The sequence below is a fragment of the Hyunsoonleella pacifica genome (genome assembly GCF_004310335.1).
GTDB classification, from domain to species: Bacteria; Bacteroidota; Bacteroidia; order Flavobacteriales; family Flavobacteriaceae; genus Jejuia; species Jejuia pacifica.
This window is the reverse complement of the sequence record NZ_SIRS01000007.1, coordinates 57,672-173,014: the sequence shown is the minus strand read 5'-3', so window position 1 is coordinate 173,014 and position 115,343 is coordinate 57,672. Positions and strand designations below refer to the sequence as shown.

Sequence of the window (115,343 nt, the reverse complement as noted above, 5' to 3'; positions counted from 1 at the left end):
CCAATCTTCGTAGTTGTTTCCAGAAACATCGTTTTCTCCTTGTGTCCAATTTCCAATACCAGAATCAAAATTCTGTGTATATGGAAAAGAATTTATAACTGTTCCAGTACATGCAGTACCGGTAAAGTTCACAGATGCAGAAAAACTAGAAGTAGAAGATGTGCATCGCGTTGCAACTTGAGCTTCATAATCTGTTTCGTTAGTTAAGCCATTTATAGTATAGCTATTTGTAGATACGTCAGTTATTGTTGTCCAAGATGGCGCACCAACTTCTCGGTATCTAACATCATAAGTAGCAGATGGAATATTATCCCAACTCAGTATTCCGGAAAGTCCTATGGTTTCTACATCAGCAGCTAGATTTGTTGGCGGATTTGTATCATCACAAGGAACAGGGAAATTTATAATTTTGAAATCGTCAAAAATAAAACCATCAAAAGTAGTTGTTAAATCATCTTCTCTATTGGTGTCATCAGTTTTGAATCTAAATCGGAATTGTACATTGCTTTGTCCTAATAAGAAGTTATTATCTTGATTGTCAATTAGGATTTCTTCCATCACCCATTTATCCATACTATCACCATCATAAACAATCTCTCCATTAGAGGATTGGTGCTCACCTAAAACATCAGGAAAGAAGTTGCCATATATAGCTCTGGAATCGGCTGTTTTTGATATATGAAAATTGGTTAATAAGGTAGCTGCGGGTTTATTATATCTACCACATAAAGCAGTCCAATTACTACCTCCATCTGTACTTGCTTCAAGCTGTACCAAGTCAAAATTTCTCTCTAAATCCCATTTAGCAAAAAATTGAACAACTGCTCGTGATGAAGACGATAAATCTATTGTTGAATTTAAAGTGATGCTTTTGTTTTCATTATTGGTGTAAGAACCTGAAGGGGAATCAGTGATCGCTGTAGAACCAATATAAGCATCCGTTGTTGTTCCCCATGTACCTCCGGATGTTGTCCAATTAGTGATGTCAGTATCATTATCTACAAAAAGTGTGCTTGGTTTGTAATACTTAATATAGTTTGCACGATAAATGACAAAATCATCATTACTTAAAGTAACCTGAAACTCAATTTCATCATTTGGTTGAATTCCCGCATCTAATGTGTAAGGTACATTTAAGTTTCGTTGCTCCAATTTTGTCCATCCAGATTGTACGGAAGGAGAGTTCATTGAGGTAATGTTTGCAGAAACTGGTGTAACCGTTAGTGTAATATCGTCGTAAGTCTTGCCTAAATATTCCACACCAAAGGTTAAGTTTCCTGATGTAGATGATATGTCACTTGTATTTAGGTCGTGAAATTTAGCATATTTTCCAGAGTGAATAACTGATAAATAATTCATACGTAAAGCACGTCTAGCGATATCTATAATCAATGTAGTAGTAGGCCAAAAATCATCTCCATTTTCTGGAGCGAAAGCCAATACATCTTTTCCGGAACCTGAGCTTGTTTGTCCGCCAGAAGTTACAGATGGTCCACCTAGCATCCAGTCGTTAACATCTCCGTTGGCTTCGTATAAAGTGTTTGGTGCCGACCCAAAAACATACCTATTATGATGTGTTAAATCAGTACATATTTTTGCATATTCATCTTCTCTTCCGGAGTCAGTTGCTGATGCATTACCATTATAAGAAGAAGTAACAATGGAGTTTAAACCACCATGATGATTTACAGCTACTTTAATATCATGCGCGGCTATAAATTCTTGTACAATTTGTGTTTCTGGCTCTGATCCTGCAGAAGGTCCTCTGTAGGTATTAGCGCTTGTTGTTGGTGAGGAACCAGCATTGTCCCATCCCCAGTAATAGTTAAAGTTTCTGTTTAGATCTACGCCTCTAACATCATTGTTTGAGTTTGTAGTACCATTATCTGCTACACCAGGTCTTAGATTTTTACGTTGTAATCCTCCACCAGATGGGGCTATAACCTCATTCCAACGATAGCCATCAGGATTACTAATAGGCATGATGTAAATTTCTTGATTATCAACAATATTTTTTATGAATGGGTCAGTATCATAATTTTCTAAAATGTACCACATAAAATAGAAAGTGTTCATAACACTACTTATTTCACGAGCATGCATTGCACCAGTAATTAGTGTTTCAGGCTCATTTGCTTCATCTGTATCAGGGTTATCTGAAATTCTAACATAGTACACAGGTTGTCCAGCCCATGTTGTACTACCAGTAGAATTTCCGTGAGTTACAATTCCTGAAGTAGAAGCATCTGTTCTTACAGATATTAAATTTGGATACATACTACGCATCAAATCTAATTCAGCATAAGCCTCACTTAACGTTAATGCTCCACCCATGCTACCTAACTTAAAGTTTGTAGGCTCTATCCAATCAATTTCTTCACAATCATCATGTTGTGTTGGGTTATCAACTAAGCTACTCTTTTTGCTTAACGTTTTGCTTGCCCTCTTTTGAGCTGCGATCTGTTGGGATCGTCTTAGTTCAGCCTGAGCAATTGGTAAGTCAATTGCATTTCTTTCACTATAGTAAGTAGTAAGGTCATCGATTAAAATATTATAGGAAATACCTTGGTTGTCTAATAGCTGTAATTCAGCGTAACTAAGTTCCATTTGTAAGTTGTTGTTAACGAACTTAGGTCCGCAGGACAAGGCTATTCCAGCCTTTTGGATATTTTGTAATGTGCTAACTGAAGGGTTTGGTATGGAGATTCTTTTTGGCGTTTGATTTATTACCTGAGAGAAACCATAATTAATAAGTAAATTGAAAATTGCTAGCAAAACAATTTTCTGGTAGGTAGTTTTTTTCATCAGATTTAGGGGTTAATGAATTATAGGGGGCTAATATAGTATTTTATAACTCAAAAATCCATGAAAGGTAAAAAAAATCGATGAAATACATTTTTAAAATTAATTTTCTTATATAAAATTTTGTTTTTTAGCTGTTAGATTTTGTTTTTTATTACTGTAAATCAATTAATTAGTTATTGTTTGATGTGTGTTGTAGGATAAAAAATACAATATTGTATAAGAGTATAAAAAAAATAAAATGTATTGATAAAAATTTTATTATTCTTATAATACTATAGTTTAAAACTTACATTATTTAAAGTAAATATCAATAGCTCAAAAATAGTGAGATAAACTAAGTTAGCAGTATTGGAAAATACAAGGAATTATTTAAAGAGAGATGCGTTTTAGAAGTATAATTACCAGACACAGCAGGACAGTTGTTTGTTTTATTGATGTTAATTTGTATTATGTCCTTTAATTTTAAAGGATTTTCTAACTAATCTGATATTCCGTTTGTTGTTATTTAACAAGCGTTTTCTTAAAGTAATTGAACCATGGTTGACAGCAAACTAAGGCTGAAAAATATAGGCAATAATGATATTCCTAAGTATAAAAAAATATTTAACGCATTTAAAGAATCGATTGAGACAAATGCTTTTAAACCAGGAGATAGTATACCATCTATAAATGAGTTTAGTAAAGATTACAATCTGTCTAGAGATACTGTTTTTAAGGCCTATACGTTATTAAAACAAAAAGGTTTTATAAAATCTACGCCAAATAAAGGATACTACATAGCAGATAGCAAAATAAAAGTGCTTTTACTTATAAGTACTTTTAAAGCTTACAAAGAGGTGTTATATCACTCATTTATGCAGAATTTGCCTAGTAATGTAATTGTTGACTTTCAATTTCATCATTATAATGTAAAGAACTTTAAGTCAATGCTTGATACAGAGGAAGGTGAATACTATAAATATATTATTATGGGGTTTGATCATCCCGAAGTTAAAAGAGCTATATCTAAAATTAATAGAGATAGACTTTTGTTGATAGATTGGGATTTAGGATCTGAAAAAACAAAAAATTATCTTCTTCAAGATTTTGGACAAGGATTTTACAACTGTTTAGAGCAAGGATTACATCTATTTAGAAAGTATAAAGAGATTAATTTTATTTATCCAGAGTATACCTATCATCCATGGGAGAGCGTGGAGTATTTTAAAAAATTTTGTAATGCATACAATATAAAATGTAGTGTAACAAAAAATTCAAGAGATTTAAAAGTGGAAAAACATACTGCGTACATTACGGTTAACGATAGAATGTTATATAATTTACTTGATCAATGTATTACAGAAGATTTAGAACTTGGTAAAGATGTTGGTTTACTCTCATATAATGAAACACCAATTAAGAGATTTATATATAAGGGTATATCTGTAGTATCAATTGATTTTAAAGAATTTGGAGCTATAGCAGCTGAGTTTGTAAAAAGTGATAAGATTATTAGAAAGTTTTTACCAACAAAATTAATAGTAAGAGACTCTTTGTAAAATCATTTTCTCATTGATTTTTTCTAGAATATTATTATCTCTAACCTTGTTGTAATAAAGATGTTTTAATATATTGCGAAGCAGGACAGAGCAGGACAGGTTCATTTGTATTCTTAATTATTTTTGTTGGTAGGTATAGCACTTTTAATTACAGGTGTATTCATAGTGTTTAGAAGTACAAAAGAAGTAGGAAATAGTACAATTTTTGGAGTGTTTAAAATAAATTACTAAGTAATGCTTTTTTTTGTTCTGAGGTTTTAACATGATAGTAAAAATTAATCTTATATATATTAAATAAATAACTGATCAAACCATAACTTAATGAGTAAAACAATAGTTTTAACAGGTGCAGGAGGAGTGCTTTGTGGAACATTAGCAAAGGCACTTGCAAAGCAAGGACATAATGTAGCATTATTAGATCTTAGAAAGGAAGCGGCAGATGAAATAGCAAATGTAATTAAAGCAGATGGAGGAAAGGCCATTGGAGTTGCGGCTAATGTTCTAGAAAAGGAGTCATTGCAAAGTGCTAAAAAAGAAGTTAATGATGCTTTTGGAGATTGCGATATTCTTATTAATGGAGCTGGTGGAAACCATCCGCTTGGCACCACTTCAAATACACATCTTTTAGAAAGTGATTTAGAAAATAAGGCAGAAGGATTTAAAACATTTTTTGATTTAGATACTAATGGAATCAAGTTTGTGTTTGACCTTAATTTTATAGGTACTTTATTGCCTACTCAAGTTTTTGCTGAAGATATGATAGGGAAAGAAGGCTGTAGTATATTAAATATTTCATCTATGAATGCTTTTACACCTTTAACTAAGATTCCTGCTTACAGTGGAGCAAAGGCAGCAATATCTAATTTTACGCAGTGGTTAGCTGTTCACTTTTCAAAAGTAGGAATAAGAGTAAATGCATTGGCGCCAGGTTTTTTCTTAACAGATCAAAATAGATCTTTATTAACAAATACAGATGGTAGTTTAACCCCACGTGGAAATCAAATTATAGACCAAACCCCTATGGGTAAATTTGGAGAGCCTGAAGATTTAATAGGAACCACACTATGGTTATGTGGGGAAGGTGCTTCATTTGTTACAGGAGTGGTTGTTCCTATAGACGGAGGGTTTAGTGCATATAGTGGTGTTTAATTTAAAATTCTAATAATTCGTAAGTGATTAACGATTCTATTATTTGGGGAATAATTGGCTGTGGTGATGTAGCAGAAGTTAAAAGTGGACCTGCATTTCAAAAATGCGAAAACTCTACATTACTTGCCGTAATGAGACGGGATGCTAGTTTGGCAGAAGACTTTGCTAAGCGTCATAATGTGCCTTTTTGGTATAGTGATGCGAATGAACTTTTAGCAAATCCAAGCATTAATGCGGTTTATATAGCAACACCTCCATCAACACATTTAGAGTATGCATTAAAAGCATTAGCAGCTGGTAAAAATGTATACATAGAAAAACCAATGGTACTAAGTATTGCTGAAGCGACTCAATTAGAAGAGGCGGTTAGTAATAGTAGTCAAAAATTAGTAGTAGCACATTATCGTAGATTTTTACCAATGTATAGTAAGGTAAAAGAGTTAATTGACTCAGATGCTATTGGGGATATGAAATTTGTAGATCTAAGATTTTTGCAACCATATAATTTTAATGATAAAGCTACATGGAGATTGGATGAAGAAGTGTCAGGAGGAGGGTATTTTCATGACATAGCGCCTCATCAAATAGATTTAATGTATTATTTCTTTGGTAATTACAAAAGAGCAAGAGGTTTGGCTGTTAATCAATCAAAAATTAACAATGTTGATGATACTGTTAATGGTATTATCGATTTTCACAATGGGATTCAATTTAGAGGAATGTGGTCTTTTGCAATTCCAGAATACTTAGAAGAAGATCGCTGTACAATTTATGGGGAAAGTGGAACAATTGAAATTTCATTTTATGAAGATAAACTAGTACTAAATTCAAATAAAATAAATAGAACTTTCGAATTTAAAAACCCAGAAAATATTCAACAGCCAATGATACAAGAAACGGTTAATTATTTTCTAGGAAAACGAAGTAACCCATGTCCAGTTGAAGATGGCAAATTGGTTACTGAATTGATGCAAGAATTTACAAAAAAGTAAACAATAAAAAATGGAGCAAACATGGAGATGGTACGGACCAAATGATCCCGTATCTTTATCAGATGTAAAGCAAGCGGGTGCAACAGGCGTTGTTTCTGCATTACATCATATACCTAACGGCCAAGTATGGACTGTAGAGGAAATACAAAAAAGAAAAGACATTATAGAAGATGCAGGCTTAACTTGGAGTGTTGTAGAAAGTATACCAGTACACGAAAATATTAAAACCCGTTCAGGAGATTTTAAAACTTATATAGATAGATATAAGACTAGTATAGAAAATTTAGCAAAGTGTGGTGTAAACATTGTATGTTATAATTTTATGCCAGTATTAGACTGGACAAGAACAGATTTAGCATTTAAAGTAGAAGACGGTTCAGAAGCATTACGTTTTGATGTAATTGCTTTTGCAGCATTTGAGTTGTTTTTATTAAAACGTCCTGGGGCTGAAGAAGCTTATACAGAAGCACAACAAAAAGCAGCTAAAGCTTATGTAGAAGGTTTAGCTGAAGATGAAAAAACCAAATTGGTAAATAATATTATAGCAGGTTTACCAGGTGCTGAAGAAGGCTATACTTTAGAACAGTTTCAAGATATTTTAGATACTTACAAAGATGTTGATGCACAAACATTACGAGATAATTTGGTGGAGTTTTTAAAAGAAATTATACCAGTAGCGTCGCAAAATAATGTATTGATGTGTATACATCCAGACGATCCACCTTATCCAATTTTAGGACTACCAAGAGTTGTAAGTACAGAAGAAGATTACGCCTATTTATTTGATAATGTTCCAGATCGTGCCAATGGTATTACATTTTGTACGGGATCTTTAGGTGTTAGAGAAGATAACAATTTGGTAAATATTTTTAAGCGTTTTGCTGATAGAACGCATTTCTTGCATTTGCGAAGTACAAAACGTGACGAAGCAGGTAATTTTTATGAAGCAGATCACTTAGATGGCGATGTAGATATGTACGCTGTTGTTAAAGTGATTTTAGAAGAAGAAAAACGGCGTAAAGCTGAAGGTATGGCAGATGCCGCAATACCTGTAAGGCCAGACCACGGGCATCAAATGTTAGATGACTTAAATAAGAAAACCAATCCAGGATATTCAGGTATTGGTAGGTTAAGAGGCTTAGCTGAGATACGCGGTTTAGAATACGGACTAAAACACATTATATAAACGATAATCACTAGAGTTATGAGTACAAAGTACGAAACACGATACGCATCGAGCCCACAGGCGGTAAAAAAATACGATACACAAGAGTTAAGAGATGAGTTTTTAATTCCTGATTTAATGCAAGGCGATAACATCAAATGGGTTTACACACATTACGATAGATATATGGCAGGTGGAGCAATGCCAATAGCTGAAGCTTTATCTTTAGAAACAATAGACCCCTTAAAATCTGAATTCTTTTTAGAAAGAAGAGAAATGGGGATTATTAACGCTGGAGGGGCAGGAACTGTTATAGCAGATGGAGAAGAATTTGCTATGGCTCATAAAGATGCGCTATATCTAGGTAAAGGTGTAAAGGATGTTGTTTTTAAAAGCGATGATTCAAACAAACCAGCAAAGTTTTATATGAATTCAGCACCAGCTCACACAGCATATCCAACAAAGCATGTGGCTAAAGTTGATGCTAATAAAATTGAATTGGGAAGTTTAGAAACTGCCAATCATAGAACCGTAAGTCAAATGATTATAGGAGGGATTGTAACCACTTGTCAATTACAAATGGGAATGACGGAACTTAAAACAGGTTCTGTTTGGAATACAATGCCAGCGCATGTTCACGATAGAAGAATGGAGATTTACTATTATTTAGATATTATGGATGAACAAGCGGTATGTCATTTTATGGGGCAGCCACAAGAAACACGACATATCTGGATGCAAAATCACGAAGCAGTAATTTCTCCACCATGGTCTATTCATTCAGGTTCAGGTACATCAAACTACACATTTATTTGGGGTATGGCAGGAGAGAATTTAGACTATGGAGATATGGATGTTGCTAAAATAACAGATTTAAGATAAGTTATGAGTATGTCGTTATTTGATGTAAAAGGCAAAATAGCCTTAGTAACAGGAAGCACTCATGGTCTTGGTATGGCTATGGCAAGGGGCTTAGGTTTAGCAGGAGCAACTATAGTTGTTAATGGAAACTCTTCTCAAGAAAAGATAGATAAAGCAGTAGCAGAATACAAAAGTGAAGGTATTAATGCTGTTGGTTGTAAATTTAATGTTACTAATGAAGCTGAAGTAATTGCGGCAGTAGCAAAAATTCAAGAAGAAGTAGGACATATTGATATATTAATCAATAATGCAGGTATCATCAAAAGAACACCGCTTATTGAAATGGAGGTGTCAGATTTTAAACAGGTCATAGATGTAGATTTGGTAAGTCCCTTTATTGTGTCTAAACATGTCGTGCCAGCAATGATAGAACGAAAAGCAGGTAAAGTCATAAATATCTGCTCTATGATGAGTGAGTTAGGACGAAACAGTGTTGGTGCTTATGCAGCTGCAAAAGGTGGGTTAAAAATGCTTACACAAAATATGGCTACAGAGTGGGCAAAACACAATATTCAAGTAAACGGTATAGGACCAGGATATTTTGCCACATCGCAAACAGCACCTATTCGTGTAGACGGACATCCATTTAATGATTTTATCGTAAATAGAACACCAGCAGCAAAATGGGGAGACCCAGACGATTTAGCTGGAGCAGCCATATTTTTATCATCTAAAGCTAGTGACTTTGTAAATGGTCAAGTAGTATATGTAGATGGTGGTATTTTAGCAACTATAGGAAAACCATCAAACGAAGATTAATATAAAATGTCTAGAAATAATGCATTGTGAACGTATCACATGTATTTAGCCATTAAAAATAATATATACTAACAGATGAAAACACTATCAATATCTATTTTACTGCTTTCATGTTTCATATTTTTTAATTGTGAAAATAAGTCAGGGCAAATTATTACTGTAAAAAATTCTTTGGATATCTCAAGGAGTTTTGAAACTGTTGAGTTAAATCTTTCAGATATCATTTTATCACAAGGCGAAAGCATTGAAGGTATTGGTGTTGTAGATGTTGAAACTGGAGAAGTATTAGTATCTCAATTAGTCGATGAAGACTTAGATGGAAATATTGATATACTACTATTTCAAGTTGAAATAGAGGCAAATTCAGAAAAACAATTTGAACTATTACAAATTGAACCATCATCTAAACCAAAGGTGGAGGAATATTGTTATTCTAGATTTGTTCCAGAACGAACAGATGATTATGCTTGGGAAAACAATAAAGTAGCTTTTAGAACCTTTGGACCTGTAGCACAAAAAATGGTAGAGAATGGTGTTAAAGGCGGTACACTATCCAGTGGTATTGATGCATGGTTAAAGCGTGTAGAATTTCCTATTATTAATAAATGGTACAAAAGAAATGATGAGAAAAAAGGTGCTTATCATGAAGATCATGGAGAAGGCTTAGATAATTTTCATGTAGGAGTTAGTAGAGGTGTAGGAGGTATAGCTGCAAAAATTGATACTACATATTATGTGTCTAAGAATTTTATAAAATGGAAAACGATTACCACTGGCCCTATAAGAACTAGTTTTATATTAGAATATGCTGATTGGGATGCAAATGGTGTTGCTATTTCAGAAATAAAGCATATCTCTTTAGATTATGGAAGCAACTTATCTAGATTTGAAGTAGAGATATCTGGAATAGATAATATTTATACAGGTTTAACTTTACATGAAAAAGATGGTGAAGCAACTCAAAATAAGGAAGTAGGCTATATTTCTTATTGGGAACCACACGGAGATTCTGAATTAGGAACAGCTATAGTAGTGCCAAATGGTAATATGATATCTACTCAATTATTTGAAACCTCAGTTAAAGACTGGAGTAATTTATATACTAGCGTTAAGGTAAATGAGGGTAAAGTTGTTTATTATGCTGGTTTTGGTTGGAAAAAAGCTAAGACATTTACCTCTAAAGAGTCATGGAATAATTATTTAGAAACATTCACGCAAAAAGTAAATAACCCACTAGAGGTTAGTTTGAAATAAGTAATAAATGAAATCAACTAAATTTATAACTGATAATTTTATATTACAATCCGATATAGCAGAAAAATTATATCATGAGTATGCTAAGGATTTACCAATTATTGATTATCACAATCATTTATCGCCACAAAAAATTGCCGAAAACCAACCTGTTAAAAACATAACAGATGCTTGGTTAGAGGGAGATCATTATAAATGGAGGGCAATGCGAGCCAATGGTATCGAAGAGATTTTTATCACAGGTTCTGCAACTTCAAAAAAAGAAAAGTTTTTAAAATGGGCAGAAACTGTACCTTATACCTTAAGGAACCCTTTGTTTCATTGGACACATTTAGAACTTAAACGTTATTTTAGTATTGATGATGTTTTGCAACCTAGTACAGCCGAAGATATTTATGTTAAAGCTAATGAAACTCTAGAAAGTAAAACGCCAGCACAATTACTAGAAGATATGAAAGTTGAGGTTATCTGTACTACAGACGACCCTATTGATGATTTAAAATATCATAAAGAGATAGCTGAAAAAGATTTTTATACCAAAGTGTTTCCAACCTTTAGACCAGATGCCCTGCTATTTATAAAAAAAGAAAATTTTATAACATATATCAATAAACTATCTACTTGTGTTGGATTTCCTATTACCTCTTTAGAAGATTTAATTAAAGCTATTGAAAAGAGAGTTGAATATTTCGATGAAGCAGGATGTCGATTATCAGATTATGGTATGGAAGAAATTTATGCTACAGATTTTACCGAAGCTGAAGCAGATGATATATTTAAGAAACGCTTATCTGGAAGTGATATTTCAAATAACGACGTTAAGGTATATGCATCATGTGTCTTAGATAAGTTGTGTAAAATGTACCATAAAAAAAGATGGACACAGCAGTTTCATGTAGGTGCTATAAGAAATAATAACGACAGGTTGTTAAATCAAATAGGTTTAGATGCAGGGGTAGATTCTATTGGAGATTTTCCAGCAGCAAAAGCTATGTCTAGACTATTTAATAGATTAGATAGTACAAATCAATTGGCAAAAACAATCTCGTATAATTTAAATCCATCACAGAACGAAGTGTTTGCTACTATGATGGGAAATTATAATGAAGGAGGAGTCCCAGGTAAAATGCAATGGGGTTCTGGTTGGTGGTTTTTAGACCAAAAAGATGGTATGGAAAAACAGATAAACTGTTTGTCTAATATGGGGCTTCTAAGTCGTTTTGTAGGTATGCTTACAGATAGTAGGAGTTTTTTATCTTTCACAAGACATGAATATTTTAGACGTATATTATGCAATATTATAGGAGAAGATGTTAAGCAAGGACTTGTGCCAAACGATATAGAATTTCTAGGTAAAATGGTACAAGATATATGTTATTATAATGCAAAAAACTACTTCGGTTTTGATATTACCGAAAATAAATAAGACATGAAAAAAACACTGGCAATCTGTTTACTTTTTTTAGTTGTTTTGTCCTGTAAAAAGGATGAAAATGAAAAAGTACTTTACTTAGCACATACCTTACCACAAACACATCCAGTTCATAAAGGTATAGTAGAATTTCAAAAGATATTAAACGAGAAATCTAATGGTGATTTAACTATCAAAATATTTCCTGATGCCCAATTAGGTTCAGAGCGTGAAGTTCTAGAACTTTTACAAATAGGTAGCGTGGCAATTACAAAAGTAAGTGCAGCTACATTGTCTAATTTTGTACCAGAATATCATGTACTGGGAATACCTTACTTATTTAGAGACAAGCAACATATGTTTGATGTTTTAGAAGGGCCAGTTGGTAAATCTATCTTAGAAAAAGGCGAAAAGTTTTGGCTTCGCGGTTTATGTTATTATGATGCAGGAAGCCGTAGTTTTTATACATCTAACAAAGCCGTTAGAACTCCAGAAGATTTAAAAGGATTGAAGATTCGTGTAATGAATAACCAAATGGCTATTAATATGGTAAACTCATTAGGAGGAGCTGCTACGCCAATGGCTTACGGAGAACTTTATACTGCTATACAACAGGGAGTTGTTGATGGAGCTGAAAATAACCCACCTTCATTTGTGTCATCTAATCACTATGAAATTAGTAAGTATTACACATTAGATGAACATTCCTCAGTACCAGACGTTTTACTTATAGGTACAAAACAATGGGAAAAACTATCAGAACAAGAAAAAACATGGGTGCAAGAAGCAGCTAATGAGTCTGCCCAAGCTCAAAAGAAATTTTGGAAAGCATCGGTTGATGAAAGTATGAAAATCGCCAAAGAAGCTGGTGTAGAAATAATAATACCTGAAAAGTCGTTGTTTGCAGAACAATCTAAATCAGTTTTAGAAGAATTTAAGAAAGAGCATCCAGAACTTATTCAACTGGTTAAGGATATTAAATCGAATTAAAATTATGAGTGCATCTAAATCTGTTTTTAGCAAAGTGGTTAAGTTTATGGAAGTATTCTTAATTATCATATTCACACTTCTTGTATTTGATGTGTTATTTCAAGTGTTTTCAAGATATGTATTAAAAGCTTCTTTTTCGTGGACGGAAGAGTTAGCTAGATTTTCGTTAATATGGATGTCAATTCTTGGTGCGGCATATCTAAATGCAAAACGAGAGCACCTATCTATGGATTTTCTGTATAGTAAGTTTTCAGATAAAACAAAAAAGAAGGTATCTATTCTTATTGAAGTGTTTATCTTTTTATTTGCTTTAATTGTTATGGTAATAGGTGGGTTTAATTTAGTATATACTACATTACACCTAGGACAATTATCGGGCACATTACGTATTCCTTTAGGTTATATCTATGCCATTTTACCAGTTAGTGGGCTATTAATTATGTGGTTTTCTATTATACACATGACTCAAATTTCAAAAAATCAAATAACAGACTAATTATGAGTATTGAAGTAATAAGTATTATCGTTTTATTTGCTAGTTTTTTTGTTTTATTGATGCTTAAAGTACCAGTAGCTTATAGTATTGGTATTTCAACAACATTGAGTTTGTTATTAAATATAGATAAGTTACCAGGCTTAACTACAATAGCACAGCGTATGACTACTGGTATTGATAGTTTTGCGCTTTTAGCCATACCATTTTTTGTTTTGGCAGGAGAAATAATGAAACAAGGAGGTATAGCTAATCGGCTTATAAATTTTGCAAAATCGTTGGTAGCTAGTTTACCAGGAGGGTTAGCTTATGTAAACGTTTTAGCGTCAATGCTATTTGGAGCAATTTCAGGTAGTGCTATTGCTGCTACATCTGCAATTGGTAGTATTATGACGGATAGAATGGAAGAAGAAGGTTATCCAAGAGAGTTTAGTGCTTCAGTTAATATTACATCATCTACAACAGGTTTGTTAATTCCGCCAAGTAATATATTGATTGTTTATGCCTTAGCTAGTGGTGGAACTGCATCTGTAGCGGCTTTGTTTATTGCTGGTTACTTACCAGGTATTTTGTTAGGTTTAGCACTTATTGGATATATCGTTTTTGTAGCCATAAAACGTAAATTTGCAAAAGGCCAACGTGCTACATTAAGAGAGGTGTGGAGCCATTTTAGAAAAGCATTTTTTAGCTTATTAATGTTAGTAATTGTAGTTGGAGGTATTGTTGCAGGTGTTTTTACAGCTACAGAAGCTTCTGTTATAGCTGTTTTATATGCTGCTATACTGGCACTTATTTATAAAGATGTTACTATTAAAAATTTTCCAAATATTCTACTTAACAGTGCTAAAACAACGGCTGTGGTTATGTTTTTAATCTGTACATCTATGGCTATGAGTTGGTTGTTTTCTTTTGAAAGTATTCCAGCACTAATGAGTAACTTTTTGTTAGAGCAATTTAGCAGCAAGTTTGCTATTTTCTTAGTTATTAACCTAACACTATTAATTATAGGAACGTTTATGGATATGACACCAGCTGTGTTAATTTTTACACCTATTTTCTTACCTGTAGTTATGGCTTTAGGTATGGATCCTGTTCATTTTGGTATTGTGTTAGTGCTTAATCTGTGTATTGGTTTGTGTACACCACCTGTAGGAACTATTCTCTTTGTAGGAAGCGGTATTGCCAAAGTCTCAGTATCTCAGGTAGTTAAACCCTTGTTACCATTTTTACTTATAATGGTAATAGTATTATTTTTAATTACTTATATTCCAGAAATATCAATGTGGTTACCAAGACTTTTTGATTTATAATTATTATCATTATTGAAAATATTAGAAATTTAAACTAGTTCTTCATTTTTCTTAGATAGATACTAGAGCTTAAATTATTGACTTAATCTATTCTTTGATAAATTTCAGAAACTAAGTAAGTATATTGAGTACTCCCAAGTAGTTGTATTAAGATTATAATACGAAGAGCGTTCTAGTTTTTTTTCATTTTGCTCAATACTATATGTTAAACTAATATTGTTCTGTTTAAATAAAGATAAATATTGAGTTATTTAGGTTATGTTTTTTAGGTATTAACCTGCTTCTAAAATTATCAAAGCAATATTGAGTTGTGTAAAACTAATTGTTCCAGTAAGGTATTAATCTTGTGTCTATTATGTGCTTTTTGATTACCTGAATACTTTGCGTTACAGTATAGTACAGGATAGTTAAGCTGCTAATATGTTGTAAAATTGTTAACATATATTTAAGACTAAAATTACTTCATTTGGTATTTGAATATGTAAACTAAATAAAACAATTTAAATGTTAAAACTTAAACTCAAAATGAAACAAAAATTTAAGAGACAATTTCCTGTCTTTGGGTTTGTACTAATGCTTACACTGGTCTTTTCCAGTTATACAAGTATTGGAGCTCAAGCTCAGGAAAGGATTTCAGGAACGGTTACTGGTTCTGATGGATTTCCAATTCCAGGGGTAAACGTTCTACAAAAGGGTACAAACAATGGTGCCGTTACCGATTTTGATGGAGAATACAACATAACTTTAAGAGCTGGAAGTAAAGTGTTAGTTTTTTCTTATATCGGTTATAAAACAAAAGAAGTTGATGTTAGTGGCAAAACTAGTGTCAATGTTGTTATAGAAGAAGATGTTGAAGGTTTAGATGAAGTAGTAGTAGTAGGTTATGGTACTCAAAAGAAAGAAAGTGTTGTAGCAGCTATCACTCAAATAAAAGGAGAAGATTTACAGGAATTAACTTCAGGTATCACAAATGTAGCAGAGGCACTTCAAGGTAATTTACCTGGAGTTACTACAATACAAGGTAGTGGTGTACCAGGCCGTAACGATGTGCAAATTTTTGTTCGTGGTTTAGCTACATTTAATGGTACAGGTGGTCCTTTAATCCTTGTAGATGGTGTTCCTAGAGATTTAGATAATATTGATTTTAACGATATTGAAAACCTGTCGGTTTTAAAAGATGCATCAGCCACAGCAGTTTTTGGTGTACAGGGTGCAAATGGTGTTATATTAATTACTACAAAAAGAGGTAAGAAAGGTAAGGCACAATTGTCGTTACAGGCTAATACAACTTTAAAAACAGTATCTAGATTACCAGAAAAGTTAGATGCTTATAGTGCTATCTTAGAAGCAAACTCTTCTATATTACGTGAACTTCCTCATGAGGAAGCTTCTTGGCTAGCTTTTAGACCAATAGAGATTGCTGATAATTATAGAAATCCTGCAAATGAAGAGGAAAGGCTATTGTTTCCTAATGTAGATTGGGAAGATGTGCTTTTGAAAGATATGGCACAAGATTATCGTGTTAATTTATCTGTACGTGGAGGTGGTGATAAATCTAGATATTTTGGTAGTTTAGCATATCAAAAAGTATCTGATATTTTTGATGGTGCTAGCTTTGATAATGGTAAAGGTTATGAAAGTGAATTTAGTTACGATAGGTTTAACTTTCGTAGTAATATAGACTTCGATATTACTAATACTACTGAGTTTTCGGTAAATTTAGGAGGATTTTATGCTATTCAACAAACACCTGGTAGCTTAAATTTGGTAACAAACTCCATTTATGAGCTTGCAGCAAATGCTTATACTCCTGTTTTTCCTGATGGTGCCTTTGGTAGGGATCTTCAAGATGTTTTTGCAAATACTAATCCTTTAGTAACCTTAACAAATACAGGTTATACAACTACAAGAACTTTTCAAATCAATACTGATTTTATTTTAAAGCAAAAATTAGATTTTATTACAAAAGGCTTGTCATTTCAAGGGCGTTTTTCATTAGATAATAGTTCTCAAAGTAGACAGAGACTTCTAGATCCTGGAGCTGATGGACAAGAAAATGTAACATATCGTGTTTATGATCGCTTTTTAAATGAGATTATTGAATCTCCAGATGGTGTGAATGACTTTGGTTTTGTACCATTTCCATGGAGGCTTGAAGCTGAAGCAATTCAAAACGGGACTATTGTTCGTAATTTATTATATGATTTCTCTTTTAATTATAGTAATACTTTTGCAGAAAAGCACACAGTTACAGGGTTGTTATTGGCAAGACGTCAAGAGCGTGGTAGAGGTAATGGTTTTTTAACACTCCGTGAAGATTGGGCATCAAGGATAACTTACGATTACGATAAGAGATATTTCCTGGATATTAGTGGCGCATATAATGGATCTGAAAAGTATGGTCCAGACTTCCGTTTCGACCTTTTTCCTGCAATTGGAGCAGGTTGGACGGTATCTAATGAAGCATTTATGGAGAATGTTGATTGGGTAAATAAACTTAAAATCAGAGGATCTTATGGTTTAATTGGTGATGATCAAGCAGGAAGAAGATTTGAATATCTACCAACCTTCAGTATTGGAGGAGGCGCATTTATAAATCCGGATCAGTCTAATATAGCAGAAGATCGATATGTGTTTTACAGAGAAGAAAATGTTGGTAACCCTAACCTTCAATGGGAAACTGCTATAAAATATAATTTTGGTGCAGAAATAGGTTTGTTTAATAACGCAATTAGTGCAGAGTTTGATTTTTATGGAGAAAATCGAAGTGACATTTTGATACAAAGTGATGATAGAGCTGTACCAGAATGGTTTGGTGCTAGACCTCCAGCCTTTAATAGAGGAAAAGTAGAGGTGCGAGGTTTTGAACTTGTGTTATCTGCAAATCATACCTTTGGAAACGGATTAAATATTTTTGGTAATGTTAATTACACGCAAGCAAAAGATTTAGTGATAGATAGAGAAGATCCTGAATTTCGCCCATTTTGGCAAAAAGCTGCAGGTTATCCTATCGGTCAACCTAGATCTGCCATCCCTGGTAATATACTTGCTAGTTTAGATGATCTTTATAGTTCAACACCTAGAGTTAACGGACAAAGTTTTATACGTACAGGATACTATAATTTACATGATTATGATGGCGATGGTGTTTATAACGCTAATTTTGATAATATTCCATTTGGATTTCCAACGAGACCGCAAAGAACATGGGCAGCTACTGTAGGAGCAAAATATAAAGGATGGAAATTGTCTGTACAGTTTTATGGTGCTCAAAACTCAAATAGAGATTATCTTAGTAGAACTTTTACGAATCAAACAGATACATTTTTTGCACACGAGTTAGGGTATTGGACAAAAGATAATCCAACAGGTACACGAACGCAACCAACCTTTTCTTTTGATCAAGGCGCTAGTGATCCTAGACGAAACTTTTGGTCTGGTTCGTTAACAAGACTAAGAGCTATTGCTTTAAATTATACAGTGCCTAAGAAGACTTGCGAGAAATTAGGTGTTAAAGGTTTAAGTATTTTTGCTAATGGTAATAATTTGTTTTTATGGACAGACTTACCAGACGATAGAGAATTTAATAGTAGCCTTACTGCTGATTCTAGATTTAGAGGAGATTATCCTAATTTGGCTCGATTTAACTTCGGTTTTAATTTAGATTTTTAAAAAAATAGAATTATGAAAAATAATGTATTAAAAATAGTGTTAATCCTAGGGCTAGTATTATCGTTTGCTTGCGAGGATTATTTAGACATACCTTTAGAGGCTCAAATTGAAAGAGAAGATGTGTTTGGAACTTTTCAAACGACACAAGGTTTTGTAGAGGAAATGTATAATTTGGTAGTTGATTACGGAACAAATGGTTGGTCCTTTCAAGATTATATATATGGTGATGATGGTTACAATACTCAAACTTTTAAGTATAGTACTCAGATAGATAGAGGAGAATTAGATCGTTGGGATGGAAACAGCTTAAGCTACTTACATAAAAATAATAGGTTTCAAACAAATCAAAATAATGGAGCTGCTGGTAGCACTACTGAAGAGCAAGGTAGAGGTAGACCAAAAGTATGGAGAGCTAGTATGCTTGGTATTCGTAAGGCTAATGTTGTAATTGCAAACGAAGATTTAATGGTTGGGCTAACTCAGGCTGAAAAGGATGTTGTCCTTGGTCAGGCTTATTTCTTCAGAGCGTTCTTTCACAATGAAGTTATGAAGTTTTGGGGACGTTTTCCTCATATCCAAGAAGTATTCACAGGATCAATTGATATACCACGACCAGAAACTTACAAAGAAGCGGCTTTATCAATAAATGAAGATTACAAAAAGGCTGCAGAGTTATTACCTGTTAATTGGGATAATGAGCCTTATGGACTAGCTACTCGAGGTCAAAATGCTGGTAGGTTAACAAAAGGTGCCGCTTACGCATTTCAAGGTAAAAATTTATTGTTAGCTGCGAGTCCATTAATGTTTTTTAATAATCAGCCTGGAATCAATACGTATACGTATGATACAGAATTAGCTGATATGGCTGTTGATGCTTTTGCAGAAGTACTTAAATTAGCACAAGGCGGTGAGTATAGTTTGGCCACAAACATGGAAGATTATAAAAAAGTTTTGTGGGAGACACCTAGAAATACTTGGCCAGCATTAGTGCCAGAGGCCAAAGAGTTAATTTTTGCGGGTTCTGCAGGATCTCATGTTGGTTCTACAATGAGCTTTATGTCCACAGGGATGCCAAGACCAATTGCATCTGGTGGTACACAATGTACAAGTGCAACTCATAATTTTATACACAATAATTTTGGAATGGCTAATGGATTATCCATACAAGATGATATAAGTGGTGTATATGGTACACCAACTTATAATCCTCTGAGACCATTTGATAATCGTGATCCTCGTTTTTACGCATGGATATTTGCTGACCGTGATACTCTTGGTACAAGAGCAGGTATACCGGCTGTAAACAGAACTTTAAAATTGTATTCAGTTGATGCAAGTGGTAATCCTGGTGCGCATCGTGATAGGCCTAATTATTCTTTTTCAGGTTACATGTTTAAGAAGTTTTATCCAGAAATTGATGGTCAACACCATTCACAGGTTGGAAATAATATTATCAGAAATTTTACGGGTATACGCCTTCATATGAGATTAACAGATGTATACCTTATGTATGCTGAAGCACTTCATGTTGCTAGAGGAGCTACAACAGCACCTAGTTCTTTTTCATTGACTGCTGAACAGGTAGTCAATATATTTAGAGCCAGAGCTGGGGTGCCTAATGTAAACCCTGCTATTGTCGCAGATAATAATAAGTTTATGGATGAGTTAAGACGTGAAAGATCTGTAGAATTATCTTGGGAAGCACATAGATGGGTTGATATACGCCGTTGGGGAGTTGCTCATGAAGACAAATACAGAATTAAAACAAAATTTAATTTTGATCAGGGTTGGACGTTCTTTGAAGAAGCTGTACTTGTAGACAGAGTGTGTGAGTATCCTAAACATTACTGGTTACCATTTGAACCTAATCAAACACAGTTTTATGAAGGCTTTCCTCAAAACCCAGGTTGGTAAAACAATTATAAACTCGTTTTAACTAATACTAAATACTAAAGAAAATAAAATGAAGATAAATAAAATATATAGGTTTTATACTCTCGTATGCCTTGCCATGTTATGCTTTTGTGGTATGGTAACAGCTCAATCGGGCGGTACCGAGGTATCAGGAACCGTGGTTGATGAACAAGGAAACCCTTTAAGTGAAGTTAATATTTACGGTCCTAAGGGTTCTAGAGCATCCACTAATAGTGATGGTCTATTTAACATTACTTTGCCTGACGATGAAGCGGTAGTTATAAAGAAGAAGGGCTACGAGTCGCAGCTTCTTAGTCTATCTAATATTACAGGTAATATTACTCTAGTAAAATCAGAATTCTTAGCTTCAGAAGATGACGAAATAAATATGGGGGTTGCTACTAAAGATAAGCGAGACATTGTAGGAGCAATATCATCAACAAATACTAGAGACCGTTTAACGTATGATAATACGCAGGTTGTGAGCAATTATATTGCTGGATTAACGCCAGGTGTAGTAGGTGCAACTAATATTAGAGGTTTAGGAGGTGCGCTTGTTGTAATTGATGGTGTTTTTGGACGTAACATTGGTCTTGTAAACATGGAAGAAGTAGAGCAAATAACTGTTTTAAAGGATGCAAATGCTGTGGCATTGTATGGTAGCCAAGGTAGAAATGGCGTTATTGTTATTAATACAAAACGAGGTAAAATTAACCAAAAAGAGGTAAATGTAAATGTACGCTCTGGTTTTAGTAGACCTGTAGCATTACCTAATTACCTGGATGCTGCAAACTTTATGATACTTCGTAATGAGGCTAGAGCAAACGACGGTTTAGATCCTTTATTTGGAGTAGATCAAATCCAAAACACTAGAAGCGGTACTAACCCTATACAGTATCCAGATGTTGATTTGTATGAATTTGTACAACCATTTGTTAATAGTACGAATGTTATTTCAGAGTTTTCTGGAGGTACTGATAAATCAAGATACTATGTAAATGTAGGATGGGTTTATGGTGAGAACTGGGTAGATATTAATGAAGATATAAATGCAGGTAATAATCGTTTTAATGTTAGAGGTAATATAGATTTTAAAGTTAACGATTGGATTACCAGTAGTATAGATGGTGTTGCAATCATAGCTTCTAATAAAAGTTCTAGAGCTAATATATTAAGCGCAGCAACTACATTTTTGCCTTTTGATTATGCACCTTTAGTTCCAGTAAGTAGTATTGATACAACAAACAATCCAGAGTTAGCAACCTTATTAGCTGGTGCTAATGTTTTTAATGGGAACTTATTAGGTTCTGCGCAACAAATTGGAGATAATGCGCCTCTAGCACTTGCAATAGCAGGTGGGTATTTAGATAGAAGATTTCGTGTTACCCAAATTAATAACGCTATAAATTTTGATCTTTCTGGAATTACTGAAGGATTATCTGCAAAAACATACCTAAGTTTTGATTTCTTGGACGCATTTACCATATCAATAAACAATGATTTTAGAACTTATGGTGTTACTGAATTCTTAAACAATGTTGATCCATCAGCACCTTTAAATACTTTTGGTGTGGATGAAAGAGATCTTTCAGAGAATGTAAATTCTAATGGATTTTTATCCAGATTAGGGACATACGCTTTAATAAATTATGAAAAAACGTTTGCTACTAATCATTCTATAAACACAACCCTTTTGGGGTATTATAATTCACAAAAAAGATCAGGGGCAGTTCAAACTGATAGAGATTCCCATATAGGATTTCAAATGACTTATGATTATAAGAAAAACCTTTTTGTTGATTTTTCTGGATCTTATATACACTCCATAAAATTACCTGAAGGAAATAGAGGTGGTTTCTCTCCAACAATTGGCTTAGGTTATATTTTAAGTAATGAATCATTCTTGAAAGATTCTAATTTTGTCAATTATCTAAAGTTAAAAGCTTCCGGAGGTATTATAAAATCTGACCAAAGGTTTGGTTACTTTTTATATGATGAAAATTATTTTGCTTCTGGTGGTTTTTCATGGGCAGATAATACATTTTCAAATGCTAGACAAGGTATTTCTCAAGGAGAGAATCTTAACTTAGGCTATGAAGAGCGTATTGATTTAAATATTGGGTTAGAAACTTATTTAATGAATTCACTTTGGATAGAAGCTAATTATTTTAGAACAGAGCTTGATAAACAATTGGTGTTTTTAGCAGATCAATATCCATCATATTATCAGGATTTTAGACCATTAAATAATTTTAATTCGAACTTACATACTGGTTTAGAATTAGGGCTTAACTTCAACAAAACCTTTAATGATTTTTCAGTCGGTATTGGTGCTAACGTTCTATATACACAAAGAGAAGCATTAAAACGATCTGAGACTAACGAGTTTGAGTATCAAAATAGACAAGGACTTGATTTATCCTCAATATTTGGATTACAAGACTTGGGTTTCTATTCAGAGTCTGATTTTACAACAAATACTGAAGGTGATCTAGTTTTAAATGACGGTTTGCCAGTACCAAATTTTGGTGCAGTACAGCCAGGAGATATAAGGTATGCGGATCAAAATAATGATGGTGTTATTGATCAAGATGATCAAGTAGCTATCGGGGAATCTTTTAGTCCTTGGACCTATGGGATTAATCTAAATTTAAAATATAAAAGATTTAATTTATTTGTCTTGGGTACAGGGCAAACAGGAGCGGTTGGTTCTAAACTATTTAGTGGTTTTAATAATTATTATGCCCCTAATGGTACTGATAAATACTCTGAAGTAGTATTAGGACGTTGGACACCAGAAACAGCGAATACGGCAACATTCCCAAGATTATCATCAGGAGATAATCAAAATAACTTCAGGCAGTCTACGTTTTGGCTATATGATAACAGTTTTTTCAGAATAAACCGTGCCCAGCTAACATACGAGTTTACTGATGCTTTATGTGATAAAATAGGTGTTCAAGATTTTAGTGTTAATTTTCAAGGGACTAATCTTTTTGAAATATCTGAAAATAGAGACATTCGTCAGCTTACTATCGGTGGGAATCCTCAGGCTAGAGGCTACACATTAGGTATAAGAATGTCATTTTAATAAAATAAAAAATTAGATATATAAAATGAAAAATATAACAAAATATATAACAATTATGTTTGTTTTGATAAGCATAATTAGTTGTGATACTATTTTAGAGCCTATTGATGAAAATAGATTAGACTTTGACTTTATAAGTAGTGATCCTGCATCAGCAGAAGGTTTATTATTAAATGGTTATTCACGTTTAACAAATCAGTTTTCATTCAGTGAAGCTGCAACTGATGATGCAGTAACTAATCAATTAAGTAATAGCTTTAAACGTATGGCTCTTGGGGAGTTAAACTCACAGTTTAATAATCCGTTAGCACGTTGGAATAATTTTGAAAGTGTATTATGGCTAAATAAATTTTTGGAAGTTATTGAAGCCGGAGAAATAGTATGGTCTCAAGACCAAGAGATAAATGAGATGTTTTACTTGCGTATGGAAGGAGAAGCTCTTGCTTTAAGAGGTTTGCACCATTTCTATGCATTACAAGCTCATGCAGGTATTGGTACTTCAGGAGAATTATTGGGTGTGCCCTATATCACAGAGTTTATAGAATCTGATGGAAATTTTAACTTACCTCGTTTGTCATTTCAAGCTACAGTAGAAGCTATTATGGCTGATTTTGATGCTGCACTTGCATTGTTACCAACTGATTATGGATTAAGTGCTGGAGACGTAGACCCGATATATGCAGGTTTCGACTTTAATAAATATGATGTAGTTAATGGAAATCTGTATAATCTAAGAATGTCAGGAAGAATAGTACGAGCTTTAAAGGCGCGTTTAGCTCTTTTTGCTGCCAGTCCATCATTCTTAAATGATCAAGGTTATTATAATATGGCAGCAACAGATGCTAGTGAACTGTTAAATACTATTGGAGGTGTTTCTGGTTTAGCGGCTAATGGCGTAGATTATTATGTAGCCTATGATGAAAATAATGATGAAGAAATGATTTGGAGAAGTTCTATACAGAATACTCCAAGTTCTTCTACTGAGCGTAGTATATTTCCACCTTCTGTAAATGGTTTAGGTCGTGTAAATCCGACACAAAACTTTGTTGATGCATTTCCTATGCAAAGTGGATTTCCTGCAACAACAGCTAATGGTTACGATCCGCAAAACCCTTATGCAAATAGAGATCCTAGATTAGATAAATTTGTAGTACTCAATGGGACTTCTTTTGGTGGCGGAACTATTAATACAGGTGTTGGCGGCGGAATTGATAGATTAGATTCCATTCCTGAATTTTCAACTCAAACAGGTTATTATCTTAAAAAAACATTACGTCCAGATGTTAGGCTAAATAATGATGGTTCTACAGTTAATCAAAGACACTATAGTGTTTATTTTAGATATACAGAGTTATTCTTAATTTTTGCTGAAGCTGCTAATGAAATTGGTGGTCCAGATCAGCAAATAAATGGTATGACGCCTCGAGATGTAATTGCAGCAATAAGAGAAAGAGCTGGACTAGCCCAACCAGATAACTATTTAGCATCAATAACATCAATGGAAGCTATGCGTGAGTTAATCAGAAATGAACGACGTTTAGAATTGAGTTTTGAAGGTCATAGATTTTGGGACTTAAGAAGATGGGGAGTATCTTTAAACGAAACAGCTGAAGGAGCTTTCTTTGATGGAACGAATTATACTTTAGGTATACCTGTTGAGACGAGGAATTATCCATCGTTTGCGACTTACATGCCTATACCCAATACAGAAATCTTGAGATTTCCAGCACTAGAACAGAATATGGGTTGGTAAAATAATTGCATACTTTTAAAAGAATTAAAAATATTAAACATGAAAATTAAATTAATAATAATATTTGCTATAGCCTTTAGTTTAATGGCTTGCGAGAATCAAGAATTCGTGGCTGAAGATTTTGGCTCAACTTCGGTGTTCTTTCCATTCCAAACGCCTGCTAGAACTTTGGTTCTGGGTGAGTACGATTTAGGCTTTAATGATAATGATAACAATGGCCGATTTGAAATAGGCGTAGTAATGTCTGGTGTGTTTGAAAATCAAACAGATAGAAGAGTGCATTTTGAATTAGCTCCAGAATTGATAGATGCAGCTGCATTAGGTGCGGATTCTGTAAACGTACAAATATTACCTCCATCCTATTACACTATAGAACAGCAAAGCCCTGTTACCATTCCAGCAGGTTCTATAAATGGTCGTATTCCTATTCAACTAGAAGAAGCATTTTTTAATGATACACTTTCTTTCGCTGGAGAAAATGAAACACATTATGTAATTCCTTTAAGAATTACAGATTTTGAGGTATTAGATTCTCTTTTAACAGGAGTGCCCGCTGTGGATAATCCAAGAAAGATAATAAATGAGGATTGGGTTACCTTACCTAAAGATTATACACTTTTTGGGATTAAGTTTATGAATGAATATCAAGGTGTTTATTTACGCCGTGGAGGAGATAGGATTGTTGGAACTTCAGAAACAGTTACTCTTGCAACTGGAGCAACAGAAACTACTAATATTGATACTACTTCTGTTTATAGAGCAGAATTTATTGTGAGAGATGAAATTGTTCCAGTGACAACTACAGGAAGAAATACTGCTACAGTTACTAACCGTGTTAGAAGAGGAGATATACCTAGTGAGGATAACGTGAATCTTAATATGACATTTGATGCTAGTGGTAATATCGCGATTGAAAATGTTGAAGGAGATAATTTCACGGTAACTGGTACTGGAAGTTGGGTAGAAGATGGTGATGAATGGGGAGGAGAAAGACGTAATGTAATGTACTTGGAATATGAGTATAGAGATGTTCAAGTTGTAGAACAACGTGTCTTTGGGCAAGTAGTTTCTCGAACAACAGTTGATTTACTACATACAGTAAGAGATACTTTAGTAATTAGAAACAGAGATGTTAAGTTTGAGGAGTTTACCGTTGAATTAACAACACCTTAGTCTCATATTTCAAAACATATGTTAAAAAAATGGTAAGAATTTAATTCTTACCATTTTTTTTGTCTGTAGTAAAATTAAGATTTTTTTGCTCTTGATTTTAGTTTTAGTCACTGGCATAAGAAATTATACATCTTAAAATGTTGGTATTGGAAATAAAATTTTCAGGATACAACAGGATGGTTACTTGTGGAGAATATTTTAATTTTAAAAAAAATAAGAGTCTTTTAGTTTTAAAAAAAATCAATAAAATTGCCCTGATATTTTGTTAGGGCATATATTAAATATACGTTTAATTACGTTTTAAATAAAGTAGTTAATTGAGTTAGTCAAGTATAACCTCCACTTAAAATTAAGTTTTAAAATGGAGGTTATTTTTTTATTTATCTGTACATTTATTAATAACTTATTATAAAATAAAATATGAAACCAATCACAACTAAATTATTACTAATTATTACATCCTGTTTTATATTATCCTGCAGTACAAAAAAGGCCGAAATACCTTGGATAGAATTGATTAAAGATGATTCACTAGAGGGATGGACAATTTTAGGAGGTAATGCTACTTATGAAGTTAATGATGGTGTCGTAATTGGTACAACAGTAGCTGATACTCCAAATACATTTTTAACTACAGATAAAATATATGATGATTTTATTTTTGAAATTGATTTTAAAGTAGATTCTACAATGAACTCAGGTATCCAAATACGTAGTAATAGTTTACCGTATTATAGAGATGGTATGGTTCATGGCTATCAAGTGGAAATAGATCCATCTAAAAGAGCATGGAGTGGAGGAATTTATGATGAAAAAAGGCGTAAATGGTTAAATCCACTAGTGGATAATCCAAAAGCTCAACAGGCTTTTAAACAAAATGAATGGAATCATTACCGAGTTGAAGCCATAGCTGATACTATTAAAACATGGATAAATGGAGTGCCAGCATCGTATTTGGTTGATGATAAAACACCATCCGGATTTATAGGACTTCAAGTACATTCTATTGGTAATAAAAAAGAAAAATTAGGTAAAACAGTAATGTGGAAGGATGCTAAAATTTTAACAGAACACTTAGAAAAATATGCAACTAAATCTACATTAGAACCAATAATCACAAAAAACAATCTTACATTTAATGAGAAAAGATTTGGTTGGAAAATGCTTTGGGACGGTAAATCAACAAAAGGTTGGCGTGGCGCAAAGTTGGATAAGTTTCCTGAGTCTGGTTGGGTTATTGAAAATGGAGAACTTATTGTTTTAGCGTCAGGAGGTGCAGAATCAGCAGCTGGAGGAGATATTGTAACAACCGAAGATTATAGTAATTTTGAATTACTAGTAGACTTTAAATTAACATCTGGAGCAAATAGCGGTATAAAATATTATGTAGATACTGAAATTAATAAGGGGCCAGGATCTTCAATTGGTCTTGAATATCAAATCTTAGATGATGAACTACACGAAGACGCTAAACGAGGATCTCACGAGGGTAGTAGAACTGTGTGTTCTTTATACGATTTAATAAAAGCAAATCCAAACAAACCTATAAAACCAATTGGGGAATGGAATACGGCTTATATTAAATCAATAAATAATCATGTTGAACATTGGGTAAATGATATTAAGGTTTTAGAATATGAGAGAGGAAGTGATGAATTTTTAAAATTAGTTTCGGAAAGTAAATATGCTAAATGGCCTAATTTTGGACTATTAGAAAAAGGTCAAATTTTACTTCAAGATCATGGAGATAAAGTAGCTTTTAGAAACATTAAAATTAAAATTCACGCTTCTAAAAAAGATAAAAATGCAAAATAAAAGAAGAAATTTTATAAAAAAGACTGCCTTAGCAGGTGTTGGTGTTAGTTTGGCAGGAGGGGTTAATGCAATGTCTGCTCAAAGTTATAGTAACATTATTGGAGCTAACAATAGAATTAATGTTGCCATACAAGGACTCGGTAGGAGATATGGTGCATTTATTGGAGGTATTGCTTCTAAAGAGAATAATGTACGTTTAAAATATCTATGTGATGTTTTACCTAGCCAAATGAGTAAAGCTGCTAATAAGGTTGGAAAAAAGATTGATTACAAGATAGCATTAGAGGGTAATATTCAAAACATTATTGAAGACAAAGATGTAGATGCTATATTTATGGCAACTCCAGATCATTGGCACACACCAGGTGCTATAATGGCCATGAAAGCAGGTAAGCATGTTTACGTTGAGAAGCCCTGTAGTCATAATCCTAGAGAAAGTGAACTTATTGTTGAGGCTCAAAAAAAATATAATAAAGTGGTACAAATGGGAAACCAACAGCGGTCTTCTCCACAAAGTATCGAGATTATTAGCGAAATCCACAATGGCATTATTGGGCATGCTTATAAAGCCATTGCATTTTATACTAATGGGCGTGGTAAAGTGCCAAAACCAGTAAAATCAACACCTCCTGAAGGATTGAATTGGAACTTATTTCAAGGACCTGCACCACGAAAAGATTATATGCATGATACTTGGAATTATAACTGGCATTGGTATGGTTGGGATTACGGTACTGCAGAAATGGGTAATAACGCCACTCACGAATTGGATATTGCTAGATGGGCATTAGATGTAAAATATCCAGAATATGTAGATGTTATTGCTGGAAAACATCAATTTATTGATGACGGGTGGGCGATGTACGATACCATGGAAGCTAATTATAGATTTGCTGACAATAAAATGATCCAGTGGGATGGTAGTAGTAGAAATGGATATTCAAAATACGGAAGAGGACGTGGAACTATTATTTATGGGTCTAAAGGATCTGTAATTGTAGACAGAAATGGATATGAACTTTATGACCTTAGAGGAAAACTAATAAAGGAAAATAAATCTGATGGAAAAGAAGGAGGTACTGCCCTAGGAGGTGGAGGAGATTTATCTACGAGGCATGTAGTTAACTTTTTTGATGCTATTAGAGGTAAAGAAAAGCTTAATTCACATATAGAAGTAGGAGCTATTTCTCAAATGTTGACACATTATGCAAATATTTCTTATCGAGTTAATAAAGGTTTTAATGTTGATGAAAATTCTGGAAAGATTTTTGATAGAGAAGCTATGAAACTTTGGTCCAGAGCTTATGAACCAGGGTGGGAACCAAAACTATAGAAATTGAAAAGACGATCGTTTATAAAAAAAGCGGGGCTAACAACTTTGGGAGTCACTGGTGCTGGATATTTGTATGCTCAACCATTATCTTTTTTGGGAGCTAATGATACCATAAATATTGGTGTTATTGGTACAGGAAATAGAGGTGCTGGTCTAAGTTCAATAATTAATTCAATAGAAGGTATAAACATTGTTGGCTTATGCGATATATTGCCTTTTAGGTTAAAAAAAGGATTATCTAGAGTAAACTCAAATTCAAAAGGATATGCTGATTATCTTAAACTTTTAGATAATAAGGATATTGACGCTGTAATAGTAGCAACACCTTTTAGTACTCATGCTAAAATTGCTATGGATGCGCTTGACGCTGGAAAACATGTGTATTGTGAAAAAACATTAGCAAAAGGATATGAGAGTATTGGAGCATTAGTGGATAAAGCTGAAAGTTCAAATACCATATTTCAAACAGGTCATCAGTATCATAGTTCTAGGTTGTATACCCATGTGGTAGACCTAATTAAGAATGGAAAAGTAGGTAGAATTTCAGCTTTTGAATGTCAATGGAACAGGCATGGCAACTGGAGGCGTCCTGTTTCTGATCCAAAATTTGAGAGAGCCATTAACTGGAGAATGTATAGAGAGTTTTCAGGTGGACTTCTTGCAGAATTATGTTCGCATCAAATAGATTTTGCTAATTGGGTATTAGATGAAACACCTGAAAAAGTTACAGGTGTTGGAGGCGTTAACTATTGGAAAGATGGCAGGGAAACTTATGATAATGTTCATCTTATATATAGTTACAAAAGTGGAGTTAAAGCATCTTTTACATGTTTAACTAGTAATGCAAAAGATGGGTATCAAATTAAAGTAATAGGAGATAAAGGGACGATTATAATTGATACAAAACATGCATGGTTTTATCCAGAGGGTAAACGAGAAAATAGAGTAATTGATGATGTAGATGGTGTTAGTGGAGCAACAGCCCAATGGGATGCAGAAAAAGGGATGCGTATTAATTTGGAGCACTTAAATCCAAGTAAACAAGCATTATTGGATTTTAAAACAGCGATAATCAATAATACAAATCCACTATCAAATGTAATTACTGGTGCTAAAACTTCAATTTGTGTACAAATGGGTTTAGATGCTATGTATAACAATAAAATCGTAAAATGGGATAACAATATATTAGGTTAGGTATGCTGTCCTATATTAAAATAGCGCTTTCATTTTTTATCCTTTGTACTTTATCATTACAAAGTCAAATAGAAATTTCGGCTGTTTTTGGGGATAATATGGTATTACAACAGAGAGAACATGTTTCTATTTGGGGTAAAGATAATCCAGGAACTAAAATAGAGATACTTTCCAGTTGGGGTGCAAAAGCTAAAGCAATAGCTAATTCAGATGGTTTTTGGAAGACAACAATCAAAACAAAAAAAGCTTCGTTTAACCCAGAAGAATTGCAAATTAAAGGAAGTACTTCTATTACACTTTGTAATATTTTAATTGGAGAAGTTTGGTTTTGTTCAGGACAATCAAATATGGAAATGCCTTTACAGGGGCTGAGGCAATCTAAAGTATTACATGCAGAAGACTATCTTCTAAAATCAAATAATAAATACATCAGATTATTAAATAATGCTAGATCAGCTAGTGTTATGCCTAGTTTTAATGTTAATGGTAAATGGAGTGTGTCTGATAAAGACGGTGCTAAAAAATTTAGTGCTATTGGCTATATTTTTGGAACCAAACTATTCGAAAAACTAAATGTTCCTATAGGTATTATAGAATCCGCTTGGGGAGGTACGAGAATAGAAAGCTGGATTCCTAAACAGGTTTTACTTAAATATAACGACATTAAATTTTCTGATAATTTACCTAAAGAGGAAAACAAACAAAAGAAACCTGCTTTTTTGTATAATGCAATGGTGCATCCTTTTCAAGATTTTACTGTAAAAGGTTTTTTGTGGTATCAAGGAGAATCTAATAGAACACAACCCAAACCATATAAAAACTATATGGAAGATTTAATTAGTTCTTGGAGACTACAATGGAAAAACGATAAACTTCCATTTTATTTTGTGCAAATTGCACCTTATAACTATAAAAAACATAAAAAAGGCACTTCTCTTAGACCCAATTTAATAAGAGAAGCTCAACTACAAACGGCTCAAGAAATAAAAAACACAGGTTTAGTTGTTACTACAGATGCTGGAGACTGTAGTGATATACATCCTTCAAAAAAAGAAATTGTAGCAAAACGACTTTCAAATTGGGCCTTAGCAAATCAATATAATTTTAAAAAAATAGCTTTTAAAAGTGCAGAATTGAAATCTTATGAAATAACTAATAGTGAAGTAAATCTTTATTTTCAATTTTATAAAAAAGATAAGTTTATAAATACTAAAAACGTAAAAGGGTTTGCTATTGCAGGAGCTGATAAAATATTTTATCCTGCAAATGTTGTATTTCACAAAAATGGAAAACAAATCACTTTATCTAGCCAAAATGTAAAAACACCAGTTGCCATTAGATATGGTTTTGAAGCTTGTTATGAAAGTAATCTTAAAACAAAGTCAGGATTACCTATTTCTGTTTTTAGAACGGATAATTGGTAATATCATAAACTCACAGTTAGTATAAAATTCTAATCTCTCTATCTAATCTTGCTGATTATAGTTTCAGGATACAACAGGATAGCTTCTGATGTAAAAAACTATAATTTTATGAGCTATGAATTTTGTATAACTATTCATTGAAAAAATTAAATACCTAAGACGTTTATTTATGCTTAAAAAAAGTTTTTTATTAGTTCTTCTCGCGTTGAGTTGTAGTCTAAATATTATTACAGCACAACAAAATAGTGGCGAAAAACCAAACATCATTTTCATTCTAACCGACGATCAGCGCTTTGATGCCATTGGTTATGCTGGTAACGAGTTTGTTGAAACACCTGAAATGGATAATTTGGCTAAATCAGGAACCTACTTTAATACCGCTATAGTAACGACGCCTATTTGTGCTGCTAGTAGAGCATCTTTATGGACAGGTTTACATGAAAGGTCACATAACTATAATTTCCAAACTGGGAATGTAAGGGAGGAGTATATGGCAAATTCATATCCAACATTACTTAAAAATAATGGGTATTATACAGGTTTTTTTGGAAAGTATGGTGTGCGTTACAACGATTTAGATAAGCAATTTGATGAATATGAGTCTTATGACAGGAATAATCGTTACAAAGATCGCAGAGGCTATTACTATAAAACAATAGATAATGATACGGTACATTTAACACGATATACAGGACAACAAGCCATAGATTTTATTGACAAAAATGCTTCTAATAATAAACCGTTCTGTTTGTCGCTAAGTTTCAGTGCGCCCCACGCTCATGATGGAGCTCCAGAACAATATTTTTGGCAGTCTGAAATGGATCAAATGCTAGAAAGTACAACGATACCAGAACCCGAACTAGGCGACGATAAGTATTTCTTAGCACAACCAAAAATTGTAAGAGATGGTTTTAATAGATTACGTTGGACTTGGCGTTATGATACGCCTGAAAAATACCAACATAGTTTAAAAGGGTATTATAGAATGATTTCTGGGATAGATTTAGAAATCAAGAAGATTCGTGAAAAACTTAAGGAAAAGGGTGTAGATAAAAATACAGTTATTATACTAATGGGTGATAACGGTTACTTTTTAGGGGAACGCCAGTTTGCAGGAAAATGGTTAATGTATGAGAATTCTATCCGTGTTCCATTAATTGTTTTTGACCCAAGAGAAAACCAACATCAAGATATTGATGATATGGTATTAAATATTGATGTGCCTCAAACTATTGCTGATTTAGCTGGCGTAGAAGCACCAGATACATGGCAAGGTAAAAGTTTATTGCCTATTGTTAAAAAAGAAACCAATAGCATAGCAAGAGATACCATTCTAATAGAGCACATTTGGAATTTTAGTGAAATTCCACCAAGTGAAGGTGTACGTACAAAAAAATGGAAATATTTCAGGTATGTTAATGATCAATCTATCGAGGAGTTATACAATTTAGAAAAAGATCCTTTAGAGACTAAAAATCTTATAGGAAAGAAAAAGTATAGAGAAACTGCTAATAAATTAAGAGCTAAGCTTGATGAACTAATTAAGAAAAACAGTAATGAATACAGAGCAGCTCCAACCGATTTAACTGTAGAATTAATAAGAAAACCTTCTACGGATGTTGAAATATTTGATTTAAAACCTGAATTTGGTTGGACCGTACCATTAGGTTCTAAATTTCAAGGTGCTTACCAAATATTAGTAGCATCTAATAAAAAGGATATTGATCAAAATAATGGAGACGTTTGGGATAGTGGGCGTGTTGCTTCTACAAAATCTACAGATGTTGAATATGGAGGCAATCCATTAGAAATAGGAAAAGAATACTATTGGAAAGTTAGAATTTGGGAGCAAGAAAATAGACTTGTTGATTATTCTAAAGCTCAAAAATTTACAACAGGAAAGCCAGATGACTATATCATTTCAACAGAAAATAAATACCTTATAGATAAAGTAAATCCACTTAAAATCGAAAATAGAGGAGATTTCTATTTTATGGACTTTGGAAAGGCTGCCTTTGCGACGATAGATTTTAACTATGAAGCTAAAGAACCGCACACATTAACCGTTAGAATAGGCGAAATGCTTGATGATAAAGGAAATGTAAATAGAACACCTCCAGCAAAAAGTAACATTCGTTATCAAGAAATTAAGGTTGATGTAACTCCTGGAAAAACAAAATACCAAATAGAGATAAATCCAGTTCCAGACAAGCGTATGAAAGGCCCTAGTAAAGCTATTCCTTTGCAAGAGGGATGGCCAGTTTTACAACCCTTTAGATATGCAGAAGTTGAAGGTGCTCAAACAATTTTAAAAGCAGAAGATTTTGAACAATTAAGATATACCAGCTATTGGGATGATTCAGCAAGTAGTTTCAAAAGTAATAACGATATTTTAAATCAAGTATGGGATTTTTGTAAATACTCTATTAAGGCAACCACATTTGCTGGGTTGTATGTAGATGGCGATAGAGAACGTATTCCTTATGAAGCCGATGCATACTTAAATCAGTTAAGTCACTACACTACAGACAGGGAGTATGCAATAGCAAGACGCACTATTGAGTATTTTATGGAGCATCCAACATGGCCAACAGAATGGCAACAACATGTGGCGTTATTAATCTATGCAGATTATATGTATACTGGAAATACTGAATTGATAGAACGTTATTACGAACCATTAAAACATAAAACGCTTTTTGAATTATCTAATGAAGACGGGTTAATTACATCAACAAAAGTTACCGAAGAGTTTATGTATAAGCTGGGATTCGAAAAAGGTTATAAAAAACCATTAACTGATATTGTAGATTGGCCTTCAAAGAATTTTGCTGGAAGTAAAACAAAAGGAGAACGCGATGGTTTTGTATTTAAACCTTACAGTACAGTTATTAATGCGTTCTTTTATGAGAACATGAAAATTATGGCTGAGTTTGCTACCTTATTAGGAAAAACACAAGAAGCCTTAGATTTTGAATATAGAGCTGCAAAAGCTAAAAAAGCAGTTAACGAACAAATGTTCGACAAAGAGCGTGGCATCTATGTAGATGGCATTGGTACAGATCACGCCTCTTTACACGCAAATATGATGCCTTTGGCGTTTGGGCTTGTGCCGGAAGAACACTTTAGTTCTGTTGTAGACTATGTTAAATCTAGAGGAATGGCTTGTAGTGTTTATGGTGCTCAATTTTTGATGGATGGTTTATACAATGCAGGTGAGGCAGATTATGCTTTAGAGCTATTAGCTAGCAAAGCCAAAAGAAGTTGGTATAATATGATTAGAATAGGCTCAACAATTAGTTTAGAAGCTTGGGATTATGAGTATAAAGTTAACTTAGATTGGAATCACGCTTGGGGTGCAGCACCAGCAAACGTTATACCACGTGGTTTATGGGGTATAAAACCTAAAACACCTGGATTTGGCGTTGTTACTATCAAACCACAAATGAGTAGATTAAGATCAAGTGAGATTACTGTACCAACTGTAAGAGGGCAAATTAAAGCTAAGTACACTTACAATGGAAAAAGATTGCAAACCTACGAAATTGAAATTCCAGGAAATATGGTTGGCGAATTTTCGTTAAATGATTTAGGTGGAAAAGACTTAATTCATAATGGCGAAAAAGTGCCTTCGGCATTTGAATCTATAAGACTAGCTCCGGGTATGCATACCATCCAACTTAAAATAAATTCATTTTAAAAGAAAATGAGTAGTAAAAAAAGCCAGTAAGATTATATATTTACTGGCTTTTTTTGCAAGTTATAAAAAAAAATAAAGATAAAATTTTAATAAAAATGAAAAAAGGTTACTTTGGGTTATGTTTGTTATTATTATTTTTTTATTCTTTAGTTGGAGCTCAAAAAGAATTAGTTCCTACATTAGATAGTTCAACCAGAGTATCTAGCGATGGAGAAGGAGGCTTATTTTTTGCAGGGACTAGAGATGTAAACTATAGATTTGCGCAAAGAATATCGCCTCACGGAGATTGTGTAGATGTTATAAATGGTTATGCATTTGTGACCTGGTATAAAGGCGGAATGGATAAACGTAACTTGATGTTGTCAAGAAAAAACCTCAATGTACCAAATTCTAATTGGGTTACTATAGAGTTCCCTCATAAACATATAGGCCAAGGAGGAGAGCTTTTCAATGGTACAGGTATTAGGGGAGATTCTCATAATACAGCTGCAATAGGTATAAGTACTATAGATAATACAATTCATATTATTTACGATTTACACGCATACAGTAAAAGTGCTTTACCAACTGTATTCTTTAACTACTCTGTTTCAAAAAAAGAAATGGCTTTTGTACCTGATAATGAATTTACTCTAGACATTTTTGAGCCGAAACGGAACTTTTTAAAATCTGGACAAAATTACGAGCGTATGACTTATCCTATGCTTCATAGAGCAGATGATGGAAGTTTGGTTACTAGATATAGAAAAGGCGGTTCTGGAAATGGAGATATATTTATGGCACATTACAACGGTACTGAATGGTCTAATAACTGGTTATTTCATGAAGGGACATTACCATTACCAAACAGAAATAACATGTATGGTGGAGAACGTTTTCTAAACGGTAAATTTTATTCTGGTTTTTCTATCCGCTATGCTACAAATAAAGAAAGTAGTACAAGTAATGGCTACCTAATAAATAGTGGTTTATACTATGCGTATACAAATGAAATCCCAAAAAATCAATCTACTCAGTGGTTTGATGTTAACGACAATCCTATTTCTCTCCCAGTACGAAATAATATTAATCCAAACTTAGATCCAGTTCAGGTAGCACAACCAGGGGATGATCATGGTACTGCTACTTTGCCTAGAACATCTTCAGATCCGTCATGGACTGTTACAGAAAGCGGTGCCGTACATTTTATTACCAGAGTTGATAATATAAATGTACATTATTATAAACTTGCTTCAGATGCTAATTTTTCAAGTGCTGCAGGTGGATTAATTCCTAATCCACAAGTTCGTGGAGAAGTTTACAGTTATAAAAATCATGTATTCATGGTGGAGCTTTTAGGGGGTAAAGTGAATATAAAAACGACATTAGAAGGACAAAATGATTGGAAAATAGTTTACACTGGAACAGAATCTATCAACTTTGCTCATTTTGATGCATTTGTTACTGGAGATAAACTATATGTTTATCTCATGGAAAATACTGGAAACAATACACCAGGAGTGGGGGATAAGCGTCCATTGTATTTTCAAGAGTTCACATTATCTGAAATTGATGCCCCGGTTTTAATATCATTAGAGGCAGAAGATTATACCACAGCTTCAAGTAATATTAACGTTGGTACTAGTGCTTCAGCTTCTGGAGGAGAATATATAGATTCTTTTTCTTCAAATCAGTTTATAGAACATAAATTTCAAGTTACCACTGCTGGTACTTATGATTTTATTCTTTTAGCTGCAAATAGGAATAGGGATGACTCCATTATGGATATTGAAATTAATGGAACTTTGTACAACAATGTCTTAATAACAAGAACTTTTGATTGGAATATCTATCTAGAAACAAGGATTCCAGACATTACTCTAAACCAAGGAGAAAATACCGTTAGAATTACTCAAAAAAGATCGTTATCAAGTGAGCCTGATAAAATTGAATTTGAGCTTAAATCATCTTTAAGTACTAGTGATTTTACAAATCAAAAAGTAGTAGTATATCCTAACCCAAGTAAAGGTGTTTTTAATATTCAATCTAATGTTCAAAACCTTGAATATATTTTAGTTAATATACAAGGACAAATTTTAGATAAAGGTAAAATTTTACGAAATCAAATTGATTTTTCAAGGTTTAATCAAGGTATTTATTTTCTAGAACTAACTAATGATAATGATAGGTTAGTAAAGCGTATAGTAATAAAGTAAAGTAGTCAATGAATAAATTCTTCTGTCTTTTTTTTTCGATATTTTTTGTATTAAATGCATGTAAAAAACATGAAGAAGTAAGGGTAGAAGGTGAGCTTAAAAAGTGGCATAGAATTGTACTCAATTTTGAGGGACCACAAACGAGTGAATTAAATCAAGTAAATCCATTTTTAAATTATCGCTTAGATGTAACCTTTAAAAATGGTAATAAAACTTATGAAATCCCTGGATTCTATGCGGCCGATGGTAATGCAGCAGAAACAAGTACAGATTCAGGAAATATCTGGCAAGCACGTTTTACACCTGATACCATAGGTAAATGGACTTATTCAGTATCATTTAAAAAAGGAGATAGTATTGCGGTTTCTAATAACGTGAAAGATGCTTCAAGTGCAGGCTTCATGGATGGTCAAAAAGGAAGCTTTATAATTGCTGATTCTGATAAGGTAGGAATTGATAATAGATCAAAAGGAAAACTACAATATACAGGTAAATCATATTTGAAATTTGCAGAAACTCAAAAATACTTCATAAAACTAGGGGTAGATGCACCAGAAAATTTATTAGCATATACAGATTTTGATGTATCAACAAATGCGCTAGGATTTCAAAAAACATGGGATCCCCATGCAAAAGATTTTGAAGAAATCGCAACTTCTTATTTATGGCAAAAAACAAAAGGTAAAAATCTTTTAGGCGCTATAAACTATTTAGCTAACGAAGGATTAAATGTATTCTCGTTTTTAACATTTAATGTAGATGGAGACGACAGGAATATTTTTCCACACCTTTTAAAAGTACCTATTGAAGATTACGAGGCTTATGCAAGTACCAAGAAAAATAAAAAAGCTTGGGAAACTATGTTTTACAAAACACGATTTGATGTTTCAAAACTAGACCAATGGGAACGCATTTTTGAATATGCAGAAACCAAGGGAATGTTTTTACATTTTAAAACCCATGAAACCGAAACCGACCATCTTATGGATAAAGGTGTGTTTGGAGTAGAAGGTAAATTGTATTACAGAGAACTTATTGCAAGGTTTGGCCATCATTTAGTAATGAATTGGAATTTGGGAGAGGAAAATAACCAACCTATCGAAGAAGTTAAAAAGGTAGCAAATTATGTGTCAAAATTAGATGCATACAATAGTCATTTAGTAATACACACATTTCCAAATAAAGATGATAGATATGCAGAATTAATTGGAGATAAATCACCCTTAACAGGAGCTTCTTTACAATTAAGACACCCAGATTTTAACGATGTTCATGGTAGGGTTTTAAAATGGCGGGAAAAATCTAATGCGACTGGTAAAAAATGGGCTTTGGCTGTTGATGAACCTGGAAAAGCTAATATTGCTTTATTACCAGATGATGAAGATCCAGAGCATAATTATGCTAGAGGAAGAGCCATGTGGGGTACACTTATGGCTGGAGGTTTTGGTGTGGAATGGTACTTTGGGTATGCAAGCCCCAATTCAGATTTAACCTGTCAAGATTTTAGAAGTCGTGATCTTTTTTGGAATCAAAATCTATATGCACTACAGTTTTTTAATAAACATATTCCTTTCTGGGAAATGGAACCTAGAGATGATGTAATTGTAAGTAATGATATAGCCTATTGTTTAGCTAAAGAAGATGAGATTTATACAATTTATTCAGAAACAGATGCAAGTAAAATAAAATTGAACTTACCTAATACGGGCAAAGTTTTTTCTATAAAGTGGTTTAATCCAAGAAAGGGAGGAAATTTACAAGAAGGTTCTATTACTTCAGTAAAAGCAACAGGAATAGTTGAGCTGGGATTACCTCCATCAGAAATCGATAAAGATTGGGTTATTATGGTTAATAATAATTCAATATAAATAGATTTTAGAAAGATGATTTTTTCTAAGGCACAATAAGATTATTATAACTTGATGAATTACCGCATAGTACAGGACGGGTCTGCAAATTTCAAATTTTATCTTTATCACTGTAAATTACGCAATAGAAAATACTGTTTTTAAATATTATGAAAAATAACTTAATTCGTCTGCGTTTAATATTTTTTAGTATTACTTTATTATCCGCAGGGATTATGTTAAATTCTTGTTCAAATGAATCTCAAGATGAAATAGAACAAGAAATAATAGAAGAAAACGACGAAGAAGAGGAGAAGAAAGATGTTTGCCCTAATGGGAAATTATTTATAGAAAAAGATGGACTTGTTCGTATAGATATTGAAAACCCAAGTGATACTCCAAATGGATGGACAGAAACAAAAACTTTAGCAGGCTTTAAGGGTTCAGAATATTTGGTATGGACTGGAGCTGATAATTTTAATAGTCCCGGTCAAGGAGTAATGAAGTTTTCTGTTAAAATTAGTACGCTAGGAACATATCAATTTGTTTGGAATTCTAGAATAACTACAGGTAATAGTAATACAGAGCATAACGATTCTTGGTTAAGAATTCAAGGCGATAATTTTTTTGGAGAGAAATTAATTACAGGACAGCGTGTATACCCTAAAGGTTCTGGAAAAACACCCAATCCACAAGGGTCCAGTAAAGATGGTTGGCTAAAGGTATATATGAATAGATTGAACGAATGGTTTTGGAGGTCGTCAACAAATGATAATGATCTTTTTGATGTATTTGTTACATTTGATAAGGCAGGAACTTATGATGTTGAAATTTCAGGACGTTCAAGATCTCATGGTATAGATCAATTTGTGTTGTTTAAAACTGATAAGTCATTAGAGCAAGCTAAAAATGCGAACTTTAGTGAAATAGAGTGTAAATAAGTGAGCTTGTTTTAGAAAATGAATAAACTAATATTGAAAACTATATTACTTGGATTTATACTCTCTACTTATGCCCAAAACCCAATAGTACCAAACAAAGGGTTAAACGATCCACACATTCATATTTTCAACGATACTGCTTATGTTTATGCGTCTCATGATAAATCCATCGATAACGATAAATTCATCATGGAAGATTGGTGGGTATGGTCTTCTCCAGATCTAATTAATTGGACAAAACGAAGCGTATTAAACCCTAAAGACACATACATAGGAAAGTCTTATTCAAGGTGTTGGGCTACTGATGCTGCTTATAAAAACGGAAAGTATTATTGGTATTTTTCTGAAGGAAATGAACAAACGGGGGTTGTAGTTGGTAATACGCCAGTAGGCCCATGGAAAAATGCTTTAAATAAACCACTATTAAATTCAGATTTAACCCCAACACATGAATACGATATGGCCATTTTTGAAGAAAATGGATCGCATTATATTATTTTTGGGGTTTGGGAGTATTATATAGCTAAACTAAATGATGATATGGTAAGTTTAGCTGAATTACCAAAAAAGATTGATATAACCAATGTTAGAGGACCTTACAATACTGATGGTAAGAACAAAAAAATGCCTACAGATGATAAACCTTTTGTACATAAATACAATGGTAAATATTATTTATCTTGGGGCTGTTTTTATGCCATGTCTGACAATTTGTACGGGCCTTACGATTATAAAGATACAGTTATAAAAGAAGACAGTTTTGTAGAAGGCTACGAAGCACCTACATGGCCAAATGGATTTTTACAAGGGCGCCATGGATCATTTTTCGAGTGGCACAACCAGTGGTATTATATCTATTGTGATATCAGCCAAACAGGAAATAGGTATTTTAGAGATGCTTTTATAAGTTATGTACATTACAAGGATAATGGAGAAATGGAAACTATACGGGTGGATGGTGTTGGTGTTGGAAATTACAATGCTAATAGCAGTATTGAGGCTGAAGACTATTTTAAATCTAATGGCATAGCTAAAATTGAAAATACTATTGGTGGTTTTTCTATAGCCCCTCAAAAAGAACTTAGTTATACGATATATCCTAATGTAAAGGGGTTGAGTGACAAAAATAGTTTAGAATTAGAAGTTATCGCTTGGGAAACCACAGAAATAGAAATAAGAGAAAATAATCTAGAAGGCAAGCTGTTATTAACGTGTAAGATACCTAAAAATGATATCTATACACTTCAAAAAAGGCAATTCGATATTAATACATTAGAAGACGTACAATCAATATGCTTTGTATTCAAAGGAATAAAAAATAAATCTTTTACATTAAATAGATTTCAATTCAAAAATTAAACAACAACTAAAAAATCAAAAATGAAGAAATTATTTTCGTTATGTTTATTAATCAGTATCGTTGTCACTTCTTGTAGTGAAACCGTTTCAAAAGATTATAAAGATACATCTTTATCAATTGAAGAACGTGTTGAAGCACTGCTTCCTAAGTTATCACTAGAAGAAAAAGTAGCACAAATGCGAATTTTTCATGCTAATATTGGTACTAAACCCGATGCAAATGGCAACTTAAAACTTTCAGATAGGGTAATAAAAAAATTAAAACTAGGTATCGCAGGGATTAAAAACCCTGGTGAGCATATAGATGCTGTAGCTGCAGCAAAACTAAATAATGAACTTCAAAAGTATATTATAGAAAATAACCGTTGGGGTATTCCTGCATTATTTGTTACAGAATCTTATAACGGTGTTGATGCTGAAGGTTGTACTAAGTTTGGTCGCCCAATGACATCAGCAGCGTCGTTTAATCCAGAACTGGTACAAAGGCAATGGGATGTTGTAGGTAGAGAGGCCCGTTTAAGAGGGATGCATATGTGCCACTCACCAGAAGCAGATGTGGTTCGCGACCCACGTTTTGGACGTATGAGTGAAGCTTTTGGAGAAGATACATATTTAACAACCCAAATGGTAACTAGTGCAGTTAAAGGTGTGCAAGGAGATTATGAAGGTTTAGGAAACGGTACACACATTGGTGCTGTAGCGAAACACTTTGCAGGTTACGGACAAGTATTAGGAGGTTCTAACTTTGCAGCTATAGAAATATCAGAAAGAACTTTAATAGATGAAATTTATCCACCGTTTGAAGCCGCTGTAAAAGAAGCAAAAACATTAGGGATTATGGCATCACATGGTGACTTAAACGGTGTGGCAAGTCATGGTAATCCAGAGTTATTAACAGGGGTTCTTCGAGATCAGTGGGGATTTGAAGGTTATGTAGTTTCAGATTCTAATGATATAGCACGTTTATTTTATTTTATGAATGTTGCAGAATCGCCTGAAGCTGCTGCACAAATGGGCTTGGAAGCTGGTATTGATATCGATTTATATGCTGAAGACTCATATTCATATCTCCCAGAAATGGTAAAGAAAAATCCAGAATTAGAGAAGTTGATAGATCGCTCTGTAAGACGAGTACTTAGAACAAAATTCATTCTCGGACTTTTTGATAATCCTTACATCGATATAGAAGACGTTAAAAAAGGCGTGAGAGCAGAATCATCTTTAGAGCTTGCTAAAGAATCAGATTTAGAGTCTATCATTTTATTGAAAAATGAAGAGAAGGCTTTACCTCTTTCAAAAAATAAAACTTTAAAGGTAGCGTTATTAGGTCCACTGCTAAAAGACAATACAAAAGCGATGTTTGAGTCTGTAGCTGGGTCTAATGTTAAATTCATTGCAGAAAAAGGATTTCAACTAACAAACCAAAAAGGAGGAGCTCCAAAACTTTTAGATAGAGATCCAAAAGCGATAGCAAGTTTAGTAAACAAAGCTAGATCTGCAGACGTGTCTATTTTGTTTTTAGGAGGGGATGAGTTTACTTCAAAAGAAGCATATTTTAGCAATAGCACCTTAGGAGACAGAGCAACAATTGATCCTGTAGGACCACAAGATGAGTTAGTTGAAAAAATTAAAGCTTTAGGAAAACCAGTAATAGTAGTTTTAAAACATAGAAGAACACTATCAATTAACACCATCTCAGAAAAAGCTGATGCTATTTTAGATGTTTGGGATTTAAGTGAATTTGGAGATGAGTCTACGGCAAAAATTGTTTTTGGAGAAGTGTCGCCGTCAGGAAAATCGCCAGTTACCATACCACGATCTATCGGGCAAATACCATTTCATTACAGTATGAAGGAGATTAATTATAAAAAAGAATACTTATTTTTAGGTCAAGGGCCACTGTATCCATTTGGACATGGTTTAAGCTATGGCGATTTTAAATATTCTGATATTACAATCTCTAGTGAAGAAATAACACCAGAAACTGAGCTAGAAGCTAGTGTAAAAGTTACTAATAATGGTAACATGAAAGCCAAAGAAGTTGTACAAATGTACATTAAAGACGAAATAGGCTCCGTTACAAGACCTGATAAGGAGTTAAAAGGTTTTGAAAAAATAGAGTTAGCCGCAGGGGAGAGTAAAACAGTTTCATTCAAAATAACACCTAAAATGTTAGAATTTACAGGTATTACTATGGAAAAGGTTTTAGAAGCCGGCGATTATACTGTAAAGATAGGAACCTCGTCACAAGAGTATTTAGAAACTACATTCAAACTAAAAAAATAAGATATAATGAATAAAACAATTTTAACACTTTTCATGGCTGTATTACTCTTTAATTGTTCAACGGCTCAGAAAGTAACAGAAGCACAACCAATTAATAAGGAAGCAGTAAAAGCTTCAATGATAAAAGCTTTAGAGTGGCAAGAAGTACATCCAATTTTCGCTTTATCTCCGACAGATTGGACAGCAGGAGCCTATTATGTAGGCGTTGCCAGAGCACATAAGACTACAAAAGATATGATGTACATGGCGGCCTTAAAAAATCAAGCCTATTGGAACAATTGGCAAACCTATAAACGTTTACATCACGCTGATGATGTTGCTATCTCATATAGCTATATATATATTGATAGGAATGAGAAAAGAAGAGATTTTGTAGACTTAGAGCCTACTAAAAAATTCTTAGATGCACATTTATACGAAGATGATAATTGGAAAGCTGGAACAGATAAAACCAAGTACGGTAGAACCATTTTATGGTGGTGGTGCGATGCCCTATTTATGGCGCCTCCAGTATTAAACCTATATGCTAAGCATACTAATCAACCTAAGTATCTGGATGATATGCATAAGTTTTATATGCAAACCTACAATCAATTGTATGATGAAGAGGAGCAGTTGTTCGCAAGAGATATGCGTTTTGTGTGGGAAGGTAACGATAACCCTACTAAAGAGCCTAACGGTAAAAAAGTATTTTGGTCTAGAGGAAACGGATGGGTTATTGCAGGTTTAGCTTTGATTTTGGATGATATGCCAACAGATTATGAACATCGTCCTTTTTACGAAAAACTTTATAAAGAAATGGCAGAAAAAATGTTAGCGATTCAACCAGAAGATGGTTTATGGCGTACAAGTCTATTATGTCCAGAATCTTATGACCATGGAGAAGTGAGCGGAAGTGGGTTCCATACCTTTGCTTTAGCATGGGGAATTAATAACGGTTTGGTGGATAAAAAACATACACCCGCAGTTAAAAAGGCGTGGAATGCTATTGCAAAATGTCAGCATGCAGATGGTCGTGTAGGCTGGGTACAAAACATTGGAGCTTTTCCAGAGCCAGCATCTGCTGATTCTTGGCAAAACTTTGGAACAGGAGCATTTTTGATGGCAGGAAGTGAGATTTTAAAATTAGACTAAAAAAATGTATTTTTAAAAATGTAAAACGGGAACGATATGTTCCCGTTTTTGGTTTTGATACATAAAGAATTTTGAAAGTGATTAAATTTAATAACATAAGCTTTTTGTTTATTGTATTCCTAATATCTTTTGGAGAAGCACAAAATGATGTTTATAAGTTTAATCATATTACAGATGCCAATGGTTTGTCTCAAAATTCTGTAATAGCTATGCATCAAGATAAACTTGGTCAAATGTGGATTGGTACTCGAGACGGTTTAAATAAATATGATGGTGAGCAGTTTACAGTTTTCAAACATGAAAAAAGTAATCCAAATTCAATTACAAATAATAGTATTCTTTGTATTGAAGAAGACAGAAATGGTTTTATTTGGATAGGGACGTCTTTTGGACTTAATCGCTATAATCCAAAAAAAAATGAGTTTAAAGCTTATTTTGTTAATAAGCAACGCACATTTATTGGAAGTAACATGATTTCAGTAGTCAAAGAAATGGCTAATGATGAAATATGGATAGGCTCAGCAAGTGGTATTTCAATTTACAATGTACAAAAGGATGAATTTGAAAGTGTATTAGAAAAGAAAAATATTACTTCAGTTTTAGAAACAAAATCAGGGAAAGTTGTTGTTGGGACTACTAGTGGGCTATTAATTTTAGATGATAAAACAAGAAACGTATTCAATTTTTACACTGTAGCAGGAACAGAAGATTTAGATATTCAAGATATAGTAGAAAGTAATAATGGTAATATTTTAATCGCTACAAAAAACGAAAGTATATTAGAATTTGAAATAACTAAAAATAGTATAAAACCTTATTTTGATAAGGCTTTATTAAAAGGAAAAAGTAAGAATGTTAGAAGTCTACTTTTTGATGATTTAGGACAATTATGGTTAGCTACCTATAATGGACTTCAAATATCCAGTGATAGAAACAAATTGATGGTACTCTACAGTGATGATAATGATGAAAAATCTATCAATGATAATTTTATAAAAACCTTATTTAAAGATAATATTGGAGTTTTATGGGTAGGTACCTATTATGGAGGAGTAAATATTTGTAGTGATTTTAATAAAAATTTCATCAATATTACTCAAAAATATTCAAAAGCAGGTCTTAGTTTTAAGGTAGTAAGTTCTTTAGTTAATTATAAAAATCTGTTATTTATTGGTACTGCAGGTGGGGGTATTTCTGTTTTAAATAAAGAGAATAATTCCATAGAGCATATCAATACAAAAAACTCTATAGCCTTAAAAAGTGACAATATAAAATCTTTATGTATAACAAATGATGACAAACTTTGGATAGGTACATTTGAAAATGGTGTAGCTATTTATAATTTAAAAACGAAGTTATTTGAGGAGTTACCTTTTTCAGAGAAATTAAAAGCGCTTTTAAAAGATGTTGGAGTATTAAGTTTATCACAGTATGATAGTAATTATATGCTAATAGGAACAAATGTTTCAGGCTTAATAAAATATAATATAAGACAAAATACGTATAGGGTTTTTAGTAGTTATTCAAAGACTTCTGCGCTTACGAATGGAAATATAAAAACTATTCATGTTAGCAAGAAAGGAGATATTTTAGTAGGAACGTTACGAGGTTTAAATTGTATTTCAGCAGACGGAATAGTTACCAATTATATTTATTCTAAGGACCAAAAAATAAAATTTGAAATCACATCAATTTATGAAAGTCAAAATGATGTATTATGGATTGGTACAGCGGAAGATGGACTTTTTAAATTTGCAAACAATCAATTTGAGCCTATTCATTTAAAAGTAAATAATGAAGAAATAAATGCAATTCGAGGTATAGTTGAGGCTGAGTTAGGTCATGTTTGGATAAGTACCTATACACAAGGCTTAATAAAATTTAATCTTACTCAAAAGAAAATAGTGTCTCACTATACTAAAAAAGATGGGCTTCCTAGTAATCAGTTTAATCGGGATGCGTATTTAAAAATCGGAACCTCCTACTATTTTGGAGGACCATCTGGTGTAACATTTTTTAATGAAAAAAACTTAATAAAAAATAATTATGCACCACAGGTTATCATTACTGATTTTAAAATTAAAAACAATTCCATTGATGTTAATGAAGATCAAAATATCTTGGAGACAGCTTTAAGTTATACACGAGATATTGAATTGGTATATAATCAAGGTAATTTTAGCCTAATGTTTGCAATGCCAAACTTTATTAATTCTTCAAGTAATAGTTATTTGTATAGGTTGCAAGGCTTAGAAAATGATTGGGTAGAAACTTCTACTAATGTAGCGTCATATACCATACAAAAATCGGGCAATTATAAATTTGAGGTAAAGGGTGTAAATAGCGATGGAGTAATAAATGAAATCCCAACCACTTTAAACATCGTAGTAAAACCGGCACCATGGGCTACATGGTGGGCATATAGTTTGTATGGTCTTTTAATTATTGGGACATTATACTATTTATATAATACTTTAAAATCGAAAACAAAACTTAAACATCAACTAGAATTAGAGCATGTTAAGACAGAGCAGATTGAAGAGATAAATAAATCTAAACTAGAGTTTTTTACCAATATATCTCATGAGTTTAGAACTCCTTTAACTTTAATTTTAGGGTCTTTACAACAAGTTTTAGATGATTATCAAGGGAGTAGTAAAATGTTTAAGAAACTTAAAGTAGTAGAAAGTAGCTCTAATCAATTGTTAAAGCTTATTAATAGATTGATGGATTTCAGGAAGTATGAAAATAGAGTAATGAAACTTGAAGTTGCGAAAGGAGATATTGTTAATTTTGTGGAAGAGATTTATTTGTCATTTTCAGAATATGCTAAAGAAAAAAAACATACTTATAATTTCTCTACGTCAGCAAAGGTTATAGATTTATATTTTGATAATGCCAAGTTAGAGCGCGTATTTTACAACCTTATCTCAAACGCATTTAAATATACCCCCAACGGAGGGGAAATAAGTGTTGAAATAGAAGACCATGAGAAACTTGTACTAATTTTAATAAAGGATACTGGAATAGGTATACCTGCGCAATTTAGAAGTAAAGTTTTTGATCGTTTTTTTGAAATTTCAAAGCATAAATTAAATAATGAGCATAATCAGGGTACTGGAATAGGGCTTTCGATAGTAAAAAGCATAATAGATTTACATAAAGGAACAATTTATATTTCAGAACAAACTAAAACCACAGGTACTGTCTTTACTCTGGAACTTCCAAAAGGCAAAACCCACTTAAAAAGTAGTGAAATTGTTGAAGATTTTAAGCAAGGAGAGGATGTTTCTTATTATCAAAGTCAACTTAAAGCTATAAATATATCTCATTTGGATGAAAACTTCTTTAATGAGATCCCATCACAACATAAAGCTTCAATTCTTGTTGTAGAAGATAATAAGGAGCTGAGAACTTTTATACGCAACCTTTTAAGCTCATATTACAATGTTTTTGAGGCTGGAAATGGAAAAGAAGGGTATAAAATGGCCATAAAACATCAGGTAGATCTTATAATTAGTGATGTAGTCATGCCTATAACTAGTGGTACTGAATTATGTGCTATGATTAAAGAAGATATAAGAACAAGTCATATTCCAGTAATTTTATTAACCACCCGTTCTGCTTTGGTTTATAAACTAGAAGGCTTGGAAACAGGTGCTGACGACTATATAAGCAAACCTTTTAATCTTAAAGAATTTAAATTAAGAATATCTAATATACTGGCATCAAATCAACGACTAAAGGATAAAATAAATGCTAATGAGATCTTAAAACCAGAAGATATGGTAATGTCCTCTATGGATGAGGAATTGTATAAGAAGGCATTAAATATTGTTGAGAAAAACTTAGGTAACGATACTTTTGATATTCCTTATTTTTGTGAAGAGTTAGGTGTTAGTAAATCCGTTTTATATATCAAGGTAAAAGCTTGGACAGATTTTACACCTAAACAATTTATAGTTCATTTAAGACTAAAATATGCAGCTCAACTTCTTGAGCAAGGTAAAATGAATATAAATGAAGTTAGCCGTAAGGCTGGTTTTAAAAATCAGAAATACTTTGCAAAGATCTTTAAAAATAAGTTTGGAAAAACTCCAAGCGATTATGCTCAATCTTTTACAGAATTTTAGATCTTTTTTTATTTAGTTATTTTTTTATTACAAAATAATGATAATCAAATCATTGTATTTGTGTGTGCAATTTTAAAAAAGGAAATTTTTACACATTTTCAGGAAATTTTTACTCTGATTCTCCTTTAGCTTTACAGTCAAATCATTTATAAACTAAATCTAACATTTTATGAAAAAAATTACATTTTTTGTTATCACTCTGTGTATAGCAACTAGCACTTATGCACAATTTATTGGAGCTGGCGAGTACAGACTAAGAAACAATTTTACTACTAATGGTACTGTTTATTTGTCACATGATGGTTCTAAAGCTATAAGGGCAACTTCGACTGCTTCTGATGCTACAAAATTTACATTAGTTTCCACAGGGGTAGCAGACCAATACAATATTGTAATACATACCAATGATGGTATTTTGAGAGCCAATAGTACCTCAGAAATTCCTGTAGTTGCTTATTCTGGATCACCTTCCACGTCTAATCCTAATGTTTGGTCTGTTGTTGATTCAGGATCGACTGGATCAGGCGGAGAAACTGCATACAATATACTTACCCCATTGACCAGTACAACTAGATATTTGGTTTATAACAACAGTACTGATGCCATAGGTTATTCAGGTGGTAATTTTACAAGAACACAGTGGATTTTAGAGAGGTTATCTCCACCATTGAGTACAAATGATTTAGAAAAAAGTTCTGTTTTTATCTCTAACCCAATACAAGATAAGATGACAATCAAAGGGTTAGAAGGGAAAGTTAACCAAATTGAAGTTTTTAATGTGTTAGGAGAGTTAATGATAAGCAAAAGTACTATAGACTCATTATCAATAAATGTAGAAACAAACTCACTATCAAGTGGATTATATCTCGTTAAGTTCTATGGAGAAGCATTTGCTTTCACAAAAAAAATTATAAAAAGATAAAACATAAAGTAATTTTTTTTTAATTATTGAAACGGTTTGATGCTATGAGTATCAGGCTGTTTCATGTTTAAAGAGTATTTTGTTTTAAATTTATATACAAGAGACGCAACAATCTGTTAAAAAAAGTCAAAGAAAAAATGAAACGCTATGAACAAAAGAATAATATTTTATCTCGCAACTCTAATTGCGGGTTACATAAATGCACAAAATGTAGAAGCACCCTCTTGGGTTGACTTTGCAGAAAAAAAACTAACAGGAAATTTAGCAGAAGCAACATTAAACGACTTTTCATATACGGGTTATCACTTTTCTGAAAAAGAATTGCCAGATGTATCTGGTTGGAATACGATAAGTGTAACAGATTATGGAGCCATTCCAGATGATACAGGTTATGATGATTTAGGAATTCAATCTGCTATTGATGCGGCAGAGGCTAGTAATCAACCAACAGTTGTGTTTTTTCCAGCAGGAAAGTATATCGTTTCTAGTGAAACTACAAAAACGCAACCCATAGTTATTAGTGGAAGTAATATTGTATTGAAAGGAGCAGGTACAGGCGTTGGAGGTACAGAGATATATGCAGATAAATTTAATGAAAATAAGTTTGGAAGTGGTTCTACACATTACCGATTTATGTTTAAACCATCCAATACAGATTCAAATGACATCACGCAGGTAACTGCAGAGATAAAAAAGGGAGATTTTGAAGTTCAGGTTGCAAGTACTGCTAATCTATCAGTTGGTCAATATGTAGATTTGTTTCAAAAAACAACAGATAATTTAGAGGCAAATATGCCCGGGTTAACACCTAATACAAGATGGACTGCTATCAACAGAGATGGTATTCGTCCTTTTGAAAAACATATAATTACTAAAATATCTGGTAATACAGTTACGTTTAAGAACCCTGTTCAACTAAATATGCCAGTTTCTTCTACTACAGTACTAAAAACTTTTCAAACCATAGAAGAGGTTGGAGTAGAAGATATATTATTTACAAGTGGTTGGAAAGATTATCCTGAAAACTTTGTACACCATGCTAATGATATTGTAGACTATGCTTGGCAAGCTTTGTTTTTTACAAATGTTGTAAACGGATGGATTAGAAATTGTCATTTTAAAGATTGGAATGAAGATATTTTTGTTGATAGAAGTATGGCAGTAACAGTTAAAAATATTGATATTTCTGGTAAAAGAGGTCATACTAGCTATTACTCAAGATATAGTTATGGTGTACTTTTCGAAAATTGTTTTGATAATGCAGATGAAGGTTTGGTTGATGCAAATAAAAAAGGAATGCATCATGGGCCAGGAATGCGTTGGAGCACCACAAGTTCAGTTTTTATAAATTGTCCCATGCAACCTGATCAATCCATAGATTGTCATGGCTCTCATCCTTACGCCAATTTGTTGGATAATATTCAGGGTGGAAAGCTTCTAGGTAATGGTGGTGCAGAGCTATCTTATCCAAATAGTGGTCCTTATTTAACATTTTGGAATTTTAAGCATGATGCTAATTTTACCAGTAGGCTCTACGATTTCTGGTTTATATCTAATACAACTGAGCGAAGAACCCATACGTTTCCCAATCCATTATTTGTTGGTTTTCAGCCTGGTCCAGGAGAGAATAATATAAGATTTCAAAATGAAGGTTTAGATGAGTTGCATGGACAGCAAGTATATCCGAATTCATTACTTGATGCACAATTACAGTTACGTTTATTTGGTACATATATGTCGGCGTCCTCCTCTAAAACAAACACTGAAGCTAAATTGGCAAATGACGATGACGATACTACATTTTGGGAATCCGATGGAGCAGGAACCGGAGAATGGTTAATGTTAGATTTAGGTATTAATAGAACGGTCAAAGGAATTACCATAAAAGAAGTTTCTTCAGGAATTAAAGACTGGACATTAGAATATTGGGATAATGACCAGTGGGTAGAGCTTGTTTCGGATTCCGAAATAGGCACTGAAAAGACTGTTAATTTTGACATTATTGTTACGCGTAAAATCCGACTTAATGTGGTTAACATGTTGGCTGGACAGGAATCTGCTTCGGCATCTATTACCGCTTTTGAAATTATACCAGGACCTTTAGAACTACCGGCTGACAATTTTACTATTGAAACTATTGGTGAGACCTGTACAGGAAAGAGCAATGGTTCTATTATTATAAATGCAAATGCAACTTACAATTACATTGCTTCAATTAATGGTACTAATTATAATTTCACTGATACTTATACGATTACTGATTTGGCTCCTGGAGTTTATGATTTATGTATTACTGTAGAAGGGGAAGAGTTCCAGCAGTGTTATCAAGTTACTATAGAAATTGGTGTTTCTTTAGCAGCTAAGATTGCAGTTGTTAAAAAATCTGCTCAAGTTTCGGTTGAATCTGGCGCAGTGCCTTACTCGATCTATAAAAATGGAAAACAAATAATGGAAACATATCAATCTAAATTTTCAATTGATGTAACCCATGGAGATGAACTACAAATAAAAAGTAAGGACGCTTGTCAGGGAGAAATTTTAAAAACAATAAATCTACTTGAGAATATTAAGGCATATCCCAATCCTTCAAACGGATTATTTGAGATTTACATGCCAAATAACTTAAAAACAGTAGAGATTTTTATTTATAACATACATTCTCAATTAATAGATGTTAAAATGTATACCTTAAATGCTGGAAAGTTGCAATTAAATATTGAAAATAAACCCAATGGAATTTATTTTGCCAAAATGAACTTAGAAAAACCGGTATTTATAAAATTAATAAAAAAATAGCATGAAAAAGTCATATTTATATTTAGTATTTCTTACTAGTGTTTGTTTGTCATGTAATAGTGGAGGGGCAGATGATGATAATGAATCAAATCTTGTTAACACTGCTCCCACTATTCCTGAGCAAATATATCCATTAAGCAATACGTTGTGTATTGATAATAACGTAATTTTTGAATGGAATGCTTCTACAGATAACGAAGGAAATACGATAACTTATAGAGTTGAAGTATCCGAACAAAGTGACTTCTCCTCGCTAGCATATGATGTTTCAAGCTCGTCAACGTCTAGAGTTATTAGCTTAGAGAAAGGAAAATCGTATTATTGGCGGCTAAAATCCAGAGATAGTAAAGGAGAGGAAAGTGCATATTCTACCGTTAGTCAATTCCTTACTGAGGGAGATGGTATTTCAAATCATTTACCATTTGCACCAAGTTTAATATCTCCTGCATTGGATTCTGAAATAGATGGAACAAGTACAACGTTAAATTGGTCAGCATCTGATATAGATGGAGACTCTTTAATATTTGATGTATATTTAGACACTAACGCAAACCCAATTACAAAAGTATCTGAGAACCAATCAGGAACTAGTTACAATGCTTCGTCTTTAATTGTATCAACTAAGTATTATTTTAAAGTAGTAGTAAAAGATGATAAAGGAGGTGTTAGTGTAGGGCAAGTTTGGAGTTTTACAACAAAATAAAGCGTTGTAAAAAGAAATATACAATTTGAAAATATTTAGATGAAAAGAAGAGACTTTATTCAATTGTCTACTTTAACAAGTTTAGGTTTATCATTATCGGCTTCAGGAATTTTAGATTCCTGTAAAAGTGCTCCAATTGAACACTCTCAAGAATATAAAAAACTAGTTTTTGATCTTTTAAAAGATTGGTGTGATGGTATGATAAAAACGCAAATCATAAATCCATCAGCTCCTAAAGTTCATGGACTGTTCGATTGTCCAGCTTGCGATACTGTACATGCAAGAGTAATGGATGCTGTGTATCCATTTTTTTACATGGCTAAAGCTACTGGAGAAAGTAAGTATCTAGAAGCTGGTATTGCATCTTTTGAATGGGGTAAAAATGTGACAAGAGAAGATGGTGCTTGGACCAATGATTTAGATCCAAAATCTTGGGATGGGACTACGGTTTTTGGATCCATTGCCTTAGCAGAAACCTTAAAGTATCATGGCGATTTATTAGACGATGAAACTCGAACAAGATGGACCGCACGTTTAGAAAAAGCAACTGAATTTGTGTACAACAGATTTTCTGTAGTTGGTAATGCTAATATTAACTACAGTGCTACAACAATTTATGCATTGCATTTAATTGGAAAATTGTTAAACAATGAAAATTACTTAGCGAGAAGTAAAGAGCTAGCTAAGCAAATTAAAAATCATTTTACAGAACCAAACGCGTTGTTGTTTGGTGAGATTCAAGGAAAAAATAAAAAAGCTAAAAGTCCTAAAGCTTTATATGGAATAGATTTGGGCTATAATATAGAAGAATCGCTAAATAACCTAGTGATGTACGCTCTTGATGTTAAAGATGAAGCATTATTACAAATCTTAAAGAAGTCTTTAGATGCACATCTAGAATTTATTTTACCAGATGGAGGTATAGATAATAGCTTTGGAAACCGCATGTTTAAATGGACCTATTGGGGTAGTAGAACAAGTGACGGTATGCAACCAGCATTCAGTTTTATGGCTAATCATAATCCTGCTTTGGGTACAGCAGCTTTTAAAAATACTGAGCTTTTAAAACAATGCACTCATAATGGATTATTGCATGGAGGTCTGCATTATGTGTCTCATGATATTCAACCCTGTGTACATCATACATTTGCACATGCAAAACCATTGGCTACTCTTTTAGACCATTGGGAAAATTTACCTAAAATAGATAAATCTACACCATTGCCAAGAACTACAGCTAATGGCGAAACCTATTTTAAAGAGTTAGATGTGTCATTATTTGGTAAAGGCGATTGGAGGGGAACTGTTTCTGCTTATGATTCTGTCTACAGTCAAAGAAATGATGTTAGGCAGGCTTCTGGGGTTTCGCTTGGTGTTTTATATCACAATAAAGTAGGTTTACTATGTACGGCTAGCGTAGCAATTTATAAAATGTTAGAAGCCTATAATCAGCAACCACAACCAGGAGAAGATTTTGCGCTTACACCAAGAATAGAAACTCATAAAGATGGCGTTTGGTACAGTAATTTGTTTGATTTAGAGGCAACATTTGCTTCTGAAGAAGATGCTAGTACCATTGCATATAGAGCTAATGTTCAGTTAAAAAATAAAGCAAAAGAGTTGGTTTCAGGCACAGCATCAGATTTTACATTGAATTATAAATGTACTGAAGAAGCGTTAGAAATTATTACAACTACAAATCAAGCTATTAAAATAGCAACAGCTTTTGTATTACCCATTGTTTCTCCAACAGGAGAAAAAGTAACACAAGTATCAGAAAATGAAATTGTCATAGAAAAACCAAAAGGGATTGTAAAAATTAGTGCTAGTGTACCACTTAAAATAAAAGACATGCCAAAAAGTAGAACCTTTAATATGGTGCCAGGAGTAGAAGCTGTTCCTATTATTGCAGCATTTGAAGAGGAAAATAAACAAATTAATATTGCTATTGAAATAGTATAATGCCAAACAAAACTGTATTATAAACAATGAAACAAATTATAAATTCACTTTTATTTTTAATTACAATATATACTTATGCAAATGAACCTTTATTACAAAATAGTTATTTAAGAAACGGACAAAGTTTAAATGGAAGGTGGCATTATATTGTGGATGTTTATGAAACAGGATACTATAATTATAGAATGGAGCCACATGATGGTACAGAAAACCCAGGTTCTAGTGCTTATTTCTTAAATAAAAAACCAAAAAATAAAATGGATAGAGTGGAGTACGATTTTGATGCTACTCCAACTATGGTTGTGCCAGGAGACTGGAATTCTCAAAAAGAAAAATTATTTTATTATGAAGGTACAGTGTGGTATAAAAAATCGTTTAATGTAGAAAATTACGATGCTAATAAACGTTATTACGTTCATTTTGGTGCAGTTAATTATAGAGCAGATGTGTATTTAAATGGTAAAAAATTAGGAGTTCATGTTGGAGGGTTTACGCCATTTAACTTTGAAATGACCCATCTTTTAAAAGAAAAAGGTAATTTTTTAATTATTAAAGTAGATAACAAACGCGCTGCAGATGAGGTGCCAACATTAAGTACAGATTGGTGGAATTACGGTGGAATTACTAGAGATGTAACTGTTTACGAATTAGATCAAATGTTTATTGAGGATTATAAAATTCAATTGACAAAAAATAATAACAAAGAAGTTTCAGGATACATTCAATTGAATGGTAAAAATAAAGGAGCTCAAAAAGTAAACCTTACCATTCCAGAATTGAAAATAAATAAAACCTTTACAACAGATGTAAACGGATTTGTTCAAGTGAAGTTTCCTGTAAAACGAGTAAAGTATTGGAGTGATACCAATCCAAAATTATACGAAGTAAACATTGCTATTGCAAAAGATAAAGTAACCGATAAAATTGGTCTCAGAACCATAGAGACAAAAGGCAAAGCCATTTTATTAAATGGAGAGAAAATATTTTTAAAAGGAATTTCTATTCACGAAGAAAATGTAATGAGAGGTGGTAGAGCTTGGTCTATAGAAGATGCAAAAGTTTTGTTAGGTTGGGCAAAAGAATTGGGTTGTAACTATGTACGTTTAGCGCATTACCCACATAATGAAAATATGATTCGTGTTGCAGAGCAAATGGGGATTTTAGTTTGGGAAGAAATACCTGTGTACTGGACCATACAATGGACAAACTCAGAAACATATAAGAAGGCAGAAACACAACTTACAGAATTAATCAGTCGCGATAAAAATAGAGCTTGCTCTATCATTTGGTCTATGGCAAACGAAACACCAACTTCTAAAGAGCGTTTAACGTTTTTAACAAACTTAGCGACTACCGCAAGAAAATTAGACGACACTCGCTTGATCAGTGCAGCATTAGAAGATCATGGTAAAAAAGAGAATAAAAACATCATGATTGTAGAAGACGAATTTGCAAAAGTGGTAGATGTATTAAGCTTTAACCAATATTATGGTTGGTATGGTGGTAAAATTGATAACATCAAAAATATTCGTTGGAATATTGATATTGATAAACCTGTGATTATTTCAGAATTTGGAGCAGGAGCATTGCAAGGTTACTATGCAGATAAAATGACACGTTGGAGTGAAGAGTTTCAAGAGTTGTTATACGAAGAAACCTTACCAACTTTAGTTAAAATTTCTGGAATAAGTGGTATTACTCCTTGGACTTTAGTAGATTTTAGATCTCCAAGAAGAACTTTAATTCCTTACCAAGATGGATGGAATAGAAAAGGTTTAATTTCAGAAACTGGAAATAAAAAGAAAGCGTTTTACACACTTCAAAAGTTTTATAAAGACATCAATTAAAACCAATAACTTTAATGTAATGATAAAATAGTACTCTTAATTACCTATACCAAAATTTATACAAACTCACTTCTTCGTAGATTTAGAAGAAGTGAGTTTTTGTTTAAGTAAATCAGGATAAAGCAGGACAGGGGTCTTTTATAAAAGATCTAATTTTATGAATTATAAATAATTTTATGAGACTACTTAAAATAACAGTTTTATTATGCTTGAGTCTTCTGGCCTGCAAGGATAAAAAAGTAAATCAGCAAAAATTAAATACAAATAATTTAAAGTTACCAGAACGTCCAAATATCCTTTGGTTAGTAACTGAAGATATGGGGGCTTATATACCACCTTTTGGAGATAATACGGTAGCAACACCAAATTTAAGTAAGCTAGCTCAAGAAGGTGTTATTTATCCAAATTTGTATTCTACATCAGGCGTTTGTGCGCCAAGTAGAGCAGCCATAGCTACAGGAATGTATCCTTCAAGTATAGGCGCAAATCACATGCGTACCAACTCTTATACAAAAGAGAGGGGGTTACCAGCCTATGAAGCAGTACCTTCAGCAGACGTAAAAATGATCAGCGAGTGGTTGCGTAGTGCAGGATATTACTGTACTAATAACTATAAAACCGATTATCAATTTAAAGCACCTGTGACAGCTTGGGATGAAAGTAGTCCTTATGCGCATTGGAGAAATAGAGGAAAAAATCAACCGTTTTTTTCAGTAATTAATTTTACCGAAACCCACGAATCAGGCTTATTTGAACCTTATGGATTCAGAGAAATTGAAACCAGATTATATCAAGCAGGAGATAGAGATTACAAATGGAAAAATTTTGGTGGTTCTCATGCTAAAAATAGAATGGATGAAACTGATACACCAATACATTTGTCAAAAAGCACAAAATTTAACGTGCCACCTTACTTGGTAGATAATGAAGTAACACAACGTGATATGTGGAAGCTTTATAACAATATAGCAGAAATGGACAAGCAGGTTGGTGCTGTTTTAAAACAATTAGAAGATGATGGTTTGTTAGATAATACTATTATATTTTTTTACGGCGACCATGGCGGACCATTACCTAGGGAAAAACGTTTAATTTATGATTCTGGCTTAAATACTCCTATGATTATTCGTTTTCCAAAAAAATTACAAGCAGGAACAAAAGATAACCAATTAATTAGTTTTGTAGATTTTGCACCAACCTTATTATCGTTAATTGGAGAAGCGCCTAAATCATATATGCAAGGGCAAGCTTTTTTAGGAGACTACAAAGCAGAAGAACGAAACTACATTCACGCCGCTGCTGATAGATTTGATGCTTTTACTGATGTTATCAGAGCGGTAAGAAGTCAACGCTTTAAATATATTCGAAATTATAAACCAGAGCAAGGCTATTATTTGCCCGTAACATACCGCGAAAAAATACCAAGTATGAAAGAGTTGTTACGGCTAAAAGATGAAGGCAAGCTTAATGCTATACAATTACAATGGTTTAGAGAAAATAAACCTAAAGAAGAATTATTTGATTGTTCTGTTGATCCGTTTGAATTAAATAATGTTGCAGGAGATGCCAAATATCAAGATGAACTCAATAAGTTAAGTAATGAAATGGATAAGTGGCTTAACGCCATTGAAGATAATCCAGACTTGCCAGAAGGAGAACTTATCAAAAAGTTATGGAACGGAGATGTTCAACCTAAAACAACAGTTCCAATCATTACTAATGAAAATGGAAAAATATCAATAAGTTGTGATACTGAAGGAGCTTCAATAGGTTTTAAAATAATTAAAAGCGGAGAGAAAGTCTCAAAATCTTGGGAGATTTATCAAAACGCTATAACCTTACCTGAAGGTGCTACATTACAAGCAAAATCTCATCGTATTGGCTTTTTAGCTAGTGAGACTATCCAAATTCAATAAAAAATATTATATAAATAAATGCAAAAATTAGTTAAACTACTGCTTTGTTTAAGCTGTTTTATAAACTACGCTCAACAAGTTCGTCATATTGAAACTATAAATGATTCATGGCATTTCCATAAAGGAAATGTAGAGCATCCATTTTCAAATGATAATTCAGAAATTACTTGGGAAAAAGTAACCATTCCGCATTCTTGGAATACAGAAGATATTTTAGATGATGAAGATGGTTACTACAGAGGAGAAGGGTGGTATAAAAAAACCATGACAATTCCACAGATTTATGATAATCAACAAGTGTTTTTATTATTTGAAGCTGCAAATCAAGTGACATCACTTTATATCAATGGAAAAGCCATAGGAGAAGACCATATAGGAGGCTACACCACATTTGCAAGAGATATTACTTCGGCACTAAAAACTGGAAAAAATGAAATTGCTGTAAAAGTAGATAATGCCCATAATGATGAAATTGTACCGCAGGCAGCAGACTTTTCATTTTATGGAGGTATTTACAGAGATATTCAATTAATCATTACAAAATCAGTACATTTTGAAGTAGCTAATTTGGGTGCAAACCCCATTTTTATCAGAACACCAGAGGTTTCTGAAACTTCAGCCAAAATCTCAGTGCAATCCAAAATAATTAGACCTAAAAAAGGAACGTTTTATATTAAACAATCTTTATTTGATAATAAGAATAATTTAGTTAAAACCATCAAGTCAAAAATAACTTTTGGGAAAGATATTTTTAGTGACTTTTCAATTGATAATCCAAATTTATGGTCTCCAGAAAGCCCTTATTTGTATAAATTGGTTTCTGAAATAGTGGATAGAAAAGGTAATATATATGATAGAATTGAAAATCCAGTTGGTTTTAGATGGTTTAGTTTTGATGTTAAAAAAGGATTCTCTATCAACGGCAAACCAACCAAATTAATAGGTACTTGTAGACATCAAGATTTTTACGGAAAAGCTAATGCTGTGAGTGATGAGATTCATCGCAACGACATGAAATTGCTTAAAGATATGGGGAGTAATTTCTTGAGAATTGCTCACTATCCGCAAGATCCAGCAATTTTAGAAATGTGTAATAAACTTGGTTTTGTGGCTACACTAGAGATACCTTTTGTAGATAAAGCTGCTGCAAACGAAGCAGGAAAGCAAAATAGCATAAACATGCTTAGAGAAGCTATTCGTTTTAATTATAATAATCCAGCTATTGTGGCATGGAATTTAGGGAACGAAACCACCATGAAAGCACCTAGTAAATTGGGGGAAGATTACACAAAACATTTTGTAAGTACCCATGAAGCTTTAGCTAAAACCATAAAGGAAGAAGATGAAACACGCTACTCATATTCTGTGTTTTTTAGAGAACCAGCATATCAAGATAAACTTGGTATTAGATTGACTGAATTGGTTGGTTATAATAAATACTATGGATGGTATATTGAAGAGTTAGAAGATATAGATAGTAACTTAAGAAGTTTGGTAAAACGTTCTCTAGAGTTAGATCCTGATAAGCCATTCATTTTAAGCGAATATGGAGGAGGAGCTGATCCAAGATTGCGTTCATATAACCCTAAGCGATTTGATTTTAGTATAGATTATCAGTTTTTATTGCACAAGTATTATATGAAAACCATTCTTAATATGCCAGAAATTGTTGGAGCAAACGTTTGGAACTATGCAGACTTTCAGGTAGAACACCGTAAAGATGCTGTACCACATATAAATAGTAAAGGTTTAGTATCTGCGACAAGAGAGAAAAAAGATGCCTATTATTTGTATCAAGCCTTATTGAAAAAAACACCGTTTTTAGCTATAGCATCTAAATCTTGGAAAAACAGATCAGGTATAGCAGATAGCGAAGGAGGAACTTTTGCAACTCAACCCATAACTATTGTAGGTAATGGTAAAGAAGTTGAATTATTTATAAATGGTACATCATTGGGTAAAAAAGATTTCGAATTTTCAACAGCAACTTTTAATGTACCTTTCATAGATGGACAAAATTTAATTGAGGCAGTGTCTGAAAAGGAGGGAAAAACATTAAAAGATGTTGTATTTATAGAATTTAAACTGCAACCTAGATACCTTAAAAGTAATACAAATAAATTTGAAGAGATAGCGATTAATGTAGGCTCTTACTGTTATTTTATAGAATCTGATAACATTAATTATTTATGGATGCCTGATAAGCCTTATGAAAAAGGAAGTTTTGGTTATGTAGGTGGAGATTTTTTACGATTCAAAAGTAAACGACGTAATAATATTGGTGTGGATGTAAGTGTAAAAGGCACTGAAAATGATCCCATATACCAGACACAACGCATAGGTATAGAAGGATATAAGTTTGATGTACCTAATGGTACTTATGAATTGTCTTTATTATTAGCTGAATTGAAAACAAGGGATGACAATATCATGGATATTTTAGTGAACGGAAAACCAATTTGGAATAACTTAAATTTGAAAGAAGCTTATGGAAATAACCGTGGTGTAGCCAAACGTTTTTTAATTACTGTTGCAAATGATAAAGGTCTCACTGTAGCTTTTAAAGCTAAAAAAGGACAAACTAGGCTAAGCGGAATTAAACTTAGAAAAGTGAATTAGTTAATTTCTTTAATATTTCTTGTGTTATTCATCTTAACTTCTACTCTAAGGTAGAAGTTGTTAAACAATAATATATTTATAAAATCTAGAGAATTTCTGTTTTCAGTTAGCCTATAGTTAAGTATATAAAGTTTCACAATAGCGAATCTTCATTTATATAAAGCCTTCGAAATCAGCATTTATCTCTTAATTCAATAAAATTCATTTTTATTTGTGTAAGAAAAATAAAAGCTATAAACTGGTTAGCCAATTTGAAAATGAAATTTTTGAATGTTTTTCTTTTAATATTAATAGTCTTTTCTTGTAAAAAGCAAGAGCAATCTAAAGCTTTAGTTTCTAATGCACAGCAATTAGTTAAAGCTATTTCTGAAGCTAAGCCAGGTAATAAATTAGTTCTAAAAAATGGGACATATAATGATATTAATATTGTGTTTCATGCTTTTGGAGATGAAAATAACCCAATAATTCTTAATGTAGAAACTAATGGTAAAGTAGTAATTAGTGTTACATCCAGTATAAAATTTGGAGGAGGCACAATACACTTAAAACTATTACATAGCCGGAAAAACAAACCGAGGACCAATAGTTAGTATCTATTTAAAAGAAAATGAACAGATAGTCAACTACCATCAAATAGTAAATATAAAAAATTTTCAAGTGTACAAAGGCTCTATGTTTTGGAACTACTAAATCAACACTAAAGGAAACAATTCTGGAAGGTTTGATTTTTCAACTACTGTTTGGGGATCTGATTTTTCCATGGTAGAAGTAGATGAAACAACCTATTTTGAAGAAGGAATAGATGGCATTGCTTTAGGCGAAGAATTTAGTTATAAAATTAACGTCTAAAAAGGTACTATCTAAATTAACATTTAAAAGTAAGGGTTACGAAACTATAACGTTTATAAAAAGTTTTATAAATTCTGATTTATCAACAAAAGCTGATATTCCTAAACATGTTATTGACCTCTATTCTTCAAGATGAGACATAAGTCCAGAAAGGAAACCGCTTACGCTAGCGAAAAATGTTATTTCAAACAAGGCACATATAACCGCCAATGGACAATCTACTAAGTCTGATACCTACGATGTGAACATTGCCAAATAACATGAAAAACGGAAGCTATACAGAGTTCTGGTTTAAAAACGCATTAGTTACCGACGGAACAACGCCAAACACAGTCCTTCATTGAGTTACTGTGTTAAAAGATTGAATTTGTTAGCTAATATTTTGTTAAACCTATTTATTATGTTTATATTTGGAAAACCAAATTGGTTAACCAGATTGGAAAACCAGACAACCTACACTGTTGAATTTACAATTCTATTAACTTTCTAAACTAATATTTATGAAAACAAAACTACTTTTATTATTACTATGTGTCTCTTTTTTGGGATATTCACAAACTTACGACCACACCACTTATTTTATTAGTGAAATAATTCCTAGTCCGCCTAATAGTAGCACTGCTTTTTTCAATGATTCTGATAATGCAGCTATGGAGCCTTATCAAACAGATACAGATGCAGGTATTGAATATTTTGAATTTAGGGGGCCAGCGAATGGTACTATTCCAGCTAACACCTATTTTATTGCAATAGATGGAGATGGAGATGATAGTGATGTTGGTACTAACATTGGGAAAGTTAGAGAAGCGGTTGACTTAAGTGGACTGCAATTTGGCAGCAATGGAATTTTAGTTATTGTTGTTGATATAACTATGAATACTGGTACAGGTGCAGTTGATTTACTTGGTGCCGATATAAGCGGTACTAAATTCATAAATCCTTATGCGACTGATTTAGCTGCTTCAGACGCTAATGTAGTAACAATACAATTAGTGGCTGACACTATAGAATGGACGGATGAAAGTCCTTCTGATGGCACTAATGAGACTTTAAATAATTATAATGTTTCGTCAATTACCCCAGATATAGGATACGATGGAACCTTTAATGACCAAAGTTCTACATATATGATTGTACAATCAGCTACAAATCCTAAGGATGCGATAGTAGATTCAAATGAGGATGGAGTTCTCGATGGAGATGCCTTAACCTGGACAATATATGATTCAGTTAGTATTTTAGACGATGACGATATTACTACCGGCAATGGTGAAGTAGGTGAATTTGGATATGGTAAAATAATTTTTGTTGAACAACTACTATCTACAGATCCTTTACTTCGTTTTGATAGTTCTTTATCTCCTACAATAGTTACTCTTAATCAGTATCCTAATTACGTGGCTAGACAAGGTACTTCTAGTGGTTTTGATTGTACTACTGATGCTGTTAATAATGATGATTGGATGGCTGGACGAGTGAATTCAGTATCATATCCAGATTGGAGATTTAGTGGTACAGGAACTAGAAACGTACCTAGTGCAGAATTAACAAATAATAATTTTAGCGATTTTAGCGGTCTTACCTATGGAGAGGTTAATGTTAATTTTGCTCCTCTTTCTGTTGATGAGAACGTTGTTTCTAATTTTAGAATATACCCTAACCCAGCCAATAATTTTATAACTATCGAATCAAATAATTTGCAAATTAGTTCGGTATCGCTATATAATATCTTGGGAAAAAGAATTTTGTCTGAAAATAGATTGAAGGATAATAGGTTAAACATATCTAATGTAGCAGCTGGCATGTATTTAATGAAAATAAATGCTGAGGACAGAACTTTAACAAAAAAAATAGTTATCAAATAATATTAAATTTAGTTGAATTAGAAAGTCTTTATCTCTCGCATGAAGACTTTCTTTTTATATTAACCATTTAAATAGTCTCTTATGAAAAGGTTATTCCTTCTTGTTTTTCTTTGTTGTATAGTTGTTTCATGTAATAAAGCATCAAATGATTTAGGTGTTTTGGTTACTACTATTGCTGAATTAGAAACCTCAATAAAAAATGCAAAACCGGGTGACTATATCATTATGTCCAATGGAGTTTGGAAAGATGTTGAAATTAAGTTTAGAGGAAAAGGAACTAAAGAAAAACCAATAACTTTAAGGGCAGAGACTCCAGGGGAAGTTACTGTTGAAGGTAAATCATATTTAAAGTTTGGTGGAGAATACCTAGAAGTAGAGGGTTTGCATTTTAGAAACGGATACTCACCATCAAATGCAGTGATTGGTTTTAAAATTAATGACGAAGAAATTGCAAATAATTGTAAAGTGACTAATTGTGTGATTGAAGATTTTAATAAACCTAAACGAGATAAAGATGATTTGTGGGTACAATTTTGGGGACGACATAATGAATTGAGCAATTGCTATATCGCAGGTAAAACAAATAGAGGCCCTACGGTAAGAGTAAGTATTGAAGGTATCGAGAGTATTAATAACTACCATCAAATAGTTAATAACCACTTTGGACCTAGACCCGTAAAAGGAGGTCCAAGCGGAGAAACCATTCAATTGGGTAATAGTTATACATCTATGTCACCAAGCCATACAATGGTAGCCAATAATTTGTTTGAGGAATGTAATGGTGAAGTTGAGGTAATTTCCAGTAAAACAAATTTCAATGTATTTAAAAACAATGTATTCTACAAAAGTGAAGGTTCTCTAGTTACGCGACATGGTAATTACTGTACTATAGATGGTAATTATTTTATCGGTAATGGCGTTAATGAAAATTATGGAGGAATCAGGATCATAAATACAGGACATTGGGTAATCAATAATTACTTTTTTAACTTAAAAGGAAAGAGTTTTAGAAGCCCATTGGCAGTAATGAACGGTATTCCAAAATCACCATTAAATCGTTATAACCAAGTAACAGATGTTGTGGTGGCATATAATACGTATGTAAATTGTAGCGCGCCTTGGCAATTTGGAGTTGGGCAAAATTTAGCGCAAGCTGATGTTTTGCCGAAATCGGAAATCCGTTCGGCTAGAGCAATAAGAACAACCGTTGCAAATAATATTGTTTTTAATGAAAAGGGGCTTAAAAATATTGTAGTTGAAAATGATAAAGCAGACGGGGTTTTATTTAAGAACAACGTTATAAATAATCAAGGAGTTGCCTATAAAGACTTTAATGGAGGTATTGTGGAAGCCTCTTTAGAACTTAGAAAATTATCTGATAACATTTATATTCCTGTTGGAATACCTAATGGTTTTGAAGCGTATAATGGTTTTAATTTTGATACCATTGAAACGGATTTATTAGGTGTTTCTAGAAAAGATGATAAAAGTATTGGTGCAATTATGGGTAAAGAGGTTTCAAACCCTAATATTTTAGATAAATCTAAATACGGAGCAACTTGGTTTTCTAATGAGGTTAAGGCAAAAGAACCAATAACGTATAGTGTTAATAAGGTAGAGGAACTGCAAGCTAAAATTGATGAGGCAGGAAATGGAGATGTTATTGCTTTATCAGAAGGTGTTTTCAGTATAAATAAATCTTTAGTAATTAATAAAACTTTGACTATTCAATCTGACGGAAAATCACAATTGGTGTTTTCGGGTGTAGAAAATACACCGTTATTTTCATTAGAGTCCAAGGGAAAACTTATAGTTAAAAACTTAAAATTAAAAGGAAACAATTCAAACTATGCATTTGCAAGTTTAAAGGAAAACATGTTAAATCACTTTGGGTTAACAGTTTTAAATTCTGAAATCGATAACTTTAATTTCGTTTTAAAGGTTTATAAAGAATCGTTTGCTGAGCGTATTACTTTTGAAAACACCTTAATATCTAATTGTAACAATGGGATAGAATTATCTGAGGAAACGAACGATAAAGGTGATTACAACACAGAATATTTAACCATTCGAAACTGTAATTTTAATAAAGTAAAAGCAAATGTGATTGATTATTACAGGGGTGGATATGACGAGTCTACTATTGGGGGTAATCTGTTGGTATCTAATAGTACATTTATAAATTGTGGGGATAAAGAAAAAAATAAAATCCTGCTAAACCACAGGGGTATTGTAAATGTAAATCTTACTAACAATATATTTAAGAATAACCCCGTACAGTACGTTTCCATATTGTGGGGCGCTAAAAATAATGTGGAATCTAACAATACATTGACTAACTCAGGACAAATAAAAACTGAGCAAAATTTGAAATTAAAATTAATGTATTAATCTTAAAATAACTAACATCTAAAATATGCTATGTTTTTAGGTATAGTAAAGTATTTCAATTTACAAAAAGGTTGTTTGTTTGCTAATAGTTCAAAATCAGAAAATAACAGATAATTCTTTGTAGAACATAATAATATAGTTATATTTGGTAAACCAAACTGGTTAACCAATTATACAGATGCGATATTTACTTTCATTTAGTGCTGTTCTTTTATTTCAATTTCAAACTATAAATTCTCAGGTAGTATTGGATGCTGATGGACCAGGAAACACCTATGAGTTAATCAATTCTGTGTTAGCACCGGGGTTTGATGTTATTGAAGTTCCAGATTGTAACCATGCCGCTTTTGGCCGGCATATTGATGAGGTTTTTGATTCGGACCTTAATTCAAACGTATTCCGCTTTAATATCCACGTAACACCAGATAACGATCGTTGTAAAAATTTTGACAGGCAACGCAACGAAATAAAGGCTTACGATAAGTCTCCTGATAACCTTAAAGGTATTGAAGGAGAAAATGTTATTTACAAATGGAAGTTTAAACTAGATGCTGGCTTTCAATCCTCACCAAACTTTACGCATATTCATCAATTAAAATCGGTTGGTGGTAGTTTGGAAAGCATGCCTATGTATACCTTAACCACTAGAAAAGGCAATCCGGATCAGTTGGAATTGCGCTATGCAGAAACTGATAGACAAATTACTCTAAAAAAGATGGATTTAGCACCCTTTAAAGGTGTTTGGCTTGAAGTAACTGAGACAATAAATTACGCAACGGATGGTATTTATTCAATTGAAATTAAAAGGGTTAGCGATGGGGTTGAGCTTTTTAGTTATTCAAATAGCTCCATTATCAATTGGCGACCAGGTGCAGAATTTGTGCGACCAAAATGGGGTATTTACAGAAGTTTGATAAATGCTGCTGATTTAAGAGATGAACAAGTGTTGTTTTCGGGCTTTAGCATCGAAGAAACAGGTGCTTTGTCAGTGGATGATTTTAATTTTAAAAAAAAAGTAATTAAAGTTTTACCCAATCCAGCGAAGTCTCAAATTCTCATTAATGAGGCTGTAGCTAACAGTTTTAGTGAAATTTATGTTTATAATAGTTTGGGGCAGTTTATAAAAGAAATAAAACCTATTTCTAAAACAATGGATATTTCTGATTTTAACCCTGGGATGTATTTTATTGTTTTCAATAAAGGCGCATTTACTGTAGGTGTTGAAAGGTTAATAGTTAAGTAATCAAACAAAAGATTTTCAAAATGATTAAATAAACAGTAAAAGTTTTAAGTTAACTAAAACCTATCACAGAAACCTACAAACTTGTGCGGTTTTGTTATATTGATGATACTTTTATTCTCAAAACTAAACAAACACACTTTTAAAATTTGGATGATTTTAAAATAAAACAAAAGCAATGCTAAAGTATATAAAATCGCATATAGTATTATTTTTAGCGCTATCACTTGTGTTTTCGTGTGAAGAAAAAACAAGTGATGCCAATAGTGCAGTATCTCAATCTGTTCACCCAAGCTTAATTTTAACACAAAAGGGTGTTGCTGACATTAGGGAGTATTTAGGAAATATTCCGCTTTTTGATAAGGCCTTAGAGAAAACAAAGGCCGAGGTAGATGCCGAAATAGAAAATGGTATAGAAGTACCAATTCCTAAAGATTATTCTGGAGGCTACACACATGAGCGCCATAAAAAAAACTTTTTCGTGATGCAAAAAGCGGGCGCTTTATATCAAATCTTGGATGATGAGAAATATGCCAAGTTTGTAAAGGATATGCTAATGCAATATGCTAAAATGTATCCCACATTACCAGTTCATCCTAAACCGCGGTCTTACGCGAGAGGAAAATTATTCTGGCAATGTTTAAACGATTCTAACTGGCTGGTTTACACGAGTCAAGCTTACGATTGTATTCACGATTATTTGTCTAGTGAGGAAAGAAATAAGCTTGAGACAGAGTTGTTTAGGCCATTTGCAGATTTTATTTCAAAAGGAAATCCGCAGTTTTTTAATCGTGTGCACAATCATAGTACTTGGGGTAATGTAGCTGTGGGCATGATGGCTTTAGCAATGGATGATGATAGTTTACTACAACGTGCACTTTACGGTTTAAAAGATGTAAAGATGGATGCAAACATGAAGGACAACGATGGTGGTTTTATAAATAAAGATGGGAAAATAGGTTTTTTTGCTAATCTTGATGAACCATTCTCACCGGATGGTTATTTTACCGAAGGTCCTTATTATCAGCGTTACGCTTCTTATCCTTTTTTAATTTTTGCTCAAGCACTAGAAAATAAAAAACCTGAATTAAAAGTGTTGCAATATAAAGACGGTGTGCTTTTAAAAAGTGTTACGGCCTTAATTAATCTTTCGGACGCTGATGGTGATTTCTTTTTGTTGAACGATGCGCAGAAAGGCATGTCTTATTATTCCAGTGCACTGGTTGCGGCGGTGGATATCGCTTACCATTTTGGAGGTAACAATCCAGAATTGTTAAGTGTGGCCCAAAAGCAAGGTGTGGTAACATTAGATGATGCAGGTTTGGCTGTGGCACTAGGCATTAAAGACGGCAAGGCAGAACCATTTGTAAAAAAATCTATAGAGCTATCCGATGGTCCTGAGGGCAATCAAGGTGCTGTTGGAATACTACGCAGTGGTGATTTGGAGTTGGTCTGCAAATACACAGCACATGGTTTAAGTCATGGACATTATGATAAACTCTCTTATTCGCTATTTGACGAAGGCGATGAGGTGGTGCAGGATTATGGACTAGCTAGATTTGTAAACATTGAACAAAAAGGAGGTGGTAATTACTTAAAGGAAAATAAAACTTGGGCAAAACAAACGATATCTCATAATACCTTGGTTCAAAACGAAACCTCTCACTTCAAAGGGAAGTACGATATAGGGAGTATGTATCATTCACAGCGCTATATTTTTAGTTCTGATAATGAAAACCTTCAAGTAGTAAGTGCCAAAGAAAGTAATGCTTATCCAGGAACTGAATTACATCGTACCATGGCTACTATTAAAAATTCAGCCTATGAAAATCCTTATGTGTTGGATATTATGAGAGTTACATCAGAGAGTCAAAATCAATACGATTTGCCATTTTATTACTTAGGACATATAATGCAGACTAGTTTTGAATACTCAAAATTACCCGTTCCAGAGATTTTAGGGAATAAAAATGGTTACCAACACTTATATAAAGAAGCCGTAGCAACTTCGGATGGAGGCAACATTCAATTAAATTGGTTGCTAAACAACAAGTTTTATACATATTCTGCCGTAACATCTCCAAATGATGAGGTAATACTTGCACGTATAGGCGCAAATGATCCTGAGTATAATTTAAGAAATGAGCCAACTTTAATTATTAGAAAAAGGAATACCAAAGATGCTGTGTTTGTTGCAACTATAGAATCGCATGGTACTTATAATCCAGTTTCTGAATCTGCAATTAACGCATACAGTAATATTAAATCTGTTTCTGTGGTGTATAATTCAGAAGATTACACTGCTGTTCAAATAGAAATGGAAGACGAAACAAAAAAGCTGTTCATTATTTCCAATCAAAATAATGATAAGAATACAGAACATGAATTAACGGTAAACAAAAAAAAACATGCCTGGAAAGGGCCTTATATATTAATAGAAAACATATAGTTATGAAACGATTCAGCGAAAAGTACATCATCACAAAAGACATGGAATGGGAAGAACTTGGTGGAGGTGTATCTAGAAAATTTTTGGGTTACGATAACCAAATCATGATGGTAAAAGTAAAATTTGAAAAAGGGGCATTAGGGTCTCCGCATCAACATTTCCATACGCAAGCTACCTATTGTATTTCAGGTAAATTTGAATTTGAAATTGATGGCGTTAAACAAATTGTAGAAGCTGGAGATGGTGTTTATATTGAACCTAACTTGTTGCATAGTGCAGTTTGTTTGGAAGAAGGGATGTTAATTGATACGTTTAGTCCTGTAAGAGAAGATTTTTTGAGTGGAGGAGGGGTGTCTTATTTTGGGGATGCCGAGTCATAAAAAAAACTGACTTTTCATTATCATTTAATGGTTTATGGGTATTAATCATTCTAATTTAAAACTTAAAAAGGAATAAAAAAACTATGAGGGTATTACTTGAATTTAAAAACAAAACATTCTGGATTTATTATGCCTTAATAGTTATAGCTTTCTCGTGCTCTAATTCGCCAGATATTGTTGTAGAAAATCTAACAATGGAGATGCCTTCTCATGGGCAGGTTTTCAATGAAGAATTAATCATAAATGAGATTGCAGATACCAAAATTGAACACATAGGTATTAGGGGAGGAAATGAATATGATATTGTTTTACCCGAAATGCATGTAACTATGTTATTATTTTTAAAAGGTGAAGCAACCCTGACTGCAGATTCTATTACCCAAACAGTTACTCCGGAGTCTATCACAATTCCTATGAACGGAATTAATAGCTTGCAAATTAAAGTTCCTAAGTCTGGAGAACTCCATTTCTTAAAATTTACAAAAAAGCTCTCTTTGCAGGATGTTGAGGATATTAAGGCGTTCCCTGAAAAAAACAAATACAAGCTTTATTTTAAGCGTTTTGTAGATTGTCAACCTTATACTGAGAAAATTAAAAGCCCAAACACAACCAGTAGAACTGTATTACCAGCCGATATTGTTCCTCGAGTTTCACTTGGAACTGTTGAAGCTATGGGGCCAGATAAAGTAGGTGCTCATAAACATCCTATGCTTGACCAGCTTTTTTTAGGGCTTTCTGATAATGATATAGTTGTTCATGCTGATAATACTTCTGTTAAATTAAATCAATATGAATTGTTACACATTCCTATTGGATCTAGTCATGGGGTTAGAGTGGATCAAGGAAAAAAAATGAACTATATGTGGATGGATTTTTTCCTCACAAAAGAAGGTCAACAATGGTTAAAAACACATAAACCCGCATCTTCCGATAATGATGAATAATTCGTTTTACTGCAATAATTGTGCATTTCATTTGATGAAGCACACCTTGAAAACAGGGCTATTTAAAGGAAGTTATTGTTCCACTAAAGTATAATACTGTTTGTTTGTTCATCTTGAAAATAGTTTAATCGTCATTTAACATCATAAAGTCGAAAATTAATTTGATTTAACAGAAAATTAGTATATATTTGGAAAACCAAACTGGTAAACCAATTTGGAAAACCAATAAAACTAAACTAATGTCTAATACTTCAACAAGGATAATCAACGATCATATAAAATAAAAAAAGGACAGGCATATACCTATCCTTTTAAAACTTATTTACTTCTTTTAGGAGGGAAGTAAAATAAACATGTTATCACAACGATAATCATCGTCTTGTACTAATTTACATAAAATGATTTAAATATATTATTTCTATGAGTGTTAGCAAGAATAATATTAAATGCAACTAGAGATTATTTAATAATAAAAAACTAATTATGAATATAAAAACTAAACTGTTATTAGTACTCACTTTGGTTTTTGGCTATATGCTAAATGCACAAAATATCCCAATAAATGGTGTGGTAACCGACCTTAATAATATGCCTATTCCAGGTGTTAATGTAATTATTGTAGGCACATCAACTGGGACAACTACTGATTTTGATGGCGCTTATACTATAAATGCTAAAAAAGGAGATGTACTACAATTTACTTATGTGGGTTATGCCTCCCAAACAAAAATAATAGGCGATAATACTACTATTAATATAGCTCTAAAGGAAGATATTAGTAAATTAGATGAAGTGGTCGTAGTGGCCTATGGTGAGCAAAAACAAAAGAATGTAACTAGTGCTTTAACAAAAATAGATTCTAAAGAAATTCAAGATATTGCCGTGGCACGTGTGGAAGACGCCCTTCAAGGTAGAGTTGCAGGTTTAAGAATACAAACCGTAGCATCAGAAGCTGGGGGTGACCCAAAAATAACACTTAGAGGTCCTGGTTCAATTACAGGCTCTTCTTCGCCACTCATTGTTGTTGACGGAGTTGTATTGGGGACAGATGCAGATATACTATCATCTATTGATAATAATAACATTGAATCTATAAGTGTGCTAAAGGACGCTTCTTCGGTTGCAATATATGGTTCTCGAGGAGCAAATGGTGTAATTTTGGTAACGCTAAAACAAGGTATTGAAGGTAAAACAAGGTTTACATTTAACTCGTTTACAGGTTATAAATATGCTACCGATAATGAGAATTTTACATTTTCAGTAGCTGAAGAGCGCACTCGTTTAGATGGGTTACAGAGTGCTGTTGATGAGATAGCAGATCCTGTGAATTTTGCTAGAGTTAACCTTAGGTACAACCAAGCGTATGCAGAACTAGCAGCATGGGATTATTTGTCAGAATTGAGTGGAGGTGAATTAGATTTACAGAAGGAGATTTTGCCTGGAGGTACTATAACGAGCCATTCATTTGGTGCCAGAGGTGGTTCTAAGCTTACCAAATATTCTGCATCCGTAGCTTATCTTGAAGATGAAGGTATTGCTTTAGCGGATAATTTTAAAAAATACAATGCAAATTTAAAGATTGATACCAAGTCTCAAAACGAAAAGATAAAAGCGGGAGTTAATCTTCGTGCGAGTTACAACGATCAAGATAGATTGCCTGCCAGATTTACTGATGCGCTAAGACAATACGGAGCTATACCATTATATCTAAATCAAGATCATTTAGATATTTTTAACGCGTATAGGGATGCTGGTGGATCGCTGAGTACTGCAGGTACCCAGTATGAAAACTTAGGTGTTGGTAGTTATGGTTTTTCTAGACTTTTTGATAGAGTCTTTTTTCAGGATCAAAATAATCCAAGAACTATTTTAAGAGATCCTAATACAGGGCTGCCAGTTATTAACACGCAACAAGGCTTACCAGGGCAGCTAACATTGGGTTTAACCAGAAATGTTCATCCATTAGTACCTTACCTTGAAAGATCTAGGATAAAAAGAAGATTTAGTTTAAATGCCGCAGCTTATGTAGATTTTAAATTAGCTAAGGGTCTTAATTTTAAGCAAACTATTTCGGGTATTTTCAGACACACTAAAAATAATAATACAGATTTTGTTGCTGGAAATGAAAATATCGTAAACTTCGGGGACGAAGGGTTTCGTTTTGAGAGTAGGGATGAGGTTAATCAATATGTCATAGAATCTGTTTTAAGATACAAGAGAGGCTTTGGAAAACACAACTTTAATACTATTCTAGGTTTTGAATTCACTAATAGAGATTTCTCAAGTCAAGATTCTGAAGCTTTTGGTGTATATTCTAATGATTTTAATGAAAATATTGCATTAGCAGATGGTGGTACAACTTTTACTCAAAATGGATCAGATAAATTAGTATCATATTTTGGAAGGCTAGATTACAACTATGATGAAAAGTATTTGGTGCAAATTTCTGCACGTACTGATGGAAGTACGAGATTTGGCTCAAATACCAGATACGGGTTTTTCCCTGCTGCATCTGTTGGTTGGAATGTGTCGAGTGAAGATTTCCTTTCCAATAGTGACGTCATTACTTTTTTAAAACTAAGAGCTAGTTACGGTATTTCAGGCTCTAATCAAATTTCAAATAATATATATGACTCTTTATATAGGTTTGAAGAAACATTCGCTATTGTTAGTGCTAATGGAGAATCAGGGGTTAAAAATACTGCTTTAGCAAATGCAGATTTAGGTTGGGAAAAGCTAGTAGAGTTTAATCCTGGATTAGATATCACTTTCGGAAGAAATCTATTTAGTTTAACAGCAGATTATTATACAAGAACAAGTGAGGACTTAATACTTTCTGCTCCAGTATCTGCGGCTTATGGTGTTGATACCTTCTTACAGAATATAGGAAAAGTTAGAAATCAAGGTGTTGAACTTGCTATAAATTCTAGGATTTGGACTAATGAGAATTTTAGTTGGAGACTTTCTGGTCAATTTGGTCTAAATAGAAACGAAGTGTTAGATTTAGGTGGAAATGAACAGATAATATCTAGAATAGATCAAGAAAGTAGGCCAACAGAATTTATTGCTAGAATTGGACTTCCTATTACCTCTTTCTACGGTTATGTATTCGATAGAGAAATTGATATAGATTTCATTGAAAACCCATTCAATAGATTTAATAATGATTTTGCAGAGGTGTATGTGAAAGATTTAAATGGAGATGGGATTATTGATGCAGATGATAGAACTGAAATTGGGAGTCCTTATCCAGATTTTACATGGGGCTTCAATTCAGATATCTCCTATAAAAACTTAGATTTTACTTTTCAGTTTCAAGGATCACATGGAGGAGAGGTAAGAGTGGCAGATTTAGATCAGCTACTTTTTGCAAGTGAAGGAGCTGTTCAAGCTACAGCATTACCAGAAGTAGAACGCGATAAAGTTATACCACGAAGATTTACCAGTGCGCATATACAAGATGCTTCTTTTGTGACTTTAAGAAATATTACAATAGGGTACACATTGCCAGAATACTTATCTAACAAACTAAATTTTGATAGATTACGACTATATGTCACAGGAAATAATTTGCTGTATTGGACAGCACAAGAATATCAAGGGTTTAATCCAGAAGCTGCAGGACAAACATCAAGTAATGCAAATACACCTTTAACGGCAGGTTATCAAAGAGGTGACGGACCTGTGGTGAGAACTATATCAGCTGGTATTAACTTTCAATTTTAATAATTATGAAAAAGACATTTAAATATATAAAAGTATGCCTCGTTATGATAGCTTTTCTTTCTAGCTGTCAAGAAGAGTTGGATTTGAATAATCCAAATGCGTTTTCTCTAGAAGAATTATTGCAAACCGCTGATGGTTTTGAGCTACTGGCTGTTGGAGTTATAGACAGTTATCAAAAAATACCGGCAAATGAATTTTTATTGATTGAACTAAGATCAGATAACAGTAGGGCCAATGCGCAAAACGGTGTGTATCCAGATATTGATTCTTATAATATGGATGCCAACAATGGTGACGCAGCTACCTATTGGTCTAATAATTATGCTACCATTTTTAGAGCAAATACAATTATAGAAAATAAGTTTTTAGCGCCAGAAGAATTTCAATATACCATTGGAGAAGCATATTTCTTTAGAGCTTTGTGTCACTTTAATTTGGTAAGAGCTTATCAGAATGTACCATATTTGGATAAAGTGTTAGATATTAATTCAGATGAAGCTGAAAACTACCCACAATTACCGCCATCAGAGGTTTATGCGAAAATAGTTGAAGATTTTAGAACCTCAATCGCTTTTTTAAACGGAGCTCCTCAAAATAGATATCGACCTTCTGAAGGTGCAGCTATTTGTTTACTAGCTAAAACGTTTTTAAGTCAGCCCAATCCTAATTATGCTGAGGCTGAGTTATTATTAGCTTCTATAATAGAAAACAACACGTCATTTGGATATAATTTATTGACGATAGATAGAGATGAGTCAGAAAATTTCTTATTTGATGCCGATCCCAATGATCCTACAGTAAATATTTTAACTACCCAAGAATATCAGGCAAACCAAGCTATTAACTTTGCAAAGGTTTTTGGTAATGAGTTTGTTGGAGAGTTTTCATCTGATAATTTACGATTAGATGGATCTTTTACAAACAATGAAGGGTTGGAGCTTCATGAAGAGATTATTTTTTCTATTTCATATGAAGCCATTAATACGGATAACGTAGTGAGTAGTCAGAGTGGTTTAGACGATCAAGTTGAAACTGACGCAGAAGGGTTTAGTAATGCTATGACAGCAAGCGGACCATCAAATGGTGTAAATGTAGCTACACTAGATTTACTTTCGGTTATGACGCCAGAATTACAACCCGTTAGATTTGATGGTACCTTTAGAAGTATTACGGTTATTGCAGATGATCTTTTAAATGATACGTTTAACTCTAAGTACCCATCTTCTGGAGAAGCGAATGGAAATGATTGGATTATATTAAGATATGCAGATGTACTATTATTATATGCTGAAGCTATTTTGGCTGGTGGGGATTCTACTACCGATATTAGAGCAATTGAAGCATTTAACCAAGTAAGATTAAGAGCTGGTTTAGAAGAAGTTGTTAACTTAACAAAACAACAATTATTGGAGGAACGCAGAGTGGAGTTTGTATTTGAAAATCAACGCTTGTATGATTTGATAAGATTTAATGAGGCAGATAATGTGTTGGGAACGCACTCAAATAGAAATGGGTTTTTATACACAAGTGATAAAATTTATCTCCCTATTCCACAAAGAGAACTAGATAATTTACCTGGTGTTTATAGCCAGAATAACGGATACTAAATTAAAAATTGTATACTAATGAAAAGATATTTGTTTAATTTTAAAGCTATGTTCTTAAGCACGCTTGTGCTCTTAAGTTCATGTTTAAATGATGATTTGCCAGATGTAGGAGACTTGGTTGATCTTACAGGTCCTACTCCATCATTTAATTTTAATGAAATCACTACCTCGCAGTTTACTTGTGATGAAGTTTTAATATTTGCTAACTATGAAATTTACTTAGAAGCAGGTTCGAACTTATCTGTAAACGGAACGCAATACGAATGGGTAATTACAGAAGTGATTAATCCAAATACCGTACAAGAAGAAGAAGTACCGGTTACAGTAGATTATATCAATAGCCAAAGAACGCGACTGATGGCGTCTTTAGAAGCTTTAAATGCCGATGTTATCGCTATAGAGGAGGATATCGAAGAGCTTGAATTAAAGTTGCCATGTGAAACAGATCAAGTAAAAAGAGATGCAATTTTAGCCGAAATTAGTGCTTTAGAAGTTGCTTTACTAGCTGCAAAAGATGCTTTAACAGGTGATACTCTGGAAAGTATAGCAGATTTAGAAAATCAAATTTCTAATTTACCCGCAGGTACCATTAACGACCAAAATGTAATAGCTGCTTTCCCCGGCCCAGGTACATATAAAATTGCATTAACCGTAACTGATAATAATGGTTGGAGCAATGATATAGATGATAATTTAACAATAGTTGAAGCGGTGCCAACTATTCCAGTTCCTGAAATTGCAGAACCAAGTTTTGAGGATAATAGTTTACCCGATGGAACTGGAGATGGAAGAGATTCTTGGAGAGTACCAAGTAATTCTGCATGGAGTCCATTAGGAGGTGGTACTACCGTAATACAAATTAACACAGATACTAATCCTGTAGATCCACCTAATTTACCAGATGGAAGACAAGCAGCTAAGTTCCCTGCGGGTGGAGCTAGAGTAGCTTACCAAGAAATTGAAGTGACACCTGGAGCAGAATATGTTTTAACCTACCATTCAGCTTTTGAAGTTACCCAATTTGCGGAGCTTAAAGTTTCAATTTTGAAGCCATCAACATCTAGCTATACCGAGTCTTTATTAGAAGATAACATCATCGCCTCTAGAACGGATAATAACATAGATAGGGTAGATAATATATGGAGACAACACGCGCTTACTTTTGAAGCCGGTGAGAACGAGTCTGTAATCATTTATGTTACTAATTCAGGAGATGAAAGTAGATTGGATTTCTTTGAGATTTTAGTTAAACAATAAATAAGATTTTAAAACACAATATCATGATTTTTAAAATAATTAAAAAATACAACATAGGTGTTATCTTGTTACTATCTATGTTTCTAGCCCTAATATCATGTTACGATACTGGTTATGAAGAGTTTGTTCCACCAACTGGAAATGTTAATAATATACAGCCTAATACCCTTTTTACCACTACTACAAGTGCTGATGATAATTTGCGAATTGTATTTAGAAGTTATTCCACGGATGCTGTTTCATATTTATGGGACTTTGGTGATGGAAATACATCAACTGAGGCAAATCCAAATTATACCTATGCTACGGGCGGTTTATATGCTGTAACATTAAATACAGTAAGTTCTGATGGTTTAGAAGCTAATGCTTCAGCCAATGTATCTCCTATTTTTGTAGATTTTAATTTTAGTGCTATAGATTCTGAAGTAACTTTTGAAAATCTAACTACAGGAGCAGAAAGTTTAGTTTGGGATTTTGGAGATGGTGAAAGTGTTGAATGGAGTATTGAAGATAGTGAAGCGGATCCTGATTTTAGTCCAGTGTATTCATACAAAACAGCCGAAACTTTTCAAGCAACCCTAACTGCAACAAACTATTTAGGAGTTCAAGTTTCAATAACTAAAAATATTGAAGGTTTAGTATTGTCTACCGTTCCAGATTTTACATTTGATGTATCTTCATTAGAAGTACAATTTACGGATACATCAATTTTAGCAGTCTCACATAGCTGGGATTTTGGTGATGGTAATACATCAACTGATGCAAGCCCATTACATACTTATGCTACTGCTGGCACATATGATGTTACTTTAACTACTACCAATGCAGCAGGTGTTTCTAGAAGTATCACAAAGCCAGTTCCAGTAGGAGGAATAGAACCAACTTTTAAGGTCATAGTACAAAATTCCGATTGTAATGTTCATACATCTAATACTGGTGATAATGCAGATGCATGGGATATGACACCAAATAGTACTGTAGTTGATGATAACTTAGGAACAATAGATAGTCCATACAGAGCTCTATGGCGTAATGATGAATTGAATGCTTATATAGATGCTACATTCTGTACTAATGAACAGCCAGGATCTACAAGTGATGGTAATAAATTTGGACCTGATGCTGGAGGAGGAAGAGGTGTAAAGCTAAGTAACAATTGCCGTAGATTGTATCAATTAGTAGCAGTTGAACCAGGTGTAGAATATACGTTTACTATCGATACACGTTCTGAAGCAGCAGGAATTAATACTGAAGTATTTATTTTGAATAATGAAATTACCACGGAAGAAGCTATAAATACACCAGCAGCACTTGCAATTAATACTGACGGTTATGCTTTGATTGATAATGATTTTAACAGCAGTAAATCGTCTAGTACTAATGATACATTTACAACTACAACACTTACGTTTGAAGCTTCGGCTAACATTGCAGTAATTTATGTTAGAGCATTAAATGCAATAGATAGCAGTAATGAGGTGTTTATTGATAATATAGATATTATTACTCCTGGATTTGATTAAAATTATCCAAGAGCAATAAATTAAATTAAAAATGAAATACATCCGAAAAGAAATATTAATAGTTGTTCTTTTAGTCTTTGTGTCTGGTAATGTAATCTCTCAAAAAAAGGAGACTAGCACTACAGATTCCAAAACTAAAGTTGAAAAAAAGAAAAAAAAGAAGAAAAAAAAGAAAGCAAGGCTACCTGATATAGATTTAAGTCATTGGAAAGTAACTTTACCAGTTACGAATGAAAAAGGCAAACCTTACGAAATTGAGCCACCAGAGATTTTCGATTTTGCAAACAATGAAATTGCAAGACCATATATGTTCATAGATTCCACTAAAGGAGCTATTGTATTTCATGCGATGCCAACAGCATCTAAAACTAAGAATACAAAATATACTAGGTCTGAACTTAGAGAGCAAATGGAGCCAGGAAGTAATCATAAAAACTGGACTTTTGCTGATGGAGCTTACATGAAAGGTAAAATATCTATGGCTGAATCGACTAAGGGGGCAGATGGCAAGTATCACCGCACCATTATTATGCAAATACACGGTAGGTTAACAAATGAGCAGCGAGACTTGATAGGTGAAGATGATAATAATGCTCCACCAATATTAAAAATATATTGGGATAATGGTAAGGTAAGAGTTAAAACCAAGGTATTAAAAAATTTGAATGCTACCAGTGAAGAGATACTTCGCGAAGACGCTTGGGGTGATGATGAAGGGTTTAATTTTGAGCAGGAAGTAGGCTTTAGAAAATTTGTTTTAGAAGTAAAAGTTTCTGAAGGGAAAATGGTTGTAGTACTTAATGGGAATGAGTATAAAGTATATGAAAATATATATATGCGAAAATGGGGAGTTTTTGAAAATTATTTTAAAGCTGGAAATTATTTTCAATCTAGAGATGAAGGTGCTTACTCCAAGGTACGTTTTTATGAATTAGAAGTAAGGCATTAATTTTTATTAATAACTGATGCAAGGTCGGCTATTATTGTAAATAAACGTAAAAGCACAAAAGTTTAGTCGTTTTTGTTTAAATTTATCGACGAAATTTGGTTAACCAGTTTAAGGAAGTTTACACATGAAATTAGAATCAATAGTAATTAGTGATAGTCAAAAAGTACAGAACGAAATAATCGGAAAGATTAAAGAGTTGATAAATTATAAAAACCTGGAGCCAGGGGATAAGTTGCCTTCAGAAAGAATGCTATCTGATAAGTTTGGAGTAAGTAGAGGGAATGTTAGAGAAGCTATTCAAAAACTGGAGTTCTATGGATTATTAAAATCTATTCCGCAGAGTGGTACTTTTGTTGCTAATATTGGCGTAGTAGCCATGAATGGAATGATTGACGATATTTTAAGACTGGAATCTCCTGATTTTAAATCGTTGGTAGAAACTAGAATTCTATTGGAGCTGAAAACAGTAAAGTTGGCTTCTTTAAGACGATCAGAAGAGGATTTAAGGCATATAAAAGAAACGTTTGATGCCTACGAAGAAAAAGTATTGTCTGGTGAGGATGCCGTGCAGGAAGATTTACTATTTCATTTGGCAATTGCCAAGGCAAGTGGAAACAGTACCATGAATACCTTTATGCTAACCATTACACCGCAAATCATTATAGATTTTGAAAAGTACCATGTTTGTGATAAAAATCAAGCTGTTTTGGGAATAGAAGAGCATAAGCAAATTTATAAGGCAATTAAAGCACAAAATCCAGATTTAGCAAAACAAAAAATGAAAGAGCATTTTAGTGCGCTCTATCAATATTGTTACAACATTAAATCGGCTTAAGAGCAAATGAAAAATAGGATTCACGTATTTATTTTTCATTTTAGAATATAGGAGGGAAGAAATTCTTCAATTAAGTTATTTCTTCATAAAAATTATACATTCAGAATTCTTTTACGCAATCATTTTTGGTTGTGGTAGGATACTACTGAGTAAAAACTAAAATTATGAAATTAAAAGGTTTAAGATGGTGGGTAGTAGGACTAGTGGCATTAGCTGCGGTAATAAATTATATTGATAGGCAAGCTTTTGGTGCACTTTGGCCAGATATTGCTGACGAATTATTTCCTGAAATGGATAAGGATGGGCATAAAGCTATCTATGGAACCATTTCAACGGTTTTCATATTGTCATATGCCGGAGGGCAAGCGCTTTTTGGTAAAATTTTCGATTGGATAGGGACTAGGTTGGGCTTTGCACTTTCAATTGGTGTATGGTCAATTGCTACCATGTTACATGCATTTGCTCAAGGAATGTTAAGTTTTTCAGTTTTTAGATCAATATTAGGGATTGCAGAAGCAGGAAACTGGCCAGGTGCTGCTAAAGCTAATGCAGAATGGTTTCCAACTAAAGAGAGAGCACTTGCTCAAGGCATTTTTAATTCAGGGGCAGCTATTGGTGGTATTGTTGCCTATCCAGTTATTGGTTTATTGTCTATCTATTTTGATTGGAAGGCTATATTCATAGTGGTAGCATTACTTGGATTTTTATGGTTACTACCATGGTTATACATTGTAAAAGGCACACCAAAATATCACCCTTGGCTAACAGATGATGAAAAAAAATATATTCTTTCTGGGCAAAAAAATCAAGACATCGATCAGGATGGGGATTATGATGATGGGTATACTCCTAGTACAGGTAAACTATTAAGGCACAAAGAGAGTTGGGGAGTGATAATAGCCTCAGCTGCAATTGATCCAATCTGGTGGCTTTTTATTGTTTGGATTCCTATTTATTTGTCAGAAGTTTTTGGAATGGATGTTAAAGAAATAGCATTTTCTGCTTGGGTGCCCTATGTTGGGGCAATGGTTGGAGCTATAATAGGTGGTTTACTAGCAAAAAATAGAATTTCTGCAGGTTGGTCTATTGACAAGACACGAAAGATGACGATTACTTTAGGTTGTGCAATCATGCTACCTTGTTTCTTCTTATTAAAAGCACCTAGTTCTGCTGTAAATGCAGTAATTATTATGGCAGTTTTACTTTTTGGATTTCAAGTTGCTATCGGAAATATTCAAACCATTCCAAGTGATCTTTTTAGTGGAAAAATTGTAGGTACGCTTTCTGGATTTGCAGGAATGGCTGCTAAACTTGGTGCTGCAGGACTTACAATATTAGTTACATTCGTAACTACTGGCGGTAACTATACACCAGCATTTATAATTGGAGCTGCATTAGCGCTAATAGCATTGCTTGCTATTTGGTTATTATGCCCTAAAATTCAGCCTCTAAAGGGAAAGTAGAAGTATACACAATATAAAACATTAAAAAAATAAATATAAATAGATAATTATGAGTAAAATAGCAATAATCACAGGAGCTACAGGAGGAATTGGTTTTCAAGTAGCAAAAAGATTGGGAGAAGACGGATATACAGTAGTTTTAAATGGTATTGATGATGATGCAGGAGCAGATCGAGTTAAAAAACTAACTGAAGCTGGAATAACAGCAGAGTATTATGGGTTTGATGTTACTAATGAAGATGAAGTAAATTTAAATATCAATAAAATAGGCGAAAAATATGGAAAAATAGATGTGCTTATAAATAATGCTGGTGGTTTAGGAGGGCGTTCTAGGTTTGAAGATATGACTACCGAATTTTACAGGTTTGTTATGGCATTAAATTTAGATTCAACGTTTTTTGCATCAAGAGCCGCTATACCTTTCCTTAAGAAAAGTGATGATGCATCAATAATAAACTATACGTCCATAGCAGGCTGGAATGCAGGAGGTCCTGGAGCTGGTGTATACGGCACATCTAAAGCAGCGGTGCATGCTATTACTCGAGCTTTGGCAAAAGACCTTGCTGAATACGGTATTCGAGTTAATGCAGTATCACCTGGTACGATTGATACGCCTTTTCATGCTCAAATTAAATCTACAAAGCCAGAAGTATTCGCTTCATGGAAAAATAACATCTTGTTAGGAAGGCTAGGGCAACCTGAAGAAGTAGCATCTGTTATTTCGTTTTTGGTTAGCAAAGATGCAGCATTTTTAACAGCAGAAACTATACAAGTAGGTGGTGGTCAAGGTTTAGGGATTTAAAATTATTTAATAGTACATTGTTTTTTAAATCAAATGTTGTTGAACAGTTTTTCTTAGAATGAAAGTTTTAACAGAAATTCGTCAAAATGTAAAGGAAAATGAAGAAAATTGTCACATTTGGAGAAGTTATGATGAGGCTGTCGCCCCCAGGTTATGCCAAATTTTCTCAAGCTACATCTTTGGATATTGATTACGGTGGAGGCGAAGCGAATGTAGCTATCGCATTAGCTTACATGGGAATGAAAGCGTGCCACGTAACACGTCTTCCAGACAATATTATTGGTAAATCAGCGACGCAATACCTAAGGCAGCATTGGATAGATACCGATCACATCTTGTATGGAGATACTAGAATGGGGCTGTATTTTTTAGAAAAAGGAGCTGTACATCGTTCAAGTGAGATAGTGTATGAAAGAGAAGATTCTGCTTTTTCAAAAATCGAAGCAGAAATGATTCAATGGGAAGAAATTTTAGAGGGAGCAGATTGTTTTCATTGGACAGGAATCACACCTGCAATTTCTCGTGGTGCCGCTAAGGCTTGTTTAAAGGCTATCCAAGTATCAAATTCTATGGGGATTATGGTTTCTGGAGATATTCATTCGCGAAAAAGTTTATGGAAATATGGCTTGTCAAAGCAAGATATAATTCCCGATTTAGTTTCTGGTTCCAATGTGGTAATTGCTAGTACTTATGACATGTATGATATTTTTGGAATTGGAAAATCAGAATCAAATTTTGAAACAAGTGCAAAAACCCTACAAGAAAAATTTCCGCTAATACAGAAAGTGGTGGATAAGGATAGGGAAGTATTAAGTGCTTCACATAACCGAATAAAAGGAAAAATGTGGAATGGCAGCAAACTTCTTACAACACCTTTCTATGACGTTACGCATGTTATAGATCGAGTAGGAACTGGTGATGCCTATGCAGCTGGATTGATATATGGATTGGTCAACCATAAAAAAGATGAAGTAGCTTTAAAATTTGCAGCCGCTTCATGTGCCTTGAAGCATACCGTTGAAGGTGATGCAAATATGGTTTCTAATGAAGAAGTTACCAGATTAGTAGAGGGTAATGGTTTAGGAGATATTAAAAGGTAAAAAAACAGTCAGCCATACATTTGAATTTTGTTCTGCAAACAAATCAAAGTCTTACGCGGTCTATCTGTCTACACTAAAATTTTAGAACTTTTATATTAACATTATATATGTTAAATACTTAATGGATCTAAAGGAAAACTAGTTTATAACGGTATTTGTCTAATATGTAGGAGAAAAATATAGTAATTGATTTTTCAGTTTTCTGTTTAATCTTATTTATATTTACGATATACTCAACTGATTGTTTTTAATGTTTAGGTATCTTACTTTTTTGTTTTTTTTTACGCTAAGTTTTGTTTGTTTTGGGCAAATACCATCATATAATTTTTCTAATTTAACTACGCTAGATGGACTATCTCAAAGTGCAGTAATAGCAATACATCAAGATAAATTAGGGCAAATATGGATTGGTACCAGAGATGGTCTCAATAAGTATGATGGAACTAAGTTTACAATTTACAGGAATGATGAAAATGACCCAAACTCTATTAGTAATAATGATATTTTATCAATACAAGAAGATGATAATGGTAATTTGTGGGTTGGGACATATAATGGCTTAAATAAGTATGACCCTAAGACCGACAAGTTTGAAAGTTATTTTCATGAGGAGCATTTTTATTCGTTATCAAATAACACGGTATGGTCCATAAAAAAACTATCAAACGGAGATATTTGGGCAGGTACATGGAGAGGAGTGTCTGTTTACAATGAAACAACTAATAGTTTCTCGAATTACCTGAATAATCATCTTAAGTCATCAGCTAAGATGAAAGTAATGACCATTTTAGAAACCAAGTTAGGTCAAATTTTTATAGGCACTGGAGCTGGTATTTTTGAGGCAAAATATGCTGAAGACAATACGTTAAAATTAAATCTTATTTCGGGAAGTGAGGGCTTTTATGTACAAGACTTAGCAGAGGATAAAGATGCTAATTTACTAATAGCAACTAAAGATAATGGCCTCGTAAACTATAATTTAAATAGTAAAGTTTATAATCCTTTTTTTGAAAAAGGAACTCAGTTTGAAGCTATAAAAAGTGTTAGAAAGCTACTTTTTGATAAAAAAGGAGTGCTTTGGATTGGTACTTATGAAGGGTTGATCTTAGTAGAATCTACTGGAACAATAGAATTATTACAAGCTGATTTAGATAATAAATCGAGTTTAAGCAAAAACTCGATTAAATCCTTATTTAAAGATAAGAAAGGGTCAGTATGGATAGGAACCTATTACGGTGGTGTTAGTATCTGGGATGCCTCTAATGTTAACTTTCAAAATATCACTCAAAATCAAAAGGGCAAGGGTTTAAATTACACGGTAGTAAGCTCTATAGAGTCTTATGGTAATTATATGTTTTTTGGAACTGAAGGAGGAGGACTAAATATTTGGAATAAGAATAATAATTCTTATGAATATCTCACAGAAAACAATTCTTACTTAATAGATAACAATATTAAGGCGTTAGAAATACTAGATTCTAATAAGCTCTGGATTGGTACTTTCAAGACAGGTTTGCAAGTATATAACACTGAAAGAAAAACGTTTGAAACGATAAAACTACCTAAAGAGTTAGAGGTGGTATTAAAAAATGCAGGAGTATACGCTATAAAAAAAGATAGAAACGAGAATATATGGATTGGAACCTTTGGTAAAGGTTTAATAAAATACAATCCAGTTTCAAGAAAATTCAACCATTATAAATCTTCAAATGAAGGTTTAAACGAGTTATCTAATAACTTGATAAGAACAATTTTTATAGATACTAATAATAACATTTGGGTAGGAACTGAAAACGGATTAAATAAAATTACCGAATCAGGACAAATAACAAATTTCTTTTGTGATAAAAGCTTACAATATGGAGATGATATCTTATCGGTATATCAAGATGGTAATGATGATATTTGGGTAGGAACAAAGTCAAAAGGTCTATTTAAATATAATGGGAAAGGATTCGATGCTGTTTTGTTGAATTTGGAAGAAACAAAAATATCTGCAGTTAGAAGTATTCAAGAAGATAATCAGCAACAGCTTTGGATAGGTACTAATCAAGGTATTGTTAAATATAACATCAAAACGCAGGAGTCAAAACTATACAATCAAACAGATGGATTGATAAGTAACGAGTTTACTAATAATGCGAGTTATAAGACAGAAGATGGGCAGTTTTACTTTGGGAGCCCCCAAGGTGTATCCTATTTCAATCCAAAGAAAATAACAACAAATAATTATGCACCTCAAGTTATCTTAACTGATTTTATTATTAGAGAAAATGACATCAAATTTGATAGTCCTACAAATAGTTTGAAGGAACAATTAGCATATACAGAGTCTATCAATTTATCGCATAAACAAGGAAATTTTAGTATCACATTTTCTATTCCAAACTTTATAAACTCTAGTAATAACAAATATCAATATAGATTAAAAGGGTTAGAAAAAGACTGGAACTTAACATCCAATAATTCAGCATCTTATACCATCCAAAATCCTGGTAATTATATTTTTGAAGTAAAAGGCGCTAACAACGATAATATTTGGAATACTAGTGCAACACAATTATCAATAAATGTAGCACCAGCACCATGGCGAACATGGTGGGCTTTTGCGTTGTACGGGCTATTAATTTTAATTGCATTATTTTTTCTTCTAGACATCTTAAAATCTAGAACAAAATTAAGACACGACTTGCAATTAGAATATTTGGAAACTGAGAGAACAAAGCAAACTAATAAAAATAAATTAGAGTTTTTTACTAATATATCGCACGAATTTAGAACACCATTGGCTTTAATATTGGGGCCATTAAATCAAATCTTGGACTCTTACAGAGGTAGTAGTAAGATGTATAAAAAGTTGATGGTTATTGAAAATAATGCTAATCACTTATTGCATTTGATAAACAGGTTGATGGACTTTAGAAAATTTGAAAGTAACCTATATAAGTTAAAAGCAGCTGAAGGAAATATTGTTAAATTCTTAAGAGAAATTTTTCTGTCATTTACAGAATATGCTAAAAATGGAGACTATAAATTTGAATTTGTATCAGAAGAGGAAGAAATTTTATTGTATTATGATCGTAATAAGTTAGAGCGTGTTTTTTACAATCTAATCTCTAATGCATTCCGCTATACTCCTAATGGGGGACGTATTGTAGTTAGAATTGTAAGCTATCAAGATAGTATAAAAATACATGTTGAAGATTCTGGTGTTGGTATTGCTAAGGAGTATCAAACCAAAATATTCGATCGCTTTTTTGAAGTAGCAGTTAATAATAAACCAGATAAAGATTATAATAAAGGAACAGGCATCGGTTTATCTATAGCAAAAAATATAGTTGAATTACACAAAGGGAGTATTGAAGTAAATGATAACGTAAATAATCAAGGTTCTATTTTTTCAGTAACATTATTATTAGGAAATACGCATTTAGATGATTCGGAAATTTTAAAGGACTTTAAATTTAGTGATGACCTTTCTCAATATGTAAAACAATTAGAAGAGGAGGAACCTATATTAGATGATGACCTTCAAATAGCTAATAAAACTAAAAAGTATTCAATTTTATTAGTAGAAGATAATAAGCAACTTAGAAAATTTATAAAAGATCTTCTTAAAGAAGATTATAATGTATTAGAAGCTGAAAATGGAAAAGTAGCTTTAAGTAAGGCAAAAAAAGAATCTCCAGATTTAATTGTTAGTGATGTTATAATGCCTGAAATGACAGGTACAGAACTTTGTTCAGCAGTTAAAGGAGAATTAAAAACAAGTCATATTCCTATTATACTATTAACATCTAGGTCTTCTTTAATCTACAAGATTGATGGATTAGAACGTGGTGCTGATGATTATATTAGTAAGCCATTTAATATAAATGAATTTAAGTTAAAAATAAAGAACCTATTACAGACCAGAGAAAAGCTAAGAGAAAAATTTATTTCTAGCGATGGTTTAAAACCCGAAGATATTTTAGTATCATCTTATGATGAAAAGTTATATAAGAAAGCATTACAAATAGTTAACGATAACTTAGGTAATGAAGATTTTGATATAGCTTATTTCTGTTCAGAACTTGGGGTAAGCAGAACGATGCTATTTACAAAAATAAAAGCTTGGTCTAATTTTACACCTAATGAGTTTATCCAGCACTTTAGAATGAAACGTGCAGCTCAACTATTAGAACAAGGAAAAATTAATATTTCCCAAGTAAGTTATAGGGTAGGATATAAAGATCCTAAATATTTTAGTAAATCTTTTCAAAAGAAATTTGGCGAAACACCTTCTAAATACGCCGCTAAATTTTCAGAATAGAATTTTTTTATCACATATAATTATTTGAAAAACAGTTGATTGTACTATTTTACTCCTTGTTTTGTACTTCTACAACTTCTAATTATTCTAGTTTTATGATGATGAAAAAAACGAAATCAAAATTTAAGTATCTAGAAATTATACTCATGCTAATCATTGTAGTGTTTAGTTTAGTGATAATTTATTTCACTTAAAACCTACACTGTATAATTTCATGAGAAACTAAATAAGTTTTGACTCAATGTTTTTATAATAATTGGATTAAAAACAGATATGAATAACAAAGAAATACACATTAATTATAACATTTCAAAAATTTGTGTATATTTGGTAATCCAAACTGGTTTACCAATTTGGTTTACCAAAAATTACAATTGAACAATAAACTTAAAATATAGATCTAATTACTTCCTAGATGTTTACACTGAAGTCTTTATGATTTATAGCTAATTAAATTAACTTAAAATTAAACTAATGAAGAAAACTAAACAATTGAAAAAAGTATTCTTGTTACTATTGAGTTTGTGTTTTGCACTTACCGCTAGTGCTCAAGAAAAAACAGTACAAGGAACTGTAACATCCCAATCAGATGGATCAGTATTACCTGGAGTAAATGTAGTTGTTAAAGGAACTAGTTCAGGTGCTTCAACAGATTTTGATGGTAATTATTCCATAAAAGTTAGTGAAGCTGACGCTGTTCTTGTTTTTAGCTATATAGGGTATGCTACACTAGAAGTTAAAGTTGGTAACTCAAGTACGCTAGATGTAAAATTAGAAGAGGATTTAGCTGCTTTAGATGAAGTAGTTGTAGTAGGTTATGGTGCACGGAAAAAGAGTGATTTAACTGGGGCTGTATCTTCAGTAAAATCAGAAGAACTTAATGCATTTCCTGTTTTAGATGCAGCACAAGCGTTGCAGGGTCGTGCAGCAGGTGTTGTGGTACAATCTAATAATGGTGGTGAGCCAGGTGCACCAATTAACATACAGATTAGAGGTAACACATCTATAAATGCAAGTAGTTCTCCTTTAATTGTAGTAGATGGTTTTGTAGGAGCAACTTTTCCTCAGCCAAACGATATTGCATCAATTGAAGTTTTAAAAGATGCATCAGCAACAGCTATTTATGGTTCCCAAGGATCTAATGGTGTTGTTATGGTTACAACTAAAAAAGGAAGAAGTGGCGCTTTAACTATCGAACTTAATTCTAACTATTCAGTACAAAACACTGCGAATGAATTAGATTTATTAGATGCTAATCAGTTTGCAACCTATCAACAAGCTATAAACCCTAGTTATGTACAAGGGCCTGCTAATACAGACTGGCAAGATTTGTTATATAGAACTGGTAGTACACAAAATCATCAAGCTTCATTTTCTGGAGGAACTGATAAAGTAAACTTCTATGCGTCTGCAAATTACTTTAAACAAGATGGAGTTCTTATAAACTCTGAATTTGAAAGGTTTACGTTTCTTTCGAATATTGATGCTCAGGTTACAGATAAACTTAAGTTAGGAATTAATGTATTTGGAAGTAGAGGAACTGAAAATGGAGTACCAACACAATCCACTGGAGAAACAGCTAATGGTGGAGGTGATGACGTAGTTAGTGGTTCTTTTAGATTTGCACCAGATTTAGGAGTGCTAGATGCTAATGGACTAAATACAGTGAACGGAGTAGGTGATGATATAGATAATCCTTTCGCAGTAGCAACTGAAGGTATAAATGAAACCAAGACAGATGTATATAGAGCAAACTTATATGCTAATTATGATATTTTAGAAAACCTAACATTTAAAACAACATTTGGTTTTAGTACTACTAATGAAACATTTGGGCTTTTTAGACCATCAACTTTAATTACTACAGCTGGTGGAAATGTAGGAGGAAGAGCAATTATTGATAATTTTAAAAGAACTAGTTTAATTAGTGAGAATTATTTAACGTATACAAAAGAAATAGCCAAAGGGAAATTAACATTATTAGCTGGTTATTCTTATCAAAAAAGATCTAGAGATAATTTTGCTGCAGGAGCTCAAGGGTTTACGTCTGATTCCTTTTCATTCCGTAACTTATCGGGAGGAGCAGTACAGTTAATACCAACATCATCATTAGTAGAATCAGAAATTCAATCTCAATTTGGCAGAATTAATTTCGATTATGATGATAAATATCTAATCACTGCAACTATTAGACGTGACGGTGCATCAAACTTTGCTGCAAACGAGAAATATGCAATTTTCCCTTCAGCAGCTCTTGGTTGGAAAGTTTCTAATGAAAACTTCTTAAAAGACAGTGATAAAATTTCAAATTTAAAACTTAGAGTTAGTTATGGTGTAACAGGTAATCAAGCAATATCTCCATTTGAATCTTTGGCGCGTTTCGATAATATTTATGCGGTTAATAATGGACAAACTGTAAATGCAGTAACACCAGACCAACCTGCTAATCCAAATTTAAAATGGGAATCGTCTTTTCAAACTAATGTAGGTTTAGATTTAGGGCTTTTTAACAACAAAGTATCTCTTTCTTTAGACTATTATAATATTGATACTAAAGATTTAATTATTGGAGATAATTCACAACCTCAATTCTTAGGTTTTTTAACACCTGCTAGTTTAAGAAATATTGGTGAGGTAAATAATAAGGGGTTTGAGATTAATTTGAATACTAGAAACATAAGTAATGAAAACTTTTCTTGGACTACAGATTTTAATTTCTCAACAAATCAAAACGAAGTAGTTGCCTTATCAGATGGAGACAATATAGATTTATTTTTAGATGCCTCACCGGGTTATTTCAATTTACCTCGTACGCATTTGTTAAGAGAAGGTGAAGTATTAGGTGCATTTTGGGGTTATGATTACCAAGGGGTTTATCAAGGTGGAGACTTGCCAGCTGGTACAGCTTTATTACCTGGTGGAGAGGCAGGAGATCAGTTATTTACTGATGTTGATGGTAGTGGTGATATTTCTCCTTCAGATCAACAAATTATTGGAGATCCAACACCAGATTTTACGTTTGGTATTACTAATAATTTCACTTATAAGAATTTTGATTTGAATATTTTCTTTCAAGGTGTTCAAGGTGGCGATATCATGAATTTAACGGCAATACAGTTGTTTAACGGAGATTCAAACGCTACTACAGAGATTCTTAATTCTTGGACGCCATCAAATACAAATACTAATATCCCTCGAGCTAAACTTAGAGGAAAAGAGATTTCTTCTCGATTTGTAGAAGATGGAAGCTATATCAGACTTAAAAATATAGCTTTGGGTTACACATTACCTAGTGATGTGGTTGAAAAGCTAGGTATGCAAAATATTAGACTATCTATTAGTGCACAAAATTTATTAACCTTTACCGATTATTCTGGTTTAGATCCTGAAGTAAGCTATTTTGGATCTGGAGGAGGAAGTAACTCAGACAGTAATACAACAAACGGATTTGATTTTGGAAATTACCCTACTTTAAAATCGGTTAATTTCAGCTTAAACTTAAGATTCTAAAAAAAAAACAAATATGAAAACAACGTACAAATTTTTCTTCTTATTGATAGGCTTATCAATAATAGGATGTTCAGACTTAGAGGAGGCACCAGTAGGGCTACTGGCTCCTGAAGGATTTTTTCAATCCCCAAGAGATATACAAACTGCTGTAAATGGTGTTTATGGACACATGACCCACGAAGATTTTTGGGGTAGGAAAATGTCGCTTACTATTCTATTACGTAGTGATATGGTAGATATTGGAGATCCAACTACATCAGCACGTAGAATTGAGCATAATGAGTTTAATGTACCAGCAGATAATGGTATGATTCCTGATAATTGGCGAAGATCCTATCAAATTGTAGCAGCTGCAAATCAGGCTATTGCTGGTGCAGAACTAGTAGGAGCTTCAGAAGAGCAAAAAAATCCAATAACAGCACAAGCTTATTTTGTTAGAGCATTTATATATTTTCATTTAGTAAGGCAGTTTGGTGATATTCCATACATAGATACGCCTATAACTGATGTTGAAGCATCAGGTTCCATAAGTAAAACATCAGCAGCAGAGGTGTATGCTAATATAATCTCGGATTTAGAGTTTGCTAAGCAATGGTTACCAAATACACAACCAGCAAGGTCTATACCTGCTAAATCTGCAGCACATTCTTATTTGGCATTAGTACATTTAACCATGGGTAATTACCAAGAAGCTTATAAAGAAGCTAAGGGTGTAATTGATAATGAAGGGCCGTATGATTTGGCTTTAGAAGCAGATTTCCAAGATTTGTTTGATGCTACTACAATTGATGGTTCTAAGGAACCAATATTTTCGCTAGATTTTAATGGATTTAGAGATGGTGATGCTGGTCAAGATTATCAACCAGCTTTAACAGGAATCCGAAGTGATGAGCAATATGGTATTGGAGGCGGATGGTCTGTAGCTGTGCCTTCTTTAGAGGTATACAATACATGGGATGATCAAGATTACAGGAAGTCGGTTAGTTTTGATGCTACAGGAATTTTTGATGGTAATGTAGAGCCTTTTACTAATTATAGAGATTTTAATAGTAGAGCAGTAAACCGTCCTCATATAGCAAAATATACTCGTAACACAGGTATAACTGCTAACAATAATGGTAGAGGCTCTCAGCATAATTATTCTATGATGCGTTATGCAGAAGTTTTATTAATTGCTGCAGAAGCATTAAATGAAGTGTCTCCTAATTCTTCTGAAGCAGAAGGTTATGTAAATAGAGTAAGAGATAGAGCAAGAAACGGAGGGACTTTCCCCGCAGATGTTTCTGGATTATCACAAGATGACTTTAGAGACATGGTTTTAGAAGAGCGTAGATTAGAATTAGCGTTTGAATTTAAAAGATGGTACGATATTGCAAGAAGAAGACTAGGAAGTGAAGTGTTTAGCGCTTCTGGTTTAGAAGGCGAAAAGCCAAATTTTGACCCTAACCAAGATTATTTATTTCCATTACCAGCAGATGAGTTAGCTAGAAATCCGAATCTAGAACCTCAGAACCCTGGATACTAAATCAAAGTTTTGTTTGATGTTTAGAGTTAGTTTTTTATTTATTATCCTTGGATTTACATGTGTATCATGTAAATCTGAGGATAAAAATAAAGTAGTAGACGGTAAAGAAACTATTGAAGCTTTGTTACAAGCAAGGTACAGTAAGTTTCTAAATTATAAAGTAGATTCCACAGCTTTTGCACGAAGCTATAATCCAAAAACAGCTACAATAACAAAAGTACCTTCTGGAAATTGGACCAGTGGCTTTTTTGCTGGCAATTTTTGGCAAATTTATATGCTCACTCGTAATGAAGATTTCAAAAATAGAGCTGAAGAATGGACTGCTTACATAGAGAAGGAAAAGTACAATGATAGAACCCATGATATGGGTTTTAAGGTATTTTGTAGTTTTGGTAATGGCTTAAAAGTTAAAGACAATCAAAATTACAAGGATATCATAGTAAAGAGTGCTAAAACTTTATCTACTAGGTTTGATGATACTGTGGGTAGTATACGTTCTTGGGATTTTAATGAAGATATTTGGCAGTTTCCTGTTATTATTGATAATATGATGAATCTAGAACTTTTGTTCGAAGCTACCAAAATATCAGGCGATAGTACGTTTCATAAAATAGCAGTTAAACATGCTAATACTACTTTAAAAAATCATTTTAGAGAAGATGCAAGTACATGGCACGTATTGGATTATGATACAATATCTGGTCAAGTTAGAGGGCGTGTTACACATCAAGGAATTAGTGATGATTCTGCATGGGCTCGTGGTCAAGGTTGGGCAATTAATGGTTTTACAACTGTTTATAGATATACCAAAGATGATAAATATTTAAATCAGGCTATAGCTACTGCTAACTTCTTTATTAATCATAAGAATATGCCAGAAGATGGAGTGCCTTATTGGGATTTTGATCATCCAGATATACCAAATATCTCTCGAGATGTGTCTGCTGCTGCAATAGTAGCGTCAGCGCTAATAGAGTTATATCAGTATACCAAAAATGAAGATTTTTTGAATTATAGTAAAAAAGTTTGTGAAAGCTTAAAGTCAAGAAAATACATACTTCCCGAAGATATTGATATACCTTTTATATTAGATCATAGCTTTGGAGATTGGTCGCTCAAGAAAGAAATGGACGAGCCAATTGCCTACGGAGATTATTATTTTTTACAAACCCTTCTTAGACTCAAAGCGCTTCAGAAATAGAAATTATAATTCTAGATTATTTAGATACGTAAATAAATGTCCTGTTTTTACCTGAGTGTGAAGATTCATTTATAGATGTTGGTTACATACATTTCTACCAATAGCTTTATTTACAATTAGTTTATTGATATTTATTAAGCACCTATATTGTTGCTTACATTGTTTTTTACATTATCCAAGTTTTAACAGATGAAATTAAAATCCTCTTTTTTAAGAATATTAGTAGTTCTTTTAGTTTGTTTTTACCAGTTTTCATGCCACTCAGTAGATAAAAATGGTAATGTGAATACAAGGAATAGAACTAATATAAACTTAAACTGGCTTTATCTAGAAAATAACACTCAATATTTAAATGAAGCTCTTAAGCAGAATAATTGGCAAGAAGTAAATTTACCGCATAGTTGGAATGCATTAGATGCTACAGATGTAGCTCCTGGTTACAGGAGAAGTGCGAGTTGGTATAAAAAGGATTTAGATATATCTAAGGTTATGGATAATCAATCCTATTATCTACATTTTGAAGGTGTTAATATTGAAAGTGAAGTTTATGTTAACGGAACTAAAGTAGGAGGACATACTGGAGGCTATATAGGATTTTCTGTAGATATCACTAATACTATAGTATCAGGAAAAAACGAAGTATTAGTTAGAGTAGATAATAGCTATAATCCAGAAGTAATACCATCACAAAAAAGTGATTTTTTCATTTTTGGAGGAATTACAAGAGATGTTTGGTTGGAAACGTTACCTTCTGTTTATTTGTCTAATTTAAAAATAACCACCCCTAAAGTTACTAAGGATAGAGCTGAAATAATAGCAACAGCAACAATTAATGGTTCGGAAATTTCTAACTTAAAAATTAAAGCATCTTTAATTGACAGTAATGAACAGGTAGTAACATCTTCTCAATTTGAAATATTAGAACATCAAGTTGAAATTGAGTTTAATAATATTGAAAACCCCAAATTATGGCATACAGACTCGCCTAATCTTTACACACTTAAACTAGAGCTTATTGAAGATGAAGTTATAAAAGATGAAGTTTCTGAGCCCATTGGTTTTAGATGGTTTGAATTTAAAGACCATGGTGCATTTTATTTAAATGGAGAACGCCTTTTATTAAGAGGGACACACAGACATGAAGAGCATGCTGGTGTTGGGGCAGCAATGTCTAATGAACAGCATAGAGCCGATATGGAACTTATTAAGGATATGGGGGCTAATTTTGTGCGTTTGGCACACTACCCTCAAGATCCTGAAGTTTATAAAGCATGTGATGAATTGGGGCTTTTGGTGTGGGATGAATTGCCTTGGTGTCGAGGAGGGGTAGGTAATGATACATGGAAAGTAAATACTAAAACCATGCTCGAAGAGATAATTACTCAAAATTTTAACCATCCAAGTGTTATTTTATGGTCTTTAGGTAATGAGATTTATTGGTTGCCAGATTTTGAAAATGGAGATAATAGGCAGGAGATAAATACATTTTTAACAGAACTAAATGATTTAGCACATAAGCTAGATCCTTCAAGAAAAACAGCAATTAGAAAATACTATGAAGGCGCACATATTGTAGATGTATTTTCGCCTTCAATATGGTCTGGTTGGTATTCGGGAAGCTATAAAAGCTATCAAAAAGCAATAGACCAATACAAAGCAGAATATCCTCATTTTTTACATGCAGAATACGGAGGCTCAAGCCATTTGGGGCGCCATACTGAAAACCCTATAACGGGAGAAGGTAAAATTCAATCAGATGGTTGGGAAGAAGCTATTGTGCAGACAGATGTGGCTAACATAGCTCAAATAGGAGATTGGAGTGAGAACTACATTGTAGATTTATTCGATTGGCATTTAAGAATTTCAGAAAACGATTCTACTTTTGTTGGTAATGTACAATGGGCATTTAAAGATTTTGGTACGCCACTGCGTCCTGAAAATGCAATTCCTTATATGAATCAAAAAGGATTGGTAGATAGAACAGGAAAGCCTAAAGACGCATTTTATGTATTTAAAAGTTATTGGAGTGAAGAACCATTTACTTATATTGAGTCGCACACGTGGACAGAACGCCAAGGGCCAAAAGGAAAACCAAGAGCTATAAGTGTATATAGTAACTGCTCTAGCGTAGAATTATTTTTGAATGGTAAAAGTCTAGGAACCAAAAAACGAAATACTAAAGATTTTCCAGCTGCTGGTTTAAATTGGGATGTGAATTTTAAAGAAGGAGAAAATACATTAACAGCTATAGCTATAACAAAAGACGGCAACAAAGTAAGTGATGAATTAAAGCTAAATTACAGGTTTGATAAAAATGGTAAGGCAAGAAGCCTAAAACTTAAACATAAAAAGTTAGAGAACGGTAATTATCTAGTCACAGCTACCGCTATAGATGATAAGGGGTTAAGATGTTTAGATTACGAAGAACGTGTTTATTTTCAATGTTTAAATGGGGGAGAAGCTATTATAAGTCAAGGTACACCCACAGGTAGTGAAGTTATAGAAATGGCTAATGGAGAAGCTTCAATAGAAGTAAAAAGGTTTTCTGATGATGAGCAATTACAAGTTATGGTACTTAATCAAAGCTTTAAAGGAACGTATTTAGATATTGAGTAGCCTTAAGAGTAATCACAGAAAAATAGTTCTATTTAACTTTTTTTTGAAGTTTAGTAGTATCAGTCATACTATTAATGACAATTTTGGGATTTTGATAAAGGTAAATAGAACTCGTACCAGTTGCATCAATACTAATATCCTTCATAACTTCTAAATAGGCACTGCTAGATATGTTGCAAACTATTCTACAGGTATTAATAGTAAAGTTTTTTCCGTTAAATTGAGCATTGTTATCGAGTTCTAGATCAGCATTGTCGCAATTACCTTCAATAATAGCATTTGTTCTTTCATATATAGAAGCATTAACTTTTGGGGCATTTATTAAAGCCTCTAATTTTCCAGAACCTCTCATATTAATCAAACAGGTATCTGCTGTAACATTCAACTTTACTTTAGCCTTATCAATACTTTCAAAATTAAAATTATCAGTTTTTATCGTTAAGCCAACTTTAGAATAACCGCTAGTTTTTAATGTTGCGTTATATAAATGTAAAGGCGTTAATCCATGTATTTCAGCATCATCAGTAACTTCAATATGTTGTAAAAGATCGTCATAACTTACCTTAATACGTAATCGCTTTTTTGAGGTTATACGTTTTAGCTTGTTAAAGTAAAGTACACTGTCTCTTACCATAAAATCAATTACTTCATGGAGATTTTCGTCTGTTTCAATTTCTACGGAAGGTACTTTATTATAAATCAAGTCAATTTCAAAATCTTCGTCTAAAGCAATGGTATGAAAGCCATCAATTTCAGTATTAATTATAGTGACTATGCGATTGCCTTTTATCTTTTCTATATTTTGAGTATACGTTTTTGTAAAAGCAACGCTAACTAGGATTATAGCTAAAAAATATCGTTTCATTTTATGAGGGTTAAAAGTGTAACGTAATTACTATACGTTATTTTACTAATTTAGACACACTTAAGCAGAAGGAAGTCACTTTTTGAGAAATATAAGCAAAAATAAAAGCCACCTTAAATCAATAAAGATTTAAGATGGCAAAAATTCACAAAGTTTAACGGGTTATCTTTTATTTATACTTCCACCAGAACTTTTATCAGTATCTAACATTTCTGGATTACCATAATATTTAACGCCACCACCACTAGATGCTTTAGCTATCAAAGCCTTAGAAGTGTTAACAGTTAAGTTAGCTCCACTAGATGCTGATACCTCAGAAGATTCAGCTTTTAGATCCCCTGCTTTGATATTACTACCACTGCTGGCTTCTGCACTTAAGCTTATCGTATTGCCAGAAACCTTTAAGTTACTTCCACTAGACGAATCACAAGTTAAATCATTAGCTTTAACCTTTACCTTCATATTGCTACCGCTACTTGATTTTAAAATTAGGTTTTCTGCCAAAACTGTATTTGTAGCATATAAATTACTTCCACTAGTAGAGGTTAATGCAGAAACAGATTTAAAAGTTACATTAATCTTTTTAGAAGAAGCTCTTCCAATTTGTTCTTTGCAATGTATCTTCAAAACCCCATCTTTAATTTCAGTTAAAATAAGTTCTTGTATGTTTTCATCTGCTTCCACTGCTATACTCTCGTTATTTCCTTGAGTAACGTAAACATTTAGTCCTTCAGTAGCTTTAATTTTAGAGAAAGATTCGGTTACCTCTCTGGTTTCCATTACCACATTACCATTACCCTTTACTCCAGTACTCCAATTCATATTGAAATTACAGGAAAACATAAGTAAACTTAAAATTGAGGTTACAATAATTCTGATTAGTGTTGTCATGATTTTTGTTTTAAAGTGATTGATGATTAGTATTTATTTGTTACCCAAATATATTTTGTATTAGCTACATTTTTGAATTTGTATTACTGAATTGTTATATTTTAAGGATGAGTTGTTAGTTATCTGATGTTATATCTATACCATTACTATCAATATTAACTTTTACATCGTCAGACTCTACTTTTATTCCCTCACTATTAATTTTTACTTTGTCTGCTCCATCTTCAATTTCAATACCATCTTCATTTATTTTTACACCATCAGTATCTACATTTACTTCAAAGGTATCTTCATCGCAGTCTAAGCATTTAGTATCATTTTGTAGTATCTTCAAGTAATGTTCTTCTTGTCCGTTATCTAAAATATCATTGTAACTAGGAGAATTTCTGTGAAAAGGATAAGTGTTATCATTGGCATATAAAGTAGCACCCTCAGGTAAATACAATATTAACTCTACTTCTTGATCTCTATATTTATTTTCAAAATCTGTTATTAAAAAGGCGTTTAATTGTAACTCATTTCCAACTAAGGCATAACCATAATTAATTTGTTCAGCTCGCTTTTTTGCACTAGGATAATCACTACCTTCAGCTTTTTTCTCAATACTTAATGATGCTAGAGAATCTTTTGTAGATTTTACAATAAGTCTAATATCTGATGAGTAAATCATCTTTTCATCATTTTCATTATAAACTAATCTAAAAGAGTTTCTATTTCTAGATAAATGTCCATATTGAGATTTGTAATAATTATCATTACCAACCATGGTTACTTTAATAGTATCATTAGCTGTTATGTTTAATTGTTCTTTCTGTATAACATTAGCATCAAAAGCATGCTCACTAGCCTGTTTTACTCCTAATATGATTAGGCCTATAATGGCAATCAACCATAAACCTAGTAATGAGAATTTAGCAATATTACCTATAGACTTTAAGTTGTTTACCAAAATTTTTAATCCTAGATATGCTAAGAAAAAGAATGGTACACCAACAGCAAAAAATATCAAGAGAGATACTAACCATATAGAGGTATTTGCAGCATTAGCAGCATCAACAATATCAAAACCAGGGATGTTAACAGCATTAGAAATACCAATGGTAAATAGAGATATTATTAAGGCAATTACTGTAATAGCACCCACTAATAGTAATATGGCCCCAATAAACTTGGCAAATATTTTAAAGAAGAATATAATAACATCTCCAAGAGTTTCAAAGAAGGTTCTGGAGGACGATTTTATAGAACTAGCCCCTTTTTTAACATCTACTTTTTTAGCTGCGTTAGATACAGAGTCTGATACATTTTTAGCTACATCTCCAACAGTTTCCGTTACCGTATCAAAGCCATCCTTTATTTTTTTTTCAATATTACTAATGTTAACAGGCTCCCCTGTCATCATTATTTTTTCAGCAGTACTTTTAGCCTCAGGTACTAAAATCCAGAGTAATATATAAAGTAAAATACCTGTACCAGCACCAGCAACTAAAAGAATCCATGCTAAGCGAATCCAAATAGCATCAACACCAAAATAGTGTCCTAAACCAGCCGATACACCACCAACATAAGAGTTATCTGTATCTCTATATAGTTTTTTTGAAGGTCTGGCCTTAGTAGAAGTATAGGTTTGTTGTGGGCCATCCTCAAAAATCTCATCGTCTACTAAGTAATCCTCAGGTTGCCCCATAATAGTAATAATGGCGTCTACCTCTGTAATTCGTATCACTTGTTTGTCGTTTTGCACACGCTCGTTAAAAAGCTCAGCAATACGTGCTTCTATATCGGCAATAATTTCAGATCGTCCTTGCGAATCAGTAAATGAACGTTTTATAGCCTCAAGATAGCGTTGTAATTTTAGGTACGCGTCTTCATCAATATGAAAAAAGATACCTGCTAAATTTATGTTGACTGTTTTATTCATTTTTTTGTGGTTTTTTGGCTTGTTACAATGTTTACAGCATTACGCAATTCGTTCCAAGTAGTATCTAATTCTTTTAAAAATAGCTTTCCAGTTTCGGTTAAGCCATAGTACTTTCTTGGAGGTCCAGATGTAGATTCTTCCCATCTGTAATTTAAAAGTCCTGCATTTTTAAGTCGCGTTAATAAAGGATAAATGGTACCCTCAACTACCAGCAACTTAGCGTCTTTTAGCGTTCCTAAAATTTCTGCAACATACGCATCGTCATCTTTTAAGACCGATAGTATACAGAATTCTAAAACGCCTTTACGCATTTGTGCTTTTGTGTTTTCTATCTTCATAGTGTCATTCCTTTAATGTTGTAAAACTGTTCATTTTTTGATTGATTTTGATACTGAAACAAGTTCAGCACAGGTTGATGATTATAATTGATGAAATTTTTAACATTTTTATTTGGGCGTTACCCTGTCGGGTCGGGCTTTCCGTTTCAAGTCCTCGCACCTCCTACGTCGGGCTGTGGGCTATCCACTACAATCCCTAACGCGAGCATGTTTGCTAACTATAGGCTTTTATAAACATAGAGCTATTTTAAAAATTTAATAGTAAACGGATATTTATATAATTCGCCATCTCTAGCCTTTAAACTAGCAATAACAATTAAAGCTAACTCTACTATAAAAGCAATCACAGCTAAAACCCCTAATCCGCCACCAACATAAAGCAAGGGGGAAGGTTTACCTAAAGAAATATGAAAATCATGTAAACCATGAAAATCAATAAAGTCCATACCGCTAAATATTTTAAAAATAAAAAACGGAATAGTTAGTGTACCAAGAATAATAGCATAAAGAAAAATACTAATCTGAAAATTCAAAATCTGCTTTCCGTGTTGGTCTACAAAATCAGATTTATCCTTATTTATAGTCCATAATATTAACGGACCAATAAAATTTCCCAGTGGGATTACAAACCTACTAAAGGAGGATAGATGAATAAAAGTGGCAATGTTTTTTTGGTGTTGGTCTAACATGATTTTTTAATTATTTCATTTTATAGGAATTTGAACTAGATGTTTTTACTAAACCGTAATTGCTTTCTTTTTCAAAAGTTAATTTTCCTAAAATAATATCTGATGGGTTGTATACTTTAAATGCCAGTTTTCCAATCTCAAATGCTAGTTTCTGTTTGTTTCTAGTGTTATAATTGTTAAACTTAGAATCCCCAATCAATATGTTTAGAACTTGTTCTTTATCCTGATTGGTAATGTTGATTTTAATATTTTCTATATCATATTCTTTAGATATTTCCTCTTTCAATTCTTTCATTTGGCTAAGTTCCTTTCTAAATTGAGAGCAACTAAAAGTTGTGATTATTATAAATGACAGTATAATTTTTAGAACTTTTTTATTCATTGTATCCAAAGTATATAATAGTTTCCTATGCAAATATATGTCTAAAATCAGGTACTTTGTTACGCATAGTACTATAATTAACATTTTTTTAACATTTTAAACTAGCATTAAATTTCATAACTTAGTACAAATTAAAATAGAGTATATGAAGCTTACGCCCAGTAAATTAAACACCTTTAGTATGTTTAAACTTCCCTCTGCATACCTGTGTGGTGTACGAGTAAAATATTTGGATGATGAGAAGTGTATTATAAAAGTAAAGCACAAATGGATCAATCAAAACCCATTTAAATCTATGTTTTGGGCAGTACAGGGTATGGCTGCGGAATTATCTACTGGTGCATTAATGATTGGTAAAATTCAGGAATCCGGTAAAAAGGTATCCATGTTAGTAACAACTAATAACGCAACGTTTACAAAAAAAGCAACAGGCAAAATTACTTTTACATGCAATGATGGTCATTTAATTGATGAAGCACTAAAAAAGACCATAGAAACTGGAGCAGGGCAAACCATTTGGATGAAGTCCGTTGGTGTTAATGAAGAAGGAGTAGAAGTATCTACTTTTAATTTTGAGTGGAGTGTTAAAGTGAAACAGTAGACAATATTCAGTCACAGTTTACAGTTGTTTTCGGTTTTTTTGTCACTCAATGTCTTTGATATAATATTTTTTACCATTTTGGAATTTAGTGTTTGTTTTTTGGTATTTGAATTACTTTGTAACAAAACCCAAAACAAATCAACATATAAAAGAATCAATAGTTAAATAAACATCAATTAAAATGACTTCACACGAAATAGACTATCGCATTTACGGAGAAGAAATGCAATATGTAGAAATAGAATTAGACCCTAACGAAGCTGTTATTGCCGAAGCAGGTAGTTTTATGATGATGGACGATGGTATTAAAATGGAAACCATTTTTGGAGATGGCTCTCAAAAAGATACTGGGTTTTTGGGTAAGATATTAGGAGCAGGAAAACGCATCCTTACAGGAGAAAGCTTATTCATGACTGCCTTTTATAATACTTTGGTAGGAAAACGTAATGTATCATTTGCATCTCCCTACCCTGGCAAAATTATTCCAATAGATTTAACAGAGTTTGGCGGGAAATTTATCTGTCAAAAAGATGCATTTTTATGTGCAGCAAAAGGCGTAAGTGTGGGTATAGAGTTTTCTAAGAAATTAGGTCGCGGACTTTTTGGAGGAGAAGGTTTCATAATGCAAAAATTAGAAGGAGATGGTATGGCATTTGTACATGCAGGAGGTACTATGGCTAAAAAAGAATTAGCTGCTGGAGAAACACTTAGAGTAGATACAGGATGTATTATAGGTTTTGATCAAACTGTAGATTACGATATCGAATTTGTAGGCGGTATTAAAAACACAGTATTTGGAGGAGAGGGACTGTTTTTTGCAAAATTACAAGGTCCAGGAACCGTTTTTGTTCAATCTTTACCATTTAGTCGTCTTGCAGGTAGAGTTTTAGCTTCTGCACCAAGAGCAGGAGATAAAAATAAAGGAGAAGGTAGTATATTAGGTGGTTTAGGAGATTTATTAGATGGTGATAACAATTTTTAACAGTGTTAAAGTCATACTAAAATTACGATTAAATGTATTTTTTGATTAAATTTAGATATTGAAACATTAAACAAAAGCCTATAATCAAATCTACTTTAATTATAAACCTGAAATACCTAACGTTAAAAAATGGCAAGAGCAATGCTAGAGTACACTAAAACTGTGCTAGAAAAGGTAAGCTTTGACGCCACATTGTTTTGCAAAGAAGTACAAAAAGCAGTGCAGCGATTGTTACCTTATGAGATTGAAGAGCTTAAAATTTATATCAATTCTCTAGTACAACAAAATCCAGAATTAAATCAATGTTTAATTTATTTAAAAGCATAAAAAAAGCGACCTTTTGGTCGCTTTTTTAATATACAATATTTTCTTAAACCCTATTGAGGTAAAGGGCTTATTATTTTTACATCCTGAAACTTTATAGCACCTCTAATAATCCCAGAAATTACAGCCTGCATGGCTTCTATAATCTGCATTTTTAATTCACTTTTATGATATATCAAACTTACCTCTCTAGCAGGAGAAGGTTCTTCAAAATAATGCAAATTCCTAGTATCTTTATCATTTAAATCTAAAGTATGTAAATAAGGTAGAAGTGTCATTCCTAGACCTTCATTAGAGAGTTTTATAAGTGTTTCAATACTACCACTTTCTAGTTGAAACTTATCGTCTTCATGATTTTTAAAGGCTTTACAAAGATTAATTACACCATCTCTAAAACAGTGCCCATCTTCTAAAAGTAGCATATCTTCAATTACTAAATCGTCAGTTTTTATTTTATCCTGAGTGTGTAATTTATGTCCAGGCGGAACAAAAGCAACAAATGGTTCAAAGTATAATACGCGCTCTTTTATATTTTCACTTTGTAGAGGTGTAGCAGCAATGGCAGCATCTAAATGCCCTTCGTTAATACGATGAATAATTTCTTCTGTGGTTAGCTCTTCAATTTTAAGTTTAATTTTTGGGTATTTTTTTATGAAAGCGTTTAAAAACATAGGCAATAATGTAGGCATTATAGTAGGTATAATACCTAGTTTAAACTCTCCCCCAATAAATCCTTTTTGTTGATCTACAATATCCTGAATTCTATAAGATTCATTAACTATATTTTTTGCTTGTGTTACAATTTTTTTACCTACATCAGTAAGTTCAATAGGCTTTTTACTGCGATCAAAAATTAAAATATCAAGCTCATCTTCTAATTTTTGAATTTGCATGCTTAATGTAGGTTGAGTAACAAAACATTTTTCTGCTGCTTTTGTGAAGTTTTGATGTTCTGCAACAGCAAGAACGTAGTATAACTGGGTAATTGTCATTTTATAAGTTTAAGCTATAAAAATATAAAAACTATCAATTAAATTTATAGAAATATAGATTTATTATAAACTATTTTTGTGTTACAAATTAAAGTGTAATGGCTAACATATTTTAAGTTATTACAATAATTTGATTTTGTTTAAGTTTAGTTTAGTTAAAGCAAAAAGACGACTAGAAATGGTCGTCTTTTGATTTGTTATATTTATGTTTGGCTATTTAGAACCTTATTTTCATTTCTAAGTCATCCTTAGTCATGTTAAACTTAGCTGAAGCATATTGTGGAGGTCCATAACTCATGGGGTTGTTAGACATTCCATAAGACTCTTTAGGCATGCCACTATCATCAAAATCCATAGCATTATTATCATTTTCATCGTGCAATGTCATTATAGCATAAGTTCCAGGTATAACATTTTTAAAAGTGACTGTAATTTTTCCATCTATAATTTCACTTTTTGCATTCATAATCCCAGGCCCTTTCATAAAAGTGTTTTCAGTATGAAGTGATAATAAAACATGACCATTATTATTGGTAATGTTGTTGATGGTAACCGTAATAGTTTTTCCAGTTGTTTCCTGCGCGTTGCTAAGATTAATGCTTAAAAATAGTGCGATAAATAATGTTGATAGTGTTTTCATGTTGTATAATTTAAAGTGTTATTATTGATTGAACACTTCAAAGATGCAGTGAAACTTGAGTTTTTGGTAAACTAAACTACCGAACTGTATTTTTTTAATGATGAATTGTTGATCTTAGAGACAGGAGACAGGAGACAGGAGACAGGAGACAGGAGACAGGAGACAGGAGACAGGAGACAGGAGACAGGAGATAAAATATCTATAAACTGTATTATTGGCTACCGAGATTGTACTTTGATATATCTAAAGGAGTCCTCTAGATTTTATTTCTAAATACTTATTAATGGTATCTACTGTTAAATTTTCAGGAGTAGTTAAAATAGAATAGATACCAAATTTTTTAAGCTCATTCACAATCAAACGTTTTTCAAAATCAAACTTTTCAGCAATTACTTTATCATATACCTGTTGAATAGTTTCAGCCTTATTATTTATAAGTTTATCAATTTCAGTATTCTTAAAAAAGATAACTACTAATAAATGATTTTTTGCAATAGCTTTTAAATAAGGTAGTTGTCTGTTTAATGCATATAGTGTATTAAAATTAGTGTACATTAGCAGTAAGCTCCTGTGGGTTATATGTCTTTTAATATTAGCATATAACCTCCCAAAATCACTTTCAAAATAATCAGTTTTGACATTGTAAAGTGCTTCTAAAATAAGTTGCATTTGTCCACTTCTTCGTTCTGAAACCACAACGTTTTCTATCTTTTTAGAAAAAGACAGCATGCCAGCTTTATCATGTTTCTTTAAAACAATATTACTAATTACCAGAGTTGCATTAATAGCATAGTCTAATAAACTTAATCCATCAAAAGGCATTTTCATGATACGCCCTTTATCTATAATGGAATAGACAGGTTGTGATTTTTCATCTTGAAATTGATTAACCATTAATTGGTTTTTCTTTGCTGTAGCTTTCCAATTAATGGTTCTAAGATCATCTCCTAAAACATAATCTTTAATCTGTTCAAACTCCATAGTATGTCCTAAACGACGTACTTTTTTAAGACCGTAATCCATGGCGTTTTTATTAATATTAAGTAATTCGAACTTTTTTAACTGCTTAAAACTAGGATAGGTAGGTACCATTACATCATTATCAAACTTAAAGCGCTTTGCTACTAATTTGATTGCTGAAGTTGCATAGATATTTAAATATCCAAAATGATATTCTCCGCGTTCTTTTGGAGTTAAGTTATACGTTATGATTTGCGCTTTTTTTGGGCTTACTTTGTCAATGAGTTTAAAATCTCGGATTTGAAATTGCTCTGGGACTTCATCGATAATTTCTAGATGTGCCACAAAAGGATAATTATTTCTAATATTTAGAGTAATACCATTAGCATCTCCATTAGAAAATTTATCGGGTACGACCCTTTCAGCTTCAATTTTTTGATGTCCTATAAATACAATTAAAACATCAAGAAAAAATAAACCCAATAATACCAAAATGCATAGTTGTGCAATATTAAAAAGTACAGGAATAAAGTAGCTCATAGCAAAAAGTACTACAATGCCTATACCAGCATAAAAAAAACGAGGTTGTATGTAAAAGGGTTTAAAGAATTTCAATAAATTGGTTATTGGTAAATACTGTGATTACTTACTAATACCTTATCTAGGTATTTCAACTGTTTCAATAATTTGTTGAATGATTTGTTTACTGGTAACACCTTCCATTTCACGTTCTGGAGTTACAATAACTCTGTGGTGCAAAACTGGAACTACAGCACGTTTAATATCTTCTGGCGTTACAAAATCGCGTCCGCCCATAGCAGCAAAAGCTTTACTGGCCTTTAACACAGAAATGGATGCTCTAGGTGAGGCACCTAAATATAAAAAGCGATTACTCCTTGTAGCCACGATGAGTTCAGCAATATATTTCAATAAATGTTTTTCAACTATTACTTTGCTTACAAGACTTTGATATGTGGCTATTTGTTTTGCTGTTAAAAAGGAGGTAATCTGTTCTGTTTTGGTATTTTCTTTTAGTTCATGTTCACGAGATAGAATTTCTATTTCTTCTTCAAGATTTGGATAATCAACATCAATTTTAAATAAAAATCTATCTAACTGCGCTTCTGGCAAACGATATGTACCTTCTTGCTCTACAGGGTTTTGCGTTGCTAACACCATAAATGGTATATCTAATAAATATTTATGGCCATCTATGGTAATTTGTTGCTCTTCCATAACTTCAAACAATGCAGCTTGAGTTTTGGCAGGTGCCCTATTAATTTCATCTATCAATACCATATTAGAAAAAATAGGGCCTTTTTTAAATTCGAATTCAGAATCTTTTAAGTTAAAAACAGAAGTTCCTAAAATATCACTAGGCATCAAATCTGGTGTGAATTGAATTCTACTAAAATCTACACTTAAAGATTTTGCCAATAACTTTGCGGTTACAGTTTTTGCTACACCAGGAACGCCTTCAATTAAAGAATGCCCTTTTGCTAAAAGTGATGCTATTAGCATGTCTACCATATCTTTTTGGCCCACAATTACTTTTCCAACTTCAGCTTTTATTTTAGCTACACTCTGTTGTAGTTCTGATAAATCCAATCGATTTTTAAACTCTAAGTCTTTAGATTCATCTTTTAAAGCACTATCGTCTATAGACGAGACAATGTTTTGCTCTGGTTTTGGTAAAAAATCTTCGTGGTTTTCTTGTGCTTTGTTTTCGTCCATAATTATTGTGCGTAAAAATCTTCTATAAATCTATTTAATTTAACGAGACTTTGCTCAGAAAGTTCGTCTTTTGTTTGCAACCACTTAATATAATTAACTAGTTGTTTTACATCTTCTTTTTTTCTTCCTGCTTTAGCTGCTAATTTCTTAATAAACTCATCATTTAAAACAGAGGTGTCGAGGTTAAAATCAGTTCTTACTTTTTCTAAAAAGTAAGTTATTTTTTTATCTATCAGATTTTTGTAGTCTTTGGTTTCTATGTATAAATTAGAAATTGTTTTTACAAAAGCCAAAGAGGTATTTTGTAGTGGTTTTATAATTTTAATAATCCGCTGGCGACGTTTCGCATTAAAGATCATAAATAAAATCATAAAAATAATAGCTGTATACCACGCCCAACGAAATGATAACTGGTCTAAAAACCAACTTAAGTTAGATTCCTCTTCGGCATCTCCATAAGGAGTTTGTCTTTTTGCATAAGAATCAAAATATACATCATTATCAGGTAAATACGATAATACACTTTCTACATAGTGATACCTGTCACCTTTTAGTATATGGTAATTTGTGAAGGCTTTGGGTTCTGTATGCAGCAAAATAACGCCTTTTCCAAAAGGAACTTTAATAAAATTAACACGTTTTTTATCGGTTTTAGAATGCCCTAAAATGGTGTAGTTAATACTATCAAAACTTGAGAAAAAGTAGTCGCCTTCATTTTTATCTATTTTAATAGCATTTAAGTTTTTATTCTGAAAGGATAAATATGAGATACTGTCGTTCTTTAGATTATACTCAAAGTCAACATCAATATTAAGTGTATCATGAAGTTGTTGTGCAAAGTAATAATCAGAAATAAAAAGCGTATTACCTGTATCTACAAATTCTAAAAGCTTTTCTACAGAAAACTCGGTTAGGTAATCTGAGTTTCCGATAATAATATAGTTGCCTTTTGCTTCATGATCTCCATATCCATTTTTGGAATTTGCAGTGAGATAACTTGAGGGTTGATGATAAACGGTTCTTAATTTATAATCTTTAAATAGTTTTGGTAATTCCTTGTAAAGTACACTTACACCATAGGGCTTATTGCTTTTTTCGTTAAAGGATTCTTCCCAATCAATGGTTCGGGTTTGCTTTACGTTAAACGTTAGTGCTATTACTACTATAAGAGCGATGATGACTAATATTACAGGTAAAAGCTTCTTCATTATTTTACCTGATTTAATAGTGAAGTGAAATTATCTTTCGCCTTAGCATATTGTAATGCTTCTAAGTTAAACTTACCATACCAAATGTAGTTATATAGGTAAGATGCATACGAAAACCCTTTACTAAAAGGTTTATCGCTTATTTCATTTAAATATTCTGCATTAGTTTTATCATCTTCAAATTTAATGTGTTTTTTAAGAGATAAGGTTTTTAGCGTTAAGAGGTAATAATAACGAATCGCTAGCCTGTAGTCATTATCGTTTTCGGCTTTTTTTATTAAAGAAAGAATATCTGCATGTTCAATATTTTCTGCAGTAATTTCATCATGGTTGTGAATCGTTTTGTTTTTACCCTTAGCAAATAAACCTGTACCACCTTCATTCAATAAAACATAGGCTAAATAAAGTACTGCACCAATGAGAATAAAAATAAATATCCACCAAAACGGACCTAAGTTTATAACTATACTTTCTGAATTGTCCTGTTCTTTATTTTTTATTTTTTCTTTTTTATAATCTTCGTATTGTCCAGAGCCAGGTTTTGTTCTATTTACTATTTTGGTGCCTTCATAATTGTATTTATCGCTAGAGTAGCGCTCCTTAAAATCATCATCAAAAGTACGATACACCTCTGGTTCTTGTACTGGTATAATTGATACAGACCACCCTTTATAGCTAAATAGCAAGAACACTAAAACTAAGAAAATATGAGTGTGCTTTTGTGCCATTAAATTACAGTAGATAAAGGGGTTTGAGTAATTTGTTTTTGAACTTTAAATGGGTAAATTAAATAATAGTAACTTATTACAGATAAGGTTACTAAGATGATGCCTACAGATAGCCAATTGGGCATAATATTAGAATATCTGGTAATGAAACCTTCTAGAAACCCTGCAGAAAACGTAAAAGGGAATGTGCTAATCAGAATTTTTATGCCTGTTTTGGCGCCAGATTTGAATGACGTATAACGAGAGTGCGTTGCAGGAAATAAAATACTAGCACCTAAAATTAGACCAGCTGCACATTCTATAACTATAGCAAATATTTCCATAGCACCATGTATCCAAATACCTCGAACACTTTCCCAAAACACTTCTTTTTCATAGAAGAAGTATTGAAAAGAACCTAGCATGATACAGTTTTTAAACATAATATATAGTGTTCCAATACCTAAAAACACGCCGAGTATAAATGCAATAATCCCAACACGAAGATTATTTATTGTTATACCAATAAAACTCCCCCAATTACTGCCACTTTTATATACAGCAACAGGATCGCCAGCTTCAATATTTGCTATGGTTTGGTCAACATAATTATCGCCAACAACTGATCTTAGAAATTCAGCGTTATTGGCTGCAGATATAACTCCAATTAGTGTAAATACTGTAAAAACGATAAAAGCAACGTAAATAAATTTACGGTATTGGTAGCAAATTAGAGGCACCTCTGTTTTCCAAAATCCAATAATCCTATTAGTATCTTGTCTTTTAGTTTTGTAAATTTTTTGAAATGCTTTAGCTGCTAGCTGATTTAAATAGGTAATTACCTTACTTTTAGGGTAGTAGGTTTGTGCGTAAGCTAAATCGTTTACGAGTTGAATGTAGTTTGAGGCAAGTTCGTCAGGGTCTTTAAAATCATTATTAAAAATAGCAGTCTCAAAACTCAGCCATTTTTCTTTATTTTGCTTAATAAATGCAACTTCTCTCATATACGAGATAAATTAAAATATAAAATGTCAGAGTTACAAATTAACACGACTCAAAATGTAAAAATAAAGTTTACCGCAGCTGGAGTTGGAGAACGATTGGTTGCTTTTATTATTGATACAGCCATAAAAATTGGCTACTTACTTATTTTAAATAAAGTTTTTGGAGTATTTGAGGGCATGGATGAGTGGTCACAAATAGGTATTAATACAGTGTTGAGTTTCCCTGTGATGTTTTATACATTGGCTTTAGAAACGTTTTTAGATGGACAAACTCTTGGGAAGAGGGCTTTAAAAATTAGAGTGGTAAAAATTGATGGGTTTCAAGCAACTTTTTCAGATTATGTAGTGCGTTGGTTTTTTAGAATTGTAGATGTTTGGATATTTGGTATTGGCTTTTTTGTGATTATTTTTAGTAAAAAACTTCAACGTATTGGAGATATGGCTGCGGGTACTGGAGTGATTAGCTTGAAGGATAAGGTTAATATAAGCCATACCATTTTAGAGCAATTAAAGACGGATTACAAACCCACATATCCCAATGTTATTAAACTTTCTGATAATGATGCGCGTATTATTAAAGATACATTTACAAGGGCTAGAGCAGCTAAAGACTATTCAACTTTAATAAAACTTAGAACTAAGCTTATTGAGGTTGTAGGTATTAAAGAAGTAAAGCAAAGCAGCGATATTGAGTTTATAGATGTAATTTTGAAAGATTATAATTTTTATACTCAAGACATGTAAGCAGAGAGGCCGCTATAGCAGCCAATGTAATTGGCTGTTATAGCGTGCGAATTGCTTATCACGCCAAAGGCGTGATCTCAAAAAGAAAAATCATTAAGATTGAAAAGATCTTAGCAGATAAGTGCGTTAAGGATTGAACGGCATGTTTGAAATCCCCGACGCAGGAGGGATTGAGTAGTGAAAGCCTGACCCCTTGTGGGTAACGCCATAATAATAAATTACAATGTTTTACACTTTAGACATATTAGGAACCATTGCTTTTGCAATATCTGGTGTATTGGTTGCTTTCCACAAGAGAATGGATGTATTTGGTATACTTATTATAGCATTTGTAACTGCTGTTGGCGGTGGTACGCTTAGGGATTTATTAATTGGAAATACACCTGTAAGTTGGATGTTAGATATGAATTATACGTATGCTATTCTGGCTTCTGCTGTTTTTGCCATAATTTTTAGAAAAAAGATAAATTACTTGAGAACTTCTTTGTTTTTATTTGATACCATTGGTATTGGTTTATATACTGTAGTTGGTATAGAGAAAGGATTAAATGCTAATTTACATCCTATTATTTGTATAGCTTTAGGTACTATGACTGCTAGTTTTGGTGGTGTAATACGTGATATTTTATGCAATGAAATTCCTGTGATTTTTAGAAAAGAAATTTATGCTACTGCTTGCATTTTGGGTGGTTTAACATATTTTGTTTTAATAGAATTCCCAATAAAGACGGATTTTGTATTTATAATTTCTGGTTTGGTTGTTATTATATCTAGATTACTTGCCGTAAAATTTAAAATAACTTTACCAAATATTTATACTAAGGAAACGTAGTGTTTATTCTAGAATTTCTACTTTTTTTATAAATACATTTTTAAGTGGCCAATCAGCTTCGTCGGTTTTTACTGCTGCAATTTTATCTACAACATCCATTCCTTTTATTACTTTACCAAAAACAGTGTAGTCGCCATTTAAATGATGTGCACCACCGTTTTGTTGTACTATAAAAAATTGATAAGGAGATGCTAATTTGTGTGGGTTTTCGATATCACTGCTAGGCATTGAAACCGTACCACGATCGTGTTTAAAACCTCTATTCGTGTCTCTTGGGAGTAAATATTTCCCAATTTTTCGTCGCTTAATTGCAGTTGCCATATCATCTCCATTACCACCTTGTATCATAAAGTTATTAATTACCCTAAAGAATTGTGTGTTATCAAAATAGTGTCTTTTAGTTAAGTAGATGAAGTTTGATCGGTGGAATTTGGTTTCGTTAAATAATAGAATGTCTATATCACCA

The 115,343-nt window shown here is 32.8% G+C and carries 78 protein-coding genes (2 of these 78 cut by a window edge); 63 read left to right on the top strand and 15 right to left on the bottom strand.

Annotated features, from left to right (window positions below):
• The coding region annotated (locus EYD46_RS16495) for a M14 family zinc carboxypeptidase (RefSeq protein ID WP_130938270.1) crosses the window boundary (this coding region is incomplete at its 3' end): on the bottom strand, positions 1 to 2,805 show 2,805 of its 3,424 nt. 619 nt of the annotated region lie to the left of the window's left edge.
• Between the two features lie 536 nt (positions 2,806 to 3,341).
• On the opposite strand from EYD46_RS16495, the gene EYD46_RS16490 reads away from it, so the two are divergent.
• The 58 genes from EYD46_RS16490 (at position 3,342) to EYD46_RS16210 (ending at position 99,063) form a co-directional block, all read left to right on the top strand.
• A complete protein-coding gene (locus EYD46_RS16490; RefSeq protein WP_130938269.1) occupies positions 3,342 to 4,343 on the top strand; it encodes a GntR family transcriptional regulator in 1,002 nt (333 codons plus the stop codon).
• A 321-nt stretch (positions 4,344 to 4,664) separates the two neighbouring features.
• Positions 4,665 to 5,492, top strand: coding sequence for an SDR family oxidoreductase (locus tag EYD46_RS16485; protein WP_130938268.1), 828 nt, complete (start codon positions 4,665 to 4,667; stop codon positions 5,490 to 5,492).
• Positions 5,493 to 5,515: 23 nt separating this feature from the next.
• Positions 5,516 to 6,484: a Gfo/Idh/MocA family protein gene (locus EYD46_RS16480; RefSeq protein ID WP_206662899.1), complete on the top strand. Its 969-nt coding sequence runs from the start codon at positions 5,516 to 5,518 to the stop codon at positions 6,482 to 6,484.
• Between the two features lie 10 nt (positions 6,485 to 6,494).
• On the top strand, positions 6,495 to 7,670 hold the full coding sequence (gene uxuA / locus EYD46_RS16475) for a mannonate dehydratase (protein WP_130938267.1): 1,176 nt from the start codon (positions 6,495 to 6,497) through the stop codon (positions 7,668 to 7,670).
• 18 nt (positions 7,671 to 7,688) lie between these two features.
• The gene (kduI, locus tag EYD46_RS16470) at positions 7,689 to 8,531 is read left to right on the top strand and encodes a 5-dehydro-4-deoxy-D-glucuronate isomerase (protein WP_130938266.1); all 843 of its coding nucleotides are present in this window, start codon (positions 7,689 to 7,691) and stop codon (positions 8,529 to 8,531) included.
• Between the two features lie 3 nt (positions 8,532 to 8,534).
• Positions 8,535 to 9,329, top strand: a complete 795-nt coding sequence (locus EYD46_RS16465) for a gluconate 5-dehydrogenase (protein WP_165454403.1) — start codon at positions 8,535 to 8,537, stop codon at positions 9,327 to 9,329.
• 75 nt (positions 9,330 to 9,404) lie between these two features.
• Positions 9,405 to 10,583 carry a DUF4861 domain-containing protein gene (locus tag EYD46_RS16460; protein WP_130938265.1) on the top strand — a complete coding sequence of 393 codons (1,179 nt, stop codon included), beginning with the start codon at positions 9,405 to 9,407 and terminating at the stop codon, positions 10,581 to 10,583.
• Between the two features lie 7 nt (positions 10,584 to 10,590).
• On the top strand, positions 10,591 to 12,009 hold the full coding sequence (gene uxaC, locus EYD46_RS16455) for a glucuronate isomerase (protein ID WP_130938264.1): 1,419 nt from the start codon (positions 10,591 to 10,593) through the stop codon (positions 12,007 to 12,009).
• 3 nt (positions 12,010 to 12,012) lie between these two features.
• The gene (locus tag EYD46_RS16450) at positions 12,013 to 12,984 is read left to right on the top strand and encodes a TRAP transporter substrate-binding protein (protein ID WP_165454402.1); all 972 of its coding nucleotides are present in this window, start codon (positions 12,013 to 12,015) and stop codon (positions 12,982 to 12,984) included.
• A gap of 4 nt (positions 12,985 to 12,988) precedes the next feature.
• A complete protein-coding gene (locus EYD46_RS16445) occupies positions 12,989 to 13,480 on the top strand; it encodes a TRAP transporter small permease (RefSeq protein ID WP_130938263.1) in 492 nt (163 codons plus the stop codon).
• A 2-nt stretch (positions 13,481 to 13,482) separates the two neighbouring features.
• A complete protein-coding gene (locus EYD46_RS16440; protein ID WP_174719912.1) occupies positions 13,483 to 14,787 on the top strand; it encodes a TRAP transporter large permease in 1,305 nt (434 codons plus the stop codon).
• Positions 14,788 to 15,312: 525 nt separating this feature from the next.
• Positions 15,313 to 18,459, top strand: a complete 3,147-nt coding sequence (locus EYD46_RS16435) for a SusC/RagA family TonB-linked outer membrane protein (RefSeq protein WP_165454401.1) — start codon at positions 15,313 to 15,315, stop codon at positions 18,457 to 18,459.
• A gap of 12 nt (positions 18,460 to 18,471) precedes the next feature.
• Positions 18,472 to 20,373, top strand: coding sequence for a RagB/SusD family nutrient uptake outer membrane protein (locus EYD46_RS16430; protein WP_130938261.1), 1,902 nt, complete (start codon positions 18,472 to 18,474; stop codon positions 20,371 to 20,373).
• A gap of 49 nt (positions 20,374 to 20,422) precedes the next feature.
• Positions 20,423 to 23,464, top strand: coding sequence for a SusC/RagA family TonB-linked outer membrane protein (locus EYD46_RS16425; RefSeq protein WP_130938260.1), 3,042 nt, complete (start codon positions 20,423 to 20,425; stop codon positions 23,462 to 23,464).
• Between the two features lie 25 nt (positions 23,465 to 23,489).
• Positions 23,490 to 25,217, top strand: coding sequence for a RagB/SusD family nutrient uptake outer membrane protein (locus EYD46_RS16420; RefSeq protein WP_130938259.1), 1,728 nt, complete (start codon positions 23,490 to 23,492; stop codon positions 25,215 to 25,217).
• Between the two features lie 39 nt (positions 25,218 to 25,256).
• A complete protein-coding gene (locus EYD46_RS16415; protein WP_130938258.1) occupies positions 25,257 to 26,390 on the top strand; it encodes a DUF5627 domain-containing protein in 1,134 nt (377 codons plus the stop codon).
• A gap of 420 nt (positions 26,391 to 26,810) precedes the next feature.
• Positions 26,811 to 28,205 (top strand): 3-keto-disaccharide hydrolase, encoded by a 1,395-nt coding sequence (locus tag EYD46_RS16410; RefSeq protein WP_130938257.1) that lies wholly within the window; start codon positions 26,811 to 26,813, stop codon positions 28,203 to 28,205.
• Entirely contained in the window at positions 28,195 to 29,538 is a 1,344-nt protein-coding gene (locus tag EYD46_RS16405; protein ID WP_130938256.1) for a Gfo/Idh/MocA family protein, read from the top strand. Before EYD46_RS16410 ends, EYD46_RS16405 begins: the two co-directional genes overlap by 11 nt.
• Positions 29,539 to 29,541: 3 nt before the next feature.
• Positions 29,542 to 30,735, top strand: a complete 1,194-nt coding sequence (locus EYD46_RS16400; RefSeq protein WP_130938255.1) for a Gfo/Idh/MocA family protein — start codon at positions 29,542 to 29,544, stop codon at positions 30,733 to 30,735.
• A gap of 2 nt (positions 30,736 to 30,737) precedes the next feature.
• Positions 30,738 to 32,159, top strand: a complete 1,422-nt coding sequence (locus tag EYD46_RS16395; protein WP_130938254.1) for a sialate O-acetylesterase — start codon at positions 30,738 to 30,740, stop codon at positions 32,157 to 32,159.
• A 169-nt stretch (positions 32,160 to 32,328) separates the two neighbouring features.
• Positions 32,329 to 35,859, top strand: a complete 3,531-nt coding sequence (locus tag EYD46_RS16390; protein ID WP_130938253.1) for an alpha-L-rhamnosidase-related protein — start codon at positions 32,329 to 32,331, stop codon at positions 35,857 to 35,859.
• 95 nt (positions 35,860 to 35,954) lie between these two features.
• Positions 35,955 to 38,054 carry a BNR-4 repeat-containing protein gene (locus tag EYD46_RS16385; protein ID WP_130938252.1) on the top strand — a complete coding sequence of 700 codons (2,100 nt, stop codon included), beginning with the start codon at positions 35,955 to 35,957 and terminating at the stop codon, positions 38,052 to 38,054.
• An 8-nt stretch (positions 38,055 to 38,062) separates the two neighbouring features.
• The gene (locus EYD46_RS16380) at positions 38,063 to 39,922 is read left to right on the top strand and encodes a DUF5060 domain-containing protein (RefSeq protein ID WP_130938251.1); all 1,860 of its coding nucleotides are present in this window, start codon (positions 38,063 to 38,065) and stop codon (positions 39,920 to 39,922) included.
• Between the two features lie 149 nt (positions 39,923 to 40,071).
• Positions 40,072 to 40,842, top strand: a complete 771-nt coding sequence (locus EYD46_RS16375; protein ID WP_130938250.1) for a hypothetical protein — start codon at positions 40,072 to 40,074, stop codon at positions 40,840 to 40,842.
• Between the two features lie 18 nt (positions 40,843 to 40,860).
• Entirely contained in the window at positions 40,861 to 42,201 is a 1,341-nt protein-coding gene (locus EYD46_RS16370) for a family 43 glycosylhydrolase (RefSeq protein ID WP_130938249.1), read from the top strand.
• 21 nt (positions 42,202 to 42,222) lie between these two features.
• Positions 42,223 to 44,487, top strand: coding sequence for a glycoside hydrolase family 3 N-terminal domain-containing protein (locus EYD46_RS16365; RefSeq protein ID WP_130938248.1), 2,265 nt, complete (start codon positions 42,223 to 42,225; stop codon positions 44,485 to 44,487).
• A gap of 6 nt (positions 44,488 to 44,493) precedes the next feature.
• Positions 44,494 to 45,621, top strand: a complete 1,128-nt coding sequence (locus EYD46_RS16360; protein WP_130938247.1) for a glycoside hydrolase family 88/105 protein — start codon at positions 44,494 to 44,496, stop codon at positions 45,619 to 45,621.
• A 77-nt stretch (positions 45,622 to 45,698) separates the two neighbouring features.
• The gene (locus EYD46_RS16355) at positions 45,699 to 49,754 is read left to right on the top strand and encodes a hybrid sensor histidine kinase/response regulator (protein ID WP_229731367.1); all 4,056 of its coding nucleotides are present in this window, start codon (positions 45,699 to 45,701) and stop codon (positions 49,752 to 49,754) included.
• Between the two features lie 169 nt (positions 49,755 to 49,923).
• Positions 49,924 to 50,676, top strand: coding sequence for a T9SS type A sorting domain-containing protein (locus EYD46_RS16350; RefSeq protein ID WP_130938246.1), 753 nt, complete (start codon positions 49,924 to 49,926; stop codon positions 50,674 to 50,676).
• 147 nt (positions 50,677 to 50,823) lie between these two features.
• Positions 50,824 to 53,472 carry a DUF4955 domain-containing protein gene (locus EYD46_RS16345; RefSeq protein ID WP_130938245.1) on the top strand — a complete coding sequence of 883 codons (2,649 nt, stop codon included), beginning with the start codon at positions 50,824 to 50,826 and terminating at the stop codon, positions 53,470 to 53,472.
• Position 53,473: 1 nt separating this feature from the next.
• On the top strand, positions 53,474 to 54,175 hold the full coding sequence (locus tag EYD46_RS16340) for a glycoside hydrolase family 78 protein (protein ID WP_130938244.1): 702 nt from the start codon (positions 53,474 to 53,476) through the stop codon (positions 54,173 to 54,175).
• Positions 54,176 to 54,214: 39 nt separating this feature from the next.
• Positions 54,215 to 56,137: a hypothetical protein gene (locus EYD46_RS16335; protein ID WP_130938243.1), complete on the top strand. Its 1,923-nt coding sequence runs from the start codon at positions 54,215 to 54,217 to the stop codon at positions 56,135 to 56,137.
• A 26-nt stretch (positions 56,138 to 56,163) separates the two neighbouring features.
• Positions 56,164 to 57,984 carry a glycoside hydrolase family 2 protein gene (locus EYD46_RS16330; protein ID WP_130938242.1) on the top strand — a complete coding sequence of 607 codons (1,821 nt, stop codon included), beginning with the start codon at positions 56,164 to 56,166 and terminating at the stop codon, positions 57,982 to 57,984.
• Between the two features lie 176 nt (positions 57,985 to 58,160).
• Positions 58,161 to 59,900 (top strand): sulfatase family protein, encoded by a 1,740-nt coding sequence (locus EYD46_RS16325; RefSeq protein WP_130938241.1) that lies wholly within the window; start codon positions 58,161 to 58,163, stop codon positions 59,898 to 59,900.
• Positions 59,901 to 59,918: 18 nt separating this feature from the next.
• Complete coding sequence (locus tag EYD46_RS16320; RefSeq protein WP_130938240.1) at positions 59,919 to 62,519, top strand: glycoside hydrolase family 2 TIM barrel-domain containing protein; 2,601 nt, start codon at positions 59,919 to 59,921, stop codon at positions 62,517 to 62,519.
• 257 nt (positions 62,520 to 62,776) lie between these two features.
• Positions 62,777 to 63,109: a chondroitinase-B domain-containing protein gene (locus tag EYD46_RS16315; protein ID WP_130938239.1), complete on the top strand. Its 333-nt coding sequence runs from the start codon at positions 62,777 to 62,779 to the stop codon at positions 63,107 to 63,109.
• A complete protein-coding gene (locus tag EYD46_RS18145) occupies positions 63,075 to 63,209 on the top strand; it encodes a chondroitinase-B domain-containing protein (RefSeq protein WP_130938377.1) in 135 nt (44 codons plus the stop codon). Before EYD46_RS16315 ends, EYD46_RS18145 begins: the two co-directional genes overlap by 35 nt.
• Positions 63,210 to 63,278: 69 nt before the next feature.
• A complete protein-coding gene (locus EYD46_RS18040) occupies positions 63,279 to 63,368 on the top strand; it encodes a polysaccharide lyase family 7 protein (RefSeq protein WP_165454400.1) in 90 nt (29 codons plus the stop codon).
• Positions 63,369 to 63,868: 500 nt separating this feature from the next.
• A complete protein-coding gene (locus EYD46_RS16305) occupies positions 63,869 to 65,233 on the top strand; it encodes a T9SS type A sorting domain-containing protein (protein WP_130938238.1) in 1,365 nt (454 codons plus the stop codon).
• 81 nt (positions 65,234 to 65,314) lie between these two features.
• Entirely contained in the window at positions 65,315 to 67,624 is a 2,310-nt protein-coding gene (locus EYD46_RS16300; protein ID WP_130938237.1) for a chondroitinase-B domain-containing protein, read from the top strand.
• Between the two features lie 178 nt (positions 67,625 to 67,802).
• On the top strand, positions 67,803 to 68,867 hold the full coding sequence (locus EYD46_RS16295) for a T9SS type A sorting domain-containing protein (protein ID WP_130938236.1): 1,065 nt from the start codon (positions 67,803 to 67,805) through the stop codon (positions 68,865 to 68,867).
• Positions 68,868 to 69,042: 175 nt separating this feature from the next.
• Positions 69,043 to 71,313 carry a heparinase II/III domain-containing protein gene (locus tag EYD46_RS16290; RefSeq protein WP_130938235.1) on the top strand — a complete coding sequence of 757 codons (2,271 nt, stop codon included), beginning with the start codon at positions 69,043 to 69,045 and terminating at the stop codon, positions 71,311 to 71,313.
• A 2-nt stretch (positions 71,314 to 71,315) separates the two neighbouring features.
• On the top strand, positions 71,316 to 71,693 hold the full coding sequence (locus tag EYD46_RS16285; RefSeq protein ID WP_130938234.1) for a cupin domain-containing protein: 378 nt from the start codon (positions 71,316 to 71,318) through the stop codon (positions 71,691 to 71,693).
• An 83-nt stretch (positions 71,694 to 71,776) separates the two neighbouring features.
• On the top strand, positions 71,777 to 72,637 hold the full coding sequence (locus EYD46_RS16280) for a hypothetical protein (protein WP_130938233.1): 861 nt from the start codon (positions 71,777 to 71,779) through the stop codon (positions 72,635 to 72,637).
• A gap of 483 nt (positions 72,638 to 73,120) precedes the next feature.
• Positions 73,121 to 76,363 (top strand): SusC/RagA family TonB-linked outer membrane protein, encoded by a 3,243-nt coding sequence (locus tag EYD46_RS16275; RefSeq protein ID WP_229731368.1) that lies wholly within the window; start codon positions 73,121 to 73,123, stop codon positions 76,361 to 76,363.
• Positions 76,364 to 76,407: 44 nt separating this feature from the next.
• A complete protein-coding gene (locus tag EYD46_RS16270; RefSeq protein ID WP_229731369.1) occupies positions 76,408 to 77,970 on the top strand; it encodes a RagB/SusD family nutrient uptake outer membrane protein in 1,563 nt (520 codons plus the stop codon).
• Between the two features lie 18 nt (positions 77,971 to 77,988).
• Complete coding sequence (locus EYD46_RS16265) at positions 77,989 to 79,227, top strand: hypothetical protein (RefSeq protein ID WP_130938231.1); 1,239 nt, start codon at positions 77,989 to 77,991, stop codon at positions 79,225 to 79,227.
• 23 nt (positions 79,228 to 79,250) lie between these two features.
• Entirely contained in the window at positions 79,251 to 80,750 is a 1,500-nt protein-coding gene (locus EYD46_RS16260; protein ID WP_130938230.1) for a PKD domain-containing protein, read from the top strand.
• A 31-nt stretch (positions 80,751 to 80,781) separates the two neighbouring features.
• On the top strand, positions 80,782 to 81,699 hold the full coding sequence (locus EYD46_RS16255) for a polysaccharide lyase family 7 protein (RefSeq protein WP_130938229.1): 918 nt from the start codon (positions 80,782 to 80,784) through the stop codon (positions 81,697 to 81,699).
• 124 nt (positions 81,700 to 81,823) lie between these two features.
• Entirely contained in the window at positions 81,824 to 82,534 is a 711-nt protein-coding gene (locus EYD46_RS16250) for a FadR/GntR family transcriptional regulator (RefSeq protein WP_130938228.1), read from the top strand.
• A 164-nt stretch (positions 82,535 to 82,698) separates the two neighbouring features.
• Positions 82,699 to 83,997 carry an MFS transporter gene (locus EYD46_RS16245; protein ID WP_130938227.1) on the top strand — a complete coding sequence of 433 codons (1,299 nt, stop codon included), beginning with the start codon at positions 82,699 to 82,701 and terminating at the stop codon, positions 83,995 to 83,997.
• 49 nt (positions 83,998 to 84,046) lie between these two features.
• Entirely contained in the window at positions 84,047 to 84,799 is a 753-nt protein-coding gene (locus EYD46_RS16240) for an SDR family NAD(P)-dependent oxidoreductase (protein WP_130938226.1), read from the top strand.
• A gap of 98 nt (positions 84,800 to 84,897) precedes the next feature.
• The gene (locus tag EYD46_RS16235; RefSeq protein WP_130938225.1) at positions 84,898 to 85,899 is read left to right on the top strand and encodes a sugar kinase; all 1,002 of its coding nucleotides are present in this window, start codon (positions 84,898 to 84,900) and stop codon (positions 85,897 to 85,899) included.
• 250 nt (positions 85,900 to 86,149) lie between these two features.
• Positions 86,150 to 90,211 carry a hybrid sensor histidine kinase/response regulator gene (locus tag EYD46_RS16230; protein ID WP_130938224.1) on the top strand — a complete coding sequence of 1,354 codons (4,062 nt, stop codon included), beginning with the start codon at positions 86,150 to 86,152 and terminating at the stop codon, positions 90,209 to 90,211.
• 474 nt (positions 90,212 to 90,685) lie between these two features.
• Positions 90,686 to 93,721, top strand: coding sequence for a SusC/RagA family TonB-linked outer membrane protein (locus EYD46_RS16225; protein ID WP_130938223.1), 3,036 nt, complete (start codon positions 90,686 to 90,688; stop codon positions 93,719 to 93,721).
• A gap of 13 nt (positions 93,722 to 93,734) precedes the next feature.
• Entirely contained in the window at positions 93,735 to 95,246 is a 1,512-nt protein-coding gene (locus EYD46_RS16220) for a RagB/SusD family nutrient uptake outer membrane protein (protein WP_130938222.1), read from the top strand.
• A 16-nt stretch (positions 95,247 to 95,262) separates the two neighbouring features.
• A complete protein-coding gene (locus tag EYD46_RS16215) occupies positions 95,263 to 96,447 on the top strand; it encodes a glycoside hydrolase family 88 protein (protein ID WP_130938221.1) in 1,185 nt (394 codons plus the stop codon).
• A 189-nt stretch (positions 96,448 to 96,636) separates the two neighbouring features.
• On the top strand, positions 96,637 to 99,063 hold the full coding sequence (locus tag EYD46_RS16210; RefSeq protein WP_130938220.1) for a glycoside hydrolase family 2 protein: 2,427 nt from the start codon (positions 96,637 to 96,639) through the stop codon (positions 99,061 to 99,063).
• Positions 99,064 to 99,091: 28 nt separating this feature from the next.
• Here EYD46_RS16210 and EYD46_RS16205 read toward each other — a convergent pair whose 3' ends face one another.
• The 6 genes from EYD46_RS16205 to EYD46_RS16180 all read right to left on the bottom strand — a co-directional run bounded on the left by EYD46_RS16205 (position 99,092) and on the right by EYD46_RS16180 (position 104,062).
• On the bottom strand, positions 99,092 to 99,928 hold the full coding sequence (locus EYD46_RS16205) for a GIN domain-containing protein (protein WP_130938219.1): 837 nt from the start codon (positions 99,926 to 99,928) through the stop codon (positions 99,092 to 99,094).
• A gap of 162 nt (positions 99,929 to 100,090) precedes the next feature.
• Positions 100,091 to 100,819: a head GIN domain-containing protein gene (locus EYD46_RS16200; RefSeq protein WP_130938218.1), complete on the bottom strand. Its 729-nt coding sequence runs from the start codon at positions 100,817 to 100,819 to the stop codon at positions 100,091 to 100,093.
• Between the two features lie 115 nt (positions 100,820 to 100,934).
• On the bottom strand, positions 100,935 to 102,740 hold the full coding sequence (locus EYD46_RS16195; protein WP_130938217.1) for a PspC domain-containing protein: 1,806 nt from the start codon (positions 102,738 to 102,740) through the stop codon (positions 100,935 to 100,937).
• On the bottom strand, positions 102,737 to 103,078 hold the full coding sequence (locus tag EYD46_RS16190) for a PadR family transcriptional regulator (RefSeq protein ID WP_130938216.1): 342 nt from the start codon (positions 103,076 to 103,078) through the stop codon (positions 102,737 to 102,739). The genes EYD46_RS16195 and EYD46_RS16190 overlap by 4 nt, the downstream gene beginning before the upstream one ends.
• Before the next feature lie 242 nt (positions 103,079 to 103,320).
• Positions 103,321 to 103,767, bottom strand: a complete 447-nt coding sequence (locus tag EYD46_RS16185; RefSeq protein WP_130938215.1) for a DUF4870 domain-containing protein — start codon at positions 103,765 to 103,767, stop codon at positions 103,321 to 103,323.
• A gap of 10 nt (positions 103,768 to 103,777) precedes the next feature.
• A complete protein-coding gene (locus EYD46_RS16180) occupies positions 103,778 to 104,062 on the bottom strand; it encodes a hypothetical protein (protein ID WP_130938214.1) in 285 nt (94 codons plus the stop codon).
• 232 nt (positions 104,063 to 104,294) lie between these two features.
• Here EYD46_RS16180 and EYD46_RS16175 point away from each other — a divergent pair, with 232 nt between their 5' ends.
• The 3 genes from EYD46_RS16175 to EYD46_RS16165 all read left to right on the top strand — a co-directional run bounded on the left by EYD46_RS16175 (position 104,295) and on the right by EYD46_RS16165 (position 106,059).
• A complete protein-coding gene (locus EYD46_RS16175; protein WP_130938213.1) occupies positions 104,295 to 104,750 on the top strand; it encodes a DUF4442 domain-containing protein in 456 nt (151 codons plus the stop codon).
• 181 nt (positions 104,751 to 104,931) lie between these two features.
• Positions 104,932 to 105,732 carry a TIGR00266 family protein gene (locus EYD46_RS16170; RefSeq protein ID WP_130938212.1) on the top strand — a complete coding sequence of 267 codons (801 nt, stop codon included), beginning with the start codon at positions 104,932 to 104,934 and terminating at the stop codon, positions 105,730 to 105,732.
• Between the two features lie 129 nt (positions 105,733 to 105,861).
• On the top strand, positions 105,862 to 106,059 hold the full coding sequence (locus EYD46_RS16165) for a hypothetical protein (RefSeq protein ID WP_130938211.1): 198 nt from the start codon (positions 105,862 to 105,864) through the stop codon (positions 106,057 to 106,059).
• Positions 106,060 to 106,109: 50 nt separating this feature from the next.
• Here the strand turns inward: EYD46_RS16165 and EYD46_RS16160 are convergent, their stop codons facing one another.
• From EYD46_RS16160 to EYD46_RS16130, 7 genes are all read right to left on the bottom strand, one after another.
• The gene (locus tag EYD46_RS16160) at positions 106,110 to 107,048 is read right to left on the bottom strand and encodes a LysR substrate-binding domain-containing protein (RefSeq protein ID WP_130938210.1); all 939 of its coding nucleotides are present in this window, start codon (positions 107,046 to 107,048) and stop codon (positions 106,110 to 106,112) included.
• Between the two features lie 217 nt (positions 107,049 to 107,265).
• Entirely contained in the window at positions 107,266 to 107,688 is a 423-nt protein-coding gene (locus EYD46_RS16155) for a DUF2141 domain-containing protein (protein WP_130938209.1), read from the bottom strand.
• A gap of 243 nt (positions 107,689 to 107,931) precedes the next feature.
• Positions 107,932 to 109,263 (bottom strand): DUF58 domain-containing protein, encoded by a 1,332-nt coding sequence (locus EYD46_RS16150; RefSeq protein WP_229731370.1) that lies wholly within the window; start codon positions 109,261 to 109,263, stop codon positions 107,932 to 107,934.
• A gap of 42 nt (positions 109,264 to 109,305) precedes the next feature.
• A complete protein-coding gene (locus EYD46_RS16145) occupies positions 109,306 to 110,382 on the bottom strand; it encodes an AAA family ATPase (protein WP_130938207.1) in 1,077 nt (358 codons plus the stop codon).
• Between the two features lie 2 nt (positions 110,383 to 110,384).
• Complete coding sequence (locus EYD46_RS16140; protein WP_130938206.1) at positions 110,385 to 111,590, bottom strand: DUF4350 domain-containing protein; 1,206 nt, start codon at positions 111,588 to 111,590, stop codon at positions 110,385 to 110,387.
• Positions 111,590 to 112,318: a hypothetical protein gene (locus EYD46_RS16135; protein ID WP_130938205.1), complete on the bottom strand. Its 729-nt coding sequence runs from the start codon at positions 112,316 to 112,318 to the stop codon at positions 111,590 to 111,592. Before EYD46_RS16135 ends, EYD46_RS16140 begins: the two co-directional genes overlap by 1 nt.
• Entirely contained in the window at positions 112,318 to 113,301 is a 984-nt protein-coding gene (locus EYD46_RS16130) for a stage II sporulation protein M (protein ID WP_130938204.1), read from the bottom strand. The genes EYD46_RS16135 and EYD46_RS16130 overlap by 1 nt, the downstream gene beginning before the upstream one ends.
• Before the next feature lie 24 nt (positions 113,302 to 113,325).
• On the opposite strand from EYD46_RS16130, the gene EYD46_RS16125 reads away from it, so the two are divergent.
• A complete protein-coding gene (locus tag EYD46_RS16125) occupies positions 113,326 to 114,045 on the top strand; it encodes an RDD family protein (protein ID WP_130938203.1) in 720 nt (239 codons plus the stop codon).
• Between the two features lie 223 nt (positions 114,046 to 114,268).
• Positions 114,269 to 114,877, top strand: a complete 609-nt coding sequence (locus EYD46_RS16120; RefSeq protein ID WP_130938202.1) for a trimeric intracellular cation channel family protein — start codon at positions 114,269 to 114,271, stop codon at positions 114,875 to 114,877.
• 3 nt (positions 114,878 to 114,880) lie between these two features.
• On the opposite strand, the gene EYD46_RS16115 is transcribed toward EYD46_RS16120, so the two are convergent.
• Positions 114,881 to 115,343, bottom strand: partial view of a peptidylprolyl isomerase gene (locus EYD46_RS16115; RefSeq protein WP_130938201.1) — the 3' portion only. 236 nt of this gene lie beyond the right edge of the window; the window shows 463 of its 699 coding nt (coding positions 237–699); its start codon lies beyond the right edge, outside the window — the gene reads right to left on this strand; its stop codon occupies positions 114,881 to 114,883.

What these genes read in the sequence shown, in the direction of transcription:
- EYD46_RS16425 (WP_130938260.1), top strand. Translation starts at nt 20,423, where the DNA reads ATGAAGATAAATAAAATATATAGGTTTTATACTCTCGTATGCCTTGCC.
- EYD46_RS16170 (WP_130938212.1), top strand. Translation starts at nt 104,932, where the DNA reads ATGACTTCACACGAAATAGACTATCGCATTTACGGAGAAGAAATGCAA.
- EYD46_RS16195 (WP_130938217.1), bottom strand. Translation starts at nt 102,740, where the DNA reads ATGAATAAAACAGTCAACATAAATTTAGCAGGTATCTTTTTTCATATT.
- EYD46_RS16155 (WP_130938209.1), bottom strand. Translation starts at nt 107,688, where the DNA reads ATGAAAACACTATCAACATTATTTATCGCACTATTTTTAAGCATTAAT.
- EYD46_RS16370 (WP_130938249.1), top strand. Translation starts at nt 40,861, where the DNA reads ATGAATAAACTAATATTGAAAACTATATTACTTGGATTTATACTCTCT.
- EYD46_RS16280 (WP_130938233.1), top strand. Translation starts at nt 71,777, where the DNA reads ATGAGGGTATTACTTGAATTTAAAAACAAAACATTCTGGATTTATTAT.
- EYD46_RS16340 (WP_130938244.1), top strand. Translation starts at nt 53,474, where the DNA reads ATGAAAAAGTCATATTTATATTTAGTATTTCTTACTAGTGTTTGTTTG.
- EYD46_RS16255 (WP_130938229.1), top strand. Translation starts at nt 80,782, where the DNA reads ATGAAATACATCCGAAAAGAAATATTAATAGTTGTTCTTTTAGTCTTT.
- kduI (WP_130938266.1), top strand. Translation starts at nt 7,689, where the DNA reads ATGAGTACAAAGTACGAAACACGATACGCATCGAGCCCACAGGCGGTA.
- EYD46_RS16350 (WP_130938246.1), top strand. Translation starts at nt 49,924, where the DNA reads ATGAAAAAAATTACATTTTTTGTTATCACTCTGTGTATAGCAACTAGC.
- EYD46_RS16390 (WP_130938253.1), top strand. Translation starts at nt 32,329, where the DNA reads ATGCTTAAAAAAAGTTTTTTATTAGTTCTTCTCGCGTTGAGTTGTAGT.
- EYD46_RS16175 (WP_130938213.1), top strand. Translation starts at nt 104,295, where the DNA reads ATGAAGCTTACGCCCAGTAAATTAAACACCTTTAGTATGTTTAAACTT.
- EYD46_RS16210 (WP_130938220.1), top strand. Translation starts at nt 96,637, where the DNA reads ATGAAATTAAAATCCTCTTTTTTAAGAATATTAGTAGTTCTTTTAGTT.
- EYD46_RS16375 (WP_130938250.1), top strand. Translation starts at nt 40,072, where the DNA reads ATGAAAAATAACTTAATTCGTCTGCGTTTAATATTTTTTAGTATTACT.
- EYD46_RS16430 (WP_130938261.1), top strand. Translation starts at nt 18,472, where the DNA reads ATGAAAAATAATGTATTAAAAATAGTGTTAATCCTAGGGCTAGTATTA.
- EYD46_RS16320 (WP_130938240.1), top strand. Translation starts at nt 59,919, where the DNA reads ATGCAAAAATTAGTTAAACTACTGCTTTGTTTAAGCTGTTTTATAAAC.
- EYD46_RS16145 (WP_130938207.1), bottom strand. Translation starts at nt 110,382, where the DNA reads ATGGACGAAAACAAAGCACAAGAAAACCACGAAGATTTTTTACCAAAA.
- EYD46_RS16365 (WP_130938248.1), top strand. Translation starts at nt 42,223, where the DNA reads ATGAAGAAATTATTTTCGTTATGTTTATTAATCAGTATCGTTGTCACT.
- EYD46_RS16325 (WP_130938241.1), top strand. Translation starts at nt 58,161, where the DNA reads ATGAGACTACTTAAAATAACAGTTTTATTATGCTTGAGTCTTCTGGCC.
- EYD46_RS16200 (WP_130938218.1), bottom strand. Translation starts at nt 100,819, where the DNA reads ATGACAACACTAATCAGAATTATTGTAACCTCAATTTTAAGTTTACTT.
- EYD46_RS16265 (WP_130938231.1), top strand. Translation starts at nt 77,989, where the DNA reads ATGAAAAGATATTTGTTTAATTTTAAAGCTATGTTCTTAAGCACGCTT.
- EYD46_RS16415 (WP_130938258.1), top strand. Translation starts at nt 25,257, where the DNA reads ATGAAAATTAAATTAATAATAATATTTGCTATAGCCTTTAGTTTAATG.
- EYD46_RS16275 (WP_229731368.1), top strand. Translation starts at nt 73,121, where the DNA reads ATGAATATAAAAACTAAACTGTTATTAGTACTCACTTTGGTTTTTGGC.
- EYD46_RS16360 (WP_130938247.1), top strand. Translation starts at nt 44,494, where the DNA reads ATGAATAAAACAATTTTAACACTTTTCATGGCTGTATTACTCTTTAAT.
- EYD46_RS16180 (WP_130938214.1), bottom strand. Translation starts at nt 104,062, where the DNA reads ATGAAAGAATTGAAAGAGGAAATATCTAAAGAATATGATATAGAAAAT.
- uxaC (WP_130938264.1), top strand. Translation starts at nt 10,591, where the DNA reads ATGAAATCAACTAAATTTATAACTGATAATTTTATATTACAATCCGAT.
- uxuA (WP_130938267.1), top strand. Translation starts at nt 6,495, where the DNA reads ATGGAGCAAACATGGAGATGGTACGGACCAAATGATCCCGTATCTTTA.
- EYD46_RS16295 (WP_130938236.1), top strand. Translation starts at nt 67,803, where the DNA reads ATGCGATATTTACTTTCATTTAGTGCTGTTCTTTTATTTCAATTTCAA.
- EYD46_RS16140 (WP_130938206.1), bottom strand. Translation starts at nt 111,590, where the DNA reads ATGAAGAAGCTTTTACCTGTAATATTAGTCATCATCGCTCTTATAGTA.
- EYD46_RS16240 (WP_130938226.1), top strand. Translation starts at nt 84,047, where the DNA reads ATGAGTAAAATAGCAATAATCACAGGAGCTACAGGAGGAATTGGTTTT.
- EYD46_RS16245 (WP_130938227.1), top strand. Translation starts at nt 82,699, where the DNA reads ATGAAATTAAAAGGTTTAAGATGGTGGGTAGTAGGACTAGTGGCATTA.
- EYD46_RS16405 (WP_130938256.1), top strand. Translation starts at nt 28,195, where the DNA reads ATGCAAAATAAAAGAAGAAATTTTATAAAAAAGACTGCCTTAGCAGGT.
- EYD46_RS16205 (WP_130938219.1), bottom strand. Translation starts at nt 99,928, where the DNA reads ATGAAACGATATTTTTTAGCTATAATCCTAGTTAGCGTTGCTTTTACA.
- EYD46_RS16305 (WP_130938238.1), top strand. Translation starts at nt 63,869, where the DNA reads ATGAAAACAAAACTACTTTTATTATTACTATGTGTCTCTTTTTTGGGA.
- EYD46_RS16450 (WP_165454402.1), top strand. Translation starts at nt 12,013, where the DNA reads ATGAAAAAAACACTGGCAATCTGTTTACTTTTTTTAGTTGTTTTGTCC.
- EYD46_RS16125 (WP_130938203.1), top strand. Translation starts at nt 113,326, where the DNA reads ATGTCAGAGTTACAAATTAACACGACTCAAAATGTAAAAATAAAGTTT.
- EYD46_RS16445 (WP_130938263.1), top strand. Translation starts at nt 12,989, where the DNA reads ATGAGTGCATCTAAATCTGTTTTTAGCAAAGTGGTTAAGTTTATGGAA.
- EYD46_RS16190 (WP_130938216.1), bottom strand. Translation starts at nt 103,078, where the DNA reads ATGAAGATAGAAAACACAAAAGCACAAATGCGTAAAGGCGTTTTAGAA.
- EYD46_RS16185 (WP_130938215.1), bottom strand. Translation starts at nt 103,767, where the DNA reads ATGTTAGACCAACACCAAAAAAACATTGCCACTTTTATTCATCTATCC.
- EYD46_RS16300 (WP_130938237.1), top strand. Translation starts at nt 65,315, where the DNA reads ATGAAAAGGTTATTCCTTCTTGTTTTTCTTTGTTGTATAGTTGTTTCA.
- EYD46_RS16250 (WP_130938228.1), top strand. Translation starts at nt 81,824, where the DNA reads ATGAAATTAGAATCAATAGTAATTAGTGATAGTCAAAAAGTACAGAAC.
- EYD46_RS16420 (WP_130938259.1), top strand. Translation starts at nt 23,490, where the DNA reads ATGAAAAATATAACAAAATATATAACAATTATGTTTGTTTTGATAAGC.
- EYD46_RS16345 (WP_130938245.1), top strand. Translation starts at nt 50,824, where the DNA reads ATGAACAAAAGAATAATATTTTATCTCGCAACTCTAATTGCGGGTTAC.
- EYD46_RS16465 (WP_165454403.1), top strand. Translation starts at nt 8,535, where the DNA reads ATGAGTATGTCGTTATTTGATGTAAAAGGCAAAATAGCCTTAGTAACA.
- EYD46_RS16335 (WP_130938243.1), top strand. Translation starts at nt 54,215, where the DNA reads ATGAAAAGAAGAGACTTTATTCAATTGTCTACTTTAACAAGTTTAGGT.
- EYD46_RS16330 (WP_130938242.1), top strand. Translation starts at nt 56,164, where the DNA reads ATGAAACAAATTATAAATTCACTTTTATTTTTAATTACAATATATACT.
- EYD46_RS16235 (WP_130938225.1), top strand. Translation starts at nt 84,898, where the DNA reads ATGAAGAAAATTGTCACATTTGGAGAAGTTATGATGAGGCTGTCGCCC.
- EYD46_RS16435 (WP_165454401.1), top strand. Translation starts at nt 15,313, where the DNA reads ATGAAACAAAAATTTAAGAGACAATTTCCTGTCTTTGGGTTTGTACTA.
- EYD46_RS16410 (WP_130938257.1), top strand. Translation starts at nt 26,811, where the DNA reads ATGAAACCAATCACAACTAAATTATTACTAATTATTACATCCTGTTTT.
- EYD46_RS16120 (WP_130938202.1), top strand. Translation starts at nt 114,269, where the DNA reads ATGTTTTACACTTTAGACATATTAGGAACCATTGCTTTTGCAATATCT.
- EYD46_RS16380 (WP_130938251.1), top strand. Translation starts at nt 38,063, where the DNA reads ATGAATAAATTCTTCTGTCTTTTTTTTTCGATATTTTTTGTATTAAAT.
- EYD46_RS16215 (WP_130938221.1), top strand. Translation starts at nt 95,263, where the DNA reads ATGTTTAGAGTTAGTTTTTTATTTATTATCCTTGGATTTACATGTGTA.
- EYD46_RS16135 (WP_130938205.1), bottom strand. Translation starts at nt 112,318, where the DNA reads ATGGCACAAAAGCACACTCATATTTTCTTAGTTTTAGTGTTCTTGCTA.
- EYD46_RS16460 (WP_130938265.1), top strand. Translation starts at nt 9,405, where the DNA reads ATGAAAACACTATCAATATCTATTTTACTGCTTTCATGTTTCATATTT.
- EYD46_RS16230 (WP_130938224.1), top strand. Translation starts at nt 86,150, where the DNA reads ATGTTTAGGTATCTTACTTTTTTGTTTTTTTTTACGCTAAGTTTTGTT.
- EYD46_RS16270 (WP_229731369.1), top strand. Translation starts at nt 76,408, where the DNA reads ATGATAGCTTTTCTTTCTAGCTGTCAAGAAGAGTTGGATTTGAATAAT.
- EYD46_RS16485 (WP_130938268.1), top strand. Translation starts at nt 4,665, where the DNA reads ATGAGTAAAACAATAGTTTTAACAGGTGCAGGAGGAGTGCTTTGTGGA.
- EYD46_RS16490 (WP_130938269.1), top strand. Translation starts at nt 3,342, where the DNA reads ATGGTTGACAGCAAACTAAGGCTGAAAAATATAGGCAATAATGATATT.
- EYD46_RS16315 (WP_130938239.1), top strand. Translation starts at nt 62,777, where the DNA reads ATGAAATTTTTGAATGTTTTTCTTTTAATATTAATAGTCTTTTCTTGT.
- EYD46_RS16160 (WP_130938210.1), bottom strand. Translation starts at nt 107,048, where the DNA reads ATGACAATTACCCAGTTATACTACGTTCTTGCTGTTGCAGAACATCAA.
- EYD46_RS16130 (WP_130938204.1), bottom strand. Translation starts at nt 113,301, where the DNA reads ATGAGAGAAGTTGCATTTATTAAGCAAAATAAAGAAAAATGGCTGAGT.
- EYD46_RS16165 (WP_130938211.1), top strand. Translation starts at nt 105,862, where the DNA reads ATGGCAAGAGCAATGCTAGAGTACACTAAAACTGTGCTAGAAAAGGTA.
- EYD46_RS16260 (WP_130938230.1), top strand. Translation starts at nt 79,251, where the DNA reads ATGATTTTTAAAATAATTAAAAAATACAACATAGGTGTTATCTTGTTA.
- EYD46_RS16290 (WP_130938235.1), top strand. Translation starts at nt 69,043, where the DNA reads ATGCTAAAGTATATAAAATCGCATATAGTATTATTTTTAGCGCTATCA.
- EYD46_RS16440 (WP_174719912.1), top strand. Translation starts at nt 13,483, where the DNA reads ATGAGTATTGAAGTAATAAGTATTATCGTTTTATTTGCTAGTTTTTTT.
- EYD46_RS16395 (WP_130938254.1), top strand. Translation starts at nt 30,738, where the DNA reads ATGCTGTCCTATATTAAAATAGCGCTTTCATTTTTTATCCTTTGTACT.
- EYD46_RS16385 (WP_130938252.1), top strand. Translation starts at nt 35,955, where the DNA reads ATGAAAAAAGGTTACTTTGGGTTATGTTTGTTATTATTATTTTTTTAT.
- EYD46_RS16285 (WP_130938234.1), top strand. Translation starts at nt 71,316, where the DNA reads ATGAAACGATTCAGCGAAAAGTACATCATCACAAAAGACATGGAATGG.
- EYD46_RS18040 (WP_165454400.1), top strand. Translation starts at nt 63,279, where the DNA reads ATGGTAGAAGTAGATGAAACAACCTATTTTGAAGAAGGAATAGATGGC.
- EYD46_RS16220 (WP_130938222.1), top strand. Translation starts at nt 93,735, where the DNA reads ATGAAAACAACGTACAAATTTTTCTTCTTATTGATAGGCTTATCAATA.
- EYD46_RS16225 (WP_130938223.1), top strand. Translation starts at nt 90,686, where the DNA reads ATGAAGAAAACTAAACAATTGAAAAAAGTATTCTTGTTACTATTGAGT.